This is a genomic window from Paenibacillus oleatilyticus (assembly GCF_018998565.1).
In the GTDB taxonomy this organism is placed as follows: domain Bacteria; phylum Bacillota; class Bacilli; order Paenibacillales; family NBRC-103111; genus Paenibacillus_G; species Paenibacillus_G oleatilyticus.
Window position 1 is genome coordinate 1 of the sequence record NZ_JAHNZO010000005.1, and the last position, 115,343, is coordinate 115,343.

Annotated in this window: 99 protein-coding genes and 1 pseudogene; 55 read left to right on the forward strand and 45 right to left on the reverse strand. The window is 56.4% G+C overall.

The annotated features are described in order from the left end of the window. Nucleotides 1–322: 322 nt before the first annotated feature. The 4 genes from cydC to KQX66_RS07840 are packed head-to-tail and all read right to left on the reverse strand — an operon-like array spanning nt 323 to nt 6,206. On the reverse strand, nt 323–2,071 hold the full coding sequence (gene cydC / locus KQX66_RS07825; RefSeq protein WP_216791748.1) for a thiol reductant ABC exporter subunit CydC: 1,749 nt from the start codon (nt 2,069–2,071) through the stop codon (nt 323–325). Further along, nucleotides 2,068–3,795: a thiol reductant ABC exporter subunit CydD gene (gene cydD / locus KQX66_RS07830; RefSeq protein WP_216791750.1), complete on the reverse strand. Its 1,728-nt coding sequence runs from the start codon at nt 3,793–3,795 to the stop codon at nt 2,068–2,070. The genes cydC and cydD overlap by 4 nt, the downstream gene beginning before the upstream one ends. Before the next feature lies 1 nt (nt 3,796). Continuing rightward, the gene (gene cydB, locus KQX66_RS07835) at nt 3,797–4,813 is read right to left on the reverse strand and encodes a cytochrome d ubiquinol oxidase subunit II (protein ID WP_216791753.1); all 1,017 of its coding nucleotides are present in this window, start codon (nt 4,811–4,813) and stop codon (nt 3,797–3,799) included. Next, complete coding sequence (locus KQX66_RS07840) at nt 4,797–6,206, reverse strand: cytochrome ubiquinol oxidase subunit I (RefSeq protein WP_216791755.1); 1,410 nt, start codon at nt 6,204–6,206, stop codon at nt 4,797–4,799. The genes cydB and KQX66_RS07840 overlap by 17 nt, the downstream gene beginning before the upstream one ends. A 255-nt stretch (nt 6,207–6,461) precedes the next feature. On the opposite strand from KQX66_RS07840, the gene KQX66_RS07845 reads away from it, so the two are divergent. The 9 genes from KQX66_RS07845 (at nt 6,462) to KQX66_RS07885 (ending at nt 21,515) form a co-directional block, all read left to right on the forward strand. Continuing rightward, nucleotides 6,462–8,270 (forward strand): sensor histidine kinase, encoded by a 1,809-nt coding sequence (locus tag KQX66_RS07845; RefSeq protein ID WP_216791757.1) that lies wholly within the window; start codon nt 6,462–6,464, stop codon nt 8,268–8,270. Beyond that, a complete protein-coding gene (locus KQX66_RS07850; protein WP_216791759.1) occupies nt 8,263–9,786 on the forward strand; it encodes a response regulator transcription factor in 1,524 nt (507 codons plus the stop codon). The genes KQX66_RS07845 and KQX66_RS07850 overlap by 8 nt, the downstream gene beginning before the upstream one ends. Nucleotides 9,787–9,935: 149 nt before the next feature. Beyond that, nucleotides 9,936–11,411 carry an ABC transporter substrate-binding protein gene (locus KQX66_RS07855; RefSeq protein ID WP_216791762.1) on the forward strand — a complete coding sequence of 492 codons (1,476 nt, stop codon included), beginning with the start codon at nt 9,936–9,938 and terminating at the stop codon, nt 11,409–11,411. Nucleotides 11,412–11,525: 114 nt separating this feature from the next. After that, nucleotides 11,526–12,461, forward strand: a complete 936-nt coding sequence (locus tag KQX66_RS07860) for an ABC transporter permease (protein WP_216791764.1) — start codon at nt 11,526–11,528, stop codon at nt 12,459–12,461. Between the two features lie 21 nt (nt 12,462–12,482). Continuing rightward, entirely contained in the window at nt 12,483–13,409 is a 927-nt protein-coding gene (locus tag KQX66_RS07865; protein WP_174806914.1) for a carbohydrate ABC transporter permease, read from the forward strand. Nucleotides 13,410–13,663: 254 nt separating this feature from the next. After that, nucleotides 13,664–14,983, forward strand: coding sequence for a glycoside hydrolase family 125 protein (locus tag KQX66_RS07870; RefSeq protein ID WP_216791766.1), 1,320 nt, complete (start codon nt 13,664–13,666; stop codon nt 14,981–14,983). Next, a complete protein-coding gene (locus tag KQX66_RS07875; RefSeq protein WP_216791768.1) occupies nt 14,980–18,093 on the forward strand; it encodes an alpha-amylase family protein in 3,114 nt (1,037 codons plus the stop codon). The genes KQX66_RS07870 and KQX66_RS07875 overlap by 4 nt, the downstream gene beginning before the upstream one ends. A 24-nt stretch (nt 18,094–18,117) precedes the next feature. After that, nucleotides 18,118–20,853, forward strand: coding sequence for an alpha-mannosidase (locus tag KQX66_RS07880; RefSeq protein WP_216791770.1), 2,736 nt, complete (start codon nt 18,118–18,120; stop codon nt 20,851–20,853). A gap of 140 nt (nt 20,854–20,993) precedes the next feature. Further along, complete coding sequence (locus KQX66_RS07885) at nt 20,994–21,515, forward strand: RNA polymerase sigma factor (protein ID WP_216791772.1); 522 nt, start codon at nt 20,994–20,996, stop codon at nt 21,513–21,515. A 66-nt stretch (nt 21,516–21,581) separates the two neighbouring features. On the opposite strand, the gene pqqE is transcribed toward KQX66_RS07885, so the two are convergent. From pqqE to pqqB, 4 genes are read right to left on the reverse strand one after another with little or no spacing between them, the layout of a single operon-like run. Beyond that, nucleotides 21,582–22,670 (reverse strand): pyrroloquinoline quinone biosynthesis protein PqqE, encoded by a 1,089-nt coding sequence (gene pqqE, locus KQX66_RS07890; protein WP_216791775.1) that lies wholly within the window; start codon nt 22,668–22,670, stop codon nt 21,582–21,584. Further along, nucleotides 22,661–22,936, reverse strand: coding sequence for a pyrroloquinoline quinone biosynthesis peptide chaperone PqqD (gene pqqD / locus KQX66_RS07895; RefSeq protein WP_216791777.1), 276 nt, complete (start codon nt 22,934–22,936; stop codon nt 22,661–22,663). The genes pqqE and pqqD overlap by 10 nt, the downstream gene beginning before the upstream one ends. Continuing rightward, nucleotides 22,933–23,640, reverse strand: a complete 708-nt coding sequence (gene pqqC, locus KQX66_RS07900; RefSeq protein WP_253957010.1) for a pyrroloquinoline-quinone synthase PqqC — start codon at nt 23,638–23,640, stop codon at nt 22,933–22,935. Before pqqC ends, pqqD begins: the two co-directional genes overlap by 4 nt. Nucleotides 23,641–23,642: 2 nt before the next feature. After that, nucleotides 23,643–24,563, reverse strand: coding sequence for a pyrroloquinoline quinone biosynthesis protein PqqB (gene pqqB, locus KQX66_RS07905; protein ID WP_216791780.1), 921 nt, complete (start codon nt 24,561–24,563; stop codon nt 23,643–23,645). Between the two features lie 433 nt (nt 24,564–24,996). Here pqqB and KQX66_RS07910 point away from each other — a divergent pair, with 433 nt between their 5' ends. The 3 genes from KQX66_RS07910 (at nt 24,997) to KQX66_RS07920 (ending at nt 33,286) form a co-directional block, all read left to right on the forward strand. Next, nucleotides 24,997–25,452 (forward strand): GNAT family N-acetyltransferase, encoded by a 456-nt coding sequence (locus KQX66_RS07910; protein ID WP_216791782.1) that lies wholly within the window; start codon nt 24,997–24,999, stop codon nt 25,450–25,452. 258 nt (nt 25,453–25,710) lie between these two features. Further along, complete coding sequence (locus tag KQX66_RS07915) at nt 25,711–30,834, forward strand: polysaccharide lyase family 8 super-sandwich domain-containing protein (RefSeq protein WP_216791785.1); 5,124 nt, start codon at nt 25,711–25,713, stop codon at nt 30,832–30,834. A 133-nt stretch (nt 30,835–30,967) separates the two neighbouring features. Continuing rightward, nucleotides 30,968–33,286 (forward strand): AraC family transcriptional regulator, encoded by a 2,319-nt coding sequence (locus tag KQX66_RS07920; protein ID WP_216791787.1) that lies wholly within the window; start codon nt 30,968–30,970, stop codon nt 33,284–33,286. Nucleotides 33,287–33,564: 278 nt separating this feature from the next. Here the strand turns inward: KQX66_RS07920 and KQX66_RS07925 are convergent, their stop codons facing one another. Beyond that, nucleotides 33,565–34,281, reverse strand: coding sequence for a TetR/AcrR family transcriptional regulator C-terminal domain-containing protein (locus KQX66_RS07925; protein WP_216791789.1), 717 nt, complete (start codon nt 34,279–34,281; stop codon nt 33,565–33,567). Nucleotides 34,282–34,442: 161 nt separating this feature from the next. Between KQX66_RS07925 and KQX66_RS07930 the strand changes: the two genes are divergently transcribed. Continuing rightward, nucleotides 34,443–34,811: a VOC family protein gene (locus tag KQX66_RS07930; RefSeq protein ID WP_216791791.1), complete on the forward strand. Its 369-nt coding sequence runs from the start codon at nt 34,443–34,445 to the stop codon at nt 34,809–34,811. Nucleotides 34,812–34,871: 60 nt separating this feature from the next. On the opposite strand, the gene KQX66_RS07935 is transcribed toward KQX66_RS07930, so the two are convergent. Beyond that, on the reverse strand, nt 34,872–36,275 hold the full coding sequence (locus KQX66_RS07935; protein WP_216791793.1) for a TraB/GumN family protein: 1,404 nt from the start codon (nt 36,273–36,275) through the stop codon (nt 34,872–34,874). A gap of 331 nt (nt 36,276–36,606) precedes the next feature. On the opposite strand from KQX66_RS07935, the gene KQX66_RS07940 reads away from it, so the two are divergent. The 6 genes from KQX66_RS07940 to KQX66_RS07965 all read left to right on the forward strand — a co-directional run bounded on the left by KQX66_RS07940 (nt 36,607) and on the right by KQX66_RS07965 (nt 43,107). Continuing rightward, the gene (locus KQX66_RS07940) at nt 36,607–37,602 is read left to right on the forward strand and encodes an ABC transporter permease (protein WP_216791795.1); all 996 of its coding nucleotides are present in this window, start codon (nt 36,607–36,609) and stop codon (nt 37,600–37,602) included. Between the two features lies 1 nt (nt 37,603). Beyond that, a complete protein-coding gene (locus tag KQX66_RS07945) occupies nt 37,604–38,485 on the forward strand; it encodes a carbohydrate ABC transporter permease (RefSeq protein ID WP_216791797.1) in 882 nt (293 codons plus the stop codon). Between the two features lie 90 nt (nt 38,486–38,575). Then, the gene (locus KQX66_RS07950) at nt 38,576–40,108 is read left to right on the forward strand and encodes an extracellular solute-binding protein (protein ID WP_216791799.1); all 1,533 of its coding nucleotides are present in this window, start codon (nt 38,576–38,578) and stop codon (nt 40,106–40,108) included. Nucleotides 40,109–40,211: 103 nt separating this feature from the next. Continuing rightward, entirely contained in the window at nt 40,212–41,471 is a 1,260-nt protein-coding gene (locus tag KQX66_RS07955) for an alpha-L-fucosidase (RefSeq protein WP_216791802.1), read from the forward strand. Between the two features lie 131 nt (nt 41,472–41,602). After that, nucleotides 41,603–42,526 (forward strand): helix-turn-helix transcriptional regulator, encoded by a 924-nt coding sequence (locus tag KQX66_RS07960; RefSeq protein ID WP_253957011.1) that lies wholly within the window; start codon nt 41,603–41,605, stop codon nt 42,524–42,526. Between the two features lie 98 nt (nt 42,527–42,624). Beyond that, nucleotides 42,625–43,107 carry a GyrI-like domain-containing protein gene (locus KQX66_RS07965; protein ID WP_216791804.1) on the forward strand — a complete coding sequence of 161 codons (483 nt, stop codon included), beginning with the start codon at nt 42,625–42,627 and terminating at the stop codon, nt 43,105–43,107. Between the two features lie 90 nt (nt 43,108–43,197). Here the strand turns inward: KQX66_RS07965 and KQX66_RS07970 are convergent, their stop codons facing one another. Then, the gene (locus tag KQX66_RS07970; protein ID WP_216791806.1) at nt 43,198–43,671 is read right to left on the reverse strand and encodes a hypothetical protein; all 474 of its coding nucleotides are present in this window, start codon (nt 43,669–43,671) and stop codon (nt 43,198–43,200) included. 43 nt (nt 43,672–43,714) lie between these two features. Further along, the gene (locus tag KQX66_RS07975) at nt 43,715–44,194 is read right to left on the reverse strand and encodes a hypothetical protein (protein WP_216791808.1); all 480 of its coding nucleotides are present in this window, start codon (nt 44,192–44,194) and stop codon (nt 43,715–43,717) included. Between the two features lie 144 nt (nt 44,195–44,338). Here KQX66_RS07975 and KQX66_RS07980 point away from each other — a divergent pair, with 144 nt between their 5' ends. Then, on the forward strand, nt 44,339–44,854 hold the full coding sequence (locus tag KQX66_RS07980) for a TlpA family protein disulfide reductase (RefSeq protein WP_216791810.1): 516 nt from the start codon (nt 44,339–44,341) through the stop codon (nt 44,852–44,854). A gap of 72 nt (nt 44,855–44,926) precedes the next feature. On the opposite strand, the gene KQX66_RS07985 is transcribed toward KQX66_RS07980, so the two are convergent. The 4 genes from KQX66_RS07985 to KQX66_RS08000 all read right to left on the reverse strand — a co-directional run bounded on the left by KQX66_RS07985 (nt 44,927) and on the right by KQX66_RS08000 (nt 49,877). Beyond that, on the reverse strand, nt 44,927–46,141 hold the full coding sequence (locus KQX66_RS07985; protein WP_216791812.1) for an ABC transporter permease: 1,215 nt from the start codon (nt 46,139–46,141) through the stop codon (nt 44,927–44,929). Between the two features lies 1 nt (nt 46,142). Further along, entirely contained in the window at nt 46,143–46,829 is a 687-nt protein-coding gene (locus KQX66_RS07990; RefSeq protein WP_216791815.1) for an ABC transporter ATP-binding protein, read from the reverse strand. Continuing rightward, a complete protein-coding gene (locus tag KQX66_RS07995; protein ID WP_216791817.1) occupies nt 46,829–47,764 on the reverse strand; it encodes a hypothetical protein in 936 nt (311 codons plus the stop codon). Before KQX66_RS07995 ends, KQX66_RS07990 begins: the two co-directional genes overlap by 1 nt. 61 nt (nt 47,765–47,825) lie before the next feature. After that, nucleotides 47,826–49,877, reverse strand: coding sequence for an alkaline phosphatase (locus KQX66_RS08000; RefSeq protein ID WP_216791819.1), 2,052 nt, complete (start codon nt 49,875–49,877; stop codon nt 47,826–47,828). A 266-nt stretch (nt 49,878–50,143) separates the two neighbouring features. Between KQX66_RS08000 and KQX66_RS08005 the strand changes: the two genes are divergently transcribed. The 5 genes from KQX66_RS08005 (at nt 50,144) to KQX66_RS08025 (ending at nt 57,269) form a co-directional block, all read left to right on the forward strand. Further along, nucleotides 50,144–51,088 (forward strand): ABC transporter permease, encoded by a 945-nt coding sequence (locus KQX66_RS08005; RefSeq protein ID WP_054974440.1) that lies wholly within the window; start codon nt 50,144–50,146, stop codon nt 51,086–51,088. 19 nt (nt 51,089–51,107) lie between these two features. Then, nucleotides 51,108–51,995, forward strand: coding sequence for a carbohydrate ABC transporter permease (locus tag KQX66_RS08010; protein ID WP_216791821.1), 888 nt, complete (start codon nt 51,108–51,110; stop codon nt 51,993–51,995). Between the two features lie 47 nt (nt 51,996–52,042). After that, a complete protein-coding gene (locus tag KQX66_RS08015) occupies nt 52,043–53,725 on the forward strand; it encodes a type 2 periplasmic-binding domain-containing protein (protein WP_216792149.1) in 1,683 nt (560 codons plus the stop codon). 105 nt (nt 53,726–53,830) lie between these two features. Next, a complete protein-coding gene (locus tag KQX66_RS08020) occupies nt 53,831–55,726 on the forward strand; it encodes a cache domain-containing sensor histidine kinase (protein WP_253957012.1) in 1,896 nt (631 codons plus the stop codon). After that, on the forward strand, nt 55,704–57,269 hold the full coding sequence (locus KQX66_RS08025) for a response regulator (RefSeq protein WP_216791823.1): 1,566 nt from the start codon (nt 55,704–55,706) through the stop codon (nt 57,267–57,269). The genes KQX66_RS08020 and KQX66_RS08025 overlap by 23 nt, the downstream gene beginning before the upstream one ends. Before the next feature lie 62 nt (nt 57,270–57,331). Here the strand turns inward: KQX66_RS08025 and KQX66_RS08030 are convergent, their stop codons facing one another. Further along, the gene (locus KQX66_RS08030) at nt 57,332–59,377 is read right to left on the reverse strand and encodes a LuxR C-terminal-related transcriptional regulator (RefSeq protein ID WP_216791825.1); all 2,046 of its coding nucleotides are present in this window, start codon (nt 59,375–59,377) and stop codon (nt 57,332–57,334) included. Nucleotides 59,378–59,501: 124 nt separating this feature from the next. Here KQX66_RS08030 and ilvB point away from each other — a divergent pair, with 124 nt between their 5' ends. The 3 genes from ilvB to KQX66_RS08045 all read left to right on the forward strand — a co-directional run bounded on the left by ilvB (nt 59,502) and on the right by KQX66_RS08045 (nt 62,566). Then, nucleotides 59,502–61,310 carry a biosynthetic-type acetolactate synthase large subunit gene (gene ilvB, locus KQX66_RS08035; protein ID WP_216791827.1) on the forward strand — a complete coding sequence of 603 codons (1,809 nt, stop codon included), beginning with the start codon at nt 59,502–59,504 and terminating at the stop codon, nt 61,308–61,310. A gap of 3 nt (nt 61,311–61,313) precedes the next feature. Beyond that, complete coding sequence (ilvN, locus tag KQX66_RS08040) at nt 61,314–61,817, forward strand: acetolactate synthase small subunit (RefSeq protein ID WP_216791829.1); 504 nt, start codon at nt 61,314–61,316, stop codon at nt 61,815–61,817. Nucleotides 61,818–61,999: 182 nt separating this feature from the next. Next, nucleotides 62,000–62,566 carry a hypothetical protein gene (locus tag KQX66_RS08045; RefSeq protein WP_216791832.1) on the forward strand — a complete coding sequence of 189 codons (567 nt, stop codon included), beginning with the start codon at nt 62,000–62,002 and terminating at the stop codon, nt 62,564–62,566. An 87-nt stretch (nt 62,567–62,653) separates the two neighbouring features. On the opposite strand, the pseudogene KQX66_RS08050 reads toward KQX66_RS08045, so the two are convergent. The 5 genes and pseudogenes from KQX66_RS08050 to KQX66_RS38795 form a co-directional block, all read right to left on the reverse strand. Next, a pseudogene (locus KQX66_RS08050) lies at nt 62,654–62,944 on the reverse strand (Rpn family recombination-promoting nuclease/putative transposase); the annotation flags it as partial. Nucleotides 62,945–62,965: 21 nt separating this feature from the next. Next, nucleotides 62,966–63,439 (reverse strand): VanZ family protein, encoded by a 474-nt coding sequence (locus tag KQX66_RS08055; RefSeq protein ID WP_216791837.1) that lies wholly within the window; start codon nt 63,437–63,439, stop codon nt 62,966–62,968. A 7-nt stretch (nt 63,440–63,446) separates the two neighbouring features. Continuing rightward, entirely contained in the window at nt 63,447–64,418 is a 972-nt protein-coding gene (locus KQX66_RS08060) for a nucleotidyltransferase domain-containing protein (protein ID WP_216791839.1), read from the reverse strand. A gap of 453 nt (nt 64,419–64,871) precedes the next feature. Further along, on the reverse strand, nt 64,872–65,348 hold the full coding sequence (locus KQX66_RS08065; protein ID WP_216791841.1) for a nuclear transport factor 2 family protein: 477 nt from the start codon (nt 65,346–65,348) through the stop codon (nt 64,872–64,874). A gap of 310 nt (nt 65,349–65,658) precedes the next feature. Then, nucleotides 65,659–65,910: a GYF domain-containing protein gene (locus KQX66_RS38795; protein ID WP_498046990.1), complete on the reverse strand. Its 252-nt coding sequence runs from the start codon at nt 65,908–65,910 to the stop codon at nt 65,659–65,661. A gap of 63 nt (nt 65,911–65,973) precedes the next feature. On the opposite strand from KQX66_RS38795, the gene KQX66_RS08075 reads away from it, so the two are divergent. Continuing rightward, nucleotides 65,974–67,257, forward strand: coding sequence for an NCS2 family permease (locus KQX66_RS08075; protein ID WP_216791846.1), 1,284 nt, complete (start codon nt 65,974–65,976; stop codon nt 67,255–67,257). A 4-nt stretch (nt 67,258–67,261) separates the two neighbouring features. On the opposite strand, the gene KQX66_RS08080 is transcribed toward KQX66_RS08075, so the two are convergent. From KQX66_RS08080 to KQX66_RS08100, 5 genes are all read right to left on the reverse strand, one after another. Then, nucleotides 67,262–68,155, reverse strand: a complete 894-nt coding sequence (locus KQX66_RS08080) for an ATP-grasp domain-containing protein (RefSeq protein ID WP_216791849.1) — start codon at nt 68,153–68,155, stop codon at nt 67,262–67,264. A gap of 72 nt (nt 68,156–68,227) precedes the next feature. Then, nucleotides 68,228–68,938: a GNAT family N-acetyltransferase gene (locus KQX66_RS08085; protein WP_216792151.1), complete on the reverse strand. Its 711-nt coding sequence runs from the start codon at nt 68,936–68,938 to the stop codon at nt 68,228–68,230. 74 nt (nt 68,939–69,012) lie between these two features. Further along, nucleotides 69,013–69,654, reverse strand: a complete 642-nt coding sequence (locus KQX66_RS08090; protein WP_216791851.1) for a histidine phosphatase family protein — start codon at nt 69,652–69,654, stop codon at nt 69,013–69,015. Nucleotides 69,655–69,895: 241 nt separating this feature from the next. Then, nucleotides 69,896–70,411: a GNAT family N-acetyltransferase gene (locus KQX66_RS08095; protein ID WP_216791853.1), complete on the reverse strand. Its 516-nt coding sequence runs from the start codon at nt 70,409–70,411 to the stop codon at nt 69,896–69,898. After that, entirely contained in the window at nt 70,408–70,848 is a 441-nt protein-coding gene (locus KQX66_RS08100; protein WP_216791855.1) for a GNAT family N-acetyltransferase, read from the reverse strand. The genes KQX66_RS08095 and KQX66_RS08100 overlap by 4 nt, the downstream gene beginning before the upstream one ends. Nucleotides 70,849–71,188: 340 nt before the next feature. Here KQX66_RS08100 and KQX66_RS08105 point away from each other — a divergent pair, with 340 nt between their 5' ends. The 12 genes from KQX66_RS08105 to KQX66_RS08160 all read left to right on the forward strand — a co-directional run bounded on the left by KQX66_RS08105 (nt 71,189) and on the right by KQX66_RS08160 (nt 86,005). Next, nucleotides 71,189–72,190, forward strand: coding sequence for a PHP domain-containing protein (locus KQX66_RS08105; RefSeq protein ID WP_216791858.1), 1,002 nt, complete (start codon nt 71,189–71,191; stop codon nt 72,188–72,190). Between the two features lie 12 nt (nt 72,191–72,202). Beyond that, the gene (locus KQX66_RS08110) at nt 72,203–72,976 is read left to right on the forward strand and encodes an MgtC/SapB family protein (RefSeq protein ID WP_216791860.1); all 774 of its coding nucleotides are present in this window, start codon (nt 72,203–72,205) and stop codon (nt 72,974–72,976) included. A 104-nt stretch (nt 72,977–73,080) separates the two neighbouring features. Continuing rightward, a complete protein-coding gene (locus tag KQX66_RS08115) occupies nt 73,081–74,010 on the forward strand; it encodes a metallophosphoesterase family protein (protein ID WP_216791862.1) in 930 nt (309 codons plus the stop codon). A gap of 347 nt (nt 74,011–74,357) precedes the next feature. Then, entirely contained in the window at nt 74,358–76,631 is a 2,274-nt protein-coding gene (locus tag KQX66_RS08120; protein WP_216791864.1) for an AraC family transcriptional regulator, read from the forward strand. Further along, a complete protein-coding gene (locus tag KQX66_RS08125) occupies nt 76,628–78,154 on the forward strand; it encodes an ABC transporter substrate-binding protein (RefSeq protein ID WP_216791866.1) in 1,527 nt (508 codons plus the stop codon). Before KQX66_RS08120 ends, KQX66_RS08125 begins: the two co-directional genes overlap by 4 nt. Nucleotides 78,155–78,512: 358 nt before the next feature. Beyond that, nucleotides 78,513–79,865, forward strand: coding sequence for an ABC transporter substrate-binding protein (locus KQX66_RS08130; protein ID WP_216791869.1), 1,353 nt, complete (start codon nt 78,513–78,515; stop codon nt 79,863–79,865). Between the two features lie 74 nt (nt 79,866–79,939). Next, entirely contained in the window at nt 79,940–80,866 is a 927-nt protein-coding gene (locus KQX66_RS08135; RefSeq protein WP_216791872.1) for a carbohydrate ABC transporter permease, read from the forward strand. Continuing rightward, the gene (locus tag KQX66_RS08140) at nt 80,866–81,753 is read left to right on the forward strand and encodes a carbohydrate ABC transporter permease (protein ID WP_216791875.1); all 888 of its coding nucleotides are present in this window, start codon (nt 80,866–80,868) and stop codon (nt 81,751–81,753) included. The genes KQX66_RS08135 and KQX66_RS08140 overlap by 1 nt, the downstream gene beginning before the upstream one ends. A gap of 30 nt (nt 81,754–81,783) precedes the next feature. Continuing rightward, the gene (locus tag KQX66_RS08145; RefSeq protein ID WP_088830291.1) at nt 81,784–82,647 is read left to right on the forward strand and encodes a sugar phosphate isomerase/epimerase family protein; all 864 of its coding nucleotides are present in this window, start codon (nt 81,784–81,786) and stop codon (nt 82,645–82,647) included. A gap of 39 nt (nt 82,648–82,686) precedes the next feature. Beyond that, complete coding sequence (locus tag KQX66_RS08150; protein WP_216791877.1) at nt 82,687–83,742, forward strand: Gfo/Idh/MocA family protein; 1,056 nt, start codon at nt 82,687–82,689, stop codon at nt 83,740–83,742. Nucleotides 83,743–83,771: 29 nt separating this feature from the next. Next, nucleotides 83,772–84,449 (forward strand): N-acetylmannosamine-6-phosphate 2-epimerase, encoded by a 678-nt coding sequence (locus tag KQX66_RS08155; RefSeq protein ID WP_216791880.1) that lies wholly within the window; start codon nt 83,772–83,774, stop codon nt 84,447–84,449. 29 nt (nt 84,450–84,478) lie between these two features. Next, nucleotides 84,479–86,005, forward strand: a complete 1,527-nt coding sequence (locus KQX66_RS08160; protein WP_253957014.1) for a DUF4127 family protein — start codon at nt 84,479–84,481, stop codon at nt 86,003–86,005. 63 nt (nt 86,006–86,068) lie between these two features. Here KQX66_RS08160 and KQX66_RS08165 read toward each other — a convergent pair whose 3' ends face one another. The 12 genes from KQX66_RS08165 to KQX66_RS08220 all read right to left on the reverse strand — a co-directional run bounded on the left by KQX66_RS08165 (nt 86,069) and on the right by KQX66_RS08220 (nt 93,835). Then, on the reverse strand, nt 86,069–86,524 hold the full coding sequence (locus KQX66_RS08165; RefSeq protein ID WP_216791886.1) for a DinB family protein: 456 nt from the start codon (nt 86,522–86,524) through the stop codon (nt 86,069–86,071). A 134-nt stretch (nt 86,525–86,658) separates the two neighbouring features. Then, on the reverse strand, nt 86,659–87,126 hold the full coding sequence (locus KQX66_RS37325) for a histidine phosphatase family protein (protein ID WP_308647187.1): 468 nt from the start codon (nt 87,124–87,126) through the stop codon (nt 86,659–86,661). A 22-nt stretch (nt 87,127–87,148) separates the two neighbouring features. Next, nucleotides 87,149–87,766 (reverse strand): CHAT domain-containing protein, encoded by a 618-nt coding sequence (locus KQX66_RS08175; RefSeq protein ID WP_216791889.1) that lies wholly within the window; start codon nt 87,764–87,766, stop codon nt 87,149–87,151. Nucleotides 87,767–87,975: 209 nt separating this feature from the next. Continuing rightward, nucleotides 87,976–88,830, reverse strand: a complete 855-nt coding sequence (locus KQX66_RS08180; RefSeq protein ID WP_216791893.1) for a muscle M-line assembly protein unc-89 Uncoordinated protein 89 — start codon at nt 88,828–88,830, stop codon at nt 87,976–87,978. A gap of 96 nt (nt 88,831–88,926) precedes the next feature. Next, nucleotides 88,927–89,877: a Gfo/Idh/MocA family protein gene (locus tag KQX66_RS08185; protein WP_216791896.1), complete on the reverse strand. Its 951-nt coding sequence runs from the start codon at nt 89,875–89,877 to the stop codon at nt 88,927–88,929. A gap of 30 nt (nt 89,878–89,907) precedes the next feature. Then, nucleotides 89,908–90,249 (reverse strand): cupin domain-containing protein, encoded by a 342-nt coding sequence (locus KQX66_RS08190; protein ID WP_216791898.1) that lies wholly within the window; start codon nt 90,247–90,249, stop codon nt 89,908–89,910. Between the two features lie 35 nt (nt 90,250–90,284). Then, nucleotides 90,285–91,055 (reverse strand): methyltransferase domain-containing protein, encoded by a 771-nt coding sequence (locus KQX66_RS08195; RefSeq protein WP_216791901.1) that lies wholly within the window; start codon nt 91,053–91,055, stop codon nt 90,285–90,287. Between the two features lie 15 nt (nt 91,056–91,070). After that, nucleotides 91,071–91,532 carry a hypothetical protein gene (locus KQX66_RS08200; RefSeq protein ID WP_216791903.1) on the reverse strand — a complete coding sequence of 154 codons (462 nt, stop codon included), beginning with the start codon at nt 91,530–91,532 and terminating at the stop codon, nt 91,071–91,073. A 73-nt stretch (nt 91,533–91,605) separates the two neighbouring features. Further along, entirely contained in the window at nt 91,606–91,986 is a 381-nt protein-coding gene (locus KQX66_RS08205) for a helix-turn-helix domain-containing protein (protein WP_216791905.1), read from the reverse strand. A 19-nt stretch (nt 91,987–92,005) separates the two neighbouring features. Continuing rightward, the gene (locus KQX66_RS08210) at nt 92,006–92,836 is read right to left on the reverse strand and encodes a metallophosphoesterase family protein (RefSeq protein ID WP_216791908.1); all 831 of its coding nucleotides are present in this window, start codon (nt 92,834–92,836) and stop codon (nt 92,006–92,008) included. 13 nt (nt 92,837–92,849) lie between these two features. After that, a complete protein-coding gene (locus tag KQX66_RS08215) occupies nt 92,850–93,266 on the reverse strand; it encodes a GNAT family N-acetyltransferase (RefSeq protein WP_216791910.1) in 417 nt (138 codons plus the stop codon). Between the two features lie 23 nt (nt 93,267–93,289). After that, nucleotides 93,290–93,835, reverse strand: a complete 546-nt coding sequence (locus KQX66_RS08220) for a GrpB family protein (protein WP_216791913.1) — start codon at nt 93,833–93,835, stop codon at nt 93,290–93,292. 220 nt (nt 93,836–94,055) lie between these two features. Between KQX66_RS08220 and KQX66_RS08225 the strand changes: the two genes are divergently transcribed. The 4 genes from KQX66_RS08225 (at nt 94,056) to KQX66_RS08240 (ending at nt 96,561) form a co-directional block, all read left to right on the forward strand. Further along, a complete protein-coding gene (locus tag KQX66_RS08225) occupies nt 94,056–94,598 on the forward strand; it encodes a DUF1697 domain-containing protein (protein ID WP_216791915.1) in 543 nt (180 codons plus the stop codon). Nucleotides 94,599–94,715: 117 nt separating this feature from the next. Next, a complete protein-coding gene (locus KQX66_RS08230; RefSeq protein ID WP_216791917.1) occupies nt 94,716–95,213 on the forward strand; it encodes a DinB family protein in 498 nt (165 codons plus the stop codon). Nucleotides 95,214–95,266: 53 nt separating this feature from the next. After that, on the forward strand, nt 95,267–96,262 hold the full coding sequence (locus KQX66_RS08235; protein WP_216791919.1) for a helix-turn-helix transcriptional regulator: 996 nt from the start codon (nt 95,267–95,269) through the stop codon (nt 96,260–96,262). Further along, nucleotides 96,262–96,561, forward strand: a complete 300-nt coding sequence (locus KQX66_RS08240) for a putative quinol monooxygenase (RefSeq protein WP_216791922.1) — start codon at nt 96,262–96,264, stop codon at nt 96,559–96,561. Before KQX66_RS08235 ends, KQX66_RS08240 begins: the two co-directional genes overlap by 1 nt. A gap of 85 nt (nt 96,562–96,646) precedes the next feature. Here KQX66_RS08240 and KQX66_RS08245 read toward each other — a convergent pair whose 3' ends face one another. Together KQX66_RS08245 and KQX66_RS08250 are read right to left on the reverse strand one after the other, a co-directional pair. Then, nucleotides 96,647–96,970, reverse strand: a complete 324-nt coding sequence (locus KQX66_RS08245) for a helix-turn-helix domain-containing protein (RefSeq protein WP_216791924.1) — start codon at nt 96,968–96,970, stop codon at nt 96,647–96,649. Between the two features lie 156 nt (nt 96,971–97,126). Next, complete coding sequence (locus tag KQX66_RS08250) at nt 97,127–98,197, reverse strand: FUSC family protein (RefSeq protein ID WP_216791927.1); 1,071 nt, start codon at nt 98,195–98,197, stop codon at nt 97,127–97,129. A gap of 161 nt (nt 98,198–98,358) precedes the next feature. Between KQX66_RS08250 and KQX66_RS08255 the strand changes: the two genes are divergently transcribed. The 7 genes from KQX66_RS08255 (at nt 98,359) to KQX66_RS08285 (ending at nt 107,640) form a co-directional block, all read left to right on the forward strand. Continuing rightward, nucleotides 98,359–98,988 carry a stalk domain-containing protein gene (locus KQX66_RS08255; protein WP_216791929.1) on the forward strand — a complete coding sequence of 210 codons (630 nt, stop codon included), beginning with the start codon at nt 98,359–98,361 and terminating at the stop codon, nt 98,986–98,988. Between the two features lie 266 nt (nt 98,989–99,254). Beyond that, complete coding sequence (locus KQX66_RS08260; RefSeq protein WP_010493294.1) at nt 99,255–100,193, forward strand: carbohydrate ABC transporter permease; 939 nt, start codon at nt 99,255–99,257, stop codon at nt 100,191–100,193. 17 nt (nt 100,194–100,210) lie between these two features. Beyond that, nucleotides 100,211–101,047 carry a carbohydrate ABC transporter permease gene (locus KQX66_RS08265; protein ID WP_216791931.1) on the forward strand — a complete coding sequence of 279 codons (837 nt, stop codon included), beginning with the start codon at nt 100,211–100,213 and terminating at the stop codon, nt 101,045–101,047. A gap of 112 nt (nt 101,048–101,159) precedes the next feature. After that, on the forward strand, nt 101,160–102,503 hold the full coding sequence (locus KQX66_RS08270) for an ABC transporter substrate-binding protein (protein ID WP_216791934.1): 1,344 nt from the start codon (nt 101,160–101,162) through the stop codon (nt 102,501–102,503). Nucleotides 102,504–103,116: 613 nt separating this feature from the next. Then, nucleotides 103,117–104,820, forward strand: a complete 1,704-nt coding sequence (locus tag KQX66_RS08275; protein ID WP_216791936.1) for a cache domain-containing sensor histidine kinase — start codon at nt 103,117–103,119, stop codon at nt 104,818–104,820. A gap of 32 nt (nt 104,821–104,852) precedes the next feature. Next, nucleotides 104,853–106,448, forward strand: a complete 1,596-nt coding sequence (locus KQX66_RS08280) for a response regulator (protein WP_216791938.1) — start codon at nt 104,853–104,855, stop codon at nt 106,446–106,448. A gap of 43 nt (nt 106,449–106,491) precedes the next feature. After that, on the forward strand, nt 106,492–107,640 hold the full coding sequence (locus KQX66_RS08285) for a DUF2264 domain-containing protein (protein WP_308647189.1): 1,149 nt from the start codon (nt 106,492–106,494) through the stop codon (nt 107,638–107,640). Between the two features lie 105 nt (nt 107,641–107,745). Here the strand turns inward: KQX66_RS08285 and KQX66_RS08290 are convergent, their stop codons facing one another. From KQX66_RS08290 to corA, 3 genes are all read right to left on the reverse strand, one after another. Then, nucleotides 107,746–108,843, reverse strand: a complete 1,098-nt coding sequence (locus KQX66_RS08290) for an acyltransferase family protein (protein WP_216791940.1) — start codon at nt 108,841–108,843, stop codon at nt 107,746–107,748. 171 nt (nt 108,844–109,014) lie between these two features. Further along, on the reverse strand, nt 109,015–109,908 hold the full coding sequence (locus tag KQX66_RS08295; RefSeq protein WP_216791942.1) for a putative RNA methyltransferase: 894 nt from the start codon (nt 109,906–109,908) through the stop codon (nt 109,015–109,017). A 212-nt stretch (nt 109,909–110,120) separates the two neighbouring features. Then, entirely contained in the window at nt 110,121–111,071 is a 951-nt protein-coding gene (corA, locus tag KQX66_RS08300) for a magnesium/cobalt transporter CorA (protein WP_216791944.1), read from the reverse strand. Nucleotides 111,072–111,384: 313 nt separating this feature from the next. Here corA and KQX66_RS08305 point away from each other — a divergent pair, with 313 nt between their 5' ends. Both KQX66_RS08305 and KQX66_RS08310 read left to right on the forward strand, forming a co-directional pair. Further along, entirely contained in the window at nt 111,385–112,344 is a 960-nt protein-coding gene (locus KQX66_RS08305; RefSeq protein ID WP_216791947.1) for a cache domain-containing protein, read from the forward strand. Next, complete coding sequence (locus tag KQX66_RS08310; protein ID WP_216791949.1) at nt 112,260–113,480, forward strand: methyl-accepting chemotaxis protein; 1,221 nt, start codon at nt 112,260–112,262, stop codon at nt 113,478–113,480. The genes KQX66_RS08305 and KQX66_RS08310 overlap by 85 nt, the downstream gene beginning before the upstream one ends. A gap of 58 nt (nt 113,481–113,538) precedes the next feature. Here the strand turns inward: KQX66_RS08310 and KQX66_RS08315 are convergent, their stop codons facing one another. After that, nucleotides 113,539–113,874, reverse strand: coding sequence for a L,D-transpeptidase (locus tag KQX66_RS08315; protein ID WP_216791950.1), 336 nt, complete (start codon nt 113,872–113,874; stop codon nt 113,539–113,541). 235 nt (nt 113,875–114,109) lie between these two features. On the opposite strand from KQX66_RS08315, the gene KQX66_RS08320 reads away from it, so the two are divergent. Continuing rightward, nucleotides 114,110–115,219: a putative 2-aminoethylphosphonate ABC transporter substrate-binding protein gene (locus KQX66_RS08320; RefSeq protein ID WP_438804181.1), complete on the forward strand. Its 1,110-nt coding sequence runs from the start codon at nt 114,110–114,112 to the stop codon at nt 115,217–115,219. Nucleotides 115,220–115,343: the final 124 nt, after the last annotated feature.

A 115,343-nucleotide genomic window follows, 5' to 3' on the forward strand; every position in this document is an offset into this window, starting at 1 on the left:
TTCAGCATGAATAAAATCCTGCGAATGAGCGAGATAGAACGAGAAAACAGCATCATACTGAGGGAGGCGGACGTAAAACTCTTACGGGATATACCCCACCTCTATTTCTCTGAGATTTTCTACCGATAGGGTTTCTCAACATTCTGAACAAGGACGACCTTTTTAGGTGGTCCTTGTTTCCTTTGTGCTTATCGTTTTAGCGGTTGAAGCTTGTACCCAATGGCTAGTGACGAAATTTAACCGAAAGCTGGAAGAATGAAAAAAAGCTACCGACAATGGCTGTCAGTAGCAGCAGCTCACCGCCGTTTAAGGCGGGCTGGAATTATAGAACCGGCTCGCCCGGCCGGTCCAGACGGTATAAATTGCGATAGCGCGGATAGCGCTCCATGAGTTCGGCATGCGTGCCTCTCATTTCGACGCGGCCGTTTTCCATAAATATCATTTCGTCCATCTGCTCGGCCCCGACGAGATGGTGCGTAACCCAGATCAAGGATTTATCCCGCAGCGTATCGAAAATCGTGGACAGCAAGTCCCGCTCCGTGCGGGGATCGAGTCCGACCGTCGGCTCGTCCAGCAGCACGACCGGGGTGTCCTGCAGCAGGATGCGCGCAAGCGCGATCCGCTGGCGCTCGCCGCCCGAAAAGCGCTGCCCCGTTTCGTGCATGGGCGTCCGATAGCCTGCGGGCAGCGATTCGATCAGGGCATCCAGCTTGACGAGCTTGGCTGCCAGGCGAATGTCCTCGTCCGAGGCTTCGGGCTTCCCGAGCCGGATGTTGTTCGCCACCGAAGTATCGAACAGGTGCGGGCTCTGGTTCAAGACCGAGATGACGCCGGAGATGCCGTCGCCAAGCGAATGTGCCGGTATGCCGTTTACGGTAACTTGGCCTTCCGTAGGGACGAGCGCCCCCTGAATGAGCTTCAGCAAGGTCGATTTGCCTGCGCCGCTGCGGCCAATGATCGCGATCTTCTTTCCTTGCGGAAGATCCAGAGATACGCGGTCGATTTCCCGGCGGCTCCCGGGCTCGTACTGATAGCACGCGTTATCGACTTGAAGATGCGCTGTCGTGCAGACCGCCGCTGCCTTACGGTCGTCTTGCACCGGGGCAGGGGCGCTGCCGGCCTGCTGGCCAATCTCCGACAACCGGTTCAGCGACTCCCGGTACTGCGGCAGCTTCTCCACGGCCTCCGAAAGGGGCAGGAACACATCTGCCACCGGGAACACGACGAGCACGAAAGCGGCAATCAAGGTCGCGGCGATTCGCTGGTCGGCCGCTTGTTGGCCAGCCCAATAGATCATGGAGACGATCATGAGGCCGACCACCCCTTGGGCGATCGCATTTCTTCGCCGCGTCCAATCGCTCGTACGCCGCTCCAGTCGCGCCATTTCCGCTTCGTCGGCTTCGTAGCTTTGAATGAAGCTCACGGCTCTTCCGCTAACGACCCAGTCGTTCATCCCGAGCACCGCATCGGTCAGCTTCCGATACAGGCCGCCGCGCTGCCGCTTGATCAGCGTATGGTTCTTCCGCGTGACTGCTAAGGAAGCGACAGACAGCAAGAGACCGAGGATCAACAAATAAACGGCGGTCAGTAGCGCAAACCTTCCGTCGAAGCAGCCCAGCGCCGCAACCGACAACACGAACACGATGAAAGCGGCCGCGCCCGGAAATACGATGCGCAGATAAACGTTTTGCAGATGCTCGATATCGTCGGCCAGCACGCCTAGCATGTCGCCCGTGCGGAAGCGTGAGCGGATGAACAGCGCCTGCGGTTCGAGGAGCCGGTACAGCCGGACGCGCAGGTGCGAGATCATGCGCAGAATCGTATCATGCCCGACGAGACGTTCGACATAGTGCACGACCGCCCGGCTTGTCCCGAAGGTTCGGACCAAGACGATGGGGACGTAGACCATCAAGATGTTTTCCGGCCGCAGCGCCGACTTGGAGATGAGATAGCCGGAAGTGAACATCAGGGAAGCGGCGCACCCGGCCGTTAACGCCCCTAATGCCACAATCGCCGCGAACCGCCAGTAAAAGGCCCGCGACTCCGGGCGCAGCCAAGCTTCCCGCTTCATGATATCCCCTCCCGCTGCGATGTGATCAATTCATAGTAAATCCCTTTGTTCGCCAATAATTCCTCGTGCGTGCCGGTTTCGGCGACTCGCCCCTGATGCAGGACGATGATCCAGTCCATATCCGGCATCCAGTGCAAGCGGTGGGTCGCCAGAAACACCAGCTTATTCTCGAACAAAGAAAGCATCGTGTCTTTAACCTCGTACTCCGTCTCGATGTCCAGATGGGCGGTCGGCTCATCGAGCAGCATCACCGGCCGCCGGCTTAGAAAAGCGCGGGCCAGGGCGACGCGCTGCTCCTGCCCGCCGCTCAGCGGCCGTCCGCCATTGCCGACGATTTCCCCGCTGCCGCCCGGCAAACCGGCGACCAGTCCGGCAAGTCCGGCTGCGGCGATCGCGCGGTCGACTTCTTCCTGCGGCGCTTCCGGCGCGTAGAAGCGGACATTGTCCGCCAAGGAGCCGTGGAACAAATACGGATGCTGCGGAAAGTACGTCGTTTGGCTGAGCCAGGCCTCCGCATGCATAGAGCCAACCTTGAACTCGTCAAGCTCAATAGTCCCGGCCGTCGGATGCAGAAAACCGCCCAGCACGTCGATCAGCGTCGATTTCCCTGCGCCGCTTTCGCCGACAATGCCGATTTTCCGCAAGCCCCGGATGCGCACGGATACGTTTTGCAGCGATGGCGGTCCCTCCGGCTCATGCTGCACCTGAATCCGGGAAAGCGTCAGCTCGCTGTCGCTGCCCCAGATGTACGAAGCCGGAAGCTCGGGCGCGGCTTTTGCTCCGGACGGCCGATCCAGAATCGCCCGGATCGCCTCTCCGGCTTCTTTGCCGTTCAAGGTGGCATGGTAATCGGCCCCCGCCAAGCGGACGGGGAGGAAATACTCCGGCGCCAAAACAAGCACCGTGAGCCCCGTTACCAACATGAGGTCGCCGTTCACCAGCCGCAGCCCCAAACTGACGGCCACCGAGGCGACAGACAGCATGGCGAAGAAATCGAGCGCAAACGACGACAAGAACGCCACGCGCAGGGTGCGCATCGTCGCTGAGCGGTATTTGTCGCTCACCCGCCCGATCGTCTCGCTGTGCGAGCGGCTGCGGCCGAGCACCTTCAGCGTCTCCAGCCCGCGGAGTGAATCGACAAAATGATTCGACAAGACGCGGTAAGACTGCCACTGCTGCTGCATTTGCTTGCGCGCCGCGAGCCCGATCAAGATCATGAACGCGATGAGAATCGGCATCGTCACGAGCAAAATGACGCCTGATACGGCATCGAGCCAGAACACGTATGCCAGCACGACCGCAGGGGTCACCCCCGCGGAAGGCATGCGGGGAATCACCAGCTCCAGAAAAGTGCGGAACCGCGAGATGCCGTCCAGCACCAGCGTAACCAGATTTCCCGTGCCCTCCGTTTTGGCGAACCTGGGCCCGAGCTCGAACAGCTTCTCCATCAGTTGCTTGCGCAAGCTCGCGCCCGTCTTTTCGGCATAGCGATAGGCGATTTTCTGCTGGACGAGTCCCGTCGCCTGACGGAGCAGAAATGCGAGCAGAAACAGCAACGTGGTCCCTGTCAGCTCCTGCAGCGGCGTACCGGCGAACAGGGCGGAGACGACCTCCGCCAGCCATACCGCCTGACCCAGGATGGCGGCGCTCTGCACCAAAGTCAGCAAGGTCATGAGGACGAGAACCGGCTTGATTCCTTGATAACCGAGCAGCGCCTTTCCCATGTTAGTACTCCAGATGCTGCTTTTCGTGCACGCGCTTGTGGAAGACGAAATAGCTCCAGATTTGATAGCCGAGCACGAAAGGAAGCAGGCCCAAAGCGACATACGTCATCACGGTTAGCGAATACGGACCGGAAGCGGCATTGTGGATCGTCAGGTTAAACGCGCTGTCGATAGAACTGATCATCACCCTTGGGAACAGTCCGATGAACACGGAAACGATCGCCAGAGCGGTCACGGCTCCCGTCATGCCGAACGCCCAGCCGTCCTTCTTCTTGGCGTTAAAGGCACCAGCCAGTATGAAAGCGGCGACCCCGGCAACGGCCATGACCGTCAAAATGCTGCCGCGGACCTGGAATACGTCCGTCATCGCATAGGTCATCGCCCCAAATACCGCGAGCAGCCCCGCGAGCGGGATCAGCAGCCGGCCGCCAAGCGCGCGCGCCCGATCCTGCAAGTCTCCCGTCGTCCGCAGTGTCGTAAACATCAGGCCGTGCACGAGGCACAGCACCGTGACCGTCACTCCGCCGATGACGCTGTAGACGTTCACGATATCGAACAATCCGGCGCGCATTTCCATCTGTCCGTCGATCGGCAAGCCTTTCAGCAGGCAGGCGAAGACCACACCAAGCAGGAACGGAGGCAGCAAGCTGCCCATGAAGATGACGCCGTCCCAGGTCTGCTTCCAGCGCCGGCTGTCGACCTTGCCGCGAAACTCGAAGGCGACGCCCCGGCCGATCAAGGCCAGGAGAAGAACGACAAGCGGCGTGTTGAAGCCGCTGAACAGCGTGGCGTACCAGTTGGGGAAAGCCGCGAACATCGCGCCGCCCGCCGTCAGCAGCCAGACTTCGTTGGCGTCCCAGAACGGGCCGATCGAATTAATGAGTACGCGGCGCTGTCCGTCGGTTTTGCCCAGCAGCGACGCAGACATGCCCACCCCGAAATCGAAGCCCTCCAGAAAGAAGAAGCCGACAAACAAAACCGCTACAAGAATAAACCAAAGCTCATTTAGAGAAAGCATGTTGTCCCTCCCTGTCGAATGGATCGTCCGCATGCGCGATTTCGGCATGATCGACGGCATTCGGCCCTTTTTTGATCACCCGGATGAATAAGTAGGCCATGACAATAGCGAGCACCGTATAGGCGGCAGTGAACGAGATCAGCGAGAACAGCACCTGCCCGGCGCTGACGCTCGGGGACACCCCGTCCTCGGTGCGCATAAGCCCGAATACGGCCCATGGCTGACGGCCAATCTCCGTCATAATCCAGCCCGCAGTATTGGCGATGAACGGCATGGAGATCCCCCATACCATCGCATGCAGGAACCATTTGCCCGCTTGCTCCAGCTTGTTGCGGGCTGCGAGATAGCAGCCGTACAGGGCCAGCAAAATCATGACCGAGCCGAAGGCTACCATGATGCGGAAGCTCCAGAACGTCGTGCGCACCGGCGGAATGTAGTTGCCCGGACCGTACTTTTGCTCGTACTCCGCTTGAAGGTTTTTCATTCCCGGCACGCTGCCGGAAAACTTGCTGTACGACAAATAGCTGAGCAGATACGGCACTTTGATTTCCATCGTATTTTGCTGCTTCACCGGATCGATGAACGCCGTGACCGTCCAGGGCGCTGGATCGCTGCTCGTCTCCCAGAGGCCTTCGCTGGCCGCCATTTTCATCGGCTGGGTGGCAACCAGGTACTGCGCCTGCTGGTGACCGAACAGCGCGACAGCGACGGAGGAGATCAAGGCGATCACGATCGCGAGTTGAAACGACTTTTTGAAGAAAGACACGTCTTGACGCTTCAGCAGCTTCCAGGCGCTGATCCCGGCCACCAAGAAGGAGCCGGTCAGAAAAGCGCCGAACACCGTATGCGGGAATTCCCACCACAGTTGGCCGTTCGTGATCAGAGCGAGGAAGTCGTTCATTTCCGCTCGCCCGTTATTGACCGCGAAGCCTACCGGACGCTGCATGAAGGAGTTGGCTGCGAGAATCCAGAACGCCGACAGCGTCGTGCCGATGGACACTAGCCAGATGCAGGCCAAGTGAACTTTCTTCGACAGCCGTTCCCATCCGAAGATCCATAAGCCGATAAACGTCGATTCCATGAAGAACGCCAGCAAAGCCTCGATGGCCAGCGGAGCGCCGAAGACGTCCCCGACAAACCGCGAATAATTCGACCAGTTCATGCCGAATTGAAATTCCTGCAAAATTCCGGTGACCACGCCGACGGCGAAATTGATCAGAAACAATTTGCCCCAGAACTTGGCCATCCGTTTATATTCTTCCTGGCCTTTGACTACGTACATCGTCTCCATAATCGCAATCATCAGCGCTAATCCGATCGAGATGGGCACGAAAATAAAGTGAAAAATCGTCGTTGCGGAAAACTGTATGCGCGAGAGCATCACTACATCCATGGGATTCCTATTCCACCTTTCTCCTGAACCTGTTGTTTTGGCAAACCGTCACGGATCGTTGTGAGGATTGTCATGGTCTATCTCTATTGTGAGGAAAGCTTGTCCCGGAATATATGATCTAGATCACAGTGATCCCGGGAATTCGTTTGTGAAAAATCGAACTTTTGAACTATTTTGGAACATTTCCCGATTCATTTTCAGACATGCTATAATTTAGGGATCGTAGCATAGGAACGGCAGCAGGGGGTGGGACGAATGATTGGAAGCGTATACCGGAGATACATTAAAAACAACTTGTTCATGAAGCTGCTGCTTTCGTTTGCCCTCATTACGATTCTGACCATCATCACGCTCTCGTACATGATGTATCACGTGATGTCGCAATCTGTCGTACAGCGGGAGATGGACAACCAGAAGAAGGCGATGGAAAGCGTAAACGCGTTTTTGAGCGAAAAATACGAGTCGGTGCAATCGATGGTGCTTGGCGTATACCGCGATCCGAGGCTGGCTGCGGACATCTCGTATTTCCTGCAGCATGATTTTCGGGATTATATCGAGCACGGCTTGAACCGATATTATGAAGAAGATGTCGCTCCGTACGGCCTGTCCTATTTTGCCAACCGGCTTGAGGACGATCCGGATATCCGGAATCTGATGCTGTACAGCGGGGAGAAGCAGTCCTTGTATGTGTATAACCGGCAAAAATCGGCGAAGCTTCATGTGACCAATGCCGTCCACTCGTATGTCCCGGACGCGATGGCGCTGGACAACAAGAACGTCTCCGTCCCGAATCCGTGGGTACGCAAGGAAATCGATCAATGGGACCCCCGGCTGTTTGCCGTCCGGGCGGTCATGAACGACAAAAATTCGCTGAAATATGTCGGGCAGCTTTTGATTTATTTCGATTCCGACGGCATTTGGAAGTCGCTGGCCAGCTACAAAGAGACGCTCAAGGGGACCATTCTCGTGCTGACCCCGGACGGCAATGTGATTTTCGATTCCTCGGGCACGTATTACGGCAAGTCTTATCCTTATATGAACCAAATTCAGCAGGAGACGGGCATGCTGGAGCAGGAATCGTATATCACGACGCTGGCGCAAAACCAGGCGGGCTACGTCGTGGTCGGTACGATTCCGAAGCAGGAGATCGCGGCCGCTTCCCAAGGCTGGAGACGGACGATCATCATCGCCAGCGTGCTGGGCATTCTGATTGCTATTCTGTTTCCGTCGCTCGTCGTGATCAATTTCGCCAAGCGGACGAACAAAATTATCCGGTTCATGAAAAAGGTAGAGACCGGAGACCTGACCTCGCGCATCATCGAGCCGAAGGAAGACGAGCTGGGCCAAATTTCCCGCAGCTTCAACGATATGCTGGACGAGCTGAACCGCTATATCGAGCGGGTATATAAAGCGGAAATCCGGCAAAAGCATACGGAATTCGCCGCGCTTCAGGCGAGGGTCAATCCGCATTTTCTATATAATACGCTCGAAGTGATCCGGATGCGGGCGATCTCCCAGGGCGCGCATGACGTGGGCGAGATGATCTTCAGCCTGTCGGCGCTGTTCCGCAACGTGGTGCAGCAGAAGGCCGTCTATACGCTCAAGGACGAGCTGGAGGCGTGCCGTCTGTATTTGGAGCTGTTCCGTATCCGGTATAAAGATCGATTTACTTACGCCATCGAATGTGACCGGGAGCTGTATGGGATTCCCGTCGTCAAAATGTTCCTCCAGCCGATCATCGAAAACTACATCGTTCACGGCATTGAGGCGGACCGGGACGATAACCGCGCCATCATCCGGTTCTCCCGGGAGAACGGGACGATTCGCGTCCGGGTGGAGGACAACGGCAGAGGGATCGAGCCGCAGCGGCTCGAGGAGATCAAGGAAGCGCTCGGAGCGCCGGAAGAGGTCGGCGGCTCGTTCGGACTGAGGGTCGTCTACGAGCGGCTTAAACTGCTGCATGGAAACAGGGCCGGGATGGAGCTGAAGAGCAAGCCCGGGGCCGGTACGACCGTGACCGTGTGGTTCCCGGAAAAGGAAGGAGCAGGAGAATCCGATGTATAGAGTGTTTTTGGTGGATGACGAGCCTTTCATTATTGAAGGGCTGTACGATATTATCGACTGGGCCGCGTTGGGGCTCGAAATCGTCGGTCACGCGGGGAACGGGCAGAAGGCGCTGGACGCCTTGAAGCGCACGCCCGCCGACATTCTGATAACGGATATCTCGATGCCGGTCATGACGGGGCTGGAGCTTGTCCGCGCCGTCCGCGAATGGAATCCGGGCCTGAAGGTCATCATCCTGAGCGGCTTCAACGAGTTCGATTATTTGAAGGAAGGCATGCGGCTTGGGATCGAAAATTATTTGCTCAAGCCGATCGACGTGCAGGAGCTTCGCTCCACGCTGACCACGACGACGGACAAGCTGAACGCCGCGCAAGCCGAGCGCGTCTTGGGCGAACAGGACATGCGCATTCTGAAGGAGCACATTATGCACCGGTGGCTGACCGGCCAGATTGCGCCGAACGAATTCGACGAGCGTGCCGAGCTGCTGCAATTGCAGCTGAACCGGTCCTATGTGCTTGTGGCGCTCGTCCGTTTTCCGGAGGGAGACGCGGGAGACGCCGACCTCGCCGCGGAACAGAGGCTGCCGGGCTTGTCGGTGATTCCGTTCCATAATATGGACGGCGAGCTGGTCGTCGTCTTTACGCTGGACGAGGCGGCGGAGGGCAAGCGTGCCGCGCTGGAGATGCTGGCCCGGATGAAGGCGGATTGCGCCGCGGCTTCCCGGTCTTGCCGCATTTCGCTCGGCAGCGTGGAGCGGCTGCCTTACGAGGCGGCGCAAAGCTATGCGCATGCGAAGAAGGCTCAGGAGTTTTTCCTGCTGTATCCCGACCGCGACATTCTCGATTATGAAGAGGTCGCTGTTTCCGACGGGACGGCGGGACTCGATTTTCCGCTGGACTGGGCGGAATATTCCAAGCTTATTTTAGCCAAAGATAAAGATAGCTTGCTCGCCCGCATCGATCAGGATTACGAGCGGCTTCTGGCGCAGGAGGGCATGACGCCCGCCCGGCTCCAGCAAATCTCCATCGAGCTGATGATCCGGTTCAAGATGGAGCTGAAAGCGATTAAGCATACGGATTCGTCCGAGCTGTATCAGGAAGCCTTCGACCGCGTGCTGCATGCCGGAACGGTGGACAGGATGGCCGACGCCGTGAAGACGGTGGCGGGCTTAACCGTCGATTCGTTGATCCAGGACGTCCGCAGCCCCGTCATTCAGCAGGTGCTGAAGCTGATTCACGACAGCTATGCCGAAGAGCTGTCGCTGAAGACGCTCAGCGGGCAGTTCAATATTCATCCGGTGTATCTCGGCCACCTGTTCCATAAGGAAACGGGCGAGAACTTTACGGAGTATATCAACAAGTACCGCATCGAGAAGGCGAAGACGCTGTTGAAAGAGACGCATCTGAAAGTTCAGGAAATCGCCAAAACCGTCGGGTATTGGGAAACCAGTTATTTTTACAAACAATTCAAAAAATATGTCGGGATTTCTCCGACGGATTACAAAGGGCTGCTGTGAAGGGTGAAAACCGGCAGACCCTTTCTTTATTTTGTACAGCATACCTTTAGTTTCTTGCCTATTTGTAAATGCTTTCTTGAGTTAATGTAAAGGTAGCCATTGAAACGATTCAACGGCTGCTTGAAAGAAAAAGGGAGGTATCTGCGAACATGAAAATGAAAAAAAGAAGCCTGTTTGCCGGACTGGCGCTCATGCTGTCTGCTTCGGTCGTTCTGACCGCATGCGGAGGCAGCAAGGATAGCGCGCAGGACGCAGGAGGCGCCGCGGGCAAACCTGTTGAGCTGATTTGGTATACGATCGGTACGCCTCAAAAGGACGTTGACCGGGTCATGGAAGAGGTCAGCAAATATACGAAAGAAAAAATCGGGGTTACCGTCAAAATGAACATGATCGACTTTGGCGATTACTCGCAAAAAATGCAGGTCATGACCGCTTCCGGTACGCCGATGGATATTATGTTCACGTCTTCCTGGGCGTTCGACTACGTTCAGAACGCAAGAAAAGGCGCGTTCATGAAGATCGACGATCTGCTTGAGAAACAAGGCAAAGGCATCAAGGACATGCTTGATCCCGCCTTCTTAAGCGGTTCCAAAGTCGACGGCCACAACTACGGCATTCCGGCCAACAAAGAGCTGCCGGCGCAAGAGGTATGGCGCTTCAACAAGCAACTGCTCGACAAGTACAACCTCGACATCAAGAACGTCAACTCGCTGGAAAGCCTGGAGCCGCTCTTGAAAACGATTAAAGAAAAAGATCCGGGCGTTATTCCGTTCTCCGTCGACAAAAACTACGGCGTCTTCGTACCTTACGACTACGTGATCGAGAAAATGCCGATGGCGGTCAGAGTCGACAACCAAGACTACAAGGTCGTCAACATCCTGGACACGCCGGAAATGAAGCAAACGCTCCAAACGATGCACAAATATTACAAAGCCGGCTACATTCCTACGGAAGCGGCAACGATGGTTTCCTCGACGGACGTTCAAAAAACCGGCAAATGGTTTGCAGACAAAGCAACGACGCAGCCATTCGCGGACAACCTGTGGACGGCAAGCTACGGATATCCGGTCGTCTCCACGCCAGCCAGCCCGGCTTACATCTACAACTGGTCCGTTATGGGCTCGATGCAAGCGATTTCGGCGAACTCCAAAAATCCGGAGAAGGCGATGGAGTTCCTGAACCTGCTGAACACCGATCCGGTGCTGCGCAACATGGTCGACTCCGGGATCGAAGGCGTGCACTACAAAAAAGTCGGCGACGACGTGATGGAAAACCTGCCGGAATCGAAAAACTACGATATGCCGACGTTCTCGCTGGGTAACCTGATGATCACGTACCTGAACCCGACCGATCCGAAGGACAAATGGGATGGCTTCAAGAAATTCAACGCTACCGGTAAGCCTGCCGCGCTGCTCGGCTTCAACTTCGACCCGTCCAAAGTGACGAGCGAAATCGCAGCGGTACAGAACGTCAAAGAAGAATTCTGGGCGCCGCTGATGACCGGTACGGTCGATCCGGATCAAATTATTCCGCAGGCCAACCAAAAGCTGAAAGCTGCCGGCCTCGACAAAATCATGGAAGAAGCACAGCGTCAAATCGATGCATGGAAAGCTACTAAAAAATAATCAAGCTTCAAAAGGCAACAGAGCTTCTTGACCGAAGCTTTGTAGGTGAACGATAAGAACGGGACTCAGGGCGAATGGCATTCATTCGCCCCGTCTCTTTGAACGCGAGGGGTGATGAATGTGAAGGGTGTGCTCAAGGATCTCAGTCGGAACAAAGCCTTGCTTCTCATGGTGCTTCCCGCCACGATCTGGTTTCTTTTCTTCTCTTACCTGCCGATGGCCGGGACGATTATCGCTTTTAAGGAATACCGGTATCACCGCGACGGGTTTCTGGCCAGCATTGTGAACAGCAAGTGGGTCGGGCTCAAAAACTTCGAATTTCTGTTCAGCACGAAGGACGCTTTTCTCATTACGCGGAACACGCTGCTGTATAACGCCGTATTCATCGTAATCGGCCTGGTTCTGGCGGTGGGGCTGGCTATCATCTTGGCGGAGATCGCCAACAAGAAGCTGGCCAAGCTGTATCAGACCGGGATGTTCCTGCCGTATTTCTTGTCCTGGGTTATTGTCGGGTATTTTGTATTCAGCTTCCTTAGCTTCGACAAAGGCATGATCAACCAAATCGCTAAAACGTTCGGGCTTACCGCCACGCAGTGGTATAACGATCCGACGTATTGGCCGCTTATTCTGACGCTCGTCTTTCTGTGGAAGTCGATCGGCTACAACAGCGTCGTGTACTTGGCGGCCATCATGGGGATTGACAAGTCGCTGTATGAGGCGGCAATGATCGACGGAGCGAACAAATGGCAGCAAATCCGCCACATTACGGTGCCGATGCTGACGCCGCTGATTACCATTTTGACGCTGCTTGCGATCGGACGTATTTTTTACGCGGATTTCGGGCTGTTCTATCAGGTGCCGCGCAACTCGGGAACGTTGTATTCGGTTACCAACGTTATCGACACGTATGTGTACCGGGGTCTGAAGTTTACCGGGGAAATCGGTATGAGTACCGCGGCCGGTTTGTATCAGTCGTTCGTCGGTTTCGTGCTCGTCATTACCTCCAATGCCATTGTTCGCAGATTCAATAAAGACAACGCATTGTATTAATCCATATGGAAAAAGGAGGAGATGACCGTGTCTGCGCGAACGATGAAACGAAGCCGGGATTTTCATCATTTGTCTCCGGCTTGGAACGTGATTTTTAACCTGATTGCCGGTTTTTTGGCGATTGCGTGCGTGTTTCCTTTCGTGTTCGTTACGATCATTTCGTTTACGGACGAAGGGACGCTGGCGCGCAACGGCTACCGGATCATTCCGGAAAAATGGAGTCTGGAAGCTTACCGCTACGTGTTTAAAGCCGGGGATCAGTTGCTGCGGTCCTACGGTGTCACCATTGCTGTTACCGTGATCGGTACGCTGCTCAGCATGATTATGATTGCGCTGTTCGCCTACGCGATCTCGCGCAAAAGCTTCAAATACCGCAATTTCTTTTCGTTTTTCGCTTTCTTTACGATGCTGTTCAACGGCGGGCTCGTCCCGACCTATATCGTCGTCACGCAGCTGCTTGGACTGAAGGACTCCATCTGGGGACTCATTCTGCCGCTGGCCGTGAACGCCTTCTACATCATGATTATGCGGACGTTCTTCTCCACGAGCGTACCGGATGCCATTATCGAATCGGGAAAAATCGACGGTGCGGGCGAATTCGGGATTTTCTTCCGCCTGGTTCTGCCCTTATCGCTTCCGGGGCTCGCGACGATCGGCTTGTTCAGCACCCTCGGGTACTGGAACGACTGGTTCAACGCGCTGCTCTATATTGACAAGCCAAGCTTGGTGCCGCTGCAATCCATGCTGATGCGGATCGAGACGAGCATGCAGTTTATTTTGCAAAATACGAGCAATCCGTCGATGGGCGTAGCCGTATTGCAATCGCTGCCGCAGGATACGTCGCGGATGGCGATGGTCGTGCTGGCGACGGGGCCGATTGTGTTCGCGTACCCGTTCTTCCAACGGTATTTTATTCAAGGGTTGACGGTTGGAGCGGTGAAGGAGTAAGGAAGTTTTTTATCGGGTAGGGGCGGCGGCGGGCGGTGGGGTATCCACTTCCGGTCGCTCTTGTCCGCAGGAAATCTTTATTTTAAGCCGCTTGGCGGCGGATATTTCCCGCGGACAAAGGCGAACGCTATCGCTCCTCCAGTGGATACCCCACCGCGTGCTACTGCAGCTGTGCGAGTACCCGAAAACCAAAAAAACAAAAACTTCCTTTCTCCTTCGGTGAGTAGTAGAAAAAATGGAGGTTGACGGACGAGATGGAACAATTCAGATTACCTAAAATTCCGATCCCTGCGATGGAGCTGCCGCGGGCGGTGCAGGACGTGCTGGCGGAAGCGGAGGTCAAGCTGGCTCATCGTCCCAAGCTGCTGCAATTGTTTAAAAATTGCTTCCCGAACACGCTGGCGACGACGACGAAACGGATGGAAGACGGAACGACGTTCATTATTACCGGCGATATTCCGGCGATGTGGCTGCGCGATTCCGTAGAGCAAGTGATTCATTACGTGCCGCTGGCGAAGAACGACCCGGACCTGCAGCAACTGATCGCCGGACTGATTAAACGGCACATTCAATATATCCATATCGATCCGTATGCCAACGCCTTCAACGAATCAGCGAACGACTGGCACTGGAATACGACGGACGAGACCGAAATGTCCCCGTGGGTGTGGGAGCGCAAGTTTGAGCTCGATTCGATCTGCTTCTCGATGCGTTTGGCTTACAAGTACTGGAAGGAAACGGAACGGACGGACATTTTCGATACGAACTTCAAGTCCGCGATGCGCAAAACGGTCGACCTGTGGAAAACGGAGCAGCGCCACTTCGAGCTGTCGCCGTACCGCTTCATGCGCAATAACGACGTGCCGACGGATTCGCTGCGCAACAACGGCCTGGGCATGCCGGTGAATTACACGGGGATGATCTGGTCGGGCTTCCGTCCGAGCGATGACGCTTGCGATTTCCACTACAACATTCCGTCGAACATGTTCGCGGTCGTGACGCTGCGGCAGATGCGCGAGATGGCCGAATGGGTGTTCCGCGATCTGGCGTTTGTCGACGAGTTGAAGAAGCTGGAAGCGGATGTCGATCACGGCATTCAGCTGTACGGCATTTATCGCCATCCGGAGTTCGGCCCGATTTACGCTTACGAAACGGACGGCTTCGGCAACTACTGCCTGATGGACGACGCCGGGACTCCGGGACTCATGTCGATTCCGTATATCGGCTATACGACACCGGACGATCCGATTTATCAAAATACGAGACGGTTTGCCCTGAGCAAGCAAAATCCGTTCTATTATGAGGGCAAAGTAGCGAAAGGCATTGGCAGCCCACACACGCCGCCGGATTATATTTGGCACATGGCGCTGTCGATGCAGGGGCTGACGGCGGTGACGAAAGAGGAGAAGCTGGAAATGCTCGCGATGCTGGAGGCGACGGACGCGGATACCGGCTTTATGCATGAAGGCTTCCATGCGGACGACCCGACGATCTTCACGCGCAGCTGGTTTGCATGGTCCAACAGCTTGTTCTCGCTGCTTGTATACGAAGCGATGAAGGATGGGATTGTATGACGCGGCCAATCGTCATTTTCTACGATCCGGGCTTTCCGCTCGGCGAAGGGATGCAGGTCGATGCTGGACAATTGCAGGGCGTGGGGCAGGTCGTCCCGGCGGACCGCTTGGCGGAGGCGCTGAGCTCCGCCGAGGGCGGCTGCTTCGTCAACCTGCATGCGCCGTATTTTCCGAAAGCCGCTTGGCCCGCGATTCTCGGCTTTCTCCGGCAGGGCGGCGGGCTCATTAGCGCCGGAGGCGCGCCGTTCAAGCGTCCGGTCCGGGCGGAGAACGGAGGCTGGCATGTGGAAGCCGAGCAAACGGCTTACCATCAGCAGCTCCATATTCATGAGGTGCTGCGGGTCGATGCGGCTCCAGTAGAGAAGCTGGCAGCCACAACCAACATTCCGCTGCTGGCCGGCAAGGAAGCGCTGCTTACGATAGCGGACACGTGGAATCTGGTGCCGCATGTGACGAAGAGCAGCGATTTGCCGCATCAGATGGGCTCTGCTGGACCGATGGACACGCATATATATCCGCTGCTGAAAGGCATCTCGGCCGAAGGCCGGGAGGTGGCTGCACCGGTCGTGCTCTGGGAGCAAACGAAGGGCCCCTTCACCGGAGGCCGCTGGCTGTTCGTCCATCTGCCGCTGACCGCGGCATTCTGGAACGAGGGCGGGGCCGAAGCGCTGAAGGAATGGGCCGCGTTTTGCGCCAAAGGCGTGACCGAGCTGTGGATCAAGCCGAATTACGCTTCGTACGAGCCGGGCGAGCGGGCGATGCTTACGCTGCAAACGCAGCGGATCGGGCAGGGGACCGGATCGGGCGACGGGGCTTGGAAATTCTCGGTTTCCCTGGAGCACGAGGCAGGGCAAGTCTCCTGGAAGCACCGCTTTGAGGCGGACGTCACGGAGGAGCTGAATATTCACCGCATTTCTGTCCCGCTTGAAATCCAGAGCGGCTTTTACCATATCGTCTGTCAGGCGCAAGCGCCGGACGGCGAGACGCGCATCCTGCGGCAGGGCTTCTGGGGCATGGACGCCAAGCTGCTGGCCACAGGCACGCCGGTCAGTTGCGGCCGGGACTATTTCGTCAAGGACGGACGGCCGCTGCCGGTCGTCGGGATGACATACATGACATCGGACGTGGCGCGCAAGTTTTTATTCCTGCCGAATGCGGCCGTATGGGACCGCGACATGGCACAGATGAGGAAAGCCGGGATCAACTGGATTCGGACCGGCATTTGGACGGCGTACCGCAACATCATGCAGGTCGACGGGCACGCTTCCGAAGAGGTGCTGCGTTCGATCGACGCCTTCCTGCTCACGGCAAAGAAGCATGATTTGCAGATCACCTTCACGTTCTTTTCGTTCACGCCGGAGCCTTGGGAGGGCCTCAACCCTTACCTCGACCCGCGCAGCGTGGAAGCGCAGAAACGGTTCGTGCGTTCGATCGTCTCGCGGCATAAGGATACGAAGCATGTCGACTGGGATTTGATCAACGAGCCGTCGATGTTCGACCCGCCGCAGATTTTCTCCGACGGCCCGCGGTCGTGCCGCGATCCGTTCGAGCTGGCGGCTTACCGCGAATGGCTGAAGCAGCGGCACGGCTCGATCGCGCGGCTGCAAGAGCGCTGGAACATGTCGCCGGTGCAGCTGCCGGATTTTGAAGCGGCGGTACCGCCGGAGCCGGAAGAGATTAACTTCAACGTGCAGGATATGCACCAAGGAAAAAAAGGCACCCGCTGGCTCGACTACGCGCTGTTCTCGATGGAGATGCACAACCGGTGGGCGAAGCAGCTCTACGACGCAATCAAGGACGTCTGCCCCGACCATATGGTCGTCGTCGGACAGGACGAAGCTTTGGGCGCGCAGCGGCCGTCGCCGTTTTTCTACGCGGAGGCGTCGGATTACACGACCGTTCACTCGTGGTGGCTGAACGATCATCTGGTCTGGGACGGCATCTTTGCGAAGACGCCGGATAAGCCAAATCTCGTGCAGGAGACCGGCATCATGTACGTGGAGACGCCGGACGGACGGGCGAAGCGCTCGGAGACGGAGCTGCGCAGCATCCTGGAGCGCAAATACGCTTATGCTTTCTCGACGGGCGGCGCGGGGGCGGTTCATTGGATTTGGAACACCAATTTCTATATGGACAATGCCAACGAATCGCACATCGGGGCGCTGCGGGCGGACGGAACGGAGAAGCCGGAGGCGGACGTTTCCTATGATTTCGGCCGTTTTATGGAAGAAATCCGGGATTTGTTCCAAGGCCGCAAGCTGGAAGAGGTCGCCGTCGTCTTCCCGTATTCCAACGACTTTTCCAACCGGAAATTGGCGTTCGATGCGACGACCCGTCTGACGCGTATGCTGTCCTACGAGCTGAAAGTTCCTTTCCGCGGAGTCGGGGAATACCATCTGGATTCACTCGCCGAAGTACCGGCGAAGCTGATCATCCTGCCGAGCGCACATAATATAGATAGCGAAGCGTTTGCGAAATTGATCGCCATTGTACGGGCTACCGGAGCGACGCTGCTCGTCACCGGTCCTCTCGGACTGGATGCTTACTGGCAGCCGGAAGAGCGTCTTAAGGATGCGGTCGGCTCTTACCGTTCGGCCAACGTGCGGCGCGAAGAAATGCTGGAGCTCGACGGCCGCTTGCTGCCTGTCTCGTTCGGGCAGCGCCGGATCGCCGAGGTGGCGAAGGAAGTTCGAACGGATGAGGCTGCTGAGGCGAAAGCCGACAAGCTGATCGACGTTCCACTCGGTTCGGGGCGGCTCCTCTGGTGCCCGCTGCCGGTCGAATTGAACGAGCGCGCCGAGCCGCTTGCGATGCTGTACCAGCACGCGCTGACGGTGGCGGGCTTCCGCGCGGAGCTGGAATGGCTTCGCGGCGGCGGATTCCCGGGCGTGTACGGACGGAAGCTCGCTTTCCAAGACGGCGCACTGTTCGTCTTCGTGTCCGAATTCGCCTTCGATACCGATGTTGAAGTGAAGGACCCGGTTACGGGCCGTCGGTATTCGTTTGTGCTGGAGAAAGAGCGTTCGGTGCTGTTCGCGGTCGACCGGGAAGGACGCTTGAAGTCCGTGTACCGGCCGAAGGAAGTTCATATCCAAGTGACCGGAGAGTAATCCGGGGAGGAGGCGTCACAAGCCATGAGCAAAAAAAGAACCGCGCATATCATTTCCCATACGCACTGGGACCGGGAATGGTATCTGCCTTATGAAAAGCATCATATGCTGCTGATCCAGCTGATGGACACGCTGCTTCATACGCTTGAGCGCGATCCGGAGTTCAAGAGCTTTTATTTGGACGGCCAGACGATTATTTTGGAGGATTATCTCCAGGTGCGGCCGGAAAAAAAGGAGCAGCTTGAAGCGTACATCCGGGAAGGCCGCATTCATATCGGGCCTTGGTACATTTTGCAGGATGCATTCCTGACGAGCAGCGAAGCGAACCTGCGCAATCTGCAGATCGGGCATCAAGACGCTGCACGGTACGGGACGATCGCCAAGGTCGGCTATTTCCCCGACACGTTCGGCAACATGGGGCAGGCACCGCAAATTTTGCGCCAGGCCGGTATCGACAACGCGATGTTCGGCCGCGGCGTCAAGCCGACGGGCTTCAACAATACCGTGTCCGATTCGGACTACGAATCGTCGTTCTCCGAGCTGCTCTGGGAAGGCCCGGACGGCTCGCGGGTGCTTGGCATTTTGTTCGCGAACTGGTACTGCAACGGGATGGAGGTTCCGACGAACGAGAAGGAAGCGAAGGAATACTGGGAGCGGAAGCTGGCGGATGCCGAGAAATACGCTTCCACCGGGGAGCTGCTGTTCATGAACGGATGCGACCACCAGCCAATCCAGCAGGACTTGTCCGAGGCGATCCGCACGGCGCGGAAGCTGTTCCCGGACACCGACTTTGTCCACTCGAACGTGGCGGATTATTTGCAGGCCGTGAACCGGTCTTTGGACCGGGAGCTGTCCGTGGTGAAAGGCGAGCTGCGCAGCCAGCGCACGGACGGATGGTCGACGCTGGTCAATACCGCGTCCGCCCGCGTTTACTTGAAGCAGATGAACCAGCGGGGGCAGGCGCTGCTGGAGAAAGTGGCCGAGCCGCTGGCGTCCTTCGCACACTTGCTGGGTAAAGAGTATCCGCACCATTTGTTCACGTACGCTTGGAAAACGTTGATGCAGAACCACCCGCACGACAGCATCTGCGGCTGCAGCGTAGACGAGGTGCACCGCGAGATGGTGACCCGTTTCGACAAAAGCCGCCATGTGGCCGAGACGATCGTCGACGACAGCAAGCGCGTCATCGCTGAAGCCGTCGATACGTCCGTCTTCGCCCGCATGGGCGCGGAGGCGCGTCCGCTCGTCGTCTTCAATACGACGGGCTGGGAGCGGACCGGAGTCGTCACCGTGGAGCTGGACGCGGAGCGCTTGTATTTCCGCGACGGCTTCCCGCTGGACGAGATGAGCCGCCGCATGCAGGCGCTGGACGTTTCCGGCCGCACGCTGGTCGATGCGGAAGGCCGCGCCGTACCGTTCACGATGCAGGATCTGGGCCTGCAGTTCGGATACGACCTGCCGGACGACAAGTTCCGTCAGCCGTATATGTGCCGCAGGGTGAGCCTCACCTTCGAGGCGCAGAACGTGCCTGCGCTCGGTGTCGCCGCGTACGCGTGGCTCAAATCGGCCGATACGGCTTCGTCTCCGGCAGCCGATGCCGCTTCGCTGCTGAACGGCGACCGGGTGATGGAGAATGCCCTGCTTCGCGTCGAGATCGCGGAGGACGGCTCCCTCGCCGTGACGGACAAGCAAACGGGCCGCACGTTCCGCGATTTGGGCGTGTACGAGAACACCGGCGATATCGGCAATGAGTACATGTATAAGCAGCCGAACGGCGAGACGACGCTGACGACGAAAGGGCTGAAGGCGGACATCCGCGTCGTCGAGGATACGCCGTACCGTGCGACGGTGGAAATCGTGCACGAATGGTCGGTTCCGGCATCGGGCGATGCCGTGTTCGAGCAGGAGAAGCGGGAGCTGGTCTATTTCCCGCACCGCCAAGGGCAGCGCGTCAAGGATATGGTGCCGCTCACGATCCGCACGCAGGTCAGTTTGAGCCGCAGCGGACGGGGTGTCGAGCTGCAGGCGTCCTTCAACAACCAGGCGAAGGATCACCGGCTGCGCGCGCTCTTCCCGACCGACGTGGAGACGGCGGTACACCGCGCGGATTCGATCTTCGAGATTGCGACGCGGGACAACGAACCGGCGGCGGAGTGGGAAAATCCGAGCAATGCGCAGCATCAGCAAGCGTTCGTCGATGTGAGCGGAGCAGGGGCGGGCCTCACGATCGCCAACCTCGGACTTCAGGAGTACGAAGTGCTGCGGGACGGACGCAATACGATTGCCGTCACGCTGCTTAGATCCGTCAGCGAGCTTGGCGATTGGGGCTTGTTCCCGACGCCGGAGGCGCAATGTCTCGGCGAGCAAACGGTTCGGCTGGAGATTATTCCGCATAGCGGCGACGGCTCGGCTTCGGGCGCTTTTGCCGAGGCGTACCTATTCCAGATTCCATGGACGGTTTGCCAAACCGGCGTGCACGGCGGTCCGATCGCTTCGGGCTATGCCCCGTACCGCTGGGAAGGCGGCGCGCTTGCGTTCTCGTCCATGAAAGTGAACGAGGCTTCCGGCGATCTCATGCTGAGATGGTTCAACATGGAGGCGGCCGGAACGGAGCTGGGGCTGCATTCGGCCCGCGGCGCGGAATCGGTCTACAAAAGCAACGTCTTGGAAGAAGCGGGAGCGCTCGTTTCGGAGGGTCCGAGCCTGTCTCTGCCGGTCGGTCCTTACGAGATTGTTACGCTGGGCGTTAAGCGCAAATAAGATATATGCTGCAGGGCAGTCTAAACCCCGAGAATCGGGGTTTAGGCTGCTTTTTTTGTGTCTGCTTTTCCAAAAAAGACACTTGAAGTACACATCGCGTTCTTATAATGGAAGAGATGATGAGAACGGAGGCAAAAAGCATGAATCCACAGCAATACCGACCGGCTTCTGCAGACGGCCAAGAACAGCTTCAACCATTCCGCAGCTTCGTCGAATCGCTGCACGAACCGATCTACCGGCTTGCGTACCGGCTGCTCCAAGACCGCGAGCTTGCGGCGCAGGAAGTGGAGCGTGCGTTCGTCGAGGTATTTCGTAGACATACAGAGGAAGGGTTTTCGCGGACGACCGGTTCGATGAGGACGACTGCCTACCGGGTACTTATTCACCGGTGCAAGATGGCGAAAGCTGCGGGCAAACGCAGGCTGAAGCCGCGCAAGCTCAGCCCCCGTACGATTCTCGAAGCCGTTGATGCGCTGCCGGATGAGGTGAGGCTGATCGTCTCGCTGAAGTACGAATGCCAGCTATCCTATGAAGAGATCGGGGAAATTCTGGAGATGTCCCCGGAGCGTGTAAAAAAAGGCGTTTGGCGCAGCAGGGAACGGTTAAGCGAATGGATGGAGGAGCCCCGCTCCCCTTTGAGCTTCGGGGTAATTATGCATTAATCCAAGACCTTGGGACAGTAAAGCTTCCGTACAGGTCTTGGATTTATTTTTTTCTGCGGGACGATTTCAGCCCCGGTAAACGTAAGAAGGCGGCGCTTCGACAGAAGTCGCAGCTTCGTTGACCCTGGCAACAGCGTCCGAGATCAAGCTGTGGTGAGGCGACTGACGGCATACCGGGTCCGTCTGCCGGGCATCGCCGGTGAGCAGGTAGGCTTGGCAGCGGCAGCCGCCGAAGTCCTCGAAGCGGCGGTCGCAGCTGCGGCACGGCTCCGGCATCCAATCCGTGCCGCGAAAGGCGTTCAGCGCGGCGGATTCGGACCAGATCGAAGCGAGGCTCCGGTCCCGGACCGAATCGAACGTGAGCGTCTCGATGCTCGAAGCGGCAGGGCAGGGCAGCACTTTGCCGCTCGGAGACACGGTGAGCGAGATTCGGCCCCAGCCTCCCATACAAGGCTTCGGGAACTCGGCGTAATAATCGGGGACGACCCAGATCAGCTCCATCCGCTTGCCGATCCGCTTCTTTAGTTCGTCAAAAGAGGCTTCGGCCGTCTTGAGCTGCTCCTTCGTCGGCATGAGCGTTTCCCGGTTGACGAGTGCCCAGCCGTAATACTGGGTGTTGGCCAGCTCCAGCCGTGACGCCCCCCAGGAGAGGCAAAGCTCGACGATCGCCTCCAGCTCCCCGATATTGTGCCGGTGCAGAACGACATTCATATTCAAAGGAAGGCCTGCGGCCCGGATGAGCGCGGCAGCTTGCCGTTTCTTGTCGAACGCCTTGAAGCCGGCGATATGGTCGGACAGGCCGGGGCTCGCCGCTTGAAGGCTGAGCTGCAGGCTGTCGACCCCGGCTTCCGCCAACCGGCGGAGCCGTGCTTCGGTCAGCCCAACGCCGCTTGTGATCAGGTTCACGAATAGGCCGAGCGAACGCGCCCGTTCGATGAGCAGCTCGGTGTCGGCCCTCAGCAGCGGCTCCCCGCCCGTCAGGTGCAGCTGGACGACGCCCAGCCCGGCGGCTTCTTCCAGGACGCGGAGCCATACGTCGGTAGGCAGCTCGTTGTCCCGCCGCTCCAGCTCCTGCGGATTGGAGCAGTACGGGCAGCGGAGGGGACAGCGGTGAGTCAGTTCGGCGGTTAGCGCATACGGCAAGCTTAGATCCATCGTTCCACCCAGCCTTCCTCTACGGCCTCCGTTAAAAATTCAGTAATGTCGTTCTGCAGACCGGTTTGCCCGTACTTCGCTTCCAGCTCGCGCGCCAGCTCCCCGACGGTTCGCCGCCCGTCGCACAGCCGCAAAATCGCTCCGGCGGTCTCATTCAATTGAACGACACGCTCCGGGAGCAGCAGCAGCTCCTGCTTGCGCAGCGCGTCGAATTTCAGGCGGGCGGGGGGACGAATGGCCGGCCGTTCCTGCAGCCCCCAGCTCATGCGCGGCTCTCCGCATCCGGGTAAGCGAGCTGCAGGGCATCAAGGAGCGACCACAGCACGTCGCACTTGAACGAGAGCGCGGCGACCGCCCGTTCCTGATCGCGGCGGGTGCGGCATTCGCGCAGCACGAGCTCCAGCCCGTGATCGGCGTCGCGCGGCGCTTGGTGGAGCCGGGTGTGGAAATAGTCGAGCCCCTGCGGACGTATCCACGGATACAGCTCCTCGAAGACGACGATACGCCGGGAGACGAGCGTCGGCGCGAACAGCTCCGTCAGGGAGGAAGCGACGGCCTCGGGCCACGGCTTCAGCCGGCAGAAGTTGACATATGCGTCGACGGCGAAGCGGACGGCAGGGAGCACGAGCCGCTCGCTGAGCAGGTCCTCGCGGGAGATATCGACGGCTTCCCCAAGGCGAATCCACGCTTCGATACCGCCTTCGTCCCCCTCGCGGCCATCGTGGTCGATGATACGCTGCAGCCAGCGGCGCCGGTCCTCCCGGGTAGGCAGCTTGGCCAGGATGAGCGCGTCTTTGACCGGGATGTTTTGCTGATAATAAAACCGGTTGGCAACCCAGGCCCGAAGCTGCTCCGGGCTGAGCTTTCCCTCGTGCATGCGGATGTGATAGGGATGCTTGTCGTGATACCGCTGCTCGCCGACCCGGCGCAGCCGCATCAAGAACTCGTCGTTCGACCATGGCTCGCTCATCGTCATACCTCCAGCTCCATGCCGTCGTATCCGATTTCGATGCCGAGCGCAAGCAGCGTGTGGCATTCGGACGACGCGGGATTCAGTATCGGATTGGTGTTGTTGATGTGTACATAGATTTTACGCGCCGCGGTCAGGCGGGCAAGCCGATGCAGGCTCCCGTCCGTTCCGTCGATCGGGACATGCCCCATGTCCCAAGCGGCGAGATCCGAGACGCCCAGCCCCTTCAGCTCGTCTGCTTGCCAGAAGGTGCCGTCCAGCAAAATGCAGTCAGCATCCGTCAGCATCCGCTCCAACTCGTCCGACCAGGCTTCGACGCCCGGGGCGTAGACGGCTTTGCCGCCGGTCTGCCGGTCCTCGATCCGGTAGCCGACGACCCAGTCCGGTGTTTCCCCGCCTTCGTTCCCTCCCAAGCAACCGTAAGCATAGCGAGGCGCTTTCGAGCCGAGACAGAATGGGGTAACTTCCAGCCTGCCGCCGAACAGGGCAAAAGGATCATCCGGCGTAATTGCCCGCCAGCGCGCGCCCGCATAAGGCTCCAGCATATGGCGGACGGGAAACGGCCCGGCCAGCGCTTGCATGACCGGACCGGTCGCATAGATGTCCAACTGCCCGCCCTCCCTTAAACTAAGCAGCCCGATCGTATGATCGAGCTCCGCATCGGTCAGCAGCACCCCCGCGATCGGCGTGCTGCGGAGCCCCGGTCCGGGCCGAAGAGAGGGCTGCGATTCGATCTGCTGGCGGATATCCGGCGTAGCGTTGATCAAATACCACGCGGCTCCGTCGCTGCTGACGGCCACGCTGCTTTGCATCCGGGTAAGCGCCTGTCCGTCGCGGGCGCGTGCCAAGCGGCAGTTGGGGCAAGCGCAGTTCCACTGCGGGAAGCCTCCTCCGGCCGCTGTCCCGATAATTTTGAGAAGCATCCGTCGTCCCCCTTATAGAAGGGATGCCGGAATTCTCCGGCAACCCGATTGTTGTGCGCTGCGATTTAAAAGAGCCGTTTATTTCTGGCAGGCATAACCGGTTACTTCGGCGCAGACGTCGATGATTTTAGCTTTTGGCTTGACCCACATCGTCGTTCCCTCCTTCCGTACTCGAATTCCCGGTAAAGTACAATCTGGCTGCAAGCTGCCGTTAACGGCAGGAAAACGGGCGCATCGGACCGGGGGCCATGTCCACAATGTATCCTATTCGAACGTCTGCAGTGATATGTATTTTTATGGAAAAACGACTCAGGTTTTGTTCAAAATTATCCTCTTGGATTGTTTGACTAAACCTGTTTTTTAGCTTGGCCGACCCCGAACCTCTACGTTACGATAAGGGATACCAAACCAAGACGAGAAGGAGATTGTTGAGATGATACAGCAGTTGGACATGACGCAGCCTGCGGTGGCCGAGCAAGTGCTTCGGGTGCAGCTTCCGGCCTACCGTGTCGAAGCGGAGCTGATCGGCTTCGACGGCATTCCCCAGCTCCGGGATACGGTCCAGACGTTGATGCAAGCGGAGGAGACGTTTTACGGCTATGCTGCGGACGGGACATTGGCGGGGGTCATTGCGGTCGAAAAGCAGGAGGACGTGCTGCACATTACCCGGTTGGTCGTGCATCCGGATTATTTTCGAAGAGGCATCGGGAGAAGCTTGGTTCAGTACGCGCTCGAATCCGAACCGGGCATCCGCAAATTTGCCGTGAGCACAGGAGCCAAAAATGGATCGGCCATCTCGTTATACAAGCAATTCGGATTTGCGGAGACCAAAGACGTCGAAGTCGCGCCCGAAGTGTTCATTACCATATTGGAAAAAGAAGTTAATTAATCCGGCTTGCGTCCGGAAATTACGATGCTGTCTAACCCGTCCTTATGGGCCTCATAAGACGGGTTTTTTCGTTTGAAAATGGCTGTCTACGGCGGCGAAAAGCCGGGAACATTTTTTGCCCGGGGGGATTTACAAGAATTGAGCCTTGCCGAGCGGATGGCGTTTCTGTAAGTATAGAGATGCAATAGCGGCCGGAGTCCCGCGCGTTCTGCTTGAACTGGGGGGACGTTTGGCCGAAAGCCGCTGGGAGGGACCGGAATGAAAATGAACATGGTGAAAATTTTGACGATCCTGGCATTAGTGATGCCCGGCTGGTTGGTCTCGACAGGAGGAGGGATCGGGATGGCCGCTACAGGGAGCTTGGTGTTGAACGGCGATTTTGAAACCGTTGTCACGGACAGCTCCGGGAAGTGGACGGGAGGAAAAGCGCCGTCCAACTGGACAGGCGGATTCAAGGTCGGCGGCGGCGCCTTCGCTGTGGACTCAATACAAGCGCACGGCGGTACGAAGGCCCTGAAGCTGTCCGGAAGCGCGACATCGGACCGGGCTTCCGTCACGCAATCGCCGCTCGTCACACCGAATAAAAGCTATAAGCTGTCTTTGTGGATGAAGACGGACAACGTGAACGCCGGAAGCGGCGGCATGTATGTCCGGACGCAGTATCTTTATTATAACGGCTCTACGAACACGAAAATCAGCGACGGCCCGTTAACGCCGAAACTAAAAGGAACCAGCGATTGGCAGCCCTACGATCTATATCTGACGATTCCGTCGAACGTGAACAAAGTCGTGGTGGAGCCGATTTTTGATTTTGCTTCCGGCACCGCTTGGGTGGACGATGTGACGCTTACGGAGTGGACCGGGGCGACCGGTCTTGCCTTGGAGCCAACCGGCGTATCCGTTGAAGTGGGGAAAACCGCGCAGTTGACTCCGGTCGTTACGCCGAGCAGCGCGGCATCTGATGTGACGGTGCTCTGGTCGTCGTCCGACGCTTCGGTCGCTTCCGTATCGGCTGCTGGCTTGGTTACGGGCAACAAGGTAGGCTCCGCTACCATTACCGCTCAGACCGATGACGGCCGTTTGTCGGCGCAATCGATCGTCAGCGTGGAAAGCGCCGAGATGATGCAGGCCTACGATGCGATCCGGTTGAAATGGCTGGACAAGCTGACGGGCGGTACCGGCTATGACCCTGCGGATGCCGACTACGCCTATTTTCTGAACAGTCTGGCTTCCTCCGTCAGCAATGCGGAGCAAACCGGATTTTGGAACAAGCTGAACACGGCGGCGGGACGCACGTATCTCTGGAGCGATCTGGCCAGCGCGACCGTCTCCGCGCAGATGACATCGAATTTCTCCCGCCTAAGAACGATGGCGGTCGCTTATAAGACGCCTTACTCGGCCTTGTACAACAATCCTGCGCTGAAAAAGGATCTTGTCGAGGCAATGGACTGGATGTACGCGAACCGGTACAACGAGAATAAAACGCCGTATGACAACTGGTGGGATTGGGAGATCGGAGCGGCTCAAACCATTAATGATATTCTTGTGCTGCTGTATGACGATCTGAGCCCGGCACAGGTGGAGCAGTACATAAGAGCGATCGACAAGTTTTGCCCGGACCCGGTCTATTCCTCCGTTCTCGGAGTGAAAGGGAAGAAGCAGAACGGCGCGAACCTGCTGGACAAGGCGCTGGTGGTCACGCTTCGCGGCGTGATCGGCAAGAACGGCGCGAAAATCGTACAGGGCCGCGATGCGATCGGCAGCGAGTTCGTTTATACGACGAGCGGCGACGGGGTGTACCGCGACGGCTCGCTGGTGCAGCACACGAACATCGCTTATACCGCAGGGTACGGCGGGGTGTGGCTGAAGGGCGCTGCGGATATGGGCTATATGCTGAACGGCTCGCCCTGGCCGATTACGGACCCGCGGACGAACACCGTATATGATTGGGTGTCGCAAAGCTTCGAGCCGATCATCTATAACGGGCTTGCGCTCGATATGACGAACGGGCGGGGCATTTCCCGGCAAACCGCCGGCTCCGCACGGGGGCTGATGATGACCATCCTGCGCATGTCCGACGGCGCACCGGCGGATAAAGCGGCCGCTTACCGCAGCATGGTCAAGGAATGGATTACGAAGGATCAAATTACGACGAACTATTATCAGGCGTCCTCGTCGATTTATGAAATCAAGCTGCTGAAAGGATTGTTGAACGATCCCAGCGTGCAGCCGCGCGGCGAGCTGGTGAAGAGCCAGATCATGGCGGGCATGGACAAAGTGTTTCATTTCCGTCCCGGCTACCTGTTCGGTGTCAGCCTCTTCTCCGACCGGATCTCCTCGTTCGAGAAGGGCAACGGCGAGAACCTGAAGGGCTGGTTTACGGGCGTAGGCATGACCTATTTGTACAATGACGATCAGACGCAGTACCGCAATGATTTTTGGCCGACGGTGGACTCGTTCCGACTGCCGGGCACAACGACGGACGGCTCCGGCAAAACGATGACGGCGACCGATTGGGCGAGCTATCCCAACACCCAAACGTGGGTGGGCGGCTCTACGCTGGACGGTCTGTACAGCGCGGTCGGCATGGACTTCACGCTTAAGAAGCTCACTGGCAGCGATCTGCAGGGCAAAAAGTCTTGGTTCCTGCTCGACGACGAAATCGTCGCGCTTGGCGCGGGCATCACCTCTACGGGCAGCAATCCCGTTGAGACCATCGCCGACAACCGGAAGCTCACGGACGGGAACGACAACATTCTGACGATCGACGGCGGTGTCGTGCCGAAGGAGACCACCGATCTCAATCGGACGGTTCAATGGGCGCATCTGACCGGGAATGTTCCGGGGACGGATATCGGGTATTATTTCCCGAGCGGCGCAAATGTGGCTGTGAAGCGGGAAGCGCGCACCGGAGCATGGAAGGACATCAATACGGGGTTCAGCGCGACGCCGATCACCCGCAATTATTTGAGTCTGGCTATTCCGCACGGTGTCAAACCGGTGAACGCGGACTACGCTTACGTCGTGCTGCCGAACCGGAATGCGTCGGCAGTCCAAAGCTACAGCGCGCAGCCGCCGGTGTTCATTCTCGCGAACAACGCTCAAGTGCAGGCGGTGCGAAAGCCGTCGCTCGGGATCACGGCGGCGAATTTCTGGCAGGCCGGGACGGTCGATTCGTTGACGGCGCGAAATCCGGTATCCGCGATGGTGAAGGAGCGGAATGGAGAGATTACGCTCTCCGTCTCCGATCCGACGCAGAAGCAAGCATCGGTGACCGTCGAGCTGAACCGCGGCCCGCTGGTGCCGGTAAGCCAGGACAGCACGGTGCAGGTCGTTCAGACGACGCCTAAACTGATCGTACAGATCAACGTGGCCGGTTCGGCAGGGGCGACGCACACGATCAAGCTCCGCGACCCGCTCGTTCCGCACTGGGAGGGCGGCGTGCTGCAGGCCGCTAACGTCTCCGAAACCGGCGTATCTCTCGCCTGGTCCGGGGCGGTGACGAGCTCGGTAACCGATGCGACATACCGCATCTATCAGAACGGCGCCCCGATCGCCAGCGTCAGCGGCAGCACTTACGGGTATGACGTGCGCCAATTGGCGCCGGGCACGACTTACACGTTCGCCGTCCAAGTGGCGGATGCGGGCGGACGCGTCAGCACAGACGGTCCGAGCGTCACAGTAACGACTTTGCGTACGGAGCGGCCGGATACGGCCGCTCCTACTTGGCCGCCCGGCAGTACGCTGACCGCGGCGGAAGCGAACCGCGGCGAAGTCACGCTCGCTTGGACGCCTGCCGCCGATGACAACGGCGTAGCCGGATACCGCGTTGGCTGGGGCGGCGGTCAATCCGCTACCGTGGCCGGCAGCGTGTATTCGACCGTGGTCCGGGGCTTGGCCCCGAACACGGCGTATACGTTCCGCGTCGAGGCGGTGGACGGCGCGGGCAATTGGAGCGTCGGAGGACCTAGCGTGACGGTGACTACGGCGGGCATGGTGCCCGAGAAGCCGGGTCCCGGCCCGGACCCGGGACCGAAGCCTGAGCCCGGCCCAACGCCTGGTCCTGGCCCGCTGCCTGGACCAGACCCTGGCCCCGGACCGTCGCCGAAGCCTGATTCGAGCTCTGACTCGGATTCCGGCTCGGACTCGGGCTCGTCAACACCTGAGGCTTCGCCGAGTTCCTCTCCGCAGCCAGGAGCATCCGGGTCTGCAGCGTCTGGATCGAACGAGCCGTCCAAAAATTCCGGGACGGTCGTCGTGAAGGAAGAGGAGCTGCGGCAGGCAGCGAATGGCAAAGTGACGCTGCGTATGGACGAAACGGCAGTCGAACTGGCGCTCCCGGCGCAAGCGGCCTCCTTGCTGCGGAACAATCCGCTGGAAGTGGAAATCGGCAAGGCAGCGCTCACGATTCCAGCCGCGCTGCTGGAACAAGTGAGCGCCAACCTGCCTTCGGATACGGCGGACGCGCGGATCGTGCTGCGTCTGCGTCCGGCGGCAGAGCAAGCGCTCGCGCCGAATGCGGCCAAGCCCGACCCGTCGTCGGAGCTGCGCTTGGCAGGGGCGGTGTATGAGCTGCAAATCGGCGCGGTTGCGCCAAACAAGCCGGCCTTCCGTCCGGAGAAGTTCTCCGCGCCGGTCATGCTGAAGCTGCCTTACGATGCGGCCCGGACAGCCGATCCGGACCGGCTGGGCATTTATGCGTATAACGAAACGTCGAAGACATGGGATTTTGTCGGGGCGAAGATCGATAAAGCGGCGGGGACGGTGTCGGCCGCCGTTACGACCTACCGCACGTTCGCCGTACTGGATTACGACAAATCGTTCGCGGATGTGCCGGAGGATCATTGGGCGCACCGCACGCTGAAGGTCATGGCGTCCAAGCATATCGTCAGCGGCGTGACGGAACGCGAATTCAACCCCCAAGGAGCGACGACGCGTGCGGAATTTGCCGCCATGCTCGTTCGCGCCCTTGGACTGAAAGCAAGCCCGTCGGGGACGTCTTTCCACGATGTGGACCCGAAAGCGTGGTATGCGGACGCGATTGCAACTGTCCATGAAGCGGGAGTAGTCGACGGGGTGACGGGCACGTCGTTTGCCCCGGGCGAACCGATCACCCGGGAGCAAATGGCCGTCATGCTGATGCGGGCTTACGCCTCCCAGGGGGGGAAGACGGCAGCGCCGGACGCGCAGCGGCTTGCGGCCTACCGCGACGCCGGACAAATCTCCGCTTGGGCAGAGGATGCGGTGCGGCAGGCGGTTGAGCTCGGCTTCCTGCAAGGGCAGGCGGAAGACCGGCTTGCTCCGCAGGTTCACGCGGTACGCGCCGAAGTCGCTCAAGTGCTGCTGCACATGATCACGGCAGCAGACCCGCAGGGGGAATAGTTTGCCAGACAAATCATAGAAAACCAGCTTCGCGGGCGCGCCGTGTCCTTTTGACCGGTGCGCCTGTGGTCTTGCCAAACGGGCGGACGACGCATTAGACTAGACTGGAGAAAGCGAGGGGGAGTCACACACCATGAAACGCACCTATTTCCGCATACGGAACCCGTTTGCTTCGTTTCGCAAGTCGATGCTGCGACGCATGCTTGCCGTATCGCTTTTTGCCTCGATCTTCCCCGTCATCTTCGTCGGGTTCTCCAGTTATTGGTTTTCGTCGTCCGCGATCCGCAAGGAAGTGGACCAAGCCAACGCCCGCGTCTTAAACCATGCTTCGTATTCCATTGATACGGCGCTGCAGCGGGTCCGCAGCAATGCGCTTCAGATGCTGCTCGGTTCGTTTTTCAACGGCAACCTGACGGAGCAGAAATGGGCGAACTACGCCGGATTTTACTCCAATTTATTCCAAAATTTATCTTCTCTTCAAAATAGCAACGCCGAAATTAGCCGCATTGTCATGTATATTGCCGAAGACGACTATCTGGTGTCGCCGGATCAAGGCGGGCATAAGGTAGCCGGAGAGGAGGACCGCCGGCAGCTGCAAGGCCTGCTTGCTTCCCGCGAAGCGATGTACTGGAGCCACGATACGTTCCGGTTTATGGGGGACGCCCCCGGCGGGCAGGCGGGCGTGACGCTCGTGTGTCAGGTGCCGTTTCAAGCCGCGGAGCCGATCGGGCTGCTGCTTCTGCAGCTGAACCCGTCGTTCCTTCAGGAAAATATGACGCGGTTTTCCGCTTACCCGGGCGAGCTGTCGTTTATCTTGAACGAGGAGGGCCGGGAGGTCGTCTCGTCCGCCGGGCAGCCCGCACCTCAGGGGTTGTATGAGCAGGTGGGAGAGCATCCCGGACGCGCCTTCTCCTTCGCGTGGGAAGGGCGTGATTATTTGGTCACCGCCCTCCACTCTTCGTTCAACGGCTGGACGTACCTCGATATGGTGCCTTTGGAGGAGCTGAACGCCAAATCCCGCGGCATCGCCGTCATCACCGTGGCCATCGTGCTGGTGTTTTTGCTGCTGGGCGCAGCGGCGACGGCCTGGAGCACGAAGCGGCTGTACCGGCCGATCGAGCATCTGGTTTCGCTGGTGCGCGGGAACCGGGACGAGGAGCTGCTGGCCGACGAGATCGGCTACGTGCAGAGCCGGTGGGCGGAGCTGAATCAGGCGACAACCCGCCTGCAGACGCAGCTCAACCGGCAGCTGCCGGCCATTCGCGAGGCGTTCGCGCTGCAGTGGCTGCAGGGGCATTACGCGCATTATACGTCAGAGCAGCTTCCGGTTCTGTTCGAACGGTACGCCGTGCCTTATCAGCACATGCACGCCGTTTTTGCGCTCGCTTACGATCAGTCGCCGGACGGCAGCAGCCGCTTCCGGGAAAGCGACAAGGAATTGATCGTATTTACGATGAAAAATATCGCGCAGGACGTACTCGCGCAGCAGGGCGCAAGCGGCATGGTCGTGAACCTGCTGAACGATCAGATTGCCGTCTGGCTCTGGGAAGACACCGCGGACCCTGCGGCATGGTTCGCGCAGGTGCAGGAATTGGCCGCAGGACTGCGTACCGTACTGGCCGACTACTTGAAGCTGCCGGTCACGGCAGGGCTTGGGGACGGACCGGGGGCGACGGGCGGCATGCCAAGGCTGTTCGCGCAAGCGGTGATGGCGATCCGCTCCCGGTTCTGGGCCGGGACCGGTCAAGTCATCCGCAGCGGGGACGGAGACATCGGCGAAGCGAAGTCCTACCCGTACCCGTTCGAGATCGAAGCGGGGCTGGAGCAGGCGCTGCGCAACGGCGATGCCGCGGAAGCGGAACTGCAGCTTGAGCAGTTCGCCGCCTATGCGCAGGAGACGCTGCGGGAGACGGAGCGGATTCGGACCGCCTATTACCAGCTCCTCACCGCCGCGCTGCGGGTCGTCTTCCTGCTCAATCTGTCGCTTAAGGACGGCGACGGCACCGGCGACGAAACCGACCTGTACGTACAGATTAAGAACGTGCATTCGATCCAGGAGCTGAACGACTGGTTCCGGGAGCGGCTGATCCGTCCGATTGCCCGGAAGGTGCAGCAAAGGCACCATCAGGAATATGAGCGGACGTTCGAGACCGCCATCGCTTATATCGAGGCGAATCATCATATCGATTTGTCGCTGGATCAGGTCGCCGAGCGCTGTGGACTCAGCCCGCCATATTTCAGCAAGCTGTTCAAGCGGATCGTGGGCGTGTCGTTCATCGAATATTTGACGGCCTACCGCATCGACCGCGCCAAGACGCTGCTGCAGACGACCGGCCTGTCCGTCGCCGAAGTGGCGGAGAGCGTCGGCTACCAGCCGAAAAATTTCATCCGCGTATTCAAAAAACAAACCGGGCAAACGCCCGGTCAGTTCCGCGAGACGGGTTCGGCGTAAGGCCGGACCCGTCAGGCTGTTGAGAAAGTGGTCAACAGAGATAATAGAGGTTACGATGGGGTGGGGTATCCGCTTCCGACCGCTCTTGTCCTCGGGAAATTTGATTGAAAGCCGCTTAATAGCGGACATTTCCCGAAGACAAAGGCGGCCGCTATCGCTTCTCCAGTGGATACCCCACCTCCGTACGCATCCCTATTTTTGTAGACGACCACTTTCTCAACAAGCTCACGGGTTCGGCGTAAGGCCGGACCCGTTTTATTTTGTCGAACCGCCAAGCCTTACTCCTGCGGCAGTTTGGTTGAAAAGCCTTCGATCAACACGCTTAAGCCAAAAGAAAACTCCTTTTCCCAATCCGTATTCGTGATATGGGGGGCCAGGCGGATCGTATTGGGGAAGTGCTCCTCCGGCAATTGTTGAAAAAACCGGCTGTACCGCTCGCCCATGGCTTCAAACGAACCATGATCTTCATCCCCGGCAAAAGCGTGAAGCCGGGTTTCTTCGGCGACGAATCCCAGTACATAGTTTTTCAGCATGGACGCGATCCACGGAATTTGAGGGTCGGCGAAGCCCGCCGAGACGAAGAGTTGATAGAGCTTTTCGATTTGCGTGAGACGCTGATAGCCTACCCCGATGGTAAGCTGGAACAGCTCTACCGCATCCCGGTGCTGAAGAAGAACTTTCCTGAACTGAATTCCCCATTGCAACACTTGCTCTTTCCATGGAAGCGACGCCTCCGGCCAAACCATTTCCCCGCTGATTTTGTCCGAAAGCAACTGCATCAACTGCTCTTTATCTTTGAAATGATAATATAAGGAGGCGGTTTTGACCTGCAGCTTGTCTGCGATTTTGCGCATGCTGAGTTCCTTCAGGCCGATCTCATCCAGCACCTGCAGCGCGGTTTGAAGGATACGAACCCGGTCGAGCGGAATATGTGCAGCTTCTGCCTCCGGCCAACCCAGGATGGAGTCCGGGGGAGAGATCCTTTTCCTAGCCATGAGAATTCACCCTTTCCGTTGACAAGTATACCATATTCGATTATTCTAACACTATTAGATTAATCTAATATATTTAGATTAAAAGGTGATCCTGGTGAACACCTGCGATAAAGTACATATTCTGCCCTGCGGTAGAGTCAAAGTTATAAGGAGGCAACTGTATGAAACTGAACCACTTGAATCTTTGCGTCAACGATCTGTCCGAAGCAACGGATTTTTTCCAGAGCGTATTCGGCTTTCAACTGCTCGGCCAGAAAGGCGACGCTCTCGCCGTGATGAGCGATGGAGAGGGCTTTACCCTTGTGTTGAGCCGTTTTGGCGAAGAGACCGTAACTTACCCGAAGGATTTCCACATCGGTTTTTATGTTGAAACGATGGCCGAGGTAGATGAGTTCCATGCCAAGCTCGCTGCCGCCAATATTCCTACGGAACACGGTCCCAGAAAAATGAGAGGCGGCTACACCTTGTACTTTATGGCCCTGGGCGGCGTGCTTTTTGAAGTCACGTCTTTCTTTCGCGAATCCGCATGATGAATAACAAAAGCCGCCCTGTATCGAATGCGCTTCGATCCGGGGCGGCATTTTTATCGCCTATTGAATAAATTGCACGTCGTAGCCTTTTTGCTTCAATTGATCGAGAACCATATCTTTCACCGCATAGTGCGCCGCACCGATGACGACGAAATAGGTCGATTTACCGTCTTTCTCCAACAATTCCGCCAGTTTTTTCGCCATGTTCTTGTCCCGTTCCCCGAGCAGTTTTTGAGCCATCCCGCTTTGGGTAAATTGCTGCGAAGAAGCGGCGAAGGCTTGGCTAAAGCCGTCCAGGTCCCCCTTGGCCCACAGCTGCTGCCATTGCTTGAACTGTGCAGCCATATCCGGAGCATTGGCGTCAGGCGTTAACAGCTGGTCCAGCACCGCGTTCAATTCTTTCTCTTGCTCCTGCGGGGACGCGCTGCTCAGAATATCGCCTTGGAGCTTGAATCCTTCCAGCTCCTGAACCGGTTTTCCGGCCAGCTTGGCGCTCGACAGGAAGTGCAAATCGACACCCGAAGCGGTCGCCTGCGCCAACTCCTCCGGAGACTTCATGAGCCCCATCAGGGCCAGATTGGAATTGATCACCCATGGCTTAAGCTGATCGAAGGCTTGCTTGGGCAGTCCCAATTTGTCGATTACGCGCCCCAGCTTTTCATAGGTTTCTTTGGATACGTGATCCTTCAGCGTCGTGCCGTCGTTATAGCTCGTCAGACTGGCGAAATACTCCAGTCCGGCCGTGTCGTCCGGCATGAGATTCACTTCGACCAGCAACTCGTCGGACGATTGGAACGCATCCTTGACCTCTTTCCGCATCGGATACATCTCGGGAATCCCCAGGTGAATCGATCCGAGCAAATACATCGTATTGTTGCCCTTCGTCACTTTCCAGAAAAGCCCTTTTGCCCCGCTGTCGGCGGCTTCGTAGGCATATTCGATGACCCGGCTGGCCAGCACGACCGCCTGCTCGACGGTACACGGTTGATCCAGCTCCAGACCGCTGCCCGTTCCCTGGACGATGCCTTTCTTCTGCAAATACGCAATCGGCTCAGCATCCTTATCCATCTCGAAGGCTGCCGGCAGCTCGTACTGCTTCAACAAACCGAACAAAGATTGGAGAACGGTGTCTCTAGTGATCGATGCGGTTCCCGATGGCAGCGTGAACTCGCCCTTTTTGCTTAATCCCAGTGCATCCAGCTTCGCTCCGGCCGCTTGAACTAACGATTGAAATCTATCATGAGCGATCGGTTTTTGAAAGGTTCCGTCATAGTACCAGGACTGCGGGAAAATGCCGTATTTTTCCCCTTCGTTCAGTACGCCCACCGACCATGGACTGATCTGAGGCGTAACCTGCGGCGCTTCGTTCGCCAGTGCGGGTACGACAGTTCCGAGCATTGTGGTGACGGCGAGCAAGCCCCCGGCCAGACCGCGTTTCCACTTGTTCCATGTTCCAGATTTCATGTGATGCTGCCTCCTAGATGTATGTAGTAGAATCATAGATAAAAGCAGTACTGATTATAGACCTTTCATCTGGGAAATTCAACCATGGGTTGGAAAACGCGTGCTGCAGTCATGCTCATTTTTTGTATTGCCGGAGAAGACAAGAAGTGGGCATGAAGCGCATAAATCGTGTACAGGCGCGTCTTTTCGGCATCTGTCGCGAGGGACGATGCTCCTTTTTTGCCCGGTTACCGCTCCAAGAATTGCGCCTTGCTGCCATCTCCGCTTCGCTGTACGATGCAGACATATTCGATCGAAGACGGATTGATCTGACAACGCAGGAGGTGGAAGCATGAGTTCATCCGAAACGGAAGCAGTTCGCGGTACGAACGTTCCGGCCGGCTTGCGGAAGAAAGGAGCCGGGCCGAAGACAAACGGCTTCATTAAGGAATGGGCGGTCGCTTTGCGAAGAGATAAGGGCTTGTACTTGCTCGCGGCGCCGGGATTGCTGTTTTTTCTCGTATTCAAATATTTCCCGATCTGGGGATTGGCTCTGGCCTTCAAGGATTACTCGCCTTGGAGCGGCTTCTGGGGCAGCGAATGGGTAGGGTTCAAATATTTCCAGGAATTTTTCTCGAACCCGGACTTCTGGATTTTGTTCCGCAACACGATGGGGATCAGCTTCATGAACATCTTGTTCTTCTTCCCGATGCCGATCGTGCTGGCGCTGCTGCTGAACGAAGTGCGCGTGCTGTTCTTTAAGAAATTCGTGCAAACGGTTATTTATTTGCCTCACTTTTTGTCCTGGGTCGTCATTGTGGGCATCTGCTTCCTGCTGCTCAGCCAAGGCACCGGCGTGGTCAACCAATTGATAACGGAATCCGGGGGCAAGTCGATTGCTTTCCTGACGAATCCAGACGGCTTCTGGCTCATGCTGACCGCGCAGAGCATCTGGAAGGAAGCGGGCTGGGGGACGATTATTTTCCTCGCGGCGCTTACGGCCATTAACCAGGAACTGTACGAGGCGGCCCAGATCGACGGGGCGAACCGCTGGAAGCAGATGCTGAACATTACGCTGCCGGGCATCCGCAGCACGATCATCGTGCTGTTCATCCTGCGGCTCGGACAAGTGCTGGAAGTCGGCTTCGAACAAATTTACCTGATGGCGAGCGCGCCGGTATCCAGTGTAGCCGACGTGTTCGACACCTACGTCTACCGCGTAGGCATCCTGAACGGCCGGTTCGGCTATGCAACCGTCGTCGGCGTCTTTAAATCCGTCGTCGGTCTCATCCTCGTCGTTACGGCCAACCGTCTCGCGAAGCGTTTCGGAGAGGAGGGGCTCTACTAACATGAAAGCATCGGCCTCTTACCGTTTCTTTCAAGCGGCGAATTACGTGCTGTTGACCGTCATCTCGCTGCTGACGCTGCTGCCTTTTCTGTATGTGGTGATCGTCTCGTTCACCGACGCGAACGAGTACGTGACGAAGTCAGTCGTTATTTTTCCGGAAAAATGGAGTCTTGACTCGTACCGGTACATCTTGTCGACAGGGACGTTCATCCGCTCGATGGGAATCAGTGCGGTGTTGGCCGTCGTCGGTACCCTGCTCAGTCTTGTGGTGACCAGCTCGCTCTCGTATGTGCTGTCACGCAAGCGGCTCAAGGGCAAGCAGTTTTTCCTCGTGGCGATTTTGCTCACGATGCTGTTTCAGCCGGGGATGATTCCGAACTATATGCTTGTGGACAGCCTGGGTCTTACCGATACGATCTGGGCGCTCATTTTGCCGATGCTGACCGGGGCCTGGTACGTGTTCTTGATGAAGAACTTCTATCAGGACGTGCCCGCCGAATTGGAGGAGGCCGCCAACATCGACGGCTGCTCGGACATCGGGGTCTTCTTCCGGGTCATGCTGCCGCTGTCGCTGCCGGCGCTGGCCGCTTTCGGACTGTTTTTTGCGGTGGCTTACTGGAATACGTACTTCAGCGCGGTACTGTATATTAACGACGACTCGCTGCGGCCAATGCAGGTGCTGCTCCAACTGCTGTTGATTCAGGCGTCCACGCAGGTGGCCGATCCGAGCGTTGCAGCCATGATCCAAAGCGAGCAGACCGTGCCGCCCGATGTCATCAAAATGGCTGCCGTCGTCATCTCCTCGCTGCCGATCGTTGTGATTTATCCGTTTTTGCAGAAGTATTTCGTCAAGGGTATGATGGTGGGCTCGGTCAAAGGCTGATGCATTGTAGTCTGACCGTGTCCGGCCGTTCACCGATAAAAGAAACATTCGCCTCGCATCCGGAAACATACTTAAGGGAGGTCATCTTGAATGAAAACGATGAAAACAATCGCAGCAGGCGCCGTATCGGTCGCCCTGGTCGCTTCGCTCGCCGCCTGCGGCGGGAAGCCGTCCGACGCTCCGGCAGCTCAAGGGGACGGCAAATCCGGCAAGCCGATGGATATCACCGTCACGACGATCGCGTTCAGCGCGGCGCCGACCGGAGAACTGGAAGGGCTCAAGAAGATCGGCGAGAAATTCAACGTCAATCTGAAAATCAATTACATCCCGGCCAACAACATCACGGAAAAGCTGAACGTGCTGCTGGCATCGAGCGACATCACCGACGTGATGTTCGTGGAGGATTTCAACACGACGCCGAGCTTCCTGAATGCGATCGACAAGGGCGCGTTCTGGGAACTGACACCGTTTATCAAAAATTATCCGAACTTATCCAAATATCCGCAAAACGTTTTTGATAACGCCTCCATTAAAGGCAAGCTGTATTCGCTGCCGCGGGTGCGTCCGCTGGACGGCTCCGAGGCGCTCGTGCTGCGCAAAGACTGGCTTGAAAAGCTCGGCATGCAGCCGCCGAAGACAATGGATGAGCTGTATAACGTGCTTACGGCCTTCGCGAAGAACGACCCGGACGGCAACGGCAAGGCCGATACGTACGGATTGGCGCTCTTCGGTTCGCCGGGCCCGGCCGGGTATCTGATCAGTATGTTTGGCGCGGGAACGGGCTGGCAGAAAGGCGCGGACGGCAGCATCACCCCGAACTGGATGACGCCGCAGGCGAAAGAGGCGATGCAGTTCTGGAACAAAACGTTCCAATCCGGAGGCATCATGCCGGATCTGCCGGTCATGAAGAGCCAGCAGGTGCGCGATATGCTCGTGCAAGGAAAAGCCGGTGCGGCGATCACGAACGTCTCCGACGCCTATAAATTCAATCAAGACTTGAAAAAAGCGAACCCGAACGCCAACCTGGTGGCCTATGAGATTCCGAAAGCTGCGGACGGCAAAGCGCATTACGAGCAGGCTATCGGCTATTACGGCCAATTCCTCGTCAGCAAGAAAGTAAGCGAAGAGAAGCTGAAGCGCATTCTGGAAGTGTACGACTATACCGCTACCGAGGAAGGCTACAATCTGGGAACGTACGGCATCAAGGATACGGACTTCACCATCGGCGCGGACGGCGCGGTCACACAAACGGAAGATGGCAAGAAGAAAGGCTATTCGGGCGACTCTACGGGCCAATGGGTAACCGGCTATTACAACAAGTATTTGCGCGCCAGCGTGCCGGGCATGCCGTCTGACGTACTGGAATACAATAAAAAGCTGGTCGATACGATCGCGGGACAATCCGAGCCGAATCCGGAGTTCGGGCTGCCGAAATCGGCGCCGTTCAAGGAAAAAGGAGCCGACTGGAACAAAAAGATCAACGATATGATGATCAACGTCATTATCGGCAAAGCGACGATCGACGATTGGGACAAATTCGTCAAGACGATGAAGGACGACCCGGGCTATCAAAGCCACATCAAGGAAATGAACGATAGCTTTAAGGCCAAGGGTCAGAAGTAGGCTGATGAACCAAGCCCGCCTGTACTCCTCCAAGGGAGTGACAGAGCGGGCTTGGCTGCGAGGCTGCCCGAAAATTCGAAGAAGCGGAAGGAGATGTGCCGGCATGATGAAGCATGAGCCTTTGTTAGCTATACCGACGGAGCAGCAGCTCCGCTGGCAGGATATGGAGCTGGGGATGTTCTGCCATTTTGGCATCAATACGTTTTGCGATCAGGAATGGGGCGACGGCTCGGACTCGCCCGAGCGGTTCCATCCGACGGTACTGGACGCCGTTCAATGGGTAAGGACCGCGAAGCGGGCCGGGTTTCGCTATTTTATATTGACGGCGAAGCACCATGACGGCTTCTGCCTGTGGCCGACCCGGACGACGGACTATTCGGTGAAGTCGAGCCCGTGGCTTGACGGGAAAGGCGACGTCGTGCGCGCCTGTGCGGAGGCCTGCCGAAGCGAGGGGCTCGGGTTTGGTATTTATGTATCGCCGTGGGACCGGAATGCGGCCTGCTATCGGGATCGCGCCGCTTATGACGACTTTTATGCCGAGCAATTGACCGAGCTGCTGACGCAGTACGGACCGCTCGTCGAGGTATGGTTCGACGGGGCCGGGTCCGAGGGCCGGGAGTACGATTGGCCGCGCATCATCTCGCTCGTCAAACGGCATCAGCCGGACGCGATGATTTTCAACATGGGGGCCCCGACGATCCGATGGGTTGGGAACGAGGACGGCGTCGCGCCGTATCCGTGCTGGAACACGGCCGAGACGGCCCGGGTCAGCATGTTCACCGAGGCGGCCGTGAACTGGCTGCCGGAGACGCCGGCCTGGCTGCCGGCCGAGTGCGACGTACCGATCCGCAAGAATCACTGGTTCTGGCATCCGGACGACGAAGCTCGCCTGTTGAGCCTGGAGGAGCTCATGGACGTGTATTACCGCTCGGTCGGGCACGGAGCAACGCTGCTGCTGAACGTAGCTCCGGATCGGCGAGGGCTGCTGCCGAAGGCGGACGTGGAGCGCGTGCTGGCGCTCGGGGAGGAGATTCGCCGCCGTTTTGGCAGCCCGCTCGCCGAGGTGAAGGACGCCGAAGGCGCGGCGGAGTTGGTGCTGGACGAGCCTATGGAGCTGGATCATGCGGTGCTCATGGAAGATATCCGGTATGGCGAGCGCATTCGGGAATATTCGCTGGAAGCGATGCTGGACGGACGGTGGATTGAGCTCGTAAGAGGTAGCGCTGTAGGTCATAAGAAGATCGACCGGTTTGCTCCGGTCCGTACCGATCGGATTCGTCTGAACGTCTTGGACAGCGCCGCCGTGCCGAAAATCCGTTCAATGTCCGTTTATTGCGTTACCGGGGAGGAACGGAATAAATAGAGGCCGTCGGCTCCAGCCTGTCCTTTCTGCTATAATGATCGTAAAAGGCAACGGAGGGGCTGTTGACGAACGATGGCAGCTCCCCGTAATGACACGGCGGGAGGGCGGAGCATCTGAGAACGGATCGTTTATTGGCGATCACCGTGCTGCTGCTGAATCGAAAAAGGCTTAGCGCCAAAGCACTGGCCGACCGGTTTGAGGTATCCACCAAAACGATTTACCGCGATATCGAGGCGCTTAGCCTGGCGGGCATTCCGATCGTCGCGCATCAGGGGACGACCGGCGGTTTTGAGATTATGGAGCAGTTTACGATCAGCCGTCAATTTCTGGCTCTGGATGAGCTGTTGTCTATGCTGGCGGCGGTTCAAGGCATACGCACGGCGTTCGACGACCAGTCGGTTTCCAACCTTCTGGAAAAAGTAAAAACGATGCTGCAGCCGACGGAGCGGGAGCTGCTGGAGCAGGGCGGAGCGCCGCTGACATTCGACTTCAATCCGTGGGGGCAGAGCGCGTCGGCAAGGGCGAGGGTTCAGGCACTAAGAACCGCGATCGGGGAGCGTCGTACGGTTACGTTTCGCTACACGAATCTGGAGGGAGAGGGAACCGAACGGACCGTGGAGCCGATCGGTCTGATCCTGAAAGGCTACCTGTGGTACTTGCATGCCTACTGCACGCTGCGGGGCGAATTTCGCGTGTTCCGGTTGTCCCGGGTCCAAGAGCTGCGCGTGACGGAGGAGCGTTTCGAGCCGCGTCCGGCGCCGGCCTTGCACTCGTATTCCTGGCAGCCGGAATGGTCGGAGTCCGGTGCTTTGGATGTGGTGCTGACCTTTCGGCCGGAAGTCCGCGACCGGGTGGAGGATACGTTTCCGACGGAGCAGGCGGAGCGGCTGCCGGACGGCTCGATCCGCATCCGCGGCAGCTATCCGGCCAACGAGTGGTTTTACGGCTGGATGCTCAGCTTCGGGGACAAGGTGAGAATCGACGAACCGGCGTTTATGGCGAGGGAGCTTAAGGATCGGGCGCAAAAGATTATCGCACAGTACGCCGAACTATGACAGGGTGCTGTCCAATTTTGCATCGTATACTAAGAAACGAAGGTTACAGAACATCGCGATGACCGATGACAACTATACGATGAAAAGGGGACGAACCCATGGAAACCAGCTTTGCTTCCAAACCCGCCATGAACCTTGTCGGCGTGAGCGCCCGAACGACGAATCAGCGTGAAACCGGCCCGGACGGGGCGATTCCGCGGCTGTGGAACGATTTTTTTGCTGCGAACTTGTCCAAGATCGACGGGGTGAGCGAGCCGCATTTGACCTACGTGCTGTACACGGGTTATGAGAGCGACGTGAACGGAGCTTACACGGTGCTGATCGGGCATGCGCGGGCGAAGGAGGCGGCGCCGGAAGGATTGGCCGTAGAGGCGGTTCCGCAGGCGCGGTATGTCGTGTTCAAAAGCGAGCGGGGCCCCGTGGCCCGCGTCGTGACCGAGGCGTGGCAGCGCATCTGGGCGTGGTTCGAGACGTCTTCGTACGAGCGCGCCTATACAGGCGACTTCGAAGTATACGATGCGCGCGGCTTTGACCCCGGCGATGCCGAGGTCGAGATTTACGTGGCGGTACGCGAGGCCTGATCCGGCCCGAATCGGTTAACAGCTAGCTTGCTAGGAAATGAGGAGGGGACCGTGCGACGGTTCCCTTTTAAATTTTGCCTATGTCCGGGCTTATTTCGTTTTCTTCTTCCATTTTTTATAATTGAAAATGAAATTATTTTTTTCCGTATGTACGCGATACTGGTGCAAGTTGGCCTTGACCGTTCGCGATCCGTCCGTTCCAACTTTAATTTTGAGCGACTTGACGCCGGACTCGACCGGAATGACCAAGTATCCGTTATGGGATTTGTCCATTTCAAAGGCTTGTTCGGAACCATCCGGAAACACAGCTGTAAAGACGGCATCCGCGTTGGAACTGATCACGACCCGATAAATCGAACCGTCTACACCAGGTTTCAGCTCCTCTTTTCCGTCTCCCGATGTAAAGAAGAAGCTGCCCTCTTTCGAGGTTTCGACAGAAAAATAATCCATAACGTCATTCGACTTGTTCCTTATGCCAGGCGGATCGTTCTGGGGTTGGTAGGCGTAAGCCGCTGTCGATCCGGTCAAAGAGAGGCACAATGCCAACAGTAAAAGTTTTTTCATCTGCTTTCCACTCCTGAAAATAATGTTTTAGCTCAAACACGGCTCAATAATGGCAGTTGATCTTGTTCCAAGCCTCTGTATGCTTCGTCTTGGGAGAGAAAATGCAGGCCTGATGCACACCGCCGAGGTCGAAGGTCAGAATGGTGTAATACGACTGGCGCTTCCCGTCCTCCATAAACGTGATGTCGGCGCGCCCGTCCATATGTTCCCGGTCGTGGGGCACCTTTAAGTTGGCGTATTCGACAGGGTAGAAGCCCTGTGCTTTCAGCTTATGCATGGCGGAGATCCATTGGGTTTTAACGGCATCGCCGGGTTCGTCGGCACGAGGATTCCGGCTCAAGGACTTCGAAGCCTTCTCGTAATCTCCGCCGGAGACGGCGCTTAGGAACGCTTTCGCATCTTTTGTGTATTGGGGACCGAGATACCATCTCAAGGGAGCGAACGGGTCCGTGAAAAAGATCAGAACGCCAACGATAGCGATAAAAAATAAGGGAATAGCGAGCAGCAAACGAAACCTGTTCATGGTAACCCCCGTATAAATTGCATTGGCAACCTAATTCTACCATTGGAAGTCGTTCTTTCACAATTCCCCTTGTTGATATTCGGAAAACATTCGACCGGTACAATAAAGGGGACAGGCTCGACAAGGACGGATGGTGACGGTGAAATGATGAAAAGAAAAGGGATGCTGCTTCTTCTGGTCGCGCTGGTATCCTTGGTGCTGTATTCCAAGCTCCCGGCTCGTGCTGGAACGGCGGCGAAGATTGGGGCTCAGGCGCCCGCTTTCGCGCTCCCGGCATTGGACGGACAAACGTATACGTCGGAGCAATTTCGCGGCAAGCCGTTGATCATTAATTTCTGGGCGTCATGGTGCGAACCGTGCAAAGCGGAGGCTCCGGCGTTGGCAAGGCTGTACGAGCGGTATAAGGATCGGGTGGGGCTGGTGGCGGTCAACATTACGGCCAAGGACCGGATCGAATCCGTCCGGGAGTTCGTTTCGGAGCATGGCCTGTCGTTTCCGGTGCTGCTCGATGAACGGGCGGAGACGGCTCAGGCGTACCGTATCGTGCCGATTCCGACAACGTACCTGGTGGACCGCAGCGGAATGATCGCGGATAAAATGACCGGTGCTGCCGACGATGCTACTTTTGAGAAAAAAATAACGGCGCTGCTGCAGCGTTAAAACGGTGAATCGCCCTCTTTCAGCCTTTTCCGAGCTGAAGCGAGGGCGACTCGTCGTTTTTTACAAACTTGATTATGCCGTATGCAAATAACGGGCTGTTTCCGTCCGGTAAGCGCCGACGGCGGGGAGAATGCCCGCGACCATGCCCAGCAGCGCAACGCCTCCGATAACGGCAGCTGCATCCCAGCTGTAAGCGACCGCAACCGTCACGGATATTTGCGAGCCGATATAGTCCGACAACAGCCAGGTGAGTCCGCCGCCGAGCGCCGTGCCGAGCACGCAGCCGAAGACGACCACCAGCACGGATTCGAGCAGCACGATCGTGACGACGGCGCTGCGGCTTGCGCCGATGGCGCGCAGGATGGCGACGGTCCGTCTTCGTTCCACGGTGGAGCCGTACAGGGCCAGAACGACGGTCAGCCCGGCCATGCCCAGAACGACATAGCTGATATATGTCAAAATTTGCTCGCCGCTGCCCATCATATCGAAGATTTTGGCGATGACTTGTCCGGGAAATACCGCCTGCGCCTCTTTGCCCTGATTGATCTCCTGATACATCTTCATCAGGTCCACGTAGCTTCGCGGCTTCACCAAGGCGGCGGTCACGCCATGCTCGTTTTCCTCGTGCTTTTGCTCCCCCGCATGCTCATGGCTGATCCAGTAGCTGTCCATGCTGACGTAAATCCCTTGATCCGAAGGGGCCGATACGCCGTGCAGGATGCCGACGACCGTGTAAGGATGGTCCTTGTGGCCTTCGTCGTGCTGCAACGATTTGGCGACGCCGTGACCGGAAATGAGCCGGTCCCCGACCTTGAGCCCGGTTTCTTTGGCGACCTTGGCGCCAAGCACCGCTTCGAACGGCTTGTCGAACAGCCGCCCGGCCGCGAGCCGGAAATAAGGCGGGTCGCTGGGCTTCCCTTTCAGTGCGAAGAAGGAAGGGGTTGTGCCGACGAGCCGTAACCCTCGGTAATTGTCGCCGAGCGCAAAAGGAACTGCCTGGGTGACCCGGGGATCGTTCTCAAGCGTATGGTAATAATCCAGCGAAATATTCGCCAAAGGGTTATCCATCAAAAAGATCGTGTTGAACACAAGCTGGTTGGCGCTGCCCTTGGAGCCGACGATCATGCCGAACGGCTCGCTCGCTTTGACGATGCCTTGCTTGATGCCTGCGGAGAGCATCATGATGCTGAGCGTCATCGCGACGCCGATGCTGACAACGATGACGGTAATGAGCGTTTGGACCCGCCGGTTCATGAGGTTGCGCCAAGCCATGTGCAGCAAAGACATGTTACCCGACCTCTCTGGTATCGTAAATGGAAAGCTCCCGGAGGCTCACGACGCGGTCCAATCTGCCGGCCAGCTCCGGGTCGTGAGTGCAGAGCAGTAGGGCCGTCCCGTTCTGCTCGCAAGCTTCGGCCAGCAGCGAAAACACCTGCTCCGCATTGGCGTGGTCCAGACTCGCCGTGGGCTCGTCCGCCAGCACAAGGGCCGGGCGGTTCGCCAGCGCCCGCGCGATGGAGACGCGCTGCTGCTCGCCGCCGCTGAGCTGGCCCGGCTTGTGGTGAAGCCGGTGCTCGAGGCCGACCTGCGCCAGCAGCTCGCCGGCGCGCTGCTTTTGCCCCTTCGGCGGGACGGTTTTGCCGAACTGCATGGCCGCCAGCACGTTCTCCAGCGCGGTAAAGCCCGGCAGCAGGTTGAAGCTCTGGAACACGTAGCCGATATGCTGCGCGCGGAAACGGTCCAGTTCCGCTTCGCTCAGCCGTTCGAGCTGCCGGTCCAGCAGGCGGATGGTGCCGCTTGTAGGCCGCAGGATGCCGGCGATGAGCTGGAGCAGGGTGCTTTTGCCCGAGCCGCTCGGTCCGACCAGGGCCACCCGTTCGCCTGCGATCATGGCAAAATGGGAAATGTTCAGCACGTGCACCTGCTGCTTGCCCGGAAGGGGATACGACTTGGTCAAGTTCTCGGCATGCAGCATTACTTCAGCACCTCCACGCTGTCCGCGTTGATGCGGATCAGGCTGACGAAGCCGGTCTCTTCGTCCGTCTGCGAGCCGACGCTGAGCGTGCCCGTCACTTTGACCTGATGCTCCGTCGGCGTCACGTCCTTGCCCTTGGGCATAAAGACGACGACGATATCCGCCGGCCAGTCCGCATCGGTCGAGCAGAACGGGCAGACGGTGAGCGCGACTTTGGTCAGCACGAAAAAGTTGACTTTGGCGGTCAACGGCGGAGCCATGAAACCGGTCATTTCCACTTTTTTGCCAGCCAACTGATTCACTTGATCCGATAGCTTCACGCCGCGCACGGTCATCTCGGAATACAGGTCCTCGAACGTCAAGACAGGCGTTTTGCCCGCTTCCTTCACGATATTTTTCGGCGTCTCGGGCTTAGCTTGCTTGGCCGCCGCCTGTTCGGCGGCAGGCGGCTTCTCTTGCGGCGGCTCCGTTCCGGCTGCCGCGGATGCGCCCTTGGCGGCCGCATCGGCCGCTGCTTGCGCGCCGCCGGGAGCCGCTGCGCTTCCCTTGGTTGCATCGCCCGCTGGGGCCGTGCCTGCGGGCACGGTAGCCACTGCCGCTGCACTGCCCGCTGCGCCTGCGCTCGTGCTTGCCTGCGGGGCTCCGGCAGCCGCGTTCTGCCCGCCGCCCGCTTGCCCTGCATCCGCCGTCGCCGCTGGCTGAGCGGCTTTGCCGGCCTCTCCCACGCCGGCGGCCTCCGCTCCTGCGCCTGCCTGCTTCGGCTGCGCTCCGGCAGCCGAAGTCTCCGCCGCCGGGGCGGACGCTGCCGCCGAAACGGAAGAATCAACCGGCCCCCCGGAAGACAGGGGAACCGGTTGATTGCAGCCGGGAACGAGGAGCGTAACGGCGATCAGGCCGACGGTTAAGGCGGTCATGCCTCTTGGTTCAAGCCGCATGGGTAACGCCTCCATTCACTCCGTAATTTCCGTATATCGTTTGATCTCTCACACGCCTTGCTTACTTCGCGAGCACTTCCAGGATCGAGCTGCCGGACACGAACGTCGTGCCGTTCTCGAATTTATGCTCCAATGTAACATCCTTGCCGTTTTTGGTCGCTTTGCGGCTGTTCAGATTCAAAACAACCGTGCTGTCGTTAACTTGGATCGTAATTTCTCTTGTCGACGCGTTGAACTTCACCGTACCGCCCATCATGTTGACGAAGTTGGCCAGCGGAACCCAGTTTTTGCCGTCCGATTTCGCATCGGATACGTTCAGGCCAAGCGCGTTAGCCATGCCGAAGAACACATCGGTGTTATCCATCGTGCCTTTGAAATATTGCGACCCTGGGCCGTAGGCCATCAGCGGCACGTCATCGGCCGTATGCACGCCTACGCTTTCCGCCGTCGGGTTAACGGTGCCTTGCCGCAGGAAACGGTCGCGGTTCGGATCGTCGGGATTGGCCAGCTTCGCCGGGTTGGCGACATAGCGTCCTTCTTTGTTTTTCACCGACGGGGAAGTCGGCACCGGATCGAATTTGTAATCTTCGTAGTAATCCGGGTAGGACCCGAATACGACAGCCAGCTTGCGGTCTACGTCCGGATGGTCCGGGAATCCGTCGCCGTTGCCGTCGACATACGTCGGGAATTTGGAATCCTCATACGTGCGGAATGCTTCGCGACCGGACTTGCCGTCGCCTTCCCAATACGTGCCCGCGACGCTGACGGAGTGCGAGTGATCCGCCGTGACGACGATCATCGTCTCGCCGTTCTGCTCGGCGAAGCGCTTGGCTACGCCGATGGCTTTATCCATCTCGATCGTATCGTAAGCCGCGCGCTCCCAATCCAGCGGGTGAAGCTGCTTATCGATGCTTGCACCTTCAACCATCAGGAAGAAGCCCTTGTCGTTTTTGCTGAGCGTATCGAGCGCTTTTTGCGTCATGTCCCACAGGTTCGGCTGATCCGTGAACGACTTCAGCTCCGCTTTGTTGTTCGTCGAGCGGTCGTAGTAGACGCTCATGTCCGCCGTGTGGAACAGGCCGAGCAGCTTGTCAGGCGCATTCGCCGCTTTCAGCTGGGTGGCGTTCTCTGCGATCGTGTAGCCTTTTTGCTGGAACATATCGAACAGGTTTTTCTCGTCCTTCCGTTTGGAGCCCGGCGTCGATTTCGGGAGGAAATAAGCCGATCCGCCGCCCAAAATCACTTCCGGCTGCAGCTTGTACAGCATTTCGGCGATATCCGCCTTGTCCGAACGGCGGCGCGTATGGGAGACGACGGCGGCAGGCGTCGCATCTTCGATCTCGGACGTCGAGACGACGCCGACCGACATGCCGCGGGTGCGCTTCAGCATTTCCGCCAACGTCTCGACCTTCGGATCGTCGAGCGAGCTTTCCGTATTGTCCGGGTAAATGCCCAGGCCGTTCACGGCGGATTTGTGGCCGGTATTGTACGCGCTGGCGCTGTTGGCGGAGTCCGTCACGAGCGCATCCATGCCGGAGGTCGTCACGACCGCGCGCTGATCGAATTTATCCATTTCGAGCAAGCCGTTGTATTTGCCCTCGGTGATCCCCTTGGACATGATGCGGGACATCGTCACATCCGGGAAAGCCATGCCGTCGCCGACAAACAGGATGACGTTTTTCGCTTTTTTGCCGCCTTGGTCGGCGAGCACGACTTCGTATTTCACGGTTTTCGCCAAGCCGTTGTCGGCTTTGACGGCGATTTCATAGGTGCCGGGCTCATTGATTTTGACGTCCCGGATCGTGAACTCCTGGCTTTTGTCCGTGTTGGTCTTGACAAGAGGCTTGCCGAAAAATTGCTCGGCCTCCTTGCCGTTCACCGTAATGCTGACGGACGACGGCATCGCCGTCAGGTGATTTAATTCCACACGGAAGTCGAAGAGGCTTCCGGCTAAAAATTTCGCTCGGTCGATAGGTGCAATGTAGACGGATGGAGCTTGCGCGGTTTCCGCCGCATAAGCCGCAGGTACAGGCTCGGTAACGAATCCCGTGCCGGTTGCGAGCAGGCTGCCGGTGACCGCGAGGCTGGTTAAGACTTTAAAAGCCTTTTTCATTATAAATAAGCACCTCCACTAGAATTGGACAACTCGATTATAGGCAAGTTGTGTAAAGGGGAATGAATGATTACGTTAAGAAATTATGAAGAATTTGACTTGCTTGTCCCAAGATGAACAAAACCCGAAAAAAAGCAACCCCAGCTGAAATTTTCCTCCTTACGCCGGAAGCGGCGGCCCTCTACAATGAAAGAGATGAAAATGCTTACATTACGAACGTGCGAGCCGGAGGTGCAGTAGATTTGAGCTCTAACACAGATACGCCGATTCGGCAGCAGGAGCCGGCAGCCCTGAGCCGTTCAGCGTCCAAGCTGCTTCGCAGGCTCTACGGACAGCGTCATCTGCAAGTCATGGCGCTGCTTGGCGTCCTATGGATCGTCGTTTTCCACTATGTCCCCATGTACGGCATTGTCATTGCCTTCAAGGATTTCAATATCACGGCGCCGATTTCCGCAGCGCCCTGGGTGGGACTGGAGCATTTCAAAGCTTTTCTGGAAGACGACAGTTTGGCCGATGTGGTCAAAAATACGATCGGAATGAGCGTGCTTAAGCTGCTCTTCGGATTCCCGCTGCCGATCGTCTTCGCGCTCTTCCTGAACGAGCTGCGTTCCGTACGCTACAAGAAGGCGGTGCAAACGATCTCGTATTTGCCCCATTTTCTGTCCTGGGTCATTCTGGGAGGTATCCTGGCGACCTGGCTGGCCGACGTCGGGATCGTCAACCGGCTGCTCCTGACGATGAACCTGATCGAGGAACCGATCAGCTATTTGGCCGAGCCCGGATATTTCTGGACCATTATCGTCACCTCGGACATCTGGAAGGAGCTGGGCTGGTCCGCTATCATTTATTTAGCCGCCATCTCCGGCGTTTCTCCGGAAATGTACGAAGCGGCGACGATCGACGGCGCAGGCCGGTTCCAGAAAATGATTTATGTGACGCTCCCGGCGATCAAAGGCACGATTACCATCCTGTTCGTTCTTGCCGTCAGCGGCATTTTGAATTCGAACTTCGACCAGATTCTCGTGCTCAAAAACCAGTTGAACGAGAGCGCCAGCAACGTCGTCGACGTGTACGTGTATCAAGTCGGGCTGAAGCAAAGCCGCTTCTCCTATGCAACGGCTGTCGGCTTGCTCAAATCGTTCATTTCGCTCGCTCTCCTGCTCTCGGCAAACTACATCACGAAGCGATTGAACAACACGTCCTTATTCTAGGAAAGGAGAGGATCGCAGGATGGTTTCCATGAACCGCAGAACGCTGCGGGAGGTTATATTCGACCGGCTGAACGATGTCTTCATGCTCGCGATCTGCTTCGTCACGCTGTACCCGATCTGGTATGTGCTCGTGAATTCCCTGAACGACGGCAACGACGCGATGCGGGGCGGCATTTATTGGTGGCCCCGCCTGTTCAGCTTCGACAGCTATCTGGCCGTATTCGCCAACGACGGCATCATGCTGGCGATGGGCGTGACCGTCGCCAAGACGGTCGTCGGGACGGTTGTTCACGTGCTGTTTACCGCTATGGTGGCTTATGCGCTCTCGCGCAAAGAACTGATCGGACGCTGGGCCTATATGATGCTGGGTACAGTCACATTGTTTTTTAGCGGCGGGCTCATTCCCTCGTACTTGCTCATTCGGGATCTGGGGCTGCTCGACAGCTTCTGGGTGTACATTATTCCGGCGATGTTCAGTTTCTTTGATCTGATCGTTTTCCAGGCGTTCTTCCGGGAGATTCCCGACGGGCTGGAGGAGGCGGCGAAGCTGGACGGCGCTAACGATTTCAAAATTTTCCGCTCAATCATTCTCCCGGTTTCGATGCCCGTCGTTGCGACGATTGCGCTTTTCCACGGGGTGTACCAGTGGAACGATTATTTTACGGGAATGATCTACATCAATAAAAGCGAGCTTCAACCGATCCAGACGTATCTGTACAGAGTCGTGGCCCAGTCCAGCTCCAATCAGATGATGGCCGCCACCTCCGGCACGATCGCGAAGTCCGTGTCCTCCCAGTCGATCAAGCTGGCGACGATGGTCATTACGTCCTTGCCGATCGTGATCGTATATCCGTTTTTGCAGAAATATTTTGTGAAAGGCTTCATGATCGGCTCGATCAAGGGCTGATTCCATATCACTATGATGATACAGAAAAGGGGAAAACGCAGATGGGTATGAGTAAAACGCGCAAAACGTTCGCTATGCTGCTTGCCTTGGTCACAGCTGTATCCGTGAGCGCATGTTCCGCAGATCGCGGCAACGAACCGGCTAAAGAGGCGAAAACCGCTTCCACGGACACGGCGGCTCCGGCCGGAAATCCAGACGAGCCGGGCTGGAAGTCCGACACGAAGCCGATTACGTTCGACTGGTATTTGAACTTCTCCTGGTTTCCGAACAAGTGGGGCGTCGATCCGACCTCCCAATACGTCACGAAGAAAACGGGCGTGAACATCAACTTTATCGTTCCGGCCGGCAACGAAAACGAAAAGCTGAATACGATGATCGCTTCCGGCAAGCTGCCCGATTTCATTACGCTGGGATGGTATGAAGACGCGGTCAAGAAAATGATCGAAGGTAATATGGTTCTGCCTCTGGACGAATTGGCGAAGCAATACGACCCGTACTTCTTCAAAGTGACGGACCCGGCCAAGACGACTTGGTATACGCAGAAGGACGGCCATTTCTACGGGTATCCGAATGCGTCTTCTTCCCCGCAGGATTACAAGAAATACGGGGAGAATTTCGTTTCCAACCAGACCTTTATGGTCCGCAAAGATATGTACGAAGCTCTCGGCAAGCCGGATATGAGAACGCCGGAAGGCTTTCTGAAGGCGCTGCAGGCGGCCAAAGAGAAATTCCCGAGCGTGAACGGCCAGCCGCTCATTCCGCTGGGACTGAGCGAGTTTGGAGATACCGGCAACTACTCGCTGTTCGATGCGAACCAGAATTCCTCGATGTTGGCTAATTTTCTGGCCATTCCTTATGAAAAAGACGGCAAGCTCTACGACCGGTACACCGACCCCGAATTCGTGAAATGGCTGAAGACGTTCCGTCAAGCCAACGAACTTGGCTTGCTGGCCAAAGACATTTTCATCGACAAGCGTCCGCAGATGGAGGAGAAGATCGCCCAGGGCCGTTACTTCGCCATGCTGTTTCAACGCTCGGATATGGCCAATCAGAACATTTCGCTGTATCAAAAAGATCCGAACACGGCCTACATTGCCGTCGACGGACCTGCTAACGCGAAGCAGGACCCGCCGACGTTGGCCGGTCCGGGAATTGCCGGCTGGACGGTGACGCTGATCTCCAAGGATGTGAAAGACAAGGCGAGAGCGATCAAGTTCCTTAGTTACCTGATCAGCGAAGAAGGGAATAAGGATCTGTTCTTGGGCGAGAAGGGCGTTAGCTACGATACCATTGACGGAAAAGACCAGTTCAAGCCCGAAGTGCTCGACCTGATGAACAAAGACCGTTCCGCTTTCGACAAGAAGTACGGCTCCTCCTTTACGTTCTGGATGCTGATGGATACGAACATGAACCTCAAGTGGGCGCCGCCCAGTGTCGAGCCGATCAAGCAGCCGGAAGCATGGACCCGTGGCAAGACGAAGAGCTTCTCGCAATACGATAACATCGTGCCGACGGGCAACTCTGTCGAAGGGATCGCCAACACGAAGATTGCCCAACTCTGGGGCAAGGCGCTGCCGAAGCTGCTTCTTGCCAAGTCCGATGCGGAATTCGATCAGCTCTTCGACAAATTTCAGAAGGACCGGCAGACCGCCGGATGGGAGAAGGTGAGAGCGTACCAGCAAAAAGAATTCGAGGCCAACAGCCAAAAGATTGCGCAATTCGCCAAGTAGTTCGAGCGGTTCGGCCCGCGAGCCCGGCTTCCGGGGGCTCCGGGCTTTTTTCTACTTTCCGTATTACAATAGGGGAACGACACGTTGATAACGGAGATGAAAAACATGCGGAACATGAAGCTTGCCAGATTGACGGACCGCATTTCGATACAATTCAAGCTGATCGGGGCGTATATTTTCATTATTTTGATCCCTATCATTTTGTTTTCATGGTATATATTCAACGGCTTTTATCATAATACGATTCAAGATACGCTCAAGAAAAATCAATATGCGCTGTCCAGTGAGAAAGCGTATATTTTGAATAATATGGAAATTATGCTGCGCACGGCACAGTTCTACACGGCGGACAAAGAACTCATGAATTATTTGCAAAGCCCGGACGATCTGGAGGTTCCCGAGCTCGTCGATTTCAATACGAAGTCGTTCTCCAATTTGCAAAGGCTCATGTTTAATAACCCGAACATTACGAATGTCCGCCTGTTTACGGACAATCCGAATACGATGGAAATCTGGCCGATGATTTTCCATGAAAGCCGAATCTCCAACAGGCCGTGGTACAAGAGCGTGTTGGAGCAGCGGGGCGAATTGCGGTGGGAGATTCTAGAGGATGAAAAAGACATCATGAACCGGGCCACGGCGGACAACCGGGCTGCGTCGACCTATGTCTCGCTGTTGAAAGAAATTGATTACCCGAGCGAAAGGCATGTCGGCATTCTTGAGGTGGACATGAAAATCGATAAGTTTTTTCAAAAGGTGTTCAGCCCTCTTCAAGACGATCAGTCCCGCATGTTGGTCATCGACCGTTCGGGACGAATGTTTACCGATACAGGCAGTACTTTTTTCAAGGACATCGACTTGGAGCAGCTTCGGCGCGATTGGGCGAAGCGTCCTCATGAGGAAGGGGCCAGCTTTACGTTCACGGTCGGGGACACGCCGTATTTGTGCCTGACGACGCCGATCGATCAGATGGACGCCTATCTGCTCAATGTCATATCTCTGGAAAATCAGGTGACGCAAATTCGGCATACACGCAATCTCTTCATCGCCGCAGCGGTCGTGCTCATCGCGCTGTTGTCCGTGATCACTTATTTTTTGCAGTCGCTGATCTTGAAAAAGCTGCACATTTTGCGCGATTCGATGAAAAAGGTGCGCCGGGGAGATCTGAACGTGCAGATCGATATCGATGCGGGCGGCGAGGTAGGTGAGCTTGCGCATCATTTTCGGCAGATGATGAAGAAAATGAACGAGCTGATCGTGGAAGCGGTGAATAAACAAGCGGCGACGAAGGAGGCGGAGCTGCATGCCCTTAAAAACCAGATCGATGCCCACTTCCTTTACAATACGCTGGAAAATCTGAAGATGCTGGCCGAAGTGGAGGCGCAGTACACCATCTCGGACGCTTTGACCTCTCTCGGGGCGCTGATGCGCTACAGCCTGAAGTGGTCGAGCGAGTACGTGCAGCTTCGGGACGAACTGCAGCACATCCGCAACTACATCGCCATTATGAATATGCGCTATGACGATAAGCTCGACCTGCAGCTGGATATTCCCGAAGGATACCGGGAGCAGGAGATGCTGAAGATGTCGCTGCAGCCCCTTGTGGAAAATGCGGTGAAGCACGGCATGCGGACGGAACGCACGCGACGGGAGGGCATGGCGATTCGGATTCGCGCTTGGAGAGGGGACGAATCGACGTATATTGAGGTGACGGACAATGGAGCCGGCATGTCGGAGGAGAAGCTTGCTGAACTGCGCGAGAAGCTCGTTATGGACGACGTTCGATTCCAGGCTCAATATGGACGCGGGCCATCCGGGGAGCAGGAAGGCAGAGGGATCGGCCTGCGCAATGTGATGCAAAGGATCGCCATGCATTACGGCAGCGAGTACGGACTGACCGTGGACAGCGAGGAGAGAGCTTACACCCGGGTGACGATAAAGCTGCCCTATTTGATTTTATCGGGAGGGTTGTCTGCGGATGAGAAAAGTGCTTATCGTTGACGATGAGAAAAATATCAGGCTCGGTCTGAGAGCGATGATCGACCGCCTGTTCCCGGATGCCTATACGTTCGATTTTGCCGAAGATGGGGCAGAGGCGCTGGAACTCTTGAACCGGGCGTCCATAGACGTCGTGATTACCGACATCCGGATGCCGGTGATGGACGGAATTGCGCTGATTCAGCGGATTCAGGAGCTGGAGCGAAAGCCGGCCGTCGTTATTTTGAGCGGGCACGATGACTTTCCATACGCTCAAGAAGCGATCCGCTGCGATGTGTCGGAATATTTGCTCAAGCCGATTGTCCGTGACGAGCTGGCCCGGACGATGCTGAAGCTGGAGAAGGAGCTGAAGCAGAGGGAGCGCATCGACGAACAATTGACAAGCTCGATACGTCAGCAGGAAGCCTACCGGGAAAGTCAGCTAAGCTATTTGCTGCGCCATCCGCACCCGGAGGAGCCGGGGCTGTCGGAGCGGTTGAAGGGATGCGGTCTGGAGTGGCTGGAGGAGGGCTTCCAGCTTGCGGTGCTGCAATATCGCGGTTCCGCCCAGGGGATGGGGCCGCCCGAATTTCTGGGACGCATTCAAGCCGAGCTGGAAAACGCCCCGGAGTCGGCCGGACAACGGCGAGCGCACGTGTGGGATAAGGAGAATCAGCTTGTGCTGATTGCCCAGCACCGCGAGCTTTTTCAGTTTTTGGCCGGGCGCATCGCGGAGACGGGTTATTTCGCCTACAGCATGGGAGTGAGCGGCTATACCCAAGGCGTGGCGCGCGTGCGGGCGGCCCATCAAGAAGCGGAGCAGGCACTGAAATATACGTTTCTTCAATCTGCGCCGGGGGTCGTCTCCTACGACTGCATCGCCGGGAAGAACAGGGACTTTACGATCCCTGCGGACAAGATCAGAAAGCTGGGCAATATGCTGGGAGCCGGCCGGGAGAAGGAAATGACGTCGCTGCTCATGGAAGTGCTCGATATCCGGACGGTGGCGCGATACGATATAGCGTACTTGGAAGGCGTTAGCCGCGCGTTCAACGAGCTGATTTTTGACAAAGTGTTTCATATTTACGGGGGCGAATCGGTCGAAATTCTCCGATTGTTCAAGAAGGTCGGAGACCTTTGGAATTTTTATTATTTTCACGATTATTACCACAGCGTGGAAGGGCTGCTGCATCGGCTGGATGACTATGTGCGCAGCATGAAGACGTTCCATATCGATCACAAGGAAATGAAGCAGGCTGTGCAGTATATGCAGGATAATTTCCATAAAGATTTGAACATGGCCGTCGTTTCGAATCACGTGTCGTTGAACTATTCCTATTTCAGCCAAGCCTTTAAAGAATATACCGGCGAGAGCTTTGTGAGCTATTTGAAAAAGCTGCGCATTGATAAAGCCAAAGAGCTGCTTGTCACGACAGGGCACAAAGTGTACGAGATCAGCGGGATGACCGGGTTCGAGAACACGAAGCATTTCAGCCGCGTATTCAAGGAAATGGAGGGGGTCACCCCGCAGGAATACCGGGAGCTGCATGAAGCGCTGAAGCGGTAGCGGGTTTCGCTGGACGAATCGTCCGGCTTTCCGTAGCAGGCAGGGCCGGCATCGCAAAATGGCTATCCGTTGCGGCCGTCCCATATTTTCGCCGCCAATTGTGTCCGGTTCTTCAGCCCGGTTTTTTGCAGCATCGCATTGACGTGCTTCTTCACGGCAACCTCGCTGATGAACAGGGCGGCTGCGATCTGCGCATTCGTATCGCCGCGCACGAGCAGGTCGGCGACTTCGCGCTCTCTGGGCGTGAAGTCGAAGGCTTCCCCGGCCGTCGGCCCGGGCGGAGACGGAGCGGCTTTCCCTGCGCTGCGGATCAGCCGGCCCAGAAACGCGGGCAGCTTCTCCTTGCTCGTATCGACCCGGTACGTGGGTGTGGGGGTCCTGCCGTCATAGCCGCGGTGCTCCGCGCCGGGGACCGTCTCGAAGCCGAGGCTGCGGTAAGCGAGCTCGTAGTAATCGAGCGGGGGCGGGGAGGTGAGCAGCACCTTGCCGGCCATCATGGATTCGAAAAGCAGGCGGATAACGTCCGAACGCAGCTCTTCTTTTTCCAGATTTTCCACATCGATGGTAAGCAGAAAGGCGCCGGACGCTTGCTCCGGCGGCGTGCGGTACCGTGCCCGTTCGCCCGGCGGCAAGCTGGCGAAATACGTGCCGGAAATCGGCGATTGCGCGAGAAAATCGAGCGTCCGCTCGTGAATCGGCACAGAGGCCATCAAGCCGACGACGCGGCCCTCGGGACTGCGGAGCAGGCGCAGCTCGCAGCCAAGCCGCAGCATGCGGGGCAGGTCGAGCGCCGTCAGCCGGTACAGCGTCTGCTCCGCCGTCATCGTGAAGCGGAACAACGTGTCCGATTCCGGGTCCGAGCAGGCGATTTTCCAGCTGCGGGCTTCCCGTTTGCGCCGGTCGATATAATTTTCGGCATCGTTCAGGTTGTGCGCATCGATCGTTTCCAGATAATTGCCCGACCCCGGGGCATGGCGAAAATGCGCCCGCAGCACCGGATTGTCCGTGTGAGGAATCATCTCGGCGATCTCCCACGACACATCCTGCTTGAAGGGAATCGCGCGGACAATCCGCGAATAATACGTTTCGACCAGTTTTTGGCCATACTGTTCGAAGGTTTGCGGCATCCGCTCCCGGAAGGTGCGCCGGATCGTTTCGCGGACCAAATCGTGCATTTGCCAGCCGCCGGAGCAGCGCCGTACGAACGACAGACGGATCAGCCGGTCGAACAGCGAAAAGGGCACGTCCCGCTCCTCCAGCAGCGTCAGCAGCTCCTGGTTAAACGTCCGCGGGACGGATGCGGTCAGGGTCAGCCTGCGGAGCTCGTCGTCCGGCGCTTCCCGCAGCCACTGGCGCAGAAGGTCTTCCAGCGGGTCTCCCGCTTTTGGAAGGGGGGAGCTGTCGGCGCGGGCAATCGGACCGAAGAGCGATAGCGAGAGCGGGTGCCCGAACGTCCGCATCCAAACCGCTTCCTGAAGCTTCTCGTCGGTGATGCCATTTTGCAATAGCCAGGCTTGCGTTTCTTCATAGCTGAGCTCGGACAACGGAAGCGGCACGATCAGCTTCTGCCAGGCGCTAGAAAGCTGCCATGACCCTGCCAATGGAAACCGCCCTGCAATCACGAGAAGAATATTCGAATGAAGCCCCGGGATGAACGTCTCGCGAAACCACCGGTCGAGGCTACCCGCCTCCTCGTAGTGATCGACGCCAAGGATGATGCGCGTTTCCTCCGCCTTGTGCCGGATGCGCTCCAAGCATTGCTCCAACAGCGCGGGCTCTTCCGGGTTAAACGACGCTCCCAGCTCAAGCAGAAGGTGTCCGCAGACGGCGGCCGGATTGTTCAAATAATCCCGCATATCGATCCCCAAATAACAAGCCCCATGGTCCGCCGCGCTTCGCCGGAACCGCTCCAGCAGCTGCGTTTTGCCCATCCCTCCGGTGCCGTAGACGTTAATGATCCGTTCCTGACGGCTTGCCAGCTGCGTCACGTATTGCTCGAACACTCCAAGCTCGAACGCCCTGCCGACAAAATCGTCCGCGTGCCAGCGCTCCAGCCGTTCCCCTATCGTTTGAAAAGCAGAAGCTTGTTCCGTTCGTTTCGTCTCCAACGAGTCATCACCTGCCGCCGGTTTTTTATCACAAAGTATACTATTAGTGTCAACCAATGGGTAGTACCTGCTTCTACGACCCCGTGATAAAGTAACCGTAATCTCATAAAACGGAGGCAGGACGATGAACACATTCGATACGGAAGCGTGCCGCTTGAGCGGCTTTGGAGCTGGGGGAGGCCCGGAACGTTACAGCGGACGGGGGGATCTCGCCGAACGAGAGGCTCTTCGTGCCAAGCTGCTTGCCCCGGACCGGGTCAGCGGCTCGGAGATTTTGCTCCGCACGCTGCTGCTCGAAGGGGTGGAGTGCGTGTTCGGCTACCCGGGGGGCGCGGTACTGTACATTTATGACGCGATGCACGGGAATCCGCATTTCCGCCATATTCTCACCCGGCACGAGCAGGGGGCCATTCACGCCGCCGACGGCTATGCCCGTGCCACCGGCAAAATCGGCGTCTGCCTGGCGACGTCGGGGCCGGGAGCGACCAATCTGGTTACGGGCATCGCGACCGCGCACATGGATTCGATCCCGCTGGTCGTCATTACCGGGAATGTGGCGACTTCGCTGATCGGCACGGACGCCTTCCAGGAAGCCGACATCGTCGGCATCACCCAGCCGATTACGAAGCACAGCTATTTCGTCCGCAAGGTGGAGGAGCTGGCTCCCATCCTTCGGGAAGCGTTCCACATCGCCGGGACGGGCCGCAAGGGTCCCGTACTGGTGGACATTCCGAAGGACGTTTCGGCGGCAATCACGGCTTTCCGGTACCCGGAGACGGTGTCCGTGCGGGGATACCGTCCGGTGCGGGAGGCCAAAGCAAGCGAGGTGCAAGAGCTGCTGCGGGCGATCGAAGCGGCGGAGCGGCCGCTGATTCTCGCCGGAGGAGGGGCGGTGCAGGCGGATGCGGCGGAGGAGCTGACGGCGTTCGCCGGCCGGCTGAACGTTCCGGTAACGACGACGCTGCTTGGGCTGGGCGCTTTTCCAAGCGGGCAGGAGCTGTGGCTTGGCATGCCGGGGATGCACGGGACATATGCGGCGAATCAGGCGCTGCTGCACTGCGACTTCCTGCTCTCGGTCGGCGCGCGGTTCGACGACCGCGTTACCATGCGTCTCGACGGCTTCGCGCCTCAGGCCACGATTGCGCACATCGATATCGACGCCGCGGAGATCGGCAAATTGGTGCCGACCGCGCTGCCCATCACAGGTGACGCCCGGCAGGTTCTGCAGGCTGCGAACGCCTTGGCCTCGGGCATCCGGCCGAAGGAAGGAGCCTGGCTGGAGCAAGTGAAGCGGTGGAAAGCGGACTACCCGTTGACCTATCGCGATTCCGAGACGGAGCTGAAGCCGCAGTATGTGCTGGAGATGATCTCGCGAACGACGGACGGCGAAGCGATCGTAACGACGGATGTCGGGCAGCATCAGATGTGGACGGCGCAATTTTACAAATTCAAGCATCCCCGTTCCCTTCTTACCTCCGGCGGCTTGGGTACGATGGGCTTCGGCTTTCCTTCGGCCATCGGGGCGCAGGTGGGGTATCCCGGCCGGTTGGTCATTTCGGTCAACGGAGACGGGGGCATGCAGATGTGCGCGCAGGAGCTGGCAATTTGCGCTATCCATCACATTCCGGTCAAGATCGTCGTCATTAACAATCGAACGCTCGGCATGATCAAGCAGTGGCAGGAGCTGATCTACGACGGCCGGTACAGTCATATCGATCTGTCCGGAAGCCCGGATTTCGTCAAATTAGCCGAAGCGTATGGGGTCAAAGGGCTGCGGGCATCCGACAAACGGGAGGCGGAACGGGCGTGGCAGGAAGCGCTGGATACACCGGGGCCGGTGCTGATCGATTTTCAAGTGTCCAAGGACGAACTGGTATTTCCGATGATTCCGCAAGGACAGACGTTAAGCGATATGATATTGGAGGCGGAGTAGGACATGCAAAAGCACACGATTTCCATCCTCGTCAACAACCACCCCGGGGTTCTGCAGCGTATTTGCGGGCTGTTCGGGCGCCGAGGCTACAACATCGACAGCATCTCCGTCGGCACCGCCGAAAAAGAAGGACTGTCCCGGGTCGTCATTACGCTGAAGGGGAGCGGCACGACGCTGGAGCAAATTGGGCGCCAATTGGATAAGCTCATCGATGTGATCGGCGTCGTTCATGTCAGCCGCTATCCGATGGTTTCAAGGGAGCTGATGCTGGTGAAGCTGCGTGTGGAGCCCGCCACCCGGCCGGAAATTTTCGGCATCGTCGAGACATTCCGTTGCTCGGTCATTGACATCGGCACGAACTCGGTCGTCGTTCAGGTCGTCGGAGATACGGACAAAAACAACGCGTTCCTGCACGTCCTGAAGCCGTACGGCATTCTGGAGCTGACCCGCACGGGAGAGACAGCCATGAACCGTGGCGAAGGCCAAGCGGGTATCGCTTCCTTTTAACGAAACTTCCCCTTTTCTTTCCAGCTTAGTTTGAGGGATAATGGATCTTGGCAAAGGGCTGTTCGTGAAAGCTGTCTCGCCGCTATCCGTCGAGCGGCAGTTCCAGTATCCGCAGATTGGGCAAGCATGAACGCTTGGCAGCACTCTTTTGTACAACACGATCAAGAGATGGAGAGAAGTTTATGGAGGAAGCGGGTCGGTTAGCAACACTTATCAAGATTTATACAGATAAAATGGAGCATGCCGCAGATTACAATGAGGCGCATAAGCTGCTTTACGAGCTGATAGATCGAGTGGGCGAATTGGATCCAGCGGAAGTTCAGAAAGAAATCATTGCCTACATTTCAGAAAATCTGGTCACGAAAGCATGGGTGCATGCTCACTATTGGATCGGGTCGGTGCTGAACCATCCGTCTCCCGCTTATATCGATTATTTGCTGCGAATCTTGGATGAAGAGGATGCCAACGCTCCCCATTATTGGGCATTGGACGCCATTGAATATATGCCTGAAGAGATTACGGAGTTAGCCATACCGGGGCTGAAACAACGTATAGAACCGATGAATCCGTCTTGGTGCCATGCGGTGATCGAGAAATATTTTGAAACGATTGTATGGAACGACGAGGGCGCAGAAGAGTTCATCTCACCTTTCGTCGATTCGCCGAACGAAATGGTGGCGTTTCGGGCGAAATATTGGATGGAAACGTTCGAAGTCGAGAGGGAAGAGGATGCGGAGGGTGAAGATTAAACGGGCCTGCAAGGCAGCAGGGGGCAAAAAAACACGTCCTATTGAACGTGTTTTCTTGAACGACAGATGAAATTTTAGCAGAGGCAATTAGTGAAGCTGCTCTTTTAGTTTTTTGACTTCGCTTTCGGGCAATCCCGTTGCTTTAGCGATTTTGGTCACGTCCAAGCCCATTTCCAGCAAATTTTTGGCGACTTCAATTTCTTTTTCCCGTTTTCCTTCACGCTTACCTTCTTCCTTGGCTCCATCGATCATGGACGCTTCGTCGTGCAGCGCTTTTTGCCGCATTTCATACAATCGGCGGGCTTCTTCGTTCTGGCTCAGAAACTCCAGTGTATCCATTGCTTTTTGCAATGTCGGTTCGTTCATGGCGATGACCTCCATATTTTTTTAACTTACCTCTCACACCATGGAAATACCGGACGAACCTTTATGGCGCTTTCTTCCAAATACAGCCCTGTACAGCACGTACCCGAGCGAGGCGCCTGCGTAGTTAAGAATGACGTCATCGATATCGCCCGAACCGACGCGCAGCACCGTCTGCAGAAGCTCGACAACGATCAGCGGAACGATGAAGCCGAGCGAAAAGCCGAGAAATGTCCGGCATCTCCGGAACAAGAGCGGCAGCAAAATTCCGAAGGGAATAAACATTCCGATGTTGCCGCCGAGATTGATGAGCACAATGGAAAATGCATAGGAGTCAAAATAAATAAAATAATTGCCGATTGTGCGAAAAGGATGCAGGTTGTAACGGAGCTCGTCCGCATGAACGGACCGCCCGAACCCGACAAACATCATATACAGCATGCAGGCCGTATACAAGATGAATGCGGCGGCGGCCCATAGATTGCGAGATCCCTTCTTTTTTCTCCTCATGGGATCTTTAGCGCACCTGGCTTTCTTCGCAAAGAACGATCAACTGCTCCGCTTGTTTCAGCAACGTGTGCATTTGCTCCTCCGAATACGTACGGAAGCCGAGCGTGACAAGGTGCGCATGCATCGCTTCCGGCAGCTCCCGGACATGCTGTTCGAACGTTTGGTCGTCCGCAACGGCAAGATAACACCAGAAGGTCTCGGCATAAAGTTGCCAAGCGAGATTATCCGGGTCTCCCGTTTCACGGTACCTCGCCGCCTTGCGGACCGCGAGCTCGTCTTGAACGGATTGCAGCGCAAAGGCATCCGCATCGCCGCTCCGCTCCCGCAAGTAAGCACGGTAAGCCTGAAGCGACCCGAGCAGTTTGTCGGGCTCGGCACTGCCTGCACCGAACCGAATCTCCCGATAGGCCGGGTACAGGTCCAGTTGTCTTATGATCGGCAACAATCCTCCCGTCGACATCGCGCCATGGACAAAATAAGCGTAGGCTTGTGCCGCATCCGCCCAAACCGCATCGGCAGCGAAGCTGGCCGTCAACGGTTCTTCAACGTCCAGACTTTCCTGAAGCCACGCCCGATGTTCCGCTATTGCGGCCTTGGCCTGGGACAGCATTTTTTCCCGGCCTTGCGGCGATTGAAAATACTCCGAAGCATCGGCGATCAGAGCTTGCAGCAGTCCCGAAGGGTCCGAAACGATGCGGGCTTCCTCCAGAAAGCGGAAATCCCACGGGGAATCGATAATTTGCTCCATTTGCGGCAGCGGGTGGACATGAAGCTGAATGACGTGCTCCTGAAATAACACATTGGCGCTGTAATGCGGCTGTTCTTGGTTCGACGTATAGACATTTAAGTCTAAGTCACTGAACCGATCCGCTTCGCCGCGCCCAACAGAGCCGCCTGCCAAAACACCAACCTGCTGCGCGATCGGCTGCTGCTGCGCATATTGCCGCGCCAGATCCACATAAAACGAAGTATAATTCAATGACGTGACCTCCCGCAAAAACTAAAATGTAGTAAGCTTTCTAAATACAGACGATTAATTTTAACAAGAAGTTCCAGTTCGCTGCTTAAATCCATTCATCGCGTCCGAGTATGTGCGAGAGATCGCTTCTAAGGGCGATCCGCAGCTCATAAGCATGACGAACCGGCAGCCTTTCGCTCGTCTCGGCATCGTAAACATTTCCGCAGCTGCGGCATTGTTTCAGGACAATTTGCCTGCACTCTTCAATATAATAAAACATGGCCCCTAGCATAACTCGCAGCACTCATCCCAATCTTTATTGAAAAGCAGGAATATTTTTCGATATCATGCCAAATAGTCCGTATGCTTCGCAGGATCGTTACTTTGTCGCGGGGCGTTTCGGAAGCGAACAAATGGGTTTCAAAATGCTTCAATACTTGATGAATAGCTCCGTAAATACTCATGCTTCCCCCGTTATGGCAGCTTCGGCCAACCGTCCGAACTGGTACTCCAATAATTCGTAATTTGCCACCGGCCTTCGATGTATTCGAGCGTTACGGTATCCGTATACTTGAATTCCTTGGACTCCCAATTCAGGGTCCGGACTTCGACGATGCCTTTCTTTTTGTAGGTTTCGATGTCTTGAATTTTTTTGATCCGGAACGCTTGGATATCCCCGTAATAAAAACGGTAATTGACAACGAGCTGCCCATCGTTACGATAAATATATTTAGCCGCAGGGCCGACATTGCGGCTCTTCACAAACTCATTATAAAATTGGACCAGCGTAGTCTTGACATCCTTATTCTTAGCGGCATCCGGGTTCTCCGTTATCATCAGGTACAGATAGTATCCTCCGGCAGCCAATAGGAGAAGGATGATCAAAATGCTTAATTTTCCGTTCGGTGTCTTGAGCTTTCTTCTTCTAAAATCGTAGTCAGTCTCCATCATCCCCGCAGCCTCCCCAAAAAAAATCTTACAAAACCAGCCGCCCGAAAAAGAGAAGCAGGGTCCAAGGGATAAGGAGCGACGGTATTAGCCAATGCTTGCTCTGAATGATCGCGACGAAATTAAGAAAAATGCTCAAAGCCAATCCGTAAGTTGCGGCTGTGTTCCATCCCCGATAGGCTGCGACCATCTCCGGATATTCCGGCCGGCATTCCGCCAAGCATGTGGGAGAGACCCATCATCGACAAGTTCGCCAACTGTCCCAAGGAATTTAGTAATAAGATAACTACTAATAGGTTAACAATAAAGCAGATCACATAAAGAGAGACGCGGAGGCTGAGCTTATGCTTCCGTCGCCTTTGGCAGGGCAAGATGCTGCACTAAAGGCCGTATGAAAAGCATTCGTATCTTTGGCAGGCATCCACGGTCCTCCGGTCGTTGCCCTTACGTTTGTGAAACCGTCAATGATGCCGTTTGCAATCAAGTGTTCCATTTCCGTTTGCGAGAAAGGGCCTTCTGCAGCGGTTGCTTGATAGTACCAAGTCCGTTTCATTGCCGTGATCATCCTTTGGCATGTTAGATGTGGACTAATGATAGAGGAGCGGGTGTCGCTCGGGAGGGATGCCGCATGCTAACCAAACGGTTTCTTCTACAACAGCACGGTACGACCGTCCGTAGGGAAATGACCGCGGGCGTCGTTTCGTTTGTTACGGTGGTTTATATTGTGGCCGTCAACGCATCCATTCTGGCGGATGCGGGCATTCCGTACGAGACGGGGGTGATCGCAACGGCGCTCGCGGCATGTTTCGGGTCGCTGCTCGTCGGTCTTTGGGCGAACAGTCCGCTGGTCATCGTGTCTGGAATGGGCGTTAACGCGCTATTCTCGTATACCGTCGTCCAAGGGATGCGGCTGCCGTGGCCGGAGGCGCTGGCCGCTGTCTTTGTATCCGGCTTGATCGTCTCGGCGCTTGCCTTTACGCCTCTGAGCAAGCGGCTTGCGGCCACGATTCCCGACTCGCTTAAGCATGCGATCGGCGCGGGTGTCGGCTTATTTTTGGCTTTTATCGGACTGCAAAAAGGAGGCATCGTCGTCCCCGGCAGTTCCTCGATCGTTGCGCTCGGCGATTTCGGCAGTGCGCACACGCTGCTGACACTGGCCACGCTGGCCGTGACCTTGGCTTTATACGTCCGCGGTGTCCCGGGAAACCTGCTGATCGGGATTGCGGCCGGTACCGGCTTGGCGGCCATAACCGGGCAGCTTGATTGGGACGGTGCAGGAACGGGATTATCGCTCGAGGCTTACGGCTCCGTGTTCGGGGCGATGTCGTTCTCCGGGCTGCCGTCCGTCGTATTCTGGACCGCGGTGTTCTCGTTTGCGCTTGTCGTGCTGTTCGAAAACATCGGGCTCATCGACGCCCAGCTTCGGCTCATCGGGCAGCCGGAGAAGTCGGCCCGCAGCCTTCAGGCGGGAGCCGTATCCGTAGCCGCCTCCGGTGTTCTGGGCACGAGCCCGACCGTAACGGCGGTAGAGAGCGCCGCAGGCATCTCTGCCGGCGGACGGACCGGTTTAACGGCTGTAACGGCCGGAGCGCTCTTCGCCTGCGCGGTGCCGCTCGGACCGGTCCTGCGGCTCATTCCCGATTCGGCCATCGCGCCGGTGCTGATTATGATCGGCGGATTGATGCTCCGAGGCGTGAAGGATATTCCGTTCGACGATTTGTCGGAATGGCTCCCGGCTTTTCTGATCGTGGCCGGAATTCCGCTCACCTCCAGCATCGTGGACGGCATGGGGCTCGGCTTCGTCGCTTTTCCGATCCTGAAGCTCGCGGCGGGCAAACGGCGGGAAATTTCCCCGGTGTTCGCGGTCATTGCGGCTTTATTCGTCTTGAATTTCGCCCTGCCGTTTATCTAACCTCTCAGTCCAGAAACGACCGGTAAAAAGCCTCGACATCCGTCAAATCCTGAAGGCCGGATACTTGCCCGTCGCCGACTTCGATGATCAGCCATTCGCCTGCGGTCGTTTTTGCGATGTCCATGGTGAAAAAGCTGCTGCGAATCCGCTGCGCGATCGCAATAAACATGCTCAGATCGGGCCGTTCTCCGTCGTAGGCGGCTTCCTCCCAATAATTTTGCGTCGCGATCAGCCGGTGCCGGTAGAAGAAAAGACGGTATTCCTTCGACAGGGGCATGCCGCTTTTTTCGTGCGCTCCCAGCTTCTCGAGCTCGACGTACTCGCGGAATACGATGCCGCCGTTCAGCCCGTCGCCCTGCCGTTCGATGAAGGTTCGCAGCACCTTTTCCACCTGCTGCCGGTCGGATGCGTTGGGAATATAGCAGGCTTCCTCCCACTCATGCTTCCGCGATTTGACGTAATCCTTCAGAAGAAGCGGCCGGCTGCCGAACGAAGCCAGCATTTCGTGGACGCGGTTGATGTCCGAGTGGACCGCAGCGATGTCCAGCCAGCGGCTCTCGGGGGTATGCTCTTGAATGAAGCTGTAGCTGTGAGGAAAATGGTGGCAGAGTACGTACTGTTCCGGCGTATTGACCAGATGGATGTTTTTTTGCCGCAGAGCCGCGTACAGCTGCTCGTAATGCGCAGGCTTCAACATCCATCCGCGGTAAACCGCAGGCTCTGCCGTGGCCGCTTCCCGGACCCGCCGGACGGCGCGGGCCGCCTGTCCGTCCAGCAAGTCTTCGAGCGAGATCAGCTCGACGGGGAGCCCCAGGCCTGCGGCCGTGCGGTACTCAAGCTCGTAGTCGGCATCCGCCGTTTTCGGGTCCAGAGGATCGCTGCAAAATATAATGTTCACCGTAAGTCTCTCCTTCGGCTCTGGATCGGGGGCTCCCGAGGGCATCTACCCTGGATAAAACCGCACCCGCTTCTACCCCTGCGGCTCCCCGAGCGTGTTCCAAAGCTTATCGAATTTGGCTTTCGTCAAAATCTCGTGTGTGACAAACCGTCCGTTATAAAACGCGCTGTACGTGGTGAAGGCGGACGGGGCGTTTTGCGCCTGCTCCTTGGTCGTGAGCTTCACTCGCTTCACCGGAATTCCGTACGCCCGTTCAATGGCATCAAGCTCATCGCCGGTATAATGATCGGTAAAAGGGCATTGATCCGTGTACAGCACGACTAAGCCGTCACCGTCCGCAACGGTCTGCTGCTTGGCGCTTTCCTTGAACCGGGGAAGCGGGGCGTCGGGATCGAACCGCTTGACGAGCAGCTCGAAATAGGGAGGAGCGGTATCGCACACCTCGAACCCGTGTTTCACGTGGTAAGACTTCTCCGACAGATATGGCCGCTTCTTGTGGCTCGATACCGCAACGATGCCCGCTTTGCCCTCCGAATCCCGGATGCATTCCTGCAAAAGCTGCGCCCCATAGCCTTGTCCCTTGTAGCTTCCGGACACCCAGAAACAGTTGATGAACGTATAGTTCGGCGCATCGATGGGCACCCAAGCGTTCTTGGCAGGCAAGTACTCGATGAACACTTTTCCTTTGGCGTCCAGCTTTTTAAAGACCAGCCCTTCTTGAAAACGGCACGCCAACCACTCTTTTTTCAGGCTCACGCCGTGCCGGGCTTTCTTGTCCGACATGGCGCAGCAGATGTGCTCCCGAGCGATATTATCTGAGGTAACTTGTACGATGCTCATTCCCAGACCTCCCGGATTTAACCTTCTATAGGCTGAATCGCTTCCTGATAATGGCTGATGTCGCCGTGCAGCTGGATGTCCGGCTTGCCGTCCTCAGTAAACTCAATCTTACACAGGCAGGCCGGATGAATGTACGGGAGCTCCCATAATTGCTCGATCGGCCTTTGCTCGAAAGCGGCCATCAGCAATTTGACCACGACCGTATGGGTGACGATCAGCACGGCTTGCCCGGCATGGTCCTGCAGAATGTGCCGGAGCTTGCCGAGGGCGCGCCGCTCCACCTCCGCGAACGTCTCCGCTTGAGCCGCGCGGAAGCGGTTCGGCTGACGCCAGAAGTGCTCGTAAGCCTCCGGGCAGCGCTCCGCAATTTCGGCAGCGATCTGTCCTTCCCATTCGCCCAGATTGATTTCCTTCATCTCATCGCATTCGGTAATGGCAATCGGCCGGCTGCCGCGGATCAACTCGGCGGTCTTGACGGCCCGGGGACTGGAGCTGCTGTAGATCCAATCGATCGGCTGCTCCAACAGTGCTTCGCCAAGCCAACGGGCCTGCTTCAAGCCAAGCTCCGTCAGCGGAGAATCCTGATGACCTTGAAACCGGTGCTCCACGTTCCATTCCGTCTGTCCGTGCCGGACTAAATATACGGTTGTTTTGTTCATCCGAAGCCTCCTGGCTGATCTAATGAAAAAGATCGATAAGTTCGTTTCGCTCGTCTCTCGGACAGCTTCCAGTCCGTCATCTGCAATCCAGAGAACGCATGGGTTAATAAGGAAACTTTATACGGAAAATGATCCGGCGCCGCCTGGTTGGTTTGCGCGGGCTTCGTTGACCGCCTCCGGCGTCGTGACCGGCTGGATGGCCAGCAGCCATGCTAGAAGGAGCAGGAGGTGCTTCATGTCGCTAAGCCTCGGTCTCCTTGTAATAAAAAACGGTATCGTTCAAGCTGCCGTCCGCAGAGCGGGCGTAGCGGGGAATGCGTCCCGCCTCCACATACCCGAGCGACCGGTACAGCAGGTTGGACGGATCGCCTGCGCGCGTATCGAGCACAAGCAGCGTTCGGTTTTCGGCGCGGGCGCGCTCTTCAGCAGCCTGCATCAGAGCGCGGGCAATGCCGTTTCTGCGGCTGCGCGTATGGACCATCAGCTTGGCGATTTCCGCCCGGTGGGCGGCATTCTTTTTTTGCGCGAGCTGGAGCTGCACAGTGCCGACAATCGTTCGATCGAGCTTGGCCGCCCACAGAATGATGCCTGGCTCCAGCGCGCTTTTCCAATAATTCACGGCTTCGTCCTTGCTTAACGGGGGCAAAAAGCCGACCGAAGCGCCGCTCTCCACGGCATCGACCAGCAGCTCGGCCAGCTGCTCCAACGATTCCGGCTCGTACGCCCGGATTTCGACGATTTCAACGGCTGCGCTCATGCTTCCCGTTCCTCCTCCGGCTCAACCTCATAGGTGCAGCGAAACCGCTCCGCACCCGGGAATTTTTCACCCAGGCTGACGACCTCGAACCCGATGTTCCGGTAAAAATCGACCGCATCCTCATCCGTTTCCGCGACGATTTCCGCGGGGCTTTTGAGATGAATCAGCTCCAAAATTTGGCCCCGGCCATAGCCTTGTCCCCGATAGTCCGGCTGGACCGCAATGTGCCGCAGCTCCATCACGCGCCCGGAATCGATCCGGAAGCCGACGAGGCCGATCAGCTTCCCGTCCTTTTCGTAGCCGTACATTTCAAGCTCTTCGCTGCGCTTGTAGTCGTCCAGGGTTTGCGCCAGCCGAACCGGGTCCGGAAAAATGGAATATTCGAGAAGCTCCGCAACTTCGGGCTGGTCCAATCTGGATTTGATATCGATTAGCAAGGGGATCGCTCCTTTAGGTGTTTTACTATTTATAATCATGATGATAAATCCCGTTAACCGTCTGATCGGCTTTGGCAAAAAAGCTTCTTATTTATTCAGTATAAAGGATTTGAAAAGTTTTTCCAAAGCCATCCATGCCCGTCCTTCCAAAATCGATTGTCTATGCCCGATTCATTTTGAGATTGACGGATAATAAAGAAAGGACTACAATAATCAACAAGAAACCACATAAATAAAGTGATATATGCAACAATCAACAACAAGATGATGGTCAATCGTAAAAGCGTTGGAAGACTTTTCACGCAAGTTTTTTAAATCGACAGAGTGAGGAGGAAGCGGGATGAAGCTGGATTTTCATTTTCACCTGGAGGAGGGGCCGTACTCGACCGGCTGGCTGCAGCGGACGGCGCGGGCGCTGGAGAACGTGCATCGGGAGAGCGGGCGGCTGGGCGACCGGCCGCATTCGCTCGAATGGATGAACAAGCTGGGAGAGCTGCTTCAGCAGCGGCTTGAGGCGGGCTGCTTCAGCGACGAATGGCTCGCGTTTTATTTCGAGCAGGGGCGGCAGCGCGGGATCGAGCGGTTCGGGATGGTGGACCATCTGTACCGGTTTACCGAGTTCCGGCCGTATTACGAACGGCATATGATCGTGGATGAGACGCCGCTTGGCCGGCTGCAGCAGTACTGGCTGGACCGTGTCTGCGTAAGCTCCATCGAGCCGTATCTTCAGGCGGTGCGCCGGGCGAAGGCCGCGGGCGTACCCGTATCGCTCGGGGTCGAGGCGGACTTTTTCCCGGGCGGCGAGGCGGAGCTTGGCGAGCTGCTGTCGCGGTACGAGCTGGATTACGTGATCGGTTCGGTTCATTTTCTGGAAGGTTGGGGCTTCGACAACCCGGAAACCCAGGAGCTGTTCAAGGAAAAAGACCTGCTTGCGCTGTACCAGCAATTGTTCGACTACGTGAAAATGGCGGCTTCCAGCGGCTTGTTCGACATTATCGCGCATCTGGACAATCTGAAGGTGTTCAATTACCGGCCGGAGGAGGGGCTGCTGCTGCCGATGTACGAAGATGTGGCCCGTGCGCTCAAGCAGGCGGATGTAGCGACCGAGATCAATACCGGGCTCGCTTACCGGTACCCGGTCAAAGAAGCTTGCCCGAGTCCGGCTTTTCTGGACATTTTGCATAAATACGGCGTTCCGATTACGTTGAGCTCGGACTCCCATTTTCCGGACGACATCGGAACGCAGTTGGACGAGGCGATGGATTTGCTGGCCCGGACCGGGTACAAGGAAATCATCTACGTGCACGAGAAGAAACGGATCGCCGTTCCGCTCGGGCGGTAAGGGGAGGTCCCCATGGAGCTGTCGTTGACCCCGGATGTGTGGCATATCGGCTATGCGGAGCTGACGCTCCGTATTGTTACGGCGCTGGTGTTAGGCGGTCTGATCGGCTTGGAGCGGGAAATCGGCGGGCATTCGGCCGGATTTCGCACGCATATTCTAGTCTGCATGGGCTCGGCTCTGATTGTGCTGCTGTCGAGCTACGGTTTTTCCGATTTTGCGGTCGAAGCGAACGTGAGGCTGGACCCGGCCCGTCTGGCCGCCCAGGTGATCAGCGGCATCGGCTTCCTGGGGGCCGGAACGATTATACGCACGGGGCCGACCGTGTCGGGGCTGACGACCGCGGCTTCGCTATGGGTCGTAGCGGCGATCGGCCTTGCGGTCGGCGCCGGTTTTTACTACGGGGCCGTCGTCTCGACGGCTGCGGTCATCGTCAGCTTGTTCCTCTTGAACAAGGTGGAGAAGGCGGCATTGGCGAAGACGAAGCGCAAGCGCGAGGTAGAGGTCGAGCTCTGGGACGGGGACGGGAATCTCGGCGCGATGCTGAACCGGATCAAGGCTGCGGGCGCTTCCGTCACCGTGCTGCATCTGGAGAGCCGGGCGAAGGAAACGGAGGAAGGCTTCCGCCAAGCCTTAAGCGTACGCATGGCGCTCAAGACGACGGCCGGGCAATACGAGCACGTCGTGCAGGAGCTGGTTGTGCTTCCAGGTATGGTCAAGGTCGAGACGCCGGGATGGAAGCCGTTCGAGCACGAAAATAAAACGAAAGCGGCGGGGAAGACGGCCTGATCTGGCCCTGCGGGTCCGGCGTCGGCGGAATCGATCTTCGTCAACAAAAGAGCATGTGCAGCTTCCGACAATACGATAAACACTAGCGAAGAGGAGCGATTCGAATGCAAGCTTTAACTTTTCGGGAAGACCGGACGTTTACGATTGTGCAGTTCACCGACGTGCATATGAAATCCGGAGGCGACGCGGACCGGCGCACCTTGGAGCTAATGGAGCATGTTCTCGAAGCGGAGCGGCCGGACCTCGTCTACTTCACCGGAGACGTCATCGAGGACAAGGAGTGCGACGATCCGCTTGGCCGGTTCGACCGGGCGGTTTCCGTCGTCGAGAAGCGGCGCATCCCGTGGGCGGTCGTCTTCGGCAATCACGATACCGAGATGAAAATCACCCGGCGGCAGCTGATGGACAAAGTGTCGGGGTACGAATACGCGTTAGCGGTGAGCGGTCCGTCGGACATTGCCGGAGAAGGCAACTACGTGCTCGAAGTTCGGGATGCGTCCGGCCGTCCGGCTGCGTTGCTGTACGGCTTCGACTCCGGCTGTATGTCCACGCTGCCGCACGTGCAGGGCTACGGCTGGATTGGCCGCGACCAGATCGATTGGTACGTCCGGCAATCCGCGGCCTATACGTCGGACAACGGCGGCACGCCGCTGCCGGCTCTGGCTTTCTTCCATATCCCGCTGCCGGAATATGCGGAGGTATGGGAGCGCGAGGTGTGCCACGGGCATAAGTACGAGAACGTGTGCTGCCCGAAGATCAATACGGGACTGTTCGCGGCGCTCGTCGAAATGGGCGACGTTATGGGCACGTTCGCGGGCCACGACCACGTCAACGATTACTGCGGCACGCTTCACGGCGTCCGCCTGTGCTATGGCCGGGCGACGGGCTACAACACGTACGGCCGGGACGATTTTCCGCGCGGAGCGCGCATCATCCGGCTGCGCGAAGGCGAGCGCGGCTTCGAGAGCTGGCTGCGTCTTGCGGACGGTACGGTCGTGACGGAGCAGCCGGAGCATCGGCCGGAGACGCGTTAGGACCCTCAAAATAAAGCTGCATTTTGGACAGGCGAACGGCTGGAAGAGCATCTCTTCGGTCGTCCGCCTGTTTTCATTTTGGCAGCTATCGAAGACGGCATCCGTCCGGAAAACACCGTGCGGAACTTGAGCGGAAGCCTTGAAGATAGCGGGTTTCCGCCATTTGAGAACCGTTTTGGGCAAATGAGAACTGGGCGAATCCGGAGGGCGAATGCTACAATGTGGGCAGGAAATCCAATACGCCAACTTGCCATGCCTCGATCCGTCCAATACGGATGTCCGCCATCGGATGTATAGTATAATGAGGACGGTGACTACGACGACAGACTCGCAAGGAAGGTTGGACGATGCGACATTTATTTTCCAAGAACTACGTTCGGATTTATTTGTGGATCGGAATGATTTTTACGATGATCATTATTCCGTTCTCCATGTTTTTGGCGAACCAGTTCTCGAAATACGCCTACTCGCAAATGGATCTGTTCAACCGCGATACGATGCTGCAAACGGCAAGCCGCACCGAGTTTCTGCTGAACAAGCTCAAAGCGTACGGGCTACATATGTATCAGGACAGCACGGTGCAGGAATGGCTCCAATCGTCTGGCCGCAGTCCGCTGGACGACATGGATGCGCTTCATGCGCTGACGAACTATATGTCGACCGAACCGTTTATCAAGCGCGCCTATCTGGTGAACGTCCACAAGGAGCAGGCGATCGATTCGCTCAAGGGGCTCGTTTCGTTCGAGAAATTCGGGGATGCGGCGATGCTGAAGAAGATCCGGGAGGACCGGCCGCTTTTTTTGCAGTTTTTTTATCATGAAACCGGCGGCGAGCCTTATCTTGCGCTCATCGTTCCGTCCACGCCGGCCAGGAAAGACCATCGCGGCTATCTTGTGCTCCTGTTGGATAACAGGGCGCTGCAGGAAAATCTGCTCGGTCTGAACAAGGAGCCCGGCATGGATCTGATGATTGTGGACGGCCAAGGCCGGAATGTGCTGGGCACCACGGAGAACGACGCGGCCATCCTGAACGAGCTGCGCCGCCTGAAGCCAGCGAATTCGGAGACGCAGGTTATGACCGTGCGCGGGATGCAATTGTTTGTCAATTCCGCACCGCTGGCTTCGCAGAAATGGACGGTGTATTCGTTAACCGAGTTGAAAGCGTTTAAGCGTCAAGCGCAAGCGTTCCAGACGAAAATCGTCGGCTACTCGCTGCTGCTGCTCGTCCTGCTGCTGCTGGCGGCATTCTGGAATTCCCGCCGGATGGTGAAGCCGTTCCGCAGACTGGCGGACCAGTTGCAGCGTCGCATCGTGCAGGAGTCGCGCCATTCCGCGCTGGCCCTCCCAGCTGCAGGCGACGAGTACAGCATTTTGAAAAGCGGGATCGAGCTGCTGTCCAGCCGGGTCGACGAAATGCACCAATCGCTTCGCGGCCATTCCGGCTTGCTCAAGGCGGAATATTTGCGCCAGTGGCTGCTGCAGGGAAGAATGAACCGGACGCTGCGGGAAGGGATTGCCCGGGAATCGGAGCTTCTGGCGTCGGATCTCATCCGGCTCGCCGTCGTCAAAATCGATGCGTACCGGGACGTTGCCGAAACGTATGATTTTGCTTCCCGCCAACTGCTCAAATACGCGATGGGCAACATTGCCGGAGAGATCATCTCGGGCGAGGGTGGGGCGCTGGAGACGATCGATCTGGCCAGCGATCACATCGTCTTCCTGATCGGACTGGATCGGGACGATGCCGAAGTCCGCAAGCTGCTGGAAACGATCAAGGGGCATATTGCCACGTATGTCCGGCTTCAGGTGACCATAGCGGTGAGCGATCTGAAGCACTTGGAGGACGATCTACGCTCCGTCTACGACTTCGTTCTGGAGCTTACGCTGCTCAAGTTCATCAGCGGCGAAGACAAGGTGTACACGGAAGGCGATTACGAAAGCTACGTTCGGCTGCTGCAGCCGTTATCCGATCCGAAGAGCCTCGACAAGCTGCTTGTCGCGGTCAAGTCCGGGAAGAAGGACCAGGTCGTCCTGCTGCTGGAGGAGCTGTTCGGGCAGATGGCGGCGGTCAAATACTCCGAATGCAAGGTAAGGCTGACCGTCATTTTATTTACGATCATGAAGGAATTCGACAAGCTTCGGGCGCTGCAGGGCGTAGACGGCATCGACAAACAGCTCGACCGGTTCTCGACGCTGCAGGAGGCGCGCCACTGGCTGGAGGCGGAGCTGTTCGCCGTCATGGACCAGCTCGGCTCCCGCAAAGGGGGCGACCGGAAAGAGAAGCTTGCGGAGGAGATGATCAACTACGTACTGTACCATATACACGATCCGATGCTGTCCGTCGAAGCGATTGCGGAGCATGTTTCGCTGTCGGCCAAGTATGCCCGCAGCATTTTCCAGGAAGTGCGCGGCGTGTCGCTCTCGAACTACATCCTGAACACTAGGATCGAGAAGGTAAAGGAGCTGCTTGTCACGACAACCATGTCGGTGGCGGATATCGGGGAGCGTTCGGGATTTTTGACGCGGAGCCATTATTTTACGGCGTTCAAAAAAGCGACGGGGCTGACCCCGAACCAATACCGGCTGCACCATACCGAAGGGGAAGGAGGGGAAGCGGAATGAACCGTTCGCTGCGATGGGGATGCTTGCTCGCTGCGCTTCTCTTGCCTGCGGGGTGCGGAGGGTCCTCCGCTTCCGATGCGGGCCGGACGGCCCCTGCCGCCACACCTTCTCCGGTGACGCTCCGGATCATGCTCCCGGGCGATCGGGCCGCCGATTACGACCTTGTGCTGAAGGAAGCGCAGCGGCGTCTGGCGGGAACGCTCAACGTGAGCCTGGACATCAAGTTCGTGCCATGGAACGACTTCGGCCGGGTATCGCAGGTGGCGCTGGCTTCGGGCGAGGAGATCGATCTCGTGTTCGACGCGCCGTGGCTGCATTTGAGCGAGATGATCTCGAGCGGCTACTACGAGCCGCTCGACGTGCTGCTGGAGAAGTACGGCGAGACGATCCTCGCCAAGCGGCCCCGGCCGATGTGGGAGGCCAACCGGTACGGCGGCAAAATTATGGCGATCCCGCTCGGCGTCTCCTATGCGATGGGCCACTCGTATTTTGTCCGCAAGGACCTTCGCGAGAAGCTTGGCGTGCCGCCGATCCAAAGCTACGAAGAGCTGATCCGGTTCGCTTATCTTCTGAAGCAGAAGGAGCCGGACATCGTGCCGCTGATCGCGGCTGGGAATACGTCGCAGCAGCTCTACAGCCAGGCGGCGTTCCGGCATTACGATGATGTCCAGAGCCAGATCCGGCCGACGCAGGCGCTGGGCAGCAGCCTGATGCTGTACTACCAGCGTAATGACGGCAAGGTGCACAATCTGTTTCGTGAAAAGGATTCGCCGGTCCGCGACTGGATTCGCGAGGCGCGCCGGCTGTATGTGGACGGCGTCATGCATCCGAACGTGCTTGGCATCAAAGATTTTCAAGACCCGGGCTTCTCAGGCGAGGCAGCGATCTTCCCGGCAGGCTCGTTCTCGGTTGACGAGGGGAATCGGGAAAAGCTCAAGCAGCATGCAAGTGGTGGAGAGCTGGAGAGCGTGACTTTTTATCAGGACATTCCGAAAGCGAATCTGTCGAATTTTGCCCAATGGAATTTTATCGCGGTTCCGGTGACCAGCAAGCATAAAGAGGAAGCGATCCAGTTCCTCAATTGGGCCAACGAGAAGGACAACTACGACCTGCTGGCGTACGGACTTCCGGGCGTCCATTGGGAGCCCGTAGGGAGTGACCGTTACCGGACGCTGAAAAGCGGCTATCAGCAGTTCCCGTACGTCTGGCTGTGGAACCCGGACGACGACCGCGTTCCGGCGACTGATGACCGCACCGAGGCGCTGGACTGGTTTATTCGGCGGGCGGAGCATTTTACGCCGGATCTGCTGACCGGGTTCCAGTTCGACGGAACCCCGGTACAGAACGAGCTGAACGCGTACGCAAGAATCGAGGCGGAGTACTACACGCCGCTGTTTAACGGAGTGCTCGACCCGGAGGAAGCGATGCCGCGGTTCGAAGCCGAAGCCGGTGCTCTGCTGGAGGCGATCGGGTCGGAGCTGCAGCGCCAGATCGACACGTTTCTGCGCAGCAAGCGGCGCTGACGAGTCCGGCGCGGCAAGATAAGAAGCGGCCGCACGGCGGTGGAGACCGCTTCGCGACGCGAAGCCACCCTCTCTAGGTCCGATATTTCAACGTAGAGAGGGAAGCCACGGCCGGCACCCAAGTGCAGCGAATTCGTGCAGACGGAGGAAAATGGTCCCGAAGTATGCCCTTTTGTGGAGGAATATTCCGTTTTTATATTCATTGTAGGAGGTGGTTTTCATTTAATCTTGTCCGATAAGCTGAAGGTGTCGGGGCAGGCAACTATTTTAAGATTTACCCGCCTGAAGCGGAAAGCCCGGAGCGTACCGGCACGTGGTGGCGGAGAAGCGTAAACATATGATCGAAAGGGTGGCTGACATGAAACGGAATACAACGCATAAAACGATGACGGCGCTGCTGGCGACCGTGCTGGCGGCGGCAGGACTTAGCGGATGCGCCGGGGGCAAGGACGCGGGCGGAACGGGGTCCGGGTCGGGAGCTGCTTCCGGCGACAGGAAGGCAGAAGGGAAAGTAACGGTTCAGCTCTGGAACCATTACACCGGCGATAAAGCGGCCGTTCTCGATCAGATGGTGTCGGCTTTCAACGCCAGTCAGAACGAAATCACGGTCAAAGCGCTGAGCAACCAGGACCCGCAAAAGCAGCTCACCGCGATCTCCGGCGGCAGTGCGCCCGATCTGATGTTCACGTTCTGGAACAACATCGGCCCATGGTCCGAAGCGGGCGCGGTGCTGAACCTTGACGATTATGTCAAGCAGGCGAATTTCGATACGAAGAAAATCATTCCCGCCGCCTTGGAGCGCATGAAGGTGGACGGCAAAGTATATGGCTTCCCGATCTCGATGAGCATGGCAAGCCGGCTGTACTACAACAAGAAGATGTTTCAGGACGCGGGCATTTCCAAGCCGCCGGAAACGCTTGAGGAGATGTTCGAAGTTTCGAAAAAATTGACCAAGAAGGACGGCAAAAACGGCTACGAGCAGGTCGGCTTCATCCCCGACTATCCGTGGATCGACAACGTCTTCTGGCCGATCATCTTCGGCGGCTCCTGGGATGACGGCAAGGGCAAGCTGACGGCCGCCCAAAAGGCGAACGTCGATGCGATCGCTTACCAGACGGAGTATTACAAGGAGTTCGGCAGCGAGGGCATCTCCAAGTTCAAATCCGGCATGGGCAAGGCCGACACGCCGCAGGACCCGCTCATCACCGGCAAGCTCGGCATGATGATCGGCTGGGAGAACATGTACAACGACAAGCGCGGCGAAGGCGGAGCGATCGGCGTTGCGCCGTTCCCTTATCCGAAAGACCGGCCCGAGCTGAAGAACGCGGGCATGGTCAGCCCGATAGCGATGTTCATCCCGGCGAAAGCGAAGAACAAGGAAGCGGCCTGGAAAGTGATGCAGTATTTCTTGTCGGAGGATGTGCAGATCGAGTACGCGACCAAAGCGAAGACGATTCCGGTGCTGCTGAGCGCGCTGGATAATCCGAAGCTGACCAAGAATGAAGCGACGAAGTCGCTGTGGGAATTTTACGAGAGCGCGAAGAGCGCGAACCTGAACGGGTTTCCGAACAGCGTCTATATCAACGAATATTTGCAGGCGCTGAACGAAGAAACGGAAAAAGCGCTCAAGGGCCAGATCACACCGCAGCAGGCGATGGACAACGTTGTGACCAAAATCCAGCCGAAAGCGGATAAAGCGAACAAGAAATAAGAACGTCGGGGCGTGCACATTGGTTACCATACAGCTTTGCGCGCCCCAAACATCGAAGAAGAGGAGGACCGGAGATGGATGCAGTCAATCGAATCGGAATCAAGCGCAGAGAGCGCCAGCGTCTCCTCGTCGGGTTGTGCTTTATCAGTCCGTGGCTGATCGGATTTTTGCTGTTTCAACTGCTGCCGATCATATCTTCGTTCTATTACAGTCTGACGGAGTACAACCTGTTCGAAGCCCCGCAGTGGGCGGGCGCGTCGAATTACGCGGAGCTGATCACGGACGGCAAGGTTTGGCAATCGCTGTACAATACGCTTTTTATGGCGGTGTTCGGGCTGTTCCCGCATCTGGCGTTCGCGCTCGGCATTGCCATGCTGCTCAACAAAGACGTTAAGGGAAAATCGCTCTACCGTACGATATATTTTCTGCCTACGCTCGTGCCGACGGTGGCTGCGACGCTGCTGTGGATGTGGCTGCTGAACGCGCAGTATGGGCTGATCAACGAGCTGCTCGGCATGCTGGGACTGCCGCAGCCCGTCTGGCTGCTGGAGCCGCAATGGACGAAGCCCGCGCTGATCCTGATGGGCTTCTGGGGAACGGGGACGGCGAGCATCATGTACTTGGCCGCCCTGCAGGACGTGCCGCGCATGTATTACGAAGCGGCGGAGATCGACGGAGCCAACGCCTGGCAAAAGTTCCGCCACATCACGCTGCCGGCGATCTCGCCGATGACGCTGTTTCAGGTCATCATGGGCGTCATCGGGGCGCTGCAAATGTTCACGCAAGGCTACGTGTTCGCGGACGGCAACGGGCAGGCGATCGGCGGACCGGAAAATTCGCTTTTGTTCTACGCGGTGTACTTGTACCAGACGGCGTTCTCGTTCCTGCGGATGGGCTTCGCGTCGGCGATGGCCTGGGTGCTGTTCGTTATCGTCTTCCTGCTGACCTTTCTGGTCTTTAAAACATCGGCCCGTTGGGTGTATTACGGAGGTGAGCGCTAATGTCCAAGGCAACTGCCGCAACGTCTTCCTTATCCGTTAGCCGGAATAAGCGAAAGCGAGCTCTCGGGGCGCGCCCAAGCTGGGTGACGCATCTGCCGCTCGTGCTCGTCGGCCTGCTGTTTCTGCTGCCGTTCGTCTGGCTGGTCATTACGTCGCTCAAAACCGATGAAGAAATCTTCGTCGTGCCGGTCCGGTGGTGGCCTGAGACGGTCCAGTGGAGCAACTACGTCAATGCGATGAAGGCCATTCCGTTCTTCCAATATACGATGAATACGGTGCTGATTTCCGGCCTTTGCGTGCTCGGCGTTGTCGTCATCGCGCCGCTAGTCGCTTACGGCTTCGCTCGGATTCAGTTTAAGGGCAGAAATGCGCTTTTCCTTGTCATGATGAGCACGCTGATGCTTCCTTTTCAAGTGACGATGATTCCGCTTTATGTGCTGTTCAACAAGCTGGATCTGATCAATTCGTACTGGCCGATCGTGCTCTCCTCGTGGTTCGGCACCGGCATGGCGTACTACATTTTCATGGTGCGGCAGTTTTTTATGGGCATCCCGCACGAGCTGACGGAGTCGGCGAAGATCGACGGCGCTTCGGAGTTCCGCATTTATGCGCAAATTATTCTTCCATTGGCGAAGCCGGCGATCTTGACTGTGGGGCTGTTCACGTTTCTGGCGGCGTGGGGCGATTTTCAGGGCCCGCTCATTTATTTGAACGATCCGGAGAAGTGGACGCTGTCCATCGGGCTGAAGCAGTTCATCCGCGAGAATCAAGTAGCTTGGGGGCAGCTGATGGCGGCCTCGACCTTGTTCACCGTTCCGATCATCATTATGTACTTTTTCGTGCAGAAAAAGTTTATCGAGGGCATCTCCATCACGGGGATGAAATAACCAAAAGCAGCATCCGGGGAGGAATTGACAATGAAGCTGGGCATCAGCTCCTACAGCTTGTATCAGGCGGTGCAGCGCGAAGGCTGGACCATCCTGGACATTATCGAATGGATTGCGGAGAACGGGGGCGAGCACGCGGAAATCGTGCCGCTGGAGTACGACCTGCTGGAGCAGCCGGAGCTGGCGGACCGGATCCGGGAAAAAGCGGCGCAGTGCGGCATCGAGCTGTCCAATTACGCGATCGGCGCGAATTTCGTAACGGAATCCGATGAGGCGTACTTGGCGGAAATCGAGCGGGTCAAGAAGCACGTCGAGCTTGCGCATCGCATGGGCATCCGGCTCATGCGGCACGATGCGGCGTCCCGGCCGCTGCCGGAAACGACGATCTCCCGGTTCGAGGCCGATCTGGAGCGGGTGGCGGAGGCTTGCCGTCAGGTAGCCGACCATGCCGCTTCGTACGGAATCGTTACCAGTGTGGAAAATCACGGGTACTACATCCAGCACAGCGACCGGGTGCAGCGCTTAGTGGAACGGGTGGGCCGGGACAATTTCCGGACGACGCTGGATGTCGGCAATTTCCTGTGCGTCGACGAGCTGTCCGTTCCGGCCGTCAGCAAAAATATTCCCATCGCCTCGATGGTGCATGTGAAAGATTTTTACGTCCGGCCTTCGTACCGGAATCCCGGCGAAGGATGGTTCCGGTCGGCGGGCGGCAGCTATTTGCGCGGGGCGATTGTCGGTCAGGGCGACATCGATATGCCGGAGGTGCTGCGCATCGTCAAGGCGTCGGGCTACGACGGATACGTGTCCATCGAGTTTGAAGGCATGGAAGATTGCAGGCAGGGAGCCAGAATCGGCATGGATTATGTTCGTGCAATGTGGAAGGAACTGTAAATTTTGAGCTTGAACATATTCGGATCGGGAGGATTCGTCATGAGTAAAGTGAGAATTGGTGTTATCGGAGCGGGAAGTATTTCGGAAATGCATTTGAAGGCTTATGCGGGCAACCCGGAGGTGGAGCTTGCGGCGATCTGCGATTTGAACGGGGAGCGGGCGAAAACTAAGGCGGGAGCCTACGGAGCGGGAAAAGTATTTACGGATTACAAGCAGCTGCTTGCCGATCCAGACATCGACGCGGTGAGCGTGTGCACATGGAACAACAGCCACGCCGCGATCAGCATCGCCGCCTTGGAGGCGGGCAAGCACGTGCTGTGCGAGAAGCCGCTGTGCAAGACGGTGGAGGAAGCGCTTCAGGTGGAGGCGGCGGTCGGCCGAAGCGGCAAGACGCTGCAAATCGGCTATGTGCGCCGGTATGGCACCAATGTGCGCGTGCTGAAGAAGTTCATCGATGCGGGCGAGCTGGGCGAAATCTATTACGCGAAAGCGACCTGCTTGCGCCGGCTCGGCAATCCGGGCGGCTGGTTCTCCGACATCGAGCGCTCGGGCGGAGGCCCGCTCATCGATCTCGGCGTTCATATCATCGATCTGTGCTGGTACTTGATGGGCAAGCCGAAGGTCAAATCGATCAGCGGCAATGCGTACCGGAAGCTGGGTAACCGGAGTCATATTCAACATTTGGATTACTATAAGGCAGCCGACTACAACGAGCACAATACGGTGGAGGATCTGGCCAACGCGATGATCCGTTTCGAGAACGGAGCTTCCTTGCTCGTTGATGTCAGCTTCACGCTTCAGACCAAGAAGGACGAATTCGCCGTCAAATTGTACGGGGACAAAGGCGGGGTCGAAGTGGAGCCGGAGCTGACGATTGTCACGGAGCGGCACGATACGATCTTGAACGTCACGCCGCAGATCGATCACTTGTCGTTCGATTTCGAACGCGGCTTCCAGAACGAAATCGACCATTTCATCGCTTGCTGCCAAGGCCGGGAGCAGACGATCAGCCCGGTGCAGGACGGCGTGGAAATGATGAAAATGCTGTGCGGCATCTACGAATCGGCCCAGTCGGGCGAGGAAATCCGGTTTTAGCATCCTATTTGCGGTTGGGAGATCATAAGATGAGACAAAGAGTTACGGAGAGAGGCCTGGTCGTCTCCTGTCAAGCGTATGAGGGGGAGCCGCTGTTCGGCCCCCACCATATGGCCGAGATGGCCAAAGCGGCCGTGCTTGGCGGAGCGGTCGGCATTCGCGCGAACGGGCTCGCGGATATTTTTGCCGTGAAGCAAGCCGTCGCCGTACCGGTGATCGGCTTGAACAAACGAAGCTGCGAAGGCAGCGACGTGTATATTACGCCGACGCTGGAGGATGCACTCGCCGTCCATGCGGCCGGCGCGGATATTGTTGCGCTGGACGGTACGAACCGGCCGCGGCCTGACGGACGGACGCTGGCGGATACGGTGAAGGAGCTTAAGCGGCGGGACATCCTGATTATGGCGGATATTTCGACTGAGGAGGAAGGGCGGTACGCCGCGCAGCTCGGCGTCGACTGGATATCGACGACGTTGTCGGGCTACACGCCGTACAGCGCGCAATCGGCCGAGCCGGACATTGCGCTGGTGGCCCGCTTGGCCGCAGCCGTGCAAGTTCCGGTTGTAGCGGAAGGAAGATACGGCAAGCCGGAGGACGTCAAGCGAGCGCTGGACGCAGGTGCGCAGTTTGTCGTCATCGGCGGGGCGATTACCCGTCCGCAGCACATTACCGAGCGGTTCGTGCATGCTATTCGGGAGAGCGGCTAGAGATGACGCGGCCGGGGGAGGGGGAAGCCATGCGAACCATACTGTACGTTCCGCTGGACGAACGTCCGTGCAACTTCGATTTTCCGGCCGATCTGGCCGCCGGTACGGATTTTCGGGTTGTGAGGCCGGAGCCGGAGGCGATGGGGCGTAAAAAATCGCCTGCGGACGTGGAGCGGCTGTGGGCGTGGCTGTTCGAGCGGGCGGCCGAAGCCGACGGCGCGATCGTGTCGCTGGATACGCTGGTGTACGGCGGCATCGTGCCTTCGAGACTGCATCAGCTGTCCCCGGAGCCGTGCCGGGAGCGGTTGGATAGGCTGCGCAAGCTGAAGCAAATCAATCCGAAGCTGCGGCTGTATGCCTTCAACCTGATCATGCGCTGTCCGAGCTATTCGAGCGGCGACGAGGAACCGGATTATTACGAAGCGTGGGGGAAGGACATTTTCCGGCGGGGGGTTCTCCGGCACCGGGCTGAGCTTGGGCTGGCGGACGAGAAGGAGCTTGCGGAGCTGAAGCGGCTGGATACGGCTATCCCTGACGTCGTATGGCAGGATTATATAGAGCGCCGTGACGTTAATTTGCAGGTCAACCGGTGGGCGGTCGAGCTGGTGAAGGAGCGGATCGTCGACTTCATGATCGTGCCGCAGGACGACTCGGCGCCCTTCGGGCTGACGGCCGTAGACCAGCAGCGCGTGCGCGAGCATATCCGGAGCCTGAGCCTGCAGCTTCAGGTCTATATGTACCCGGGAGCCGACGAGGTCGGCTGTACGCTGCTCACCCGCATGTTCAACGGGTTTATGGGCGTCCGGCCGCTCATTTACCCGCATTTTTCAAGTGTGCAGGGTCCGTTCGTGACGCCGTTGTACGAAGACCGGATGCTGTACGAGACGCTAAAATGCCACGTTCTGGCGGCGGGCGCGACGATGGCTTCCTCCGTCAGCGAAGCAGATCTGGTTCTGTGTGTGAATTCGCCGGGAGAGCAGATGGTCGAAGCCGGTGAGCAGGCCTTGCCGAATCCGAACCGCGGATATACCGTGCTGCGGAACCTCGTCGAATTGACCGAAGTGGCGCACGAGGTCGTTCACCGCTGGAAAAAGCCTTGTCTGATCGCCGACGTCGCCTATGCCAACGGCTCCGATCTGGAGCTGCTTGCGCTGCTGCGGCAGAAGGGATTGCTGTTCCGCTTGGCTGCCTATGCCGGCTGGAACACCAACGGCAATACGCTCGGCACGTGCCTCGCGCAGGGGCTCATTTATTACTTATACGGCGATACGCCGGGCCATCGCGATTTTTTGGCCTTGCGGCTCGTAGAGGACGCGGGCTACTGCGCTTCCGTCCGTCAGCAGGTCACCCAGTCGTGCCTGCCGTCCATGGGACATACGTACTTCTCGGTCGACGGAGAGCGTGGGGCGGTGGCGGACCTTGTGAAGCGGGAGCTGCAGCGGTTTGCCCGGGAGCAGATCGACGACGAAGGGCACCGCGTCGTGATTGACGACTGCCGCATGCCGTGGAGCCGGATGTTCGAGGTGGGCCTGCGCGTGCACGTCGAGAGGAGATAGAGGGGCGGGCTTTGCCCCGCGGCTCAGGCAACCGCTGGCCCCAGTGAGTCAGCGGTTGCCTATCTATAAGCCTCTGCGGATGAAGTTTGCCGATACCGCCTGCAGGCCCAATTTCTTGGCCCAGACGGACAATTGTCCGACATGGTGGATTTCATGGGCGACCACATGTCTTAAAATTTCACCTTGGGTAAACGTCTCTTCCATCCCGGTCGTGACAGGTTCGCCATCGGACTCATTGGTCCAATGTACGAGAAAGTCCTCGACTTCGATCCGATACTGCGCGGACAGCTGCCGGACCTTGTCCAAGCTCGCGAAGTCGTTGAAGGCAGGCTCCGGGTCCGGCCCGCCCTTGATGGTCCGAATCCAGCTGCACTCCACATCGACGATATGAAACAGTGTCTTCAGGATGGAGCCGACTCCGCCGGTGCGTTCGCGCAGCAGCTCTTCCTCGCTTAGTGCCCCGAAGGTCTCAAACCATTCGTCCCGTATCATCCAGTTGTAGCGAAATAACCGCAGCATTCGTTTTCCTCCCCAGACTGTTTCAGGATTACTCCCATAATCTCGTCACGTTCGATAAAGCTTTGCCTTGAAACTCTAGCTTATAAATATCCGGCATGGTCGTCGATTCCCAGAAATCAAAGTGATATGCCGGGTTAAAATAACATCAGCGTCATAATATCTCCATGCGTGCCTACGACGATCGATCTGCCCGAATATTGCTCCAGATACCAGGCTAATACCTTAACGGCTCGCTCCTGCGCCTGTTCGCTGGATTCCCCGCCCGGGAAAGCGAGGGTCGGATCGTCGTACAGCTGCTTTTTCGATTGGATGAACCGGTCTTTCGGGAGAAATAAGTCTTCCCCGGACAACTGTCGTTCTCTTAGATCCTCTTCCGGAACAATTTCCTTGTGCAGATGGTCGGCCAATTCCCGGATGGTCAGAACGGCTCTTGCATACGGGCTGGAAATCAACAGATCGACAGGCTCATGGAGGAGGATATCCTTTACTTTTATCGCATCGGCCCTTCCTTTATCCGTCAATCCCCTCAATCGTTCCTCACCGGCAATATAAAGCGATTCCGCATGTCTTACGAAATAAACGATCGTTTCGATCCGGCTCACCTCCAGGGGGAGTATTCCAAGCTTAATAGGTGGTTTTACTAGGTTGTCCCTCCGGCGTTAACTGATAGAAGCCGTCCTGTACGTACAACCGGTAGGCGCGACTTTCCTCGTCGTAAGCGGCTGCGTGCTGCCATGCCTCTTCCAGCGATTCCATCTTGATCAACCGATGGAAAAAGTGCATGATGAACAGCGCGGCCGCTTCTCCCGAAACATCTTCATCGGCGGCGATATACGCTTTAAGGTTTCCTTGCATAAAAGCTTTTCCCGCTTCTTCCACGCCCGCCGAGCAGGCCGTATTGATAACAACCGTTCCCGGCAGGTTGATCGCTTGGCCTATCGTCTCCGGAAGCATAACCTCATCGTGCAAGCTCGAAACGTCGATTTCTTCGATATATTCGCCGAAAATAATCCCGCCCTTGTCCCCATGAGCGCTAATAATAAGGTACGGCGGGGCGTTTTCTTCTCCTTGCCCGATCACTTGCAGAAAATCCCCTGGTGTGCCGATCGCATGAAACAGCGTAACCGTATTGAATTGTTCCAGGACCGTACGAATAAAATTGGCCTCGCCGCCGTCGTCGATCGCAGCGATCGCAACAGGCAACCGTTTGGCGTAAAATCGGGTATCCACAGGCTTCCACATTGGTGTACCACTCCTCATCTATTTTTATATGCTTACGACGAGGGTTTTCCATGGTTTCGCTATTTTTGGATTTAGACCCCAAGGCGGACGGAAAAAAGCACCTTTCGTGAAGGACGAGGCCAGCCGCTGTATGCTGCCCCTTCCTATCTAGAAATGTGCTTTATTTTGAAAGTTTTTTGTGTCGGAATCTCGCTCTTGTACGATTGAGCTTACAGCGTCAAGTTCACGATTGTTCCGGCGGGTGATTTATTTCCTTTACGCTTCTCCGAGTACGTTTCGATTTCTTGCGCCGTCAGCTGTCTCCTCCCGGATTGCTGCGGCTTATCCGAGCTTTCTTCTTCCTTCGTTTGTTTGGCGGGCTTGGCGGAAGCGATCTTGTCGTCCTCCCGGACCGCTTTAGTGAGGTCGCTTGCGATATTACCGGACTGTTCCATAAGCTTGCCGTTTAAGTTCTCGGCTTTTTCCTTCAATTCGCTTGAGCGCGCAGGGTTACTGTGTTCCCAGCCTTTAGCCTCCGTTCGTAGCGTATTTTGCGCCATCTTGATGCGGCCGAAATTCTGCTTCTCTTGGCTCGCGGACACAACCGCTTGCATTGTGTTTGGAGATAAAACAGAATCCTCTTGGGATCGTTCATTTGGGTAGCTGCCGCCAGGACTGGAGGCGTTCGACTTCTCGCCCTTTTTCTTGCTCTCTTCGTCTAATCCCGCTGCCTTCCGCTGCTCTTCGAGCTGGATTTTTCTCATTTGTTCTTCCAGCTCCCGGATTTGCTTGTCGATGTTTTCGAGTTCCGCTTTCATCGATTCCGCACTGGTGCCTTTTTTCAAAGCCTCGCTTAAATAGTTGCCTCGTCGTTCCATCAGCCCTTGCTTTTGTTCCATTAGCCGCTCCAGTGCTGAGGCCGCCGTTTTTTGGCCGGGACCGTTAAGGAAAGGCTTGCGGATGGTAACCTTGTCCTGCTGCTGTTGCCTGTGCTCCTGCTGTTCGTTCGCATTGGATCGCCGAGCGTACGTGTGATTACCATGTGCGCCGACAAACGAAGACCGTAAGTCTAGGGAAACGCGCATGAAAATATCCTCCTCCGTGATTTTATTGTAAAAGCAATCCTTATTTTACTATATCGTCTAATGTCATTAATTTTTAAAACGATTTACTAAAAAAGTTTATTGAAATAGATTTTTTGCTTCTAAAGACTTGAATACGGCGTCCCGTATCTTGATCGCCTGAATGGCGGATGTAATATCGAGAAACTTGCTCTTTTTGTTATGGTCCAAGCAATCCTTAATATGATGTAAGACTTGCTCGTAATCATCCTTCATTTGGGGAGTTAGCACTTCTTTGCTCCCATCTCGATAATAAATCGCAAATTCTTCTCTTGTGTTTGTACCATATTCAGCATCAAACTTGATAGAACCTTTTTCACAAATCACCTCAAATCCTACACAAAACGGAGAGTTCTTCGGTAAATTGGTGTAGCTCTCAACAACGGCGAATTTATTTTCATAGTTTAATGTTGTGATTGCGATCGATTGGTCCCCCAAATCTATCCCATTGGAGACGACATGTTCAGGCATCCCCAAAATCTCGATCAGGAAATCAAAATTATGGATGTGGAAATCGGAAACGTTTTTTTGCAATCCCAGATTTCCCCAAACCGGAGCGGTTTTATTATACGAGCGACATGAGATTACTTCACCGAATTCAAGGTTTTGGATTTTGTTTATCGTGATATGGTGGGGCGTCGAAAATTTAAAAAACAAGTCCACAAATACGTGTCTTTGATACTGTTCGGAGGTATGTAAAATATTTTCAGCCTCATCCATTTGGCAGCATAGTGGTGTTTCGCAAAAAACATGCTTTCGATGCTTTGATGTTTCAATGGCCCATTTGGCATGAAGAGGGGTAGGCAAGCAAATATCAACGACGTCGATTTCCTCATGTTCAATGATTTCGTATATATCCGTCGTCGTTCCAATGTTCAGCGTCTCATTGATCTCTCTTAATTTGTTTTCATCCCGACCATAGATGAGAACGACCTCAAACCCCTTTATTTTTTTATAAAATTCCGCATGCTGTCTTCCAAATCCCGTCCCTAATATGCCGACTTTAACCACAGGGAATCCTCCATATTTTCTGTAAGATCCTTAAATAAACACCGTGTCGGCGTCCGTATGCTCGAAGCACAGATTAACCGTTCGTACGTTCGATCTGGTCCGGTGAACGACTCCGGCGGGAATGGTGATGGAATCGTTGGCTTTCAAAGATACGGTATCGCGGTCATGGAAATCGATGAGCAGCTCGCCTTCCAGCACAATAAACAGCTCGTCGGAGGTCGGGTGATAATGCCATTGATATTCGCCGGTGAACACGGCCAGCCGAAGACAGCTTTCATTGACAGTACTGACGACTACGTTGCGGTACTGCTCTTCGACGCTGCCGCTTACTTGCGATAGATTGACAACTTTGAGTTCTTGGGCTGAGTTCACTGGGTATCATCCTTTGCTATTCGTAGTGGAAGCTATCATTTTTTTCGGGCGATAAGGTGGGTGAATACCGCAATATCTCTATACGGACTTAGACGTCCTAATTCGAGTTCCAGTTTCACGGCCCGGCGATGCCATTCTTCCTGATGCTTGATTTCGTTATCGGCAATGTATCCGTAGATGTTGTGGATGCCGCACCGGTCCAGAACTTCGTAACCCGCTTCCTGAAGCCACTGATGCAGCCGTTCATAGGGATACGTGGTGATGTCCGTTTGAATGACGCTGCTATATTCCTGATCGCTTTCGAGGCCATGCAAGGCTTCCTCGGGATCTTTAAGGATGACCGCTTTCTTCATTACTTTTCCAACCGGATTATGAGCGATGAGGGATAAATAGCCGTGTTCGTTCTGCTTCGAGCTGATTTGATTGAGCAATTCTCCGGGCTCCTCCACATATTCCAGGACGTTATGGCAAAATATCCAGTCATACTGTTCCGGTAAAGCAAGCTCCTCTTGAAGCGTGGACACCCTGTAATCGATACTTATGCGGTGGTCCGCTGCGGATTGCTTCGCGATTTCGATCATTTCCGGCGTGGGGTCGATGCCCGTCACCCGATTTCCTCTCCTGGCATACTCCGAGCCGGTGATGCCGAAGCCGCAGCCGATATCCAGAATCGATTGTCCGGCCTCTTCGAGAAAACGGTCGATTTGATGCCAGGCTGTTGCATAGAATAGTTGTCCCCAAGGCATCTTGGTATAGGTTAAGTAGGACTGGATCGATTGGGAGAACGATGCGGTCTTGGAAGCCATAGGATATTGCTCCTTTTATAGTTGTCCTTTTTCGGATTTACGAATGGAAGCTGCTGCTATGCAAACGGCGATACTGACTATTCCGGATGCGATGTACGTGTTCGTATAATACGGAAGCGCCTCCGCCCCAACAAACTGCAACACGCTTGTCCAATTCACGATTCCGTCACCGCCGCCATCCCCACCTGAGGCTACAAAAGTCGCGCCGATAAGAAACAACAAAACCCGCTCTCCCACCACGGGTGCGATACTGATCCAGAAAGCTCCTTGACGGGGCCGTGCAAACTGCTTTCTTGCATACAGCCCTGCTGCGATGTAGGGGAGGATGAGTACGCTGGATCCAATAATCGCGCCTGAAATGTGTCGCTGACGGTCGACGGGAAGGCCGGTCGTCAGCATGTAGGCTTGAACGGTGACAAACAGGCAGAGAAGATAGGCGATTGTGGTGACGAACCAGCCTTCGACGTATTTTTTCACAGTGACAGATCCTTTCTGAATAAAAGTTACTCACCCTATGCGCGGGTGGGCTGATCCGAGTTGCAGCAGTACGTCAATTGCTAAACGGATCTTTTCCTCTTGAATGTTGCATATGGTAGTCAATCCATTTGTCTAACGTGCTTTTGCTGTAATACCGGCGACCGTTCATTTGAAAGAACGAAATGTATCTATCGGTATCGTAAGCCGACAGCTTCTCTCGGATCGCTTCCGACTTGTTGACCAGCTCTTTGAAGCTTGTTTCAGACAGCCCCACATAGCTCGCCGCCTCTTCGTCCGTTAGGAGCATTGTGGTGGACAGTGTTTGTGGCTTGCTCGAATCCTTGGGCACGAAGGCAGCTTGAATGGCATCGGCGATTAGCTTGGCTCCGTAGATGAAGGACAGGCAGCACAGAATAACCAAAACTGCCTGCAAAATGGGATGGGTTTTATGCATTGGCAACGCGATCCTTTCGTTACGGCTTGTGTTGAATGGTCACGATAGGTTGCGGTACTCCGTTATTCTTGTCCGGATAACCCAGCGAAGCATTGATAAACCGGCAGCCATGGCTGGTATAATCCATCCGGCTATGTACGTGCCCGAAGCACCATATCTTATGGTGAATATGCCCAAAGTACTCCGAACCGTCAAAATAATAAAAGCTCGTCGCCAGCTGATCTGCCCGGTCGGCAGGGACATGCGTCCAGTCCGGCGATACATGGGTTACGATAACATCGCTGTCCGGGAGAACTTGGTGAAGCTTCCGATTCTCTTCTTGAAACATCCAATTCACCAATCTCGGTCTTCCTTCGATTAGCGCAGAATCGTTCGAAATGGTTTTCCAATGGGCGTAGATCTGGTCCTCGTCAGCCTTTAATACTTGGAGACCGTACTGGAAATCGTACCACATGCCGCAGCCGCCGAACCGAATCCCGTCGATCTCGATCGAGTTTCCATCCAGGATATGCACGTCCGGCAGTGGCTCAAGGAGCCGCTTCATTTCGGCCCATCGGTGGAACGAGTTCTTTTTGTATTTATTTTTGATGGATTTCGATACCAAATAATAGTCGTGGTTGCCTGCCGCGATGACGATATGTGGGTAATGTTCCTTAAGCCTCGTAAGCATCATTGCATTCTGCTTATTGAAGTGTCCGAGATCGCCGGCGATGACTAAGGTGCTTGAGGGAGAGGCAGGCAAAAGCAGCTGAATAAAGGCATCCAACTGCCGGTTCATTTTCGTCAAATTCCCCGAATGCTCCACCCAAAAGTCCAAGTGAACGTCCGATATCAGGTCGAATTTCACCATTTTCCATTACCTGCTACAGAGTCTTCTTCAAAAAGTATTTCGTGCACCCCTGGACCGGAAAATCCTCCAGAGTCCCGAACACCTCGAAGCCGTGCTTTTTATAGAAATCCGGAGCCTGGAAGCTGAAGGTGTCCAAATAAATGAGTTTTACGTCCTGCTGCCGTCCGGCCTGTTCGATCTCTTCAAGCAAGCGCGAACCCAGTCCCAATTTACGCGAGCCTTCATCTACCCACAGCATTTCAACGAAAATACCTTCACCGAACCGACGGCTAAGCAGTCCGCCGATGATCTCTTGGCTTTCATTTTTTACAATGAAGTTTATGAAATCGTAGGAAGCGTCTACGTTCTTGAGATTGTAAGCTATCAATTGATTCCGAACGAACCCGTATTCGTCCGATTCGCTGTCGACTCTTTCCAATTGGTAGTTCATGTTTTTCTCCTCCATTTTGTGGTTTACCTGTCGCTATTTCCGGGCCGCCATCCCGTTTCTTGAGACCAGGAATGCGCTTGCTGCAAAATGCTCCAAATCACAGGGGTTTTCCCTTCCACGTAGCTCTCCCGCTCATTCCGGTATAGCTCCATGAGACGATGCTTCTCCTTGACGTAGGCCGTACAAGCTTCCGGATGGGAGCGCAAATAGTCTCTAAATAGAAGGGTCAGTTGCTCGGACCAACTGCCGTGCTCCCTGACATGGATATGGGTTCTTTTCGCTCCCGTGCGTTCTCTGAAATAGGCTTTGGATTTGTCGGGGTTATCCTCCCGGTGAATGAAGCCGATGCTTTCCAACTGCGGCTTGTAAGTCTCCGGGGATGCAAGCCGCTTCACCGAAATTTGAATGTCGATGATGGGCTTCGCGTCGATCCCCTTCACGGAAGTGGACCCAACATGGTCGATGCGTATGGCGGCGTCTCCCAGGGCTTGTCTTATACGCTCTCCGATGATTTTGAATTCATCAGGCCACGAATCGTTGTAAGGTAAGACGATAACCGGGTCTTTCATGATTCACCTCGCGCTGTTCCTTTTAAAGTTAGTATACCAAAAATTGGCTTATCGCGAAAAAACAATATCGTATTAGCTGCGGTCCGTCATGGACAACATATCGCTCCGACCTATGAAAAACATATTCAAAAGGGTACGGCAAAGGTATACTAAGAATTAGCAAATTCACAGCAGAGCATGTCCCAGCCTTGTATTTATACTCCGAAGAAGAGGTGGCAGAATGACCATTTATATCGCGCTGCTGCGGGGAATTAACGTGAGCGGACATAATAAGATCAAGATGGCCGAATTGAAGCGCATGCTGGAAACGATGGGCCTGCATCGGGTCCAAACGTATATTCAAAGCGGCAATGTTCTGTTCGAATCGGAAGAGAGCCCGGAGACGCTGCGCCAGCGGATCGAAGAGGAGATTAGAGCGGTTTTTGGCATTTCGATCACCGTTGTCTTAAGGACGGCCGAGGAACTGGAGCAAATCATTGCGGATTGTCCATATGCGGATATCCCCTTGGCGGAAGGCGAGAGCATCCACGTTTCCGTCTTGACCGAAACGCCGCCGCAGAAGGTGGTCGACCTGCTGTCCGCCAGCGAACGAGATAACGATGAATACCACATCCATGGATGCGAGATTTACTTCTTGTTCCGTCGAAGCATACTGGATTCCAAGCTGGCAAAGCATTTGAACAAGCTGGGCGATACGGTGACCACACGCAACTGGAATACGATGAACAAATTGGCTGCGCTGGCGAAAGCGATGCGGGTTTAATGGGAAAGCTACCGTCCGGAAAAGAATGAATGGCTCATCAGAATGACTGACCGTTTCTGTCAGGGATCTGAAATTATACTCATGATGAGGATAAAAAAGATCCCGGGAGGAATGGGCATGTTTACGACGATAACGAATTTTGCGGCGGAGTGGGAGAAGGAGGCGGAATTGACCGCTCAGGTTTTGAGTGGACTGACCGACGAGTCGTTACAACGGAGGATTGACGCCGATCGCCGCACGTTGGGAGCGCTGGCTTGGCATCTGGTCACGTCGATTGATTTTATGACCTCGTTGGGTCTTGATTTCAGGGGAGTGAGCGAAGGCGCGAAAGCTCCGGAATCGGCGGAAGGCATCGCCGAGGAGTACCGGCGCATCAAGCAGGCTTTGCTCGAAGCCGTAACGACGCAATGGACCGATGACACACTTCGCGAGTCGCGCACGATTGGGGGAGGGAAATGGCCGATCAGCGCTGCTTTGCGGTATTTCCTCATGCACCAGTCTCACCACCGGGGCCAGATGACGGTGCTGATGAGGCAAGCCGGATTGCGTCCCCCTGAAATCTATGGCCCGACTTACGAGACTTGGGTGGATAAGGGAAAGGCGCCTTTGGACTGACCGGCGTACAAAAGAAACGATTCCAGACGATTGCGGGAAAGAAGGTTTGGACCATGACGAAAGCGGACAATATGTTATCGATCCTCTGGATGCTTCGCTCGGGCAAGCGGATGACCGCCAGGCGGTTGGCGGAAGAGCTGGAGATTCACGTGCGGACGGTCTACCGCTGCATTGATTCTCTATGCGCCAGCGGAGTGCCGATCGTCGCGGAATCGGGTCCAAACGGCGGCTACAGCATCCTGAGCCGTTTCGCCGATTCCCCGCTCGTCTTCGATGCCGAGGAGCAGAAGGGGCTGATCCATGCCACGATCTTCGCCAAGGAGGCCGGGTATCCTTACTCGGACGCTTTAGCCCGGGCGGTGGACAAGCTGAAGCGCTATGCGAACGAGAAGCAGCTGGACCTGCTTGAGCGCCATAGCGGCGGCTTGTCGGTCATTTATCCGCCCGCCGACGGCGGGGATCAGGCCCATCTGCAAGTGCTGGAGGAGGCGGCCGGACAGGGGCGGACGCTGGAAATGGAATATGACCGGGGCAAGGGGGAGACCTCCCCTCCGCGGCTGTTCGACCCTTACGGTATTGTCTTCTGGAAAGGGAGCTGGTATGCGATCGGGCATTGCGGCTACCGGGGAGAGATACGGAGCTTTCGCGTGGACCGCATACGCGGGCTGCGGGAGACTGAGGGATGCTTCGAGCGTCCGGCGGGGTTCTCCGCTAAAGATCATCTACTCGGCAATCTGCTTCCCGATCCGTCCGGACCAGCGGAGTTCGAGACCGTGCATATTCAAGGGAAGGAGCAGGTGCTGAACGAGCTGTGCCGGCATTGGTTGTTCGGCCATGCGCTTGTGGAGCGTCAACCCGAAGAAGCCGTATTCCGTTTGGAACGTTCGACGCTGCAGACTTACGTGCCCTGTTTTCTAATGCCGTACAGTACGGCATTGCATATTGAGTCGGAGCTGCTCGTCCGGAAAATGACCGAGGCCAGCGCCCGCATACTCGCGCATTACGAAGCGATGTTATCTAACCACACAAGTAGAAAGGGAGATGAATGATGAGCAAATACGCCATGTTCGGAAAATTGACGGCCCATCCGGGGAAACGGGAAGAGCTTGCGAAGATGATGCTGGAAGCCGATACGCTCAATGACATGGAAGGCTGCATCTATTATATTCTGCATGAGGCTGAAGACGAGCCGGATGTCTTATGGATTACGGAGCTGTGGGAGAGCCAGGAGGCGCATGCCGCGTCGCTGAAAAACGAAAACGTGCGCGAGCTCATCGGGCGGTGCCGGCATTTGATTGCGGACGTCGGCGGCGTAAAGGTCCGGCCGATCGGGGGAAAAGGGTTTTGATGAGGAAGTTTACGCAGGGGTAAACGAAAAACCAGGATATGTGCGTCACAGCGCATCCTGGTTTTTTATTATGTCAGTCATGTCGTTACTTATTTTTAATTCGTTGTATGAATCCTAGCACGTATTCCTTATCTTCATTGTTTAAGCTGCGAATCGCTTGAAATAGCTTCCGATCCAGCTCGTCTAATGGCGGAAACTGGACATGGTCCGATGCTCCGGTTAAATAATCTGTAGTCACTTCAAAGATTTGCGCAAGCTTAACCAACGTTTCGGTATCCGGTTCACGTATCCCGTACTCCCAATTGGCGTAAGTGCTGCTGCGTTTGATACCTAATCGTTCGGCTACATAGGTTTGAGACCAGCCTTTATTTTCTCTCAAGTGCCTTAACCGTTCGGCAAGTACGGACATAGGTCGTCACCTCACATACAAAGCTTTTCAATCAGAATTGATTGTTGAGGAAGGCCGAATAAAAGTTTCTATTGCGTTGAATAGATATCCATCCCGCACGGTTACTTGATGCAAAAGCCCTCCTACAGCGCATCGTCTGCAAAAGGGCCGTTCCCCCTACTTCTTACTAATCCACGCTGACACGGATTCCAGCAGCTCGTTCTCCTTATCCTCCGCGCCGCGGTCGAACTGCTCGACCAGCTTGTTCAGCCTGCCGGTTTGGTAGCCGTAATCATACATGGCCGCGGCTACGATCGAGAGGCGCAGGTCGCCGTCACTGGCATCGGCGTACCGGTTCATGAGGCTCTTCAGGAAACGGTCGTTTTCCACTTCGATAACTGCGGCTTCGGAAATGTTCTCTTTCAGCTTATTCTCGAATTTCAAGAGCACGTGCTCATGGAATTTAATCAACTTCTCCAGATGGCGGTCGAATTCCCGGTCGATCTCCGGAGTGCGGTTTGCTTGAAAATAATGCTCCTCCACGGCTTCCAGCACGGCCATCCCTTTATGCAGCGTGTGCAGCATTTGCTTGTAGACGACCAAATGACGAGCCTCGCTGAATCTGGCGCGCTTGAGCTTATGCAATTCTTCTTCGAACAAGGTGTACTTGTCCGTCAGTGATTTGAGGGCTCCCTCGAGCGCCTGCTTTTCGTCGCGGAATACGCTTTCCTTGATTTCGTCCGAAATGACCGTGCGCAGCAGCAGAGACATTTTGAAGAAAATCGATTCGATCTGCTTCACGAACTGTACCCTGGGACGGGGCGGGAAGAACGTAATGTTGATCAAAAAAGCGGAGCCGATCCCGATTAAGCTCAGCAAAAACCGGTTGAGCGCGAAATCCCACTGCCCGGACGCTTCCATGACGGCGATGACGGTCACCAGTGTCAGCCCGACGGTTTCTTCCATCTTGAGCTTCAGACAGATCATAATGGCAAGGATGCAAACGATACCGACCGCGACCGGGTCGTTCGAGAAAATCATACCGGCGACCAAGGCCAGCACGGCCCCAAGTGTATTCGTTTGCAGCTGTTCGAGAAAATAACGCCACGACCGGTAAATGGACGGCTGCATGGCAAAAATCGCAGCGACTCCGGCGATGACGGGGGGCGTGAAACCGACCAGTACGCTAATATACAGTGCCAGGGTAACCGCAATCCCCGTTTTCAATACGCGGGCTCCGAACGTCACAGTCACCCCTCCTTTAATAATAGTATTCACGACTATCTTACACGGAATCCGGGCTCGTTGGCAAAATGAAAAATAATAGAAAAAAGTGAAACATTTGTTGTGCAACTTCCGTCTTACTTATATGAAAATTATTCCACAATTTGGAGAGGAGTTTTACTAGAATGAAGAAACTCATAGTCGGTCTTACCGTGGGAATGATGCTTGGTTCGGCGGCGACGGCGTTTGCAGCGGAAGATATCGGCAAAGAAATCAAAGCGGTCTTTGCCAAGTTCAATTTCAAAATCAACGGTGTGGACACTGCATTGGAGACGACTCCGCTGGTATATGACGGTACGGCTTATTTGCCGGTTCGCGAGGTAGGGAAATTAACCGGATACACCGTGTCGTATAAAGAAGACACCCAAACGATTGAACTCACCAATGTGACAAGTACGACCTACACACCCCCCGCCAAGAATGAACAATCGGCCACAGAAACCGTAAAAAAAGTTGATGCGGACGTAAAGAAAGACACGGGGAAAACGGAGGAAACCGTAAAAAAATCGAATGATGCGGTAAGCAAAGCAGACGGTGCGGCTTGGGTTGATCTCAGAGACTTGCTGGATGCTCTGGATAAAAAATATAAAGGTACCAGAGGCGGGGCAACAGGCGACGAAGCAACAATCGTGATCAATGAAAAGGAGTACAAATTGAAGCTTATCATCAACGGCATGAACTTTAGTGTGGAAATCACTCCGCTGATCGAAGCGAATGTCATCACCCTGGAAGAAGTAAAAAAGGGCAACAAGTAAGTACCCGGCTGCTACATTATCCGCACGACATGAATGGAAATTACGAATAATACCCCGAAGAGGACAATTCAGGTTGAGATTCAACCCGGATTGTCCTTTTTGCTATGCCCGACGCCGAATAAAATCGCCCGCCCCGCCTCCCTCCAATCTACCGGCATGGTAAAAATTTTGCACAACTCGGTCAGAATCGTCCGCAGCGCGGGGGGAGGAGCCTCTTATATAGTAAGAATCAACAATAGTATTGTTCACTTACAGGGGTGATAACGATGGAGACAAACAAGCTTTCGAACCGGACTGCGGGCGCCGCGGCCAAATCCAAATGGAACAATTCCAAAAAGGAAGCGCTGGTCGGTTGGCTGTTTCTGGCTCCCGAATTTGTCGGGATCGTGCTGCTTTACGTATTTCCGGTCGTGTTTTCGCTATATCTCAGCTTCAGCGATTGGAATCTGGTCGGGGGTATTTCTTCCATTAAATTCGTCGGACTCGAGAACTTCGCGAAGCTCTTCGATGACGAGAAAGTGCTGATGGCGCTCAAAAACAACTTGATTTACACGGTGCTCACGGTGCCGGTCGGTATGCTGCTCGCCTTGATTCTCGCCGTACTTATTCATTCGCGCGTTTACGGGAAAAGCTATTTTAAGGTCGCTTTTTTCATCCCGTACATTTCGTCGCTCGTCGCGCTTGGCGCGGTATGGAGTGCGCTGTACCATCCTTCGAAAGGGCCGATCAACCAGTTTCTGATCAGCCTCGGCATCACGGACCCGCCCAAATGGCTGGCGGATTCGAACTACTCGCTGCTCTCGATCATTATTATTGCGATCTGGGCCGGCATCGGCTACCAGATTGTCATTTACTTGGCGGGCCTGACGAACATTCCCGAAGAAATGTACGAAGCCGCCAGCATCGACGGCGCCTCGCCTTGGCATAAATTTACGAAGATTACGCTGCCGCTGCTCGGGCCGACGACGTCCTTTTTGTTCATCACGCTGCTGATGTCTTCGTTCAAGGTATTCGACCTTGTCGCCTTTATGACCGGCGGGGGACCGAACGACTCTTCGACGGTTATCGTCTTCCGGATCTACGAGGAAGGCTTCCGCAACTTCAAGATGGGCTACGCTTCCGCGATTTCCTGGCTCCTGTTCGCGATTGTCGGACTGGCGACGCTGGCCACTTGGCAGCTCCAGAAGCGCAAAGTACATTACTAGAGAGGAGTAGAAAGGGTATGCCTGTACGAAAATTCGATCTCACTAAATGGCTCCTGACGATCCTTCTCGGAGCGTTCTCCGTATTGTTCCTGGTTCCGCTGATTTGGATGATCTCGGCCGCGTCGAAGTTCGAGAAGGACGTCATGGAGTTTCCGATCCGCTGGATTCCGAAGGATTGGAACTTTATCGGCAACTTCCAAGAGGTTTGGCTGGGCAAGGTACCGTTTTACCTCTTTTACTTGAATTCGCTCAAGCTAGCGCTGATCATGACAGCGTGCACGATCTTCTTCTCGTCGATGGCGGCGTTTGCGTTCACGAAGCTGCGTTTTAAGGGCCGGGATCTCGCCTTCGGCTTACTGCTGACGTTCATGGTCATTCCCGAGCAGGCGACGCTCGTGCCGCGCTATCTTCTGATGAAATGGCTGCATATGTACAACACGCACGCGGGCATGGTTCTGATGGGGATGTTTTCCATCTACTTCACGTTTTTGCTTCGGCAGTTTATGATGGGGATTCACAGTGACTTTATCGAGGCGGCCAGAATCGACGGCGCAGGCTATTTTAAAACGTATTGGAGCATCATCCTGCCGCTCTGTAAGCCGATTCTGGCGACGGTCGGCATCATCAAGTTCATCTGGACATGGAACGATTACCAGACGCCGCTTATTTTCCTGATCAACAAAGGTCTGTATACGATCCCGCTGGGGATGCAAATGTTCAAGGACGAATTCGCCGACAACTACGCGGTGATCATGATGGCTTCGCTGTCTGCGATTCTGCCGCTGCTGATTATTTTCGTCGTGCTGCAGAAGCAGGTCATTAACGGCATCTCGCTGGGCGGGGTAAAAGGATAAAGGTCAAAATATTGCACGGGACAGGCAAAAATTAGACACATCGTTTTGGGCGTGAAAGCATTAGAATGCAGCTATAGAGACCTACATCATCATGACCCGAGGGGGAGTTCACATGAAGAAAACAAGCGCGTTGCTGTTGAGCGGGGCGGTACTTGCGGTTTCCGTACTGAGCGGCTGCGGCCAAGGGGCGGAGAAGCAGGAAGCGTCCGGCGAAGGCGGACAGAAGAACGTGACGCTGAAATATTACAACTGGGACAATGAGGTTATGGGCGCGACGACCAAGGCGCTTATCGACCAGTTCCAAGCGAAATATCCGAACATCAAAGTCGAGTCCGTGCCGCTCGTACCGGGCAACTCGGTAGAGACGCTCAAGAAGCTGGACGTAACGATGTCTTCCGGCGAGCAGATCGACCTGGTGCTGTTCCCAAGCATCGACGAGACGCTGGCCCGCGCGGCGCAAGGCGTGTTGGCTCCTCTGGACGATATGTACGCTAAAGAGAACGTGAAGCCGGAGGACGAGTATTACGTCAATCCGAAGTACAAAGGCAAAAACTACGCCGCCATGTACCAGCGCAGCAACTGGATCGTTCTGCTGAACCAGAAGGCGCTCGACGAAGCGAACCTGCCGGTGCCGGAGGTCGGCTGGACCTGGGACGACTTCCGCGAATACGCGAAGAAGCTGACCAAAGGCGAGGGCAACAGCAAACGATATGGCGCTTACTTCCATAACTGGGGCGATTACGCCAACCCGATTCTGTTCAACGAGAAGCGGAATGCGTTCCTGAAGGAAGACGGCACGACCCAATTCGACGACCCATCGATGCTGTCGTTCTTCAACCTCCGCCGCGCGATGGAGAAAGAAGACAAGTCCACGACACCGTTCGCCGACGTTGTAGGCGCGAAGCTGGCGTACCGGACGGAGTTCTTCAACGAAAAAGCGGCCATGCTCGTGACCGGCAGCTGGATGGTTGCCGACTCGGCCGACGTGACGAAGTACCCGCATAACTTCAAAGTGGCGTTCGCGCCGGTGCCACGCTCTTCGAAGGATGCGGAGCTCGGTCAAACGAGCATCGGCGGACAGTTCATTTCCGTCGCTGCCGGTTCGAAGTATAAAGAAGAAGCGTATCAGTTCATCCGTTTCGTAACGACGAATACGTCGGATGCGAAGAAGGAATTGTCCGGCTGGAAGAAGGCCGACGACAAGAAGATCATCGAAGGCACGATCGCGAAAAGCAAAGATCTCTTCAACACCGACTCGCTTGACAAAGCGCTGTTCGACAAACGCATTCACGCACCGGCTCCGTCCGAGGTTGTTGCGCCGTATGCGCCACAGCTGAAGAAAGTGCTCGAAGACGGCTTTAGCTCGTTCATTCTGGACGGCAAGTCTGCCGAGGACGCCCAGAAGCAAATGGTCGATCAGGCGAACAAGGTCATCAAAGAGAATAGCAAAAAGTAATCAAGGAAAGGGGCGCCGCAGGGCGTCCTTTCTTTGCGCCACGACGAACCGGGCGTTGGAAAGCACGGCTTTTTTCAGGCCCGGTCAGTCGAAGGACTTGTGGTAAAAATAGCGCATCGCAGATGCGTTGAGCTTGTTGAGAAAGTGGTCTAAGCAAAAATAGAGAAACATACGTAGGTGGGGTGTCCACTGGAGAAGCGATAGCGGCCGCCTTTGTCTTCGGGAAATGTCCGCTATTAAGCAGCTTCCAATCAAATTTCCCGAAGACAAGAGTGGTCGGAAGTGGATACCCCACCCCTTCGTTACCTCTATAATCCCGTTTGACCACTTTCTCAACACTCTTAGCGCATCGCAGATGCGTTAATCGCCATGGATCGGGCGGTAAAGATGAAATAAAGCATCCTGGGTGAGTTATATGCGGAAAATGAGGAGCACTGAATCAAATTCGACACGAATAACGAATGTGTGTTCCTCTATCGATTCAGCCGGTTGAAGATATGGGAGGTTAGCGGCAGATCCGTTCCCTTATTTTGGCTCGGGCGAACAAATACTTGGGTCGGCGCAGGACCGGTGATACAATGGGGACAGAAAAGAGAGGGGAGCTTTCGACATCATGAACAGCATGTTTCAATTTTCCTACTACCGGCGTATTCAGCTCTCGTTTCTGATTCTCATTTTGCTGCCGATCGTCATCGTATCGGTATTTTTGCTGTCCATGACGCGAGATGCGGTGATGGACAAAATTCGCCTGACCAACCAGTCGGTCGTCGACGTGATGGCGAAGGATATTACGAAGACGATCGATGATTTGACATATGCGTCGAATTTTTTCATACAAGACCCGAGCGCGAGGGCTCAGCTTCGCAGCTTCACCGATACCCGGCAAATTACCAGCTTCGCGGATTACCAGAGACAGCAACACATTCAGGACTTTTTCGGTCTGGTGCTGGCGAAGACGCTCAATACGGACATCCGGATGTTTCTGGTCAACGGCAAGGGCTTCATCATCCCGTCCAGCGAGCCCGATCAGCTGGCTCCGTTCCGGCAGCACTGGGAGCAGCTTCAGTCCCAGGTTGACCTCGATACGCCGAAGCGGCTGCAGTGGCTGAGCCGCGTCCAAACCGAGGGAGGCAAGAGCGAGCCCGTTTATTACGCGGCCAGAGTGATCCGGGACCCGGCGGACAATGCTTATTTGGCCACGCTATACATCGGCATTACGAACCCGTACTTCGAGAAGCTGTTCCGGCAGGCGGCCTCCGGCACCTTTGCGCTCTATGATGAGGAAGGGCGGCTTATCGCGGGAGACGCTTCCGTCCGGTTCGGCGGCGGAGGCGCGTCTGACCACACGCTGCGGAGCGAAGCGGTGCTGTCCAAGACCGGCTGGAAAATGATCTACGAGACGTCCGACCAAGAGGTGGCCGGGCAAATTTATAAAATCTTTTACATGGCCATGCTGTTCGTCGTTCCGTTTTTTGCGCTGTTCTTTATCGTATCGCTTTTGCTGGCCAAAAGGCTTCACCGGCCGATCCAGAAGTTGGACTTCATGGCCAAACAGTTCGGCCAAGGGAACCGGCTGATCCGGTTTCAGGGCAAGGGCAAGGACGAGATTGCGCAGCTCGGACAGACGTGGAACCGGATGCTCGACGAGATTGAACAGCTCATTACGAACATCGAGCAGGAGCAGGAGCAAAAGCGCGTGATTGAGCTGCAGGCGTTGTTTGCGCAAATTCGGCCGCATTTTTTGATTAATACGCTTAATTCGATCAAATGCAGCCTGATTCTGGGCGGCGACCAGCGGCACAGCCGGCAGATCGATTCGCTGATGAGCCTGCTGCGGGCGTACATGAAGGTGAACGAACCGACCTCCTTGGCCGCGGAATGCAAGCTGCTCGAGCATTATATGGACATTATGCGTTTGCGCAACGAGCTACACGTCGAGTTGAAGGTAACTTTGGCTCCCGAGGCGGCTGAATTCGAGGTGCCGAAGCTGCTGCTGCAGCCGATCGTCGAGAATGCGCTGCTGCACGGGTTTGTCGAGAAGCTAGACGATGCCAAAATCGACATCGAGGCCGAACGGCTGGGCTCACGTCTGGAGATCCGGGTGACGGATAACGGCGAGGGGATGCCGGACGGGGAGCGGGAGGCGCTGAACCGGATGCTGGAGGGGCCCGAGACGGACAAGCCGCAGACATACCGGCGGGTCGGACTGATCAACGTGCTGCAGCGGCTTCGGCTGACGTACGGACCGGATGCGACGATGAAGCTTCGAGCGAATCCGGCCGGAGGATTGACCGTTATTTTGAATATGCGAGCCTGACGAGCGACTATGGACAACAGGAGGGGATAGTCATGTACAAAGTCCTGATCATCGACGACGATGTGCCGATGCTGAAATATTTGAAGCAGTTAGTCGATTGGAACGCGCTCGACCTGCAAATCGTCGCGGATACGTACTCCAGCGTCAAGGCGCTGCGGCTGTTCGATGAGCTCCGGCCGGACCTCGTCGTGTCGGATATCGGCCTGCCACAAATGGACGGGCTGGAGCTGGCTTCGGAGATGCTGCGGCGGCGGCCGGAGGTGCGGGTTATTTTTTTGACGTGCCATGAAGACTTTCACTATGCGCAGAAGGCGCTCAAGCTGAGCGTCGACGATTACCTGATTAAGGACGAGCTGACGGCCGAGCAGCTGGCGCAGAGCTTGGAGAAATCCGTGAGACTTCTGCGCGCGGCGAAAGCGCAGACGGAGCAGCTGACGTACCGTGAGGATTGGAGCCGGCATGCCAATGTGCTGCGGGATTCTTTTTTCAAGCAGCTGCTGCGCGGCGGAGATGCCGCTTATTTGACCGATTCCGCCGCCCGGCTCGGCCTCGTCTGGGACAAGCCGTCGTTTTTGCTGGCGCTCGGCTACGTGTCGTATTACGACGTGCTCTCGCGCTATGCGCACAAGGACCTGCCGCTGATCCGTTACGGCGTCGCGAACATTGCAGCCGAGCTGGCGGGCGAGTTCGAAGGTATCACGACCTTCAACGACGGCGAAGGGTTGGCCGTGCTGCTCAATTACCGGCCTTCCTTGAAATGGAATGCGCAGGAGCATCTGCTGGCATTTTCGGCGAAGCTTCAAGCCAAATGCAAAGAATTTCTCGGCGTAGGCACGACGTTCTTCGCCAGCTCCAGTGCCGACAAACTGGCGGTTACGGAGATTGGCGCAGCCCATCGCCGCATGGCGGGAGAGCGCTACGTTGCTTTCTACACGGAGCATCCGGTGACCGTGCTGCCCGCGGCCGGCTTGCCGCAAGCGTATCATCCGGGAGCCGGGGGGTTCGAGCAGGAATACGCCGAGCTGTCGCAGGCGGTCCGGGATCACGACGAGGCGCTGCTGGAGAAAGCGCTGGCGGGCATTCGTCGTTCCGCGCTGGAGCTGCGACCGGAACCGGCGTCGTTCGTGCATCAGTGCGCGGACAGGCTGCGGCTCGTCGAGCTCCAGTACCGGGCGTTCAGCGGCGAGACGCTGTACGCCTGTCTGCAGCAGACGCTGACGCTAGGCGATGCGCTCGGGCTGATGGGGCTGAAGCTGCGGCAGATCATGAACGGCCGACGGCTCGGGGAGCCGCAGGCGAGCAAAGAGCCGAAGCTGCAGACGATCGACCAGTACATCGCGCAGCATTTGGCGGAGACGATCACCTCGATCGATATTGCCACGCATTTGTATTTGAACCCGAGCTATTTTTCACGGTACTTTAAGAAGCTTTCCGGCGAAAATTTCACGGATTACGTTCACCGGTACAAGATGAAGATCGCCGCCGACCTGCTGGAGAAGACGAAGGACTCCATCGAGGTCGTCGCGCTGCGCTGCGGCTATTCGGACCGGACGTACTTCTCCAAGGTGTTCAAAAAATACATCGGCGTCACGCCTGGGGAGTACAAGTCGAGGTCCAGCGTGATGTAGCGGGCTCTGACGGAACAAACATCAAACGAGAGGAAGATCGAACGTGACGACTCATGCCGATGACCGGGACTACTGGCTGCAGACGATGCAGCGCATCGCGAAGCCGGTGCTCGAAGCGCTGTCGCAGCGCAAGCTGAAAGAGCGGATGCCGGTGGAGGCGAAGCTGGACGACCGGGAGCTGTACACGTATCTGGAGGCGTACGGCCGGCTGCTCGCAGGCATTGCGCCGTGGCTGGAGCACGGCCCGACGACGGGAGCGGAAGGAGAGCTGCGCGGAGAGTACGTCCGGCTGGCGCGGCTGGCGATGGATGCGGCGACCGATCCGCAGTCGCCGGACCGGATGAACTTCTCCGAGGGCTACCAGCCGATCGTGGATGCGGCCTTTCTGGCCCATGCGATTTTACGGGCGCCGACGGCGTTGTGGAGCGAGCTGGACGACCGCGTCAAGGCGAACGTGAAGGAAGCGCTGCGCGCAACCCGTTCCCGGAAGCCTTGGTTTAACAACTGGCTGCTCTTCGCGGCCATGATCGAAGCGGCACTCTGCGTGATCGGTGACGACACGTGGGACCCGATGCGGATCGATTACTCGCTGAAGCAGCATGAGCAGTGGTATCTCGGCGACGGCATGTACGGCGACGGACCTCATTACCATGCGGACTACTACAACAGCTTCGTCATTCAGCCGATGCTGCTCGATCTTCTGGAGGCGGTTGGGGACCGTTATCCCGAATGGGCTGGCCTGCGGGAGCGCGTCCATGGGCGGGCGGTGCGTTACGCCGCCGTGCAGGAACGGACCATCTCGCCGGAAGGAACGTTTCCCGTCGTCGGACGTTCGCTCGCTTACCGCTTCGGCGCGTTCCAACTGCTGGCCCAGATGGCGCTGCGCGAGCAACTGCCCGACGATGTCTCTCCGGCCCAAGTGCGCTGTGCGCTGACCGCGGTGATGCGCCGCATGATCGAAGCGCCGGGTACGTTCGATGCGGGCGGCTGGCTGACGATCGGCTTCTGCGGGCATCAGCCGGAAATCGGGGAGCCGTACATTTCCACCGGCAGCTTGTACTTGTGCGCCACCGTTTTTCTGCCGCTCGGGCTTTCGGCGGACCGCCCGTTCTGGCAGAACGAAGCGGCGGACTGGACGTCGCGCAAAGCATGGTCGGGCGGGTACACTCCGGCAGATCACGCTTTGGAATAACTTAGCCGTCGCCGGGAGCCACCCCCGGCGTGGCTGTGAGAACCTAAAAAGCCGTATTCCGCAAGCAGGGGTTTCCCTCCTCTTATAGAATACGGCTTTTCGAATCTACGTGGCGCTCGAATAGGCTTCCTGGGCTTTGCGGCGGCTCCGTGCTTGCACGGCTTTCTTGATCAACGCGTTCAGCGGTCTTTCGATCCATCGGTACACGGCAAGGCACAGCAGCAGTCCCGACAGGAAGCAAAGCGTGACCGTGAGCGCCGGCCCGATCCGTTCCACCGCATGCGTGGCCCGAGCCAGCTTGAAGGTGACCGACATCATCGGAAGACTGGCGAGCAGGATCGAATAGGAGGCGTTCCCGCACAGCGCGAGCGGCTTCAGCCAGCGGTACACCGGGCCTTTCCACGTCGTTACCCCGACCAGCACCAACGCCGATCCGAACGTATGCAGCAAGTCCGTATACCGCAAACCGGCTTGCTCGTACCGCAGTACCCAAAGAATCGCGTAGACCGCTCCGCCCCCCGCGATCCACCATAGGCTGTGGCCAAGCGAACGCTTGCGGACGAGATAGGCGACGAGCATTCCGGCGAAAAACTCCAAGTGCGCCTCGTTAAACAAAAATTGCTCCAACAGCCCTGCCTTCACCTGAATCCATCCGATCTCGTTCAGGGCAATGATCGTCAGCCACCCCGAATAGATCGCGGCGACGGCTTTTTCCTTCAAGAGAAACACCAGCGAGAACATCAGATAAAACCACACGACGTACGTCAGCGACCAAGCGACGCCCAGAATCGGCGCTTGAGCCTGCGGCCACAGCAGCATCGATTTAATAATAACCCCGGGACTGCGCTCATATCCGAAGCCGAACGACGGCACCAAAAAATAGATCGGGACGACGGCGGCCATGATGAGCCAGTATAACGGATAAATGCGGTAGAACCGTTTGAGCAGAAACGTTCCGAACAGCTCCGTCCTTCCGAATTGCTCGCGATACAGCGTGAACATTAAATAACCGGTCAAAGCGAAAAAAAACGTATAGGCCCCAGAGCGTCCCATTTCGCTGATCCCGAGATAATTGTATCCGAAATAATGCTGCCCCGTTTGCGAAGCGTGAAACAGCATGACCAGCAGAACGGCAATGCCGCGGGCCGCTTGAATATAAAAGAAATTGTGTTTCCGCTCCATTCCGTCCAGCCTTTCTTGCACAAGATGCCTGCTTTTTAAAGCATTATGGCAGACAAAGATGAAGAAATCGTGACATGAACCTGAATGCAAGCTGAAAATGAGCACTCCAAATTTTTCCCCCTTACCAAAAAAACACCTCCGCATGCTTCAAACGCACCGGAGGTGTTTCTCTATATCTATACCTAAGCCAGACTACCGGACTTTTGCACGCCCGACCAGCACGGTGAAATCCGCGGTAACCTCCCGGATCGCCAGCCGCAGCGCCCGCTGAATCTGCTCGTCCCGGGCGCCCCACGATAGCGGCGTCATCCGGACCAGAGGTTCCAGCAGCTCCTCTTGCAAAGTGACGTCGTATCGCAGCTGCTGTTCATCCAAGATGTCGAAATGCTGCATAAAGAGCGCCCTCGTTTTTTCGTTGGAATAAGCTTGTCTGGGCGAGCGGTCATCGTACAAGGCGTCCCGCAGCTGCCGCAAATGCCCGCTGCCCGGAACGACCTTGATCAACATGCCGTCGTTGCGCAGCAAGCGGGTGAATTCCCCATAATTCGAGGCGGATAATACGTTCAGGATGACATCGAACGACTGGTTCCGAAAAGGGCTCCGCGCCAGATCGCCCACGCACCAGATGAAACCCGCATACTCTCTCGCGGCAATCGCGACGCCTTCCTTCGACAGATCGAGCCCGGCTCCTAGGAAGCCTGCAGTTGTTTCGCGCTTCCATACGTCTGCAAGCTGCGCCAGCTGTGAGCCCTCGCCGCATCCGGCATCCAATACGGTGATCGGCTCCAAGCCACCGCCACTTATATTCGTAAGGATCGTCCGACCGATCCGCTCGATCAGAGGATGAAAGAAGCCGCTTCGGCATACGAGATTCCGGGCTTCGAACATCGTTTTTCCGTAGTCGCTTTTGACGGCCTTCGTTAATAACGAAATATAGCCGGGCTTCGCGGTATCAAAGCCGTGCCGATTCCGGCAAAGCAGCGTCCGGTTCTCGTTCATTTCCATAGCTAGCCCGCAGACGGGACATTGAAACAGGGAGCTGTGCCGGCCGATCAATCGGGCGGCCGCGTCGATTTTTTTCAACACAAAAAAACACCTCGTTCATTCGTTTTCGTTGAATGAAAAAGGCACAGCACAAAGAAACCCGTCCCATAACTCAAAAAAAATGGGGGGCCGCCTGTTCTGTACCTTACATTAACGATAACGAATGAACTGGATGATCATGTAAACCCGCACTCCTTTATAACGAAACAGAGCTTTCCATAAGCTCTTCAGAAAGTATAGCACGGTTCGCCGGTTCAGTCGAACCAGCCCTTCCGCTTGAACCACCAGAACATCCCCGCTCCGATGGCGAACATGACGCCGAGCACGAAGAAGTACCCGGCGTGCCACTTCAGCTCGGGCATATAATCGAAGTTCATCCCGTAAATGCCGGCGATAAACGTCAACGGCATGAAAATGGTCGTGATGACCGTGAGCGTCTTCATGATCGTATTCATCCGGTTGGAGTTCATGGAGATGTAGCTGTCGCGCATGTCCGCGGTCATGTCCCGGTTCGATTCGATCATCTCCGCCAGCTTGAGCAGGTGGTCGTATACGTCGGTAAAATAAAACAGATGCTCCTTGACCCCCTCGATTCGCTCCGAGTTCACGACCCGGTACAGCAGGTCGCGCATCGGCACGATCGTCCGCCGCAATTTCAGCAGCCGGCCGCGAATTTCGAAAATATCGTCCATCATTTGCTGCACCGACCGTTTGCGGCTTCCGGCCTCAATTGCGAGCAGTTGGTCCTCCAGCTCGTACACCGCCGGAAAATATTCGTCCACCAGCTTGTCCATGACCAGATAGGCGGCGTACAGATGTCCTTTCTCCCGGCAGGAAGGCTGCTCCTGCACGCGCTGCCATGCTTCGTCGAGCTCCGGTTGCTGTCCGAAGTGAAACGTCACCAGGAAGCGGCTGCCCAGAAACATATCCACCTCCTGCGCCGACAGCTTTTGAGGATTGAGCGCATGCAGCACGAAGAAATGAACGGTTTCGTAATGGTCTACTTTCGGCCGCTGCAGCAAATGGTAGCAGTCCTCAATCGCGAGCGGATGGAAACGAAAATGGCTTTCCAGCAGCTTCGCTTCCTGCTCTGTCGGTTGATTAAAGTCGACCCAATACCAGTCGATGTCGGGATCGTCCAGCCTGTCCAGTCCAATATCGGTAAGTAAATCCGAATCGTGAGTAACGGCGCATATCCGCAGCAAGCCCGCTCACCTGACCTTATGTTCAATGTTTCATTCTGTTAGCCAGTATACCTCATTTTATGGGCATGCAGAAATCAGGGAGAGTCAAGAGAGGAACCGGCTTAAAAATACGCATTGGTTTTCAAATTGGGTTATTGTCGAAATTAGTCGAATTGTTTTTTAATGAAGACATCCAAGCGATAATCGGGGGACATAAGGCGGTGAAAGACAACTCGGCCATGCCGGGACGGAGGGCCAAGTTCGAGACGACCATGTGACAACATAGCTGAAGGTTGCGTTAGTGGAAACTACATCGAAAGAGGTCGTCGACAACATGAATATCATACACCAATGGATTTCTGCCACACACATCAGGAAAAGCATTTCCACAAAGCTGGCTATTGCGATGCTCGCCGTCATTATCCTCTCCTCATGCCTTACAGGCTATCTGATTTATTCTCATACCAGCCGTTTGCTGCAGAACGAAATCGAAACGAATCTGGCCACCAAGAGCGGAGCGATAGCCGACCAAGCAGGCGCCCTGTTCAAGGAAAAGGGAACGCTGGTCCGCCAAATGGCCACCAACCAGGAAATCGTCAACTATTTAAAAACCGTGCAGGCCCCCGATCATGCGCAAAGCGGCCCTCTGTATAAAAGTGTAGACACAACCTTGAACGAAATCTCCGCAACGGATAAAACGATAGCGTTTACATGGGTTGCCAGCGACAAAGGGGGCTTCTATGTCGGCAGCGGCGGCGCGTTGTCCAAGCCGGACTATGACGTGAAGCAGCGGCCCTGGTACGCGGCGGCGTCCAAGGCGAAGGATATGGCCTATACCGACCCGTATCTCGATGCGCAGAGCGGCAAACTGGTCGTCAGTATTCTGCACCCGGTAAGGGACGGGGGAGCATTGATCGGTTTTGTCGCCGTCGATTTGTTTTTGGATACGCTTCCGCAAATTATGGAGTCGTACAAGCTCGGACAGAGCGGGTATACCTTCCTGCTCGATAATAACGGCACGATGATGTATCATCCGAACCAAGAATACGTCATGAAGCGGAAGCTTGGAGAGATGACCGGCGATCTCGGCGAATTGGCCGCGCAGTTGGACAAGAACGACGCAGGCTTAATGTTTGGAAAAGACGACAAGGGGACGGTCGCGTATTTCGGATATTCCACCGTAGCGTTGACCGGCTGGTCGTCAGCGTCATGCCGGAAGCCGAAGCGCTGGCAGGCTTGCGGTCGTTTGTCTGGACGACAATTTTGTATTTCGCGGGTTCGACGCTCGTGCTGATCTTGGCCGTTTATTTCCTGCTTCGTTACATGCTGCGTACCATCCCGAAAATGTCCGAAACGATCAAGCAAATCTCGCATGGCGATTTGACTCCGACGCTGGCGGTGGATAGTCAGGACGAGGTCGGGCAGGTGGCCGACAATCTCAACCGGATGCTGGATGCGTTCTCCGTGATGATCAACCGGTTCCACTTGGCTTCCGAGCAAATGGCCGCCGCTTCGGAGCAGCTTACGGCCCTCGAATCGTTCAGAGCCTCCGATCATATCAGAGCGGCGGTGAAAGAAATGACCGACGGCGGCGAAAGTCAGTTGAACAGCGCCGTAGAAACCTCGCGGGCGATGGAGGAAATGGCGATCGGGGTGCAGAGGGTGGCCGAATCGTCCAGCATCGTTGCGGAAGTATCGGATGCGTCGATGCAGGAAATCAAGGAAGGGCACCGGGCGATTCAGGATGCGGTCAGCCAAATGAAGTCGATCCGCGAATCGGTAGGCCAAACGGCGCATGATATGCAGCAGCTGTACGAGCATTCGCAGAAGATTACGGACATTATCAACGTGATCGCCGATATTTCCAATCAGACACAGCTGCTTTCACTGAACGCTTCGATCGAAGCGGCGCGGGCCGGTGAGCACGGCAGGGGATTTTCCGTTGTCGCGGGCGAAGTCAAGAAGCTGGCCGAGCAATCCGCGCTGTCGGCGCAAGGAATATCGCAATTGGTCAAAGATATTCAGCTTTCCGCCCAAAAAGCGACGCAAACGATGCAGAAAGGCGTTAAAGATGTGGAGCAGGGCTCGAAGGTGATCGATTCGGTCAGCGTCGTCTTTAACAACATTACGGAAACCTTCCAAGCGATCGCCGTTCAAATTCAGGACGTTACCGCAACGGCCCAGCAGATGGCTGCCGGCACCGATCAAGTCGCTGCTTCCATGTCCGACGTCGTAACGAATCATCAGATCCATGTTCAGCATTCCGCCGGAATTTCAGCCTCCGCCCAAAGTCAATATGAAACGATGAAGGACATTTCCGCGTTGGCCGAATCGCTCAGCAAGATGGCGGAAGAGCTTATGCATTCCTTGTCCCGGTTCAAGACACGGCCGAATGCCGCTTTGACAAGCGATGAGAATTTCGCGCCGTAAGGCAGGCAAAGAGCCGCGGGCAGGAACCGGGCGGGGAAGCTCCTGCCGTTTACGGCAGCTACGGTCGAATCGTTACCCGCGTGCCAAGGCGGACAAGACGGGAAAGTGCCAGTACGTCCTCATTATACATGCGGATGCAGCCTTTGGAGACGGCGTGGCCGATGGACGCCGGGTTGTTGGTGCCGTGGATGCCGTAATGCGGGCGAGACAGTCCCATCCAGAAGGCGCCGAACGGTCCGCCGGGATGGGGCACCTTATTTACAATCTTGTACTCGCCCACGGGCGATTGTGTCAGTATTTTGCCGATGGCGATCGGATACGAACGGATCACGCGGTCGCCTTCCAGCAGATGAAGCATCCGCTGTGACAAATCGACGATAATGCGATATGGCATGGGGGCAGCTCCTTCGCAGAAGATTTGCAAGTATGCTACTACCATATGCACGGGAGCCTATCGCGGCGACGGACAGAAAAGCCGTTGTTGATACAAAACAAAACTAAAAACAATAAAAAGAATAACAACACAATATCTTAACGTGTATTTAATCTGTATTTTACAAAACTCTCTTATAGTTAGGATAACGGGCCAAGCCCAAGGAGTCATATCCAATTAAAGGAGAGATTAGGACGTGAAAAAGTCTTTATCGCTTATGATGATCCTCATGCTGGCGTTTTCCATGCTGCTGGCTGCTTGCGGAAAAACGGAGTCTGAGCCAAAGGGGCAAGCTGCGGGAGCGGGCAATACCGGAAGCGCCGGCGCCGATGCGGGCATCGATACAAAAAGCAAAGAGCTCACGGTTTATACCGCGCTGGAAGACGATCAGATCAAAAAATATCTGGAGACGTATAAAGCGAAGTACCCTGACGTGAAGCTGAACATCGTTCGCGATTCGACGGGCATCATTACGGCGAAGCTGATCGCCGAGAAGGATAACCCGCAAGCCGACGTCGTGTGGGGGCTTGCCGCAACGAGCCTGCTCGTGCTGGATCAGAACGGGATGCTCGAAGGGTACTCGCCGAAGGGTGTCGACCGAGTACAACCGGACTTCAAGGATAAGAACAACCCGACGCGCTGGGTCGGGATCGACGCCTGGGAAACGGCGTTCATCGTGAACAAGAAAGAGATGGAGAAGCGCGGCTTGCCGGTTCCGCAAAGCTATGCCGATTTGATTAAGCCGGAGTACAAGGGCTTGATTACGATGTCGAATCCTGCCTCCTCCGGAACCGGCTTCCTGACCGTGTCGGGACTCGTACAGTTGGAAGGCAAGGACAAGGCGTGGGCGTACATGGACAAGCTTCACGACAACATCGCAATGTATGTGCATTCCGGCTCCAAACCGGCGAAGATGGCCGGAACGGGCGAATATCCGATCGGGATCTCCTTCGGCTACCGCGGGATCCAAGAGAAGAAAACCGGCGCTCCGGTCGAGGTCGTGTTTCCGAAGGAAGGCTCCGGCTGGGATGTGGAAGCCAATGCGCTGCTGAAGAAGAAGACCGTCAAGCAGGCGGCCAAAGATTTCCTCGATTGGGCCATCAGCGACGACGCCATGAAGGAATACGGCAAAAACTTTGCGATTTTGGCGGTGAAGAGCGACGGCAGCCAAATTCCGGAAGGCTATGAACAAGACCCGATCAAGCAATTGATCAAGAACGACCTGAACGAAGCGGCCAAAAACCGCGAAAGCGTCTTGAACGAGTGGAGCAAACGCTACGATAACAAGAGCGAAGCCAAGAAATAATAGTACGCAAACGAACAAATCGCAAACCAAATGAAAGCGCGGAGCCGCAGGTTCTGCGCTTTTTTTGCCAACTTCTCTTACAAAAACAACATAAACACAACAAAAAGAAACAAATAACATAATC

What these genes read in the sequence shown, in the direction of transcription:
- KQX66_RS08085 (WP_216792151.1), bottom strand. Translation starts at nt 68,938, where the DNA reads ATGTCGGACAAGAAAGCCCGGCACGGCGTGAGCCTGAAAAAAGAGTGG.
- KQX66_RS08000 (WP_216791819.1), bottom strand. Translation starts at nt 49,877, where the DNA reads ATGAAAAAGGCTTTTAAAGTCTTAACCAGCCTCGCGGTCACCGGCAGC.
- KQX66_RS08150 (WP_216791877.1), top strand. Translation starts at nt 82,687, where the DNA reads ATGAGTAAAGTGAGAATTGGTGTTATCGGAGCGGGAAGTATTTCGGAA.
- KQX66_RS07860 (WP_216791764.1), top strand. Translation starts at nt 11,526, where the DNA reads ATGAATGTGAAGGGTGTGCTCAAGGATCTCAGTCGGAACAAAGCCTTG.
- KQX66_RS08255 (WP_216791929.1), top strand. Translation starts at nt 98,359, where the DNA reads ATGAAGAAACTCATAGTCGGTCTTACCGTGGGAATGATGCTTGGTTCG.
- KQX66_RS08220 (WP_216791913.1), bottom strand. Translation starts at nt 93,835, where the DNA reads ATGAAAGACCCGGTTATCGTCTTACCTTACAACGATTCGTGGCCTGAT.
- KQX66_RS07995 (WP_216791817.1), bottom strand. Translation starts at nt 47,764, where the DNA reads ATGCGGCTTGAACCAAGAGGCATGACCGCCTTAACCGTCGGCCTGATC.
- KQX66_RS07915 (WP_216791785.1), top strand. Translation starts at nt 25,711, where the DNA reads ATGAAAATGAACATGGTGAAAATTTTGACGATCCTGGCATTAGTGATG.
- KQX66_RS07880 (WP_216791770.1), top strand. Translation starts at nt 18,118, where the DNA reads ATGAGCAAAAAAAGAACCGCGCATATCATTTCCCATACGCACTGGGAC.
- ilvN (WP_216791829.1), top strand. Translation starts at nt 61,314, where the DNA reads ATGCAAAAGCACACGATTTCCATCCTCGTCAACAACCACCCCGGGGTT.
- KQX66_RS08155 (WP_216791880.1), top strand. Translation starts at nt 83,772, where the DNA reads ATGAGACAAAGAGTTACGGAGAGAGGCCTGGTCGTCTCCTGTCAAGCG.
- KQX66_RS07855 (WP_216791762.1), top strand. Translation starts at nt 9,936, where the DNA reads ATGAAAATGAAAAAAAGAAGCCTGTTTGCCGGACTGGCGCTCATGCTG.
- KQX66_RS07935 (WP_216791793.1), bottom strand. Translation starts at nt 36,275, where the DNA reads ATGAAATCTGGAACATGGAACAAGTGGAAACGCGGTCTGGCCGGGGGC.
- KQX66_RS07980 (WP_216791810.1), top strand. Translation starts at nt 44,339, where the DNA reads ATGATGAAAAGAAAAGGGATGCTGCTTCTTCTGGTCGCGCTGGTATCC.
- KQX66_RS08090 (WP_216791851.1), bottom strand. Translation starts at nt 69,654, where the DNA reads ATGAACAAAACAACCGTATATTTAGTCCGGCACGGACAGACGGAATGG.
- KQX66_RS08140 (WP_216791875.1), top strand. Translation starts at nt 80,866, where the DNA reads ATGTCCAAGGCAACTGCCGCAACGTCTTCCTTATCCGTTAGCCGGAAT.
- KQX66_RS08180 (WP_216791893.1), bottom strand. Translation starts at nt 88,830, where the DNA reads ATGCGCGTTTCCCTAGACTTACGGTCTTCGTTTGTCGGCGCACATGGT.
- KQX66_RS08010 (WP_216791821.1), top strand. Translation starts at nt 51,108, where the DNA reads ATGGTTTCCATGAACCGCAGAACGCTGCGGGAGGTTATATTCGACCGG.
- cydC (WP_216791748.1), bottom strand. Translation starts at nt 2,071, where the DNA reads ATGAAGCGGGAAGCTTGGCTGCGCCCGGAGTCGCGGGCCTTTTACTGG.
- KQX66_RS08315 (WP_216791950.1), bottom strand. Translation starts at nt 113,874, where the DNA reads ATGCCATATCGCATTATCGTCGATTTGTCACAGCGGATGCTTCATCTG.
- KQX66_RS08245 (WP_216791924.1), bottom strand. Translation starts at nt 96,970, where the DNA reads ATGTCCGTACTTGCCGAACGGTTAAGGCACTTGAGAGAAAATAAAGGC.
- KQX66_RS08210 (WP_216791908.1), bottom strand. Translation starts at nt 92,836, where the DNA reads ATGGTGAAATTCGACCTGATATCGGACGTTCACTTGGACTTTTGGGTG.
- KQX66_RS08145 (WP_088830291.1), top strand. Translation starts at nt 81,784, where the DNA reads ATGAAGCTGGGCATCAGCTCCTACAGCTTGTATCAGGCGGTGCAGCGC.
- KQX66_RS07950 (WP_216791799.1), top strand. Translation starts at nt 38,576, where the DNA reads ATGAAAACGATGAAAACAATCGCAGCAGGCGCCGTATCGGTCGCCCTG.
- KQX66_RS08215 (WP_216791910.1), bottom strand. Translation starts at nt 93,266, where the DNA reads ATGAACTACCAATTGGAAAGAGTCGACAGCGAATCGGACGAATACGGG.
- KQX66_RS08110 (WP_216791860.1), top strand. Translation starts at nt 72,203, where the DNA reads ATGGAGCTGTCGTTGACCCCGGATGTGTGGCATATCGGCTATGCGGAG.
- KQX66_RS07940 (WP_216791795.1), top strand. Translation starts at nt 36,607, where the DNA reads ATGAGTTCATCCGAAACGGAAGCAGTTCGCGGTACGAACGTTCCGGCC.
- KQX66_RS07955 (WP_216791802.1), top strand. Translation starts at nt 40,212, where the DNA reads ATGATGAAGCATGAGCCTTTGTTAGCTATACCGACGGAGCAGCAGCTC.
- KQX66_RS07840 (WP_216791755.1), bottom strand. Translation starts at nt 6,206, where the DNA reads ATGGATGTAGTGATGCTCTCGCGCATACAGTTTTCCGCAACGACGATT.
- pqqC (WP_253957010.1), bottom strand. Translation starts at nt 23,640, where the DNA reads ATGAGCGAGCCATGGTCGAACGACGAGTTCTTGATGCGGCTGCGCCGG.
- KQX66_RS08075 (WP_216791846.1), top strand. Translation starts at nt 65,974, where the DNA reads ATGCTAACCAAACGGTTTCTTCTACAACAGCACGGTACGACCGTCCGT.
- KQX66_RS08305 (WP_216791947.1), top strand. Translation starts at nt 111,385, where the DNA reads ATGAATATCATACACCAATGGATTTCTGCCACACACATCAGGAAAAGC.
- KQX66_RS08025 (WP_216791823.1), top strand. Translation starts at nt 55,704, where the DNA reads ATGAGAAAAGTGCTTATCGTTGACGATGAGAAAAATATCAGGCTCGGT.
- KQX66_RS08310 (WP_216791949.1), top strand. Translation starts at nt 112,260, where the DNA reads ATGCCGGAAGCCGAAGCGCTGGCAGGCTTGCGGTCGTTTGTCTGGACG.
- cydB (WP_216791753.1), bottom strand. Translation starts at nt 4,813, where the DNA reads ATGCTTTCTCTAAATGAGCTTTGGTTTATTCTTGTAGCGGTTTTGTTT.
- KQX66_RS08195 (WP_216791901.1), bottom strand. Translation starts at nt 91,055, where the DNA reads ATGGCTTCCAAGACCGCATCGTTCTCCCAATCGATCCAGTCCTACTTA.
- KQX66_RS08175 (WP_216791889.1), bottom strand. Translation starts at nt 87,766, where the DNA reads ATGTGGAAGCCTGTGGATACCCGATTTTACGCCAAACGGTTGCCTGTT.
- KQX66_RS07920 (WP_216791787.1), top strand. Translation starts at nt 30,968, where the DNA reads ATGAAACGCACCTATTTCCGCATACGGAACCCGTTTGCTTCGTTTCGC.
- KQX66_RS07870 (WP_216791766.1), top strand. Translation starts at nt 13,664, where the DNA reads ATGGAACAATTCAGATTACCTAAAATTCCGATCCCTGCGATGGAGCTG.
- KQX66_RS08240 (WP_216791922.1), top strand. Translation starts at nt 96,262, where the DNA reads ATGAGCAAATACGCCATGTTCGGAAAATTGACGGCCCATCCGGGGAAA.
- KQX66_RS08205 (WP_216791905.1), bottom strand. Translation starts at nt 91,986, where the DNA reads ATGCATAAAACCCATCCCATTTTGCAGGCAGTTTTGGTTATTCTGTGC.
- KQX66_RS08105 (WP_216791858.1), top strand. Translation starts at nt 71,189, where the DNA reads ATGAAGCTGGATTTTCATTTTCACCTGGAGGAGGGGCCGTACTCGACC.
- cydD (WP_216791750.1), bottom strand. Translation starts at nt 3,795, where the DNA reads ATGGGAAAGGCGCTGCTCGGTTATCAAGGAATCAAGCCGGTTCTCGTC.
- KQX66_RS08160 (WP_253957014.1), top strand. Translation starts at nt 84,479, where the DNA reads ATGCGAACCATACTGTACGTTCCGCTGGACGAACGTCCGTGCAACTTC.
- pqqB (WP_216791780.1), bottom strand. Translation starts at nt 24,563, where the DNA reads ATGCTTCTCAAAATTATCGGGACAGCGGCCGGAGGAGGCTTCCCGCAG.
- KQX66_RS08230 (WP_216791917.1), top strand. Translation starts at nt 94,716, where the DNA reads ATGTTTACGACGATAACGAATTTTGCGGCGGAGTGGGAGAAGGAGGCG.
- KQX66_RS07875 (WP_216791768.1), top strand. Translation starts at nt 14,980, where the DNA reads ATGACGCGGCCAATCGTCATTTTCTACGATCCGGGCTTTCCGCTCGGC.
- KQX66_RS07925 (WP_216791789.1), bottom strand. Translation starts at nt 34,281, where the DNA reads ATGGCTAGGAAAAGGATCTCTCCCCCGGACTCCATCCTGGGTTGGCCG.
- KQX66_RS07990 (WP_216791815.1), bottom strand. Translation starts at nt 46,829, where the DNA reads ATGCTGCATGCCGAGAACTTGACCAAGTCGTATCCCCTTCCGGGCAAG.
- KQX66_RS07970 (WP_216791806.1), bottom strand. Translation starts at nt 43,671, where the DNA reads ATGAAAAAACTTTTACTGTTGGCATTGTGCCTCTCTTTGACCGGATCG.
- KQX66_RS08275 (WP_216791936.1), top strand. Translation starts at nt 103,117, where the DNA reads ATGAACAGCATGTTTCAATTTTCCTACTACCGGCGTATTCAGCTCTCG.
- KQX66_RS08115 (WP_216791862.1), top strand. Translation starts at nt 73,081, where the DNA reads ATGCAAGCTTTAACTTTTCGGGAAGACCGGACGTTTACGATTGTGCAG.
- KQX66_RS08125 (WP_216791866.1), top strand. Translation starts at nt 76,628, where the DNA reads ATGAACCGTTCGCTGCGATGGGGATGCTTGCTCGCTGCGCTTCTCTTG.
- KQX66_RS07945 (WP_216791797.1), top strand. Translation starts at nt 37,604, where the DNA reads ATGAAAGCATCGGCCTCTTACCGTTTCTTTCAAGCGGCGAATTACGTG.
- KQX66_RS08225 (WP_216791915.1), top strand. Translation starts at nt 94,056, where the DNA reads ATGACCATTTATATCGCGCTGCTGCGGGGAATTAACGTGAGCGGACAT.
- KQX66_RS07985 (WP_216791812.1), bottom strand. Translation starts at nt 46,141, where the DNA reads ATGTCTTTGCTGCACATGGCTTGGCGCAACCTCATGAACCGGCGGGTC.
- KQX66_RS07975 (WP_216791808.1), bottom strand. Translation starts at nt 44,194, where the DNA reads ATGAACAGGTTTCGTTTGCTGCTCGCTATTCCCTTATTTTTTATCGCT.
- KQX66_RS08055 (WP_216791837.1), bottom strand. Translation starts at nt 63,439, where the DNA reads ATGAGGAGAAAAAAGAAGGGATCTCGCAATCTATGGGCCGCCGCCGCA.
- KQX66_RS07845 (WP_216791757.1), top strand. Translation starts at nt 6,462, where the DNA reads ATGATTGGAAGCGTATACCGGAGATACATTAAAAACAACTTGTTCATG.
- KQX66_RS07930 (WP_216791791.1), top strand. Translation starts at nt 34,443, where the DNA reads ATGAAACTGAACCACTTGAATCTTTGCGTCAACGATCTGTCCGAAGCA.
- KQX66_RS08045 (WP_216791832.1), top strand. Translation starts at nt 62,000, where the DNA reads ATGGAGGAAGCGGGTCGGTTAGCAACACTTATCAAGATTTATACAGAT.
- KQX66_RS08020 (WP_253957012.1), top strand. Translation starts at nt 53,831, where the DNA reads ATGCGGAACATGAAGCTTGCCAGATTGACGGACCGCATTTCGATACAA.
- KQX66_RS08235 (WP_216791919.1), top strand. Translation starts at nt 95,267, where the DNA reads ATGACGAAAGCGGACAATATGTTATCGATCCTCTGGATGCTTCGCTCG.
- KQX66_RS08120 (WP_216791864.1), top strand. Translation starts at nt 74,358, where the DNA reads ATGCGACATTTATTTTCCAAGAACTACGTTCGGATTTATTTGTGGATC.
- KQX66_RS38795 (WP_498046990.1), bottom strand. Translation starts at nt 65,910, where the DNA reads ATGATCACGGCAATGAAACGGACTTGGTACTATCAAGCAACCGCTGCA.
- pqqD (WP_216791777.1), bottom strand. Translation starts at nt 22,936, where the DNA reads ATGAGCTGGGGGCTGCAGGAACGGCCGGCCATTCGTCCCCCCGCCCGC.
- KQX66_RS08280 (WP_216791938.1), top strand. Translation starts at nt 104,853, where the DNA reads ATGTACAAAGTCCTGATCATCGACGACGATGTGCCGATGCTGAAATAT.
- ilvB (WP_216791827.1), top strand. Translation starts at nt 59,502, where the DNA reads ATGAACACATTCGATACGGAAGCGTGCCGCTTGAGCGGCTTTGGAGCT.
- KQX66_RS08165 (WP_216791886.1), bottom strand. Translation starts at nt 86,524, where the DNA reads ATGCTGCGGTTATTTCGCTACAACTGGATGATACGGGACGAATGGTTT.
- KQX66_RS07850 (WP_216791759.1), top strand. Translation starts at nt 8,263, where the DNA reads ATGTATAGAGTGTTTTTGGTGGATGACGAGCCTTTCATTATTGAAGGG.
- KQX66_RS08130 (WP_216791869.1), top strand. Translation starts at nt 78,513, where the DNA reads ATGAAACGGAATACAACGCATAAAACGATGACGGCGCTGCTGGCGACC.
- KQX66_RS08095 (WP_216791853.1), bottom strand. Translation starts at nt 70,411, where the DNA reads ATGAGCGCAGCCGTTGAAATCGTCGAAATCCGGGCGTACGAGCCGGAA.
- KQX66_RS08015 (WP_216792149.1), top strand. Translation starts at nt 52,043, where the DNA reads ATGAGTAAAACGCGCAAAACGTTCGCTATGCTGCTTGCCTTGGTCACA.
- pqqE (WP_216791775.1), bottom strand. Translation starts at nt 22,670, where the DNA reads ATGGATCTAAGCTTGCCGTATGCGCTAACCGCCGAACTGACTCACCGC.
- KQX66_RS08270 (WP_216791934.1), top strand. Translation starts at nt 101,160, where the DNA reads ATGAAGAAAACAAGCGCGTTGCTGTTGAGCGGGGCGGTACTTGCGGTT.
- KQX66_RS08260 (WP_010493294.1), top strand. Translation starts at nt 99,255, where the DNA reads ATGGAGACAAACAAGCTTTCGAACCGGACTGCGGGCGCCGCGGCCAAA.
- KQX66_RS07865 (WP_174806914.1), top strand. Translation starts at nt 12,483, where the DNA reads ATGACCGTGTCTGCGCGAACGATGAAACGAAGCCGGGATTTTCATCAT.
- KQX66_RS08065 (WP_216791841.1), bottom strand. Translation starts at nt 65,348, where the DNA reads ATGATGGAGACTGACTACGATTTTAGAAGAAGAAAGCTCAAGACACCG.
- KQX66_RS07965 (WP_216791804.1), top strand. Translation starts at nt 42,625, where the DNA reads ATGGAAACCAGCTTTGCTTCCAAACCCGCCATGAACCTTGTCGGCGTG.
- KQX66_RS08265 (WP_216791931.1), top strand. Translation starts at nt 100,211, where the DNA reads ATGCCTGTACGAAAATTCGATCTCACTAAATGGCTCCTGACGATCCTT.
- KQX66_RS08135 (WP_216791872.1), top strand. Translation starts at nt 79,940, where the DNA reads ATGGATGCAGTCAATCGAATCGGAATCAAGCGCAGAGAGCGCCAGCGT.
- KQX66_RS07885 (WP_216791772.1), top strand. Translation starts at nt 20,994, where the DNA reads ATGAATCCACAGCAATACCGACCGGCTTCTGCAGACGGCCAAGAACAG.
- KQX66_RS07910 (WP_216791782.1), top strand. Translation starts at nt 24,997, where the DNA reads ATGATACAGCAGTTGGACATGACGCAGCCTGCGGTGGCCGAGCAAGTG.